General features: G+C 68.3%; 118 protein-coding genes and 3 tRNA genes (2 of these 121 running past the window's edge). 62 read left to right on the top strand and 59 right to left on the bottom strand.

All coding sequences use genetic code 11. From position 1 onward, the window contains the following. The 4 genes from panB to ABD727_RS12215 form a co-directional block, all read right to left on the bottom strand. On the bottom strand, positions 1-8 hold the start of the coding sequence (gene panB / locus ABD727_RS12230; protein WP_344707661.1) for a 3-methyl-2-oxobutanoate hydroxymethyltransferase. Its footprint begins 862 nt before the window's first position; the window shows 8 of its 870 coding nt (coding positions 1-8); the start codon lies at positions 6-8; its stop codon lies beyond the left edge, outside the window. Continuing rightward, a complete protein-coding gene (locus ABD727_RS12225; RefSeq protein WP_344707660.1) occupies positions 5-442 on the bottom strand; it encodes a hypothetical protein in 438 nt (145 codons plus the stop codon). The genes panB and ABD727_RS12225 overlap by 4 nt, the downstream gene beginning before the upstream one ends. A 65-nt stretch (positions 443-507) precedes the next feature. After that, complete coding sequence (locus tag ABD727_RS12220) at positions 508-1695, bottom strand: MFS transporter (RefSeq protein WP_344707659.1); 1188 nt, start codon at positions 1693-1695, stop codon at positions 508-510. Next, positions 1692-1934 carry a plasmid stabilization protein gene (locus tag ABD727_RS12215; RefSeq protein WP_344708079.1) on the bottom strand — a complete coding sequence of 81 codons (243 nt, stop codon included), beginning with the start codon at positions 1932-1934 and terminating at the stop codon, positions 1692-1694. The genes ABD727_RS12220 and ABD727_RS12215 overlap by 4 nt, the downstream gene beginning before the upstream one ends. A gap of 79 nt (positions 1935-2013) precedes the next feature. On the opposite strand from ABD727_RS12215, the gene typA reads away from it, so the two are divergent. From typA to ABD727_RS12190, 5 genes are all read left to right on the top strand, one after another. Next, positions 2014-3831, top strand: a complete 1818-nt coding sequence (typA, locus tag ABD727_RS12210) for a translational GTPase TypA (protein WP_344707658.1) — start codon at positions 2014-2016, stop codon at positions 3829-3831. Between the two features lie 337 nt (positions 3832-4168). After that, positions 4169-4939, top strand: coding sequence for a cell wall hydrolase (locus ABD727_RS12205; RefSeq protein ID WP_344707657.1), 771 nt, complete (start codon positions 4169-4171; stop codon positions 4937-4939). A 142-nt stretch (positions 4940-5081) separates the two neighbouring features. Beyond that, complete coding sequence (locus ABD727_RS12200; protein WP_344707656.1) at positions 5082-5591, top strand: LytR/AlgR family response regulator transcription factor; 510 nt, start codon at positions 5082-5084, stop codon at positions 5589-5591. A 112-nt stretch (positions 5592-5703) separates the two neighbouring features. Further along, complete coding sequence (locus tag ABD727_RS12195; protein ID WP_344707655.1) at positions 5704-6936, top strand: L,D-transpeptidase family protein; 1233 nt, start codon at positions 5704-5706, stop codon at positions 6934-6936. 52 nt (positions 6937-6988) lie between these two features. Then, a complete protein-coding gene (locus ABD727_RS12190) occupies positions 6989-8581 on the top strand; it encodes a hypothetical protein (RefSeq protein ID WP_344707654.1) in 1593 nt (530 codons plus the stop codon). A 12-nt stretch (positions 8582-8593) separates the two neighbouring features. Here the strand turns inward: ABD727_RS12190 and ABD727_RS12185 are convergent. Beyond that, positions 8594-8667: transfer RNA gene (locus ABD727_RS12185), tRNA-Gln, on the bottom strand. A gap of 175 nt (positions 8668-8842) precedes the next feature. Between ABD727_RS12185 and ABD727_RS12180 the strand changes: the two genes are divergently transcribed. Next, positions 8843-9895 (top strand): Ppx/GppA phosphatase family protein, encoded by a 1053-nt coding sequence (locus tag ABD727_RS12180; RefSeq protein ID WP_344707653.1) that lies wholly within the window; start codon positions 8843-8845, stop codon positions 9893-9895. Continuing rightward, the gene (locus ABD727_RS12175) at positions 9892-10545 is read left to right on the top strand and encodes an RlmE family RNA methyltransferase (protein WP_344707652.1); all 654 of its coding nucleotides are present in this window, start codon (positions 9892-9894) and stop codon (positions 10543-10545) included. The genes ABD727_RS12180 and ABD727_RS12175 overlap by 4 nt, the downstream gene beginning before the upstream one ends. Before the next feature lie 330 nt (positions 10546-10875). Here the strand turns inward: ABD727_RS12175 and ABD727_RS12170 are convergent, their stop codons facing one another. The 4 genes from ABD727_RS12170 to ABD727_RS12155 form a co-directional block, all read right to left on the bottom strand. Further along, the gene (locus tag ABD727_RS12170; RefSeq protein ID WP_344707651.1) at positions 10876-11136 is read right to left on the bottom strand and encodes a hypothetical protein; all 261 of its coding nucleotides are present in this window, start codon (positions 11134-11136) and stop codon (positions 10876-10878) included. Positions 11137-11186: 50 nt separating this feature from the next. After that, the gene (locus tag ABD727_RS12165) at positions 11187-11852 is read right to left on the bottom strand and encodes a hypothetical protein (RefSeq protein WP_344707650.1); all 666 of its coding nucleotides are present in this window, start codon (positions 11850-11852) and stop codon (positions 11187-11189) included. Between the two features lie 123 nt (positions 11853-11975). Continuing rightward, positions 11976-12692, bottom strand: coding sequence for a DsbA family protein (locus ABD727_RS12160; RefSeq protein WP_344707649.1), 717 nt, complete (start codon positions 12690-12692; stop codon positions 11976-11978). Then, positions 12689-14059, bottom strand: coding sequence for a M48 family metalloprotease (locus ABD727_RS12155; RefSeq protein WP_344707648.1), 1371 nt, complete (start codon positions 14057-14059; stop codon positions 12689-12691). Before ABD727_RS12155 ends, ABD727_RS12160 begins: the two co-directional genes overlap by 4 nt. Positions 14060-14165: 106 nt before the next feature. Here ABD727_RS12155 and argS point away from each other — a divergent pair, with 106 nt between their 5' ends. From argS to tatC, 9 genes are read left to right on the top strand one after another with little or no spacing between them, the layout of a single operon-like run. Beyond that, a complete protein-coding gene (gene argS, locus ABD727_RS12150) occupies positions 14166-15890 on the top strand; it encodes an arginine--tRNA ligase (protein WP_344707647.1) in 1725 nt (574 codons plus the stop codon). Positions 15891-15894: 4 nt separating this feature from the next. Continuing rightward, complete coding sequence (locus ABD727_RS12145; RefSeq protein WP_344707646.1) at positions 15895-16677, top strand: SPOR domain-containing protein; 783 nt, start codon at positions 15895-15897, stop codon at positions 16675-16677. A 1-nt stretch (position 16678) separates the two neighbouring features. Next, positions 16679-17350, top strand: a complete 672-nt coding sequence (locus ABD727_RS12140; RefSeq protein ID WP_344707645.1) for an SPOR domain-containing protein — start codon at positions 16679-16681, stop codon at positions 17348-17350. Positions 17351-17353: 3 nt separating this feature from the next. Beyond that, complete coding sequence (gene nagZ, locus ABD727_RS12135) at positions 17354-18364, top strand: beta-N-acetylhexosaminidase (RefSeq protein ID WP_344707644.1); 1011 nt, start codon at positions 17354-17356, stop codon at positions 18362-18364. 32 nt (positions 18365-18396) lie between these two features. Beyond that, the gene (locus tag ABD727_RS12130; RefSeq protein ID WP_344707643.1) at positions 18397-19137 is read left to right on the top strand and encodes a segregation and condensation protein A; all 741 of its coding nucleotides are present in this window, start codon (positions 18397-18399) and stop codon (positions 19135-19137) included. Next, positions 19134-19703 (top strand): SMC-Scp complex subunit ScpB, encoded by a 570-nt coding sequence (gene scpB, locus ABD727_RS12125; RefSeq protein ID WP_344707642.1) that lies wholly within the window; start codon positions 19134-19136, stop codon positions 19701-19703. The genes ABD727_RS12130 and scpB overlap by 4 nt, the downstream gene beginning before the upstream one ends. 30 nt (positions 19704-19733) lie before the next feature. Then, positions 19734-20018 carry a Sec-independent protein translocase subunit TatA gene (locus ABD727_RS12120; RefSeq protein WP_344707641.1) on the top strand — a complete coding sequence of 95 codons (285 nt, stop codon included), beginning with the start codon at positions 19734-19736 and terminating at the stop codon, positions 20016-20018. Positions 20019-20036: 18 nt separating this feature from the next. Then, positions 20037-20453: a Sec-independent protein translocase subunit TatA/TatB gene (locus ABD727_RS12115; protein ID WP_344707640.1), complete on the top strand. Its 417-nt coding sequence runs from the start codon at positions 20037-20039 to the stop codon at positions 20451-20453. After that, on the top strand, positions 20450-21271 hold the full coding sequence (gene tatC / locus ABD727_RS12110; protein ID WP_344707639.1) for a twin-arginine translocase subunit TatC: 822 nt from the start codon (positions 20450-20452) through the stop codon (positions 21269-21271). The genes ABD727_RS12115 and tatC overlap by 4 nt, the downstream gene beginning before the upstream one ends. Before the next feature lie 90 nt (positions 21272-21361). On the opposite strand, the gene ABD727_RS12105 is transcribed toward tatC, so the two are convergent. Then, complete coding sequence (locus tag ABD727_RS12105; protein WP_344707638.1) at positions 21362-22912, bottom strand: sensor histidine kinase; 1551 nt, start codon at positions 22910-22912, stop codon at positions 21362-21364. Between the two features lie 34 nt (positions 22913-22946). Continuing rightward, positions 22947-23108 (bottom strand): NepR family anti-sigma factor, encoded by a 162-nt coding sequence (locus ABD727_RS12100; RefSeq protein ID WP_344707637.1) that lies wholly within the window; start codon positions 23106-23108, stop codon positions 22947-22949. A gap of 283 nt (positions 23109-23391) precedes the next feature. Between ABD727_RS12100 and ABD727_RS12095 the strand changes: the two genes are divergently transcribed. The 15 genes from ABD727_RS12095 to ABD727_RS12025 all read left to right on the top strand — a co-directional run bounded on the left by ABD727_RS12095 (position 23392) and on the right by ABD727_RS12025 (position 38126). Further along, a complete protein-coding gene (locus ABD727_RS12095; RefSeq protein ID WP_344707636.1) occupies positions 23392-24195 on the top strand; it encodes a response regulator in 804 nt (267 codons plus the stop codon). A 77-nt stretch (positions 24196-24272) separates the two neighbouring features. After that, on the top strand, positions 24273-24413 hold the full coding sequence (locus ABD727_RS12090; RefSeq protein ID WP_344707635.1) for a hypothetical protein: 141 nt from the start codon (positions 24273-24275) through the stop codon (positions 24411-24413). Positions 24414-24484: 71 nt separating this feature from the next. Beyond that, positions 24485-25123: a sigma-70 family RNA polymerase sigma factor gene (locus ABD727_RS12085; protein WP_344707633.1), complete on the top strand. Its 639-nt coding sequence runs from the start codon at positions 24485-24487 to the stop codon at positions 25121-25123. A gap of 354 nt (positions 25124-25477) precedes the next feature. Further along, positions 25478-28156, top strand: coding sequence for a bifunctional [glutamine synthetase] adenylyltransferase/[glutamine synthetase]-adenylyl-L-tyrosine phosphorylase (locus tag ABD727_RS12080; RefSeq protein ID WP_344707632.1), 2679 nt, complete (start codon positions 25478-25480; stop codon positions 28154-28156). After that, a complete protein-coding gene (locus ABD727_RS12075; RefSeq protein ID WP_344707631.1) occupies positions 28153-28608 on the top strand; it encodes a peroxiredoxin in 456 nt (151 codons plus the stop codon). Before ABD727_RS12080 ends, ABD727_RS12075 begins: the two co-directional genes overlap by 4 nt. A gap of 68 nt (positions 28609-28676) precedes the next feature. Then, positions 28677-28943: a hypothetical protein gene (locus tag ABD727_RS12070; protein ID WP_344707630.1), complete on the top strand. Its 267-nt coding sequence runs from the start codon at positions 28677-28679 to the stop codon at positions 28941-28943. Positions 28944-28969: 26 nt separating this feature from the next. Beyond that, positions 28970-29641, top strand: coding sequence for a hypothetical protein (locus ABD727_RS12065; protein ID WP_344707629.1), 672 nt, complete (start codon positions 28970-28972; stop codon positions 29639-29641). A 174-nt stretch (positions 29642-29815) separates the two neighbouring features. Further along, a complete protein-coding gene (locus tag ABD727_RS12060; RefSeq protein WP_344707628.1) occupies positions 29816-30346 on the top strand; it encodes a hypothetical protein in 531 nt (176 codons plus the stop codon). A 96-nt stretch (positions 30347-30442) separates the two neighbouring features. Then, positions 30443-30910: an MgtC/SapB family protein gene (locus tag ABD727_RS12055; protein WP_344707627.1), complete on the top strand. Its 468-nt coding sequence runs from the start codon at positions 30443-30445 to the stop codon at positions 30908-30910. Between the two features lie 73 nt (positions 30911-30983). Continuing rightward, the gene (locus ABD727_RS12050; RefSeq protein WP_344707626.1) at positions 30984-31769 is read left to right on the top strand and encodes a succinate dehydrogenase iron-sulfur subunit; all 786 of its coding nucleotides are present in this window, start codon (positions 30984-30986) and stop codon (positions 31767-31769) included. Positions 31770-31920: 151 nt separating this feature from the next. Then, positions 31921-32391, top strand: a complete 471-nt coding sequence (locus ABD727_RS12045) for a PaaI family thioesterase (RefSeq protein WP_344707625.1) — start codon at positions 31921-31923, stop codon at positions 32389-32391. Further along, positions 32388-33533, top strand: coding sequence for a cell division protein ZapE (zapE, locus tag ABD727_RS12040; RefSeq protein ID WP_344707624.1), 1146 nt, complete (start codon positions 32388-32390; stop codon positions 33531-33533). Before ABD727_RS12045 ends, zapE begins: the two co-directional genes overlap by 4 nt. 33 nt (positions 33534-33566) lie before the next feature. Next, positions 33567-35348: a methyl-accepting chemotaxis protein gene (locus ABD727_RS12035; protein WP_344707623.1), complete on the top strand. Its 1782-nt coding sequence runs from the start codon at positions 33567-33569 to the stop codon at positions 35346-35348. A 155-nt stretch (positions 35349-35503) separates the two neighbouring features. Further along, on the top strand, positions 35504-36697 hold the full coding sequence (locus tag ABD727_RS12030; protein WP_344707622.1) for a hypothetical protein: 1194 nt from the start codon (positions 35504-35506) through the stop codon (positions 36695-36697). A gap of 67 nt (positions 36698-36764) precedes the next feature. After that, a complete protein-coding gene (locus tag ABD727_RS12025) occupies positions 36765-38126 on the top strand; it encodes a M20/M25/M40 family metallo-hydrolase (protein WP_344707621.1) in 1362 nt (453 codons plus the stop codon). A gap of 57 nt (positions 38127-38183) precedes the next feature. On the opposite strand, the gene ABD727_RS12020 is transcribed toward ABD727_RS12025, so the two are convergent. Beyond that, positions 38184-38564 (bottom strand): hypothetical protein, encoded by a 381-nt coding sequence (locus ABD727_RS12020; RefSeq protein WP_344707620.1) that lies wholly within the window; start codon positions 38562-38564, stop codon positions 38184-38186. A 169-nt stretch (positions 38565-38733) separates the two neighbouring features. Between ABD727_RS12020 and mdh the strand changes: the two genes are divergently transcribed. From mdh to ABD727_RS11960, 12 genes are all read left to right on the top strand, one after another. Beyond that, a complete protein-coding gene (mdh, locus tag ABD727_RS12015; protein ID WP_344707619.1) occupies positions 38734-39696 on the top strand; it encodes a malate dehydrogenase in 963 nt (320 codons plus the stop codon). Next, positions 39689-40198: a hypothetical protein gene (locus tag ABD727_RS12010; protein ID WP_344707618.1), complete on the top strand. Its 510-nt coding sequence runs from the start codon at positions 39689-39691 to the stop codon at positions 40196-40198. The genes mdh and ABD727_RS12010 overlap by 8 nt, the downstream gene beginning before the upstream one ends. Next, the gene (gene sucD / locus ABD727_RS12005; protein WP_344707617.1) at positions 40195-41079 is read left to right on the top strand and encodes a succinate--CoA ligase subunit alpha; all 885 of its coding nucleotides are present in this window, start codon (positions 40195-40197) and stop codon (positions 41077-41079) included. Before ABD727_RS12010 ends, sucD begins: the two co-directional genes overlap by 4 nt. Before the next feature lie 88 nt (positions 41080-41167). Further along, positions 41168-43993, top strand: coding sequence for a 2-oxoglutarate dehydrogenase E1 component (locus ABD727_RS12000; protein ID WP_344707616.1), 2826 nt, complete (start codon positions 41168-41170; stop codon positions 43991-43993). Positions 43994-44002: 9 nt separating this feature from the next. After that, entirely contained in the window at positions 44003-45253 is a 1251-nt protein-coding gene (gene odhB, locus ABD727_RS11995) for a 2-oxoglutarate dehydrogenase complex dihydrolipoyllysine-residue succinyltransferase (RefSeq protein WP_344707615.1), read from the top strand. Between the two features lie 69 nt (positions 45254-45322). Further along, entirely contained in the window at positions 45323-46714 is a 1392-nt protein-coding gene (gene lpdA / locus ABD727_RS11990) for a dihydrolipoyl dehydrogenase (RefSeq protein WP_344707614.1), read from the top strand. 67 nt (positions 46715-46781) lie between these two features. Continuing rightward, positions 46782-47462, top strand: a complete 681-nt coding sequence (locus ABD727_RS11985) for a PepSY domain-containing protein (protein WP_344707613.1) — start codon at positions 46782-46784, stop codon at positions 47460-47462. A 9-nt stretch (positions 47463-47471) separates the two neighbouring features. Continuing rightward, positions 47472-48896: an NAD-dependent succinate-semialdehyde dehydrogenase gene (locus ABD727_RS11980; protein WP_344707612.1), complete on the top strand. Its 1425-nt coding sequence runs from the start codon at positions 47472-47474 to the stop codon at positions 48894-48896. Further along, positions 48893-49267, top strand: coding sequence for a DUF423 domain-containing protein (locus tag ABD727_RS11975; protein ID WP_344707611.1), 375 nt, complete (start codon positions 48893-48895; stop codon positions 49265-49267). The genes ABD727_RS11980 and ABD727_RS11975 overlap by 4 nt, the downstream gene beginning before the upstream one ends. A 66-nt stretch (positions 49268-49333) precedes the next feature. Beyond that, on the top strand, positions 49334-50248 hold the full coding sequence (locus ABD727_RS11970; protein WP_344707610.1) for an ATP-grasp domain-containing protein: 915 nt from the start codon (positions 49334-49336) through the stop codon (positions 50246-50248). Next, on the top strand, positions 50245-51279 hold the full coding sequence (locus ABD727_RS11965) for an LLM class flavin-dependent oxidoreductase (protein WP_344707609.1): 1035 nt from the start codon (positions 50245-50247) through the stop codon (positions 51277-51279). Before ABD727_RS11970 ends, ABD727_RS11965 begins: the two co-directional genes overlap by 4 nt. A 122-nt stretch (positions 51280-51401) precedes the next feature. Beyond that, the gene (locus ABD727_RS11960) at positions 51402-52193 is read left to right on the top strand and encodes an arginyltransferase (RefSeq protein WP_344707608.1); all 792 of its coding nucleotides are present in this window, start codon (positions 51402-51404) and stop codon (positions 52191-52193) included. A 13-nt stretch (positions 52194-52206) separates the two neighbouring features. Here ABD727_RS11960 and ABD727_RS11955 read toward each other — a convergent pair whose 3' ends face one another. Both ABD727_RS11955 and ctrA read right to left on the bottom strand, forming a co-directional pair. After that, the gene (locus tag ABD727_RS11955) at positions 52207-52884 is read right to left on the bottom strand and encodes a hypothetical protein (protein WP_344707607.1); all 678 of its coding nucleotides are present in this window, start codon (positions 52882-52884) and stop codon (positions 52207-52209) included. Beyond that, on the bottom strand, positions 52881-53594 hold the full coding sequence (ctrA, locus tag ABD727_RS11950; protein WP_344707606.1) for a response regulator transcription factor CtrA: 714 nt from the start codon (positions 53592-53594) through the stop codon (positions 52881-52883). Before ctrA ends, ABD727_RS11955 begins: the two co-directional genes overlap by 4 nt. Before the next feature lie 392 nt (positions 53595-53986). Between ctrA and ABD727_RS11945 the strand changes: the two genes are divergently transcribed. Together ABD727_RS11945 and arfB are read left to right on the top strand one after the other, a co-directional pair. Further along, positions 53987-54652, top strand: coding sequence for an RluA family pseudouridine synthase (locus tag ABD727_RS11945; RefSeq protein ID WP_344707605.1), 666 nt, complete (start codon positions 53987-53989; stop codon positions 54650-54652). Beyond that, the gene (arfB, locus tag ABD727_RS11940) at positions 54642-55052 is read left to right on the top strand and encodes an alternative ribosome rescue aminoacyl-tRNA hydrolase ArfB (RefSeq protein WP_344707604.1); all 411 of its coding nucleotides are present in this window, start codon (positions 54642-54644) and stop codon (positions 55050-55052) included. The genes ABD727_RS11945 and arfB overlap by 11 nt, the downstream gene beginning before the upstream one ends. A 9-nt stretch (positions 55053-55061) precedes the next feature. Here arfB and ABD727_RS11935 read toward each other — a convergent pair whose 3' ends face one another. After that, positions 55062-55457: a reverse transcriptase-like protein gene (locus ABD727_RS11935; RefSeq protein WP_344707603.1), complete on the bottom strand. Its 396-nt coding sequence runs from the start codon at positions 55455-55457 to the stop codon at positions 55062-55064. After that, the gene (locus tag ABD727_RS11930) at positions 55454-56266 is read right to left on the bottom strand and encodes an SMI1/KNR4 family protein (RefSeq protein ID WP_344707602.1); all 813 of its coding nucleotides are present in this window, start codon (positions 56264-56266) and stop codon (positions 55454-55456) included. Before ABD727_RS11930 ends, ABD727_RS11935 begins: the two co-directional genes overlap by 4 nt. A 71-nt stretch (positions 56267-56337) precedes the next feature. On the opposite strand from ABD727_RS11930, the gene ABD727_RS11925 reads away from it, so the two are divergent. After that, complete coding sequence (locus tag ABD727_RS11925; RefSeq protein ID WP_344707601.1) at positions 56338-56607, top strand: YdeI/OmpD-associated family protein; 270 nt, start codon at positions 56338-56340, stop codon at positions 56605-56607. Here ABD727_RS11925 and ABD727_RS11920 read toward each other — a convergent pair. The 9 genes from ABD727_RS11920 to ABD727_RS11880 all read right to left on the bottom strand — a co-directional run bounded on the left by ABD727_RS11920 (position 56604) and on the right by ABD727_RS11880 (position 63272). Beyond that, positions 56604-57626 carry a fatty acid desaturase gene (locus ABD727_RS11920; RefSeq protein ID WP_344707600.1) on the bottom strand — a complete coding sequence of 341 codons (1023 nt, stop codon included), beginning with the start codon at positions 57624-57626 and terminating at the stop codon, positions 56604-56606. The genes ABD727_RS11925 and ABD727_RS11920 overlap by 4 nt on opposite strands. A 179-nt stretch (positions 57627-57805) precedes the next feature. Continuing rightward, positions 57806-58819, bottom strand: a complete 1014-nt coding sequence (gene nadA / locus ABD727_RS11915; RefSeq protein ID WP_344707599.1) for a quinolinate synthase NadA — start codon at positions 58817-58819, stop codon at positions 57806-57808. A 16-nt stretch (positions 58820-58835) separates the two neighbouring features. Continuing rightward, positions 58836-59537 carry a DUF4230 domain-containing protein gene (locus ABD727_RS11910; RefSeq protein WP_344707598.1) on the bottom strand — a complete coding sequence of 234 codons (702 nt, stop codon included), beginning with the start codon at positions 59535-59537 and terminating at the stop codon, positions 58836-58838. Next, positions 59525-60358 carry an MBL fold metallo-hydrolase gene (locus tag ABD727_RS11905; protein ID WP_344707597.1) on the bottom strand — a complete coding sequence of 278 codons (834 nt, stop codon included), beginning with the start codon at positions 60356-60358 and terminating at the stop codon, positions 59525-59527. The genes ABD727_RS11910 and ABD727_RS11905 overlap by 13 nt, the downstream gene beginning before the upstream one ends. Positions 60359-60395: 37 nt before the next feature. Further along, the gene (locus tag ABD727_RS11900) at positions 60396-60800 is read right to left on the bottom strand and encodes a hypothetical protein (protein WP_344707596.1); all 405 of its coding nucleotides are present in this window, start codon (positions 60798-60800) and stop codon (positions 60396-60398) included. A 73-nt stretch (positions 60801-60873) separates the two neighbouring features. Beyond that, positions 60874-62109 (bottom strand): glycosyltransferase, encoded by a 1236-nt coding sequence (locus ABD727_RS11895; protein WP_344707595.1) that lies wholly within the window; start codon positions 62107-62109, stop codon positions 60874-60876. Positions 62110-62384: 275 nt separating this feature from the next. After that, entirely contained in the window at positions 62385-62699 is a 315-nt protein-coding gene (grxD, locus tag ABD727_RS11890) for a Grx4 family monothiol glutaredoxin (protein ID WP_344707594.1), read from the bottom strand. Continuing rightward, positions 62699-62941, bottom strand: coding sequence for a BolA/IbaG family iron-sulfur metabolism protein (locus tag ABD727_RS11885; RefSeq protein WP_344707593.1), 243 nt, complete (start codon positions 62939-62941; stop codon positions 62699-62701). Before ABD727_RS11885 ends, grxD begins: the two co-directional genes overlap by 1 nt. A gap of 4 nt (positions 62942-62945) precedes the next feature. Beyond that, entirely contained in the window at positions 62946-63272 is a 327-nt protein-coding gene (locus ABD727_RS11880; RefSeq protein ID WP_344707592.1) for a DUF1476 domain-containing protein, read from the bottom strand. Between the two features lie 154 nt (positions 63273-63426). Between ABD727_RS11880 and ABD727_RS11875 the strand changes: the two genes are divergently transcribed. Then, positions 63427-64773 carry a DUF418 domain-containing protein gene (locus ABD727_RS11875; RefSeq protein ID WP_344707591.1) on the top strand — a complete coding sequence of 449 codons (1347 nt, stop codon included), beginning with the start codon at positions 63427-63429 and terminating at the stop codon, positions 64771-64773. 14 nt (positions 64774-64787) lie between these two features. Here the strand turns inward: ABD727_RS11875 and ABD727_RS11870 are convergent, their stop codons facing one another. From ABD727_RS11870 to ABD727_RS11840, 7 genes are all read right to left on the bottom strand, one after another. Further along, positions 64788-65786 (bottom strand): NADPH:quinone oxidoreductase family protein, encoded by a 999-nt coding sequence (locus ABD727_RS11870; RefSeq protein WP_344707590.1) that lies wholly within the window; start codon positions 65784-65786, stop codon positions 64788-64790. A gap of 100 nt (positions 65787-65886) precedes the next feature. Further along, entirely contained in the window at positions 65887-66174 is a 288-nt protein-coding gene (locus ABD727_RS11865; protein ID WP_344707589.1) for a DUF6694 family lipoprotein, read from the bottom strand. Beyond that, on the bottom strand, positions 66155-67660 hold the full coding sequence (locus ABD727_RS11860; RefSeq protein WP_344707588.1) for a S41 family peptidase: 1506 nt from the start codon (positions 67658-67660) through the stop codon (positions 66155-66157). The genes ABD727_RS11865 and ABD727_RS11860 overlap by 20 nt, the downstream gene beginning before the upstream one ends. A gap of 20 nt (positions 67661-67680) precedes the next feature. Further along, a complete protein-coding gene (locus ABD727_RS11855) occupies positions 67681-68316 on the bottom strand; it encodes a 3-oxoacid CoA-transferase subunit B (RefSeq protein ID WP_344707587.1) in 636 nt (211 codons plus the stop codon). Next, on the bottom strand, positions 68316-68852 hold the full coding sequence (locus ABD727_RS11850) for a Cif family virulence factor (protein WP_344707586.1): 537 nt from the start codon (positions 68850-68852) through the stop codon (positions 68316-68318). Before ABD727_RS11850 ends, ABD727_RS11855 begins: the two co-directional genes overlap by 1 nt. Further along, a complete protein-coding gene (locus ABD727_RS11845; RefSeq protein ID WP_344707585.1) occupies positions 68849-69559 on the bottom strand; it encodes a CoA transferase subunit A in 711 nt (236 codons plus the stop codon). The genes ABD727_RS11850 and ABD727_RS11845 overlap by 4 nt, the downstream gene beginning before the upstream one ends. Positions 69560-69694: 135 nt before the next feature. After that, positions 69695-70225, bottom strand: coding sequence for a DUF2306 domain-containing protein (locus ABD727_RS11840; RefSeq protein WP_344707584.1), 531 nt, complete (start codon positions 70223-70225; stop codon positions 69695-69697). Between the two features lie 76 nt (positions 70226-70301). Here ABD727_RS11840 and ABD727_RS11835 point away from each other — a divergent pair, with 76 nt between their 5' ends. Continuing rightward, on the top strand, positions 70302-71126 hold the full coding sequence (locus tag ABD727_RS11835; RefSeq protein WP_344707583.1) for a LytTR family DNA-binding domain-containing protein: 825 nt from the start codon (positions 70302-70304) through the stop codon (positions 71124-71126). Between the two features lie 2 nt (positions 71127-71128). On the opposite strand, the gene ABD727_RS11830 is transcribed toward ABD727_RS11835, so the two are convergent. The 3 genes from ABD727_RS11830 to pgsA form a co-directional block, all read right to left on the bottom strand. After that, positions 71129-71767 carry a glutathione S-transferase family protein gene (locus tag ABD727_RS11830; RefSeq protein WP_344707582.1) on the bottom strand — a complete coding sequence of 213 codons (639 nt, stop codon included), beginning with the start codon at positions 71765-71767 and terminating at the stop codon, positions 71129-71131. Between the two features lie 102 nt (positions 71768-71869). Beyond that, positions 71870-72169: an SCP2 sterol-binding domain-containing protein gene (locus ABD727_RS11825; RefSeq protein ID WP_344707581.1), complete on the bottom strand. Its 300-nt coding sequence runs from the start codon at positions 72167-72169 to the stop codon at positions 71870-71872. A 70-nt stretch (positions 72170-72239) separates the two neighbouring features. Next, on the bottom strand, positions 72240-72806 hold the full coding sequence (gene pgsA, locus ABD727_RS11820; protein ID WP_344707580.1) for a CDP-diacylglycerol--glycerol-3-phosphate 3-phosphatidyltransferase: 567 nt from the start codon (positions 72804-72806) through the stop codon (positions 72240-72242). Positions 72807-72924: 118 nt separating this feature from the next. Here pgsA and ABD727_RS11815 point away from each other — a divergent pair, with 118 nt between their 5' ends. Next, a complete protein-coding gene (locus ABD727_RS11815; RefSeq protein WP_344708078.1) occupies positions 72925-74262 on the top strand; it encodes an MFS transporter in 1338 nt (445 codons plus the stop codon). Here the strand turns inward: ABD727_RS11815 and ABD727_RS11810 are convergent. The 3 genes from ABD727_RS11810 to ABD727_RS11800 all read right to left on the bottom strand — a co-directional run bounded on the left by ABD727_RS11810 (position 74259) and on the right by ABD727_RS11800 (position 76352). Further along, complete coding sequence (locus ABD727_RS11810; RefSeq protein WP_344707579.1) at positions 74259-74462, bottom strand: hypothetical protein; 204 nt, start codon at positions 74460-74462, stop codon at positions 74259-74261. The two genes, ABD727_RS11815 and ABD727_RS11810, sit on opposite strands and share 4 nt — an antisense overlap. A gap of 124 nt (positions 74463-74586) precedes the next feature. After that, on the bottom strand, positions 74587-76191 hold the full coding sequence (locus ABD727_RS11805) for a putative bifunctional diguanylate cyclase/phosphodiesterase (RefSeq protein WP_344707578.1): 1605 nt from the start codon (positions 76189-76191) through the stop codon (positions 74587-74589). 75 nt (positions 76192-76266) lie between these two features. Then, positions 76267-76352 (bottom strand) — tRNA-Leu (locus ABD727_RS11800). Between the two features lie 146 nt (positions 76353-76498). On the opposite strand from ABD727_RS11800, the gene ABD727_RS11795 reads away from it, so the two are divergent. Further along, complete coding sequence (locus ABD727_RS11795; RefSeq protein ID WP_344707577.1) at positions 76499-76624, top strand: hypothetical protein; 126 nt, start codon at positions 76499-76501, stop codon at positions 76622-76624. A gap of 42 nt (positions 76625-76666) precedes the next feature. Continuing rightward, complete coding sequence (locus ABD727_RS11790) at positions 76667-76807, top strand: entericidin EcnA/B family protein (RefSeq protein ID WP_344707576.1); 141 nt, start codon at positions 76667-76669, stop codon at positions 76805-76807. A 126-nt stretch (positions 76808-76933) separates the two neighbouring features. On the opposite strand, the gene rpoC is transcribed toward ABD727_RS11790, so the two are convergent. Together rpoC and rpoB are read right to left on the bottom strand one after the other, a co-directional pair. Then, complete coding sequence (gene rpoC, locus ABD727_RS11785) at positions 76934-81205, bottom strand: DNA-directed RNA polymerase subunit beta' (protein ID WP_344707575.1); 4272 nt, start codon at positions 81203-81205, stop codon at positions 76934-76936. A 122-nt stretch (positions 81206-81327) separates the two neighbouring features. After that, positions 81328-85497 carry a DNA-directed RNA polymerase subunit beta gene (gene rpoB / locus ABD727_RS11780; protein ID WP_344707574.1) on the bottom strand — a complete coding sequence of 1390 codons (4170 nt, stop codon included), beginning with the start codon at positions 85495-85497 and terminating at the stop codon, positions 81328-81330. A 340-nt stretch (positions 85498-85837) separates the two neighbouring features. On the opposite strand from rpoB, the gene ABD727_RS11775 reads away from it, so the two are divergent. The 4 genes from ABD727_RS11775 to ABD727_RS11760 all read left to right on the top strand — a co-directional run bounded on the left by ABD727_RS11775 (position 85838) and on the right by ABD727_RS11760 (position 87828). Next, the gene (locus ABD727_RS11775) at positions 85838-86221 is read left to right on the top strand and encodes a hypothetical protein (RefSeq protein ID WP_344707573.1); all 384 of its coding nucleotides are present in this window, start codon (positions 85838-85840) and stop codon (positions 86219-86221) included. An 85-nt stretch (positions 86222-86306) separates the two neighbouring features. Next, the gene (locus ABD727_RS11770) at positions 86307-86813 is read left to right on the top strand and encodes a DUF2975 domain-containing protein (RefSeq protein WP_344707572.1); all 507 of its coding nucleotides are present in this window, start codon (positions 86307-86309) and stop codon (positions 86811-86813) included. Next, positions 86813-87040, top strand: a complete 228-nt coding sequence (locus ABD727_RS11765; protein ID WP_344707571.1) for a helix-turn-helix domain-containing protein — start codon at positions 86813-86815, stop codon at positions 87038-87040. The genes ABD727_RS11770 and ABD727_RS11765 overlap by 1 nt, the downstream gene beginning before the upstream one ends. Next, complete coding sequence (locus ABD727_RS11760) at positions 87037-87828, top strand: hypothetical protein (protein WP_344707569.1); 792 nt, start codon at positions 87037-87039, stop codon at positions 87826-87828. The genes ABD727_RS11765 and ABD727_RS11760 overlap by 4 nt, the downstream gene beginning before the upstream one ends. Before the next feature lie 81 nt (positions 87829-87909). On the opposite strand, the gene rplL is transcribed toward ABD727_RS11760, so the two are convergent. From rplL to ABD727_RS11720, 8 genes are all read right to left on the bottom strand, one after another. After that, positions 87910-88284: a 50S ribosomal protein L7/L12 gene (rplL, locus tag ABD727_RS11755; RefSeq protein ID WP_344707568.1), complete on the bottom strand. Its 375-nt coding sequence runs from the start codon at positions 88282-88284 to the stop codon at positions 87910-87912. A 62-nt stretch (positions 88285-88346) separates the two neighbouring features. Beyond that, on the bottom strand, positions 88347-88862 hold the full coding sequence (gene rplJ / locus ABD727_RS11750; protein WP_344707567.1) for a 50S ribosomal protein L10: 516 nt from the start codon (positions 88860-88862) through the stop codon (positions 88347-88349). A gap of 289 nt (positions 88863-89151) precedes the next feature. Further along, positions 89152-89724 carry an anthranilate synthase component II gene (locus ABD727_RS11745; protein WP_344707566.1) on the bottom strand — a complete coding sequence of 191 codons (573 nt, stop codon included), beginning with the start codon at positions 89722-89724 and terminating at the stop codon, positions 89152-89154. Next, positions 89721-91277, bottom strand: coding sequence for a chorismate-binding protein (locus ABD727_RS11740; RefSeq protein ID WP_344707565.1), 1557 nt, complete (start codon positions 91275-91277; stop codon positions 89721-89723). The genes ABD727_RS11745 and ABD727_RS11740 overlap by 4 nt, the downstream gene beginning before the upstream one ends. Continuing rightward, a complete protein-coding gene (gene aroF, locus ABD727_RS11735) occupies positions 91274-92287 on the bottom strand; it encodes a 3-deoxy-7-phosphoheptulonate synthase (RefSeq protein WP_344707564.1) in 1014 nt (337 codons plus the stop codon). The genes ABD727_RS11740 and aroF overlap by 4 nt, the downstream gene beginning before the upstream one ends. Before the next feature lie 218 nt (positions 92288-92505). Further along, entirely contained in the window at positions 92506-92688 is a 183-nt protein-coding gene (locus tag ABD727_RS11730) for a hypothetical protein (protein ID WP_344707563.1), read from the bottom strand. A gap of 57 nt (positions 92689-92745) precedes the next feature. Then, complete coding sequence (locus ABD727_RS11725) at positions 92746-93129, bottom strand: UrcA family protein (RefSeq protein WP_344707562.1); 384 nt, start codon at positions 93127-93129, stop codon at positions 92746-92748. 203 nt (positions 93130-93332) lie between these two features. Next, entirely contained in the window at positions 93333-93872 is a 540-nt protein-coding gene (locus ABD727_RS11720) for a hypothetical protein (RefSeq protein WP_344707561.1), read from the bottom strand. Between the two features lie 212 nt (positions 93873-94084). Between ABD727_RS11720 and ABD727_RS11715 the strand changes: the two genes are divergently transcribed. Then, entirely contained in the window at positions 94085-96904 is a 2820-nt protein-coding gene (locus ABD727_RS11715; RefSeq protein ID WP_344707560.1) for a M16 family metallopeptidase, read from the top strand. Between the two features lies 1 nt (position 96905). Here the strand turns inward: ABD727_RS11715 and ABD727_RS11710 are convergent, their stop codons facing one another. The 4 genes from ABD727_RS11710 to rplK form a co-directional block, all read right to left on the bottom strand. Then, positions 96906-98090, bottom strand: coding sequence for a BaiN/RdsA family NAD(P)/FAD-dependent oxidoreductase (locus tag ABD727_RS11710; RefSeq protein WP_344708077.1), 1185 nt, complete (start codon positions 98088-98090; stop codon positions 96906-96908). A 3-nt stretch (positions 98091-98093) separates the two neighbouring features. After that, the gene (locus ABD727_RS11705) at positions 98094-98372 is read right to left on the bottom strand and encodes a hypothetical protein (protein ID WP_344707559.1); all 279 of its coding nucleotides are present in this window, start codon (positions 98370-98372) and stop codon (positions 98094-98096) included. A 92-nt stretch (positions 98373-98464) separates the two neighbouring features. Further along, entirely contained in the window at positions 98465-99160 is a 696-nt protein-coding gene (gene rplA, locus ABD727_RS11700; RefSeq protein ID WP_344707558.1) for a 50S ribosomal protein L1, read from the bottom strand. Between the two features lie 4 nt (positions 99161-99164). Next, complete coding sequence (gene rplK, locus ABD727_RS11695; protein WP_344707557.1) at positions 99165-99596, bottom strand: 50S ribosomal protein L11; 432 nt, start codon at positions 99594-99596, stop codon at positions 99165-99167. Between the two features lie 429 nt (positions 99597-100025). Here rplK and ABD727_RS11690 point away from each other — a divergent pair, with 429 nt between their 5' ends. Beyond that, positions 100026-100685 carry a hypothetical protein gene (locus tag ABD727_RS11690; protein ID WP_344707556.1) on the top strand — a complete coding sequence of 220 codons (660 nt, stop codon included), beginning with the start codon at positions 100026-100028 and terminating at the stop codon, positions 100683-100685. 95 nt (positions 100686-100780) lie between these two features. On the opposite strand, the gene ABD727_RS11685 is transcribed toward ABD727_RS11690, so the two are convergent. Both ABD727_RS11685 and ABD727_RS11680 read right to left on the bottom strand, forming a co-directional pair. After that, on the bottom strand, positions 100781-102268 hold the full coding sequence (locus tag ABD727_RS11685; protein WP_344707555.1) for an ABC transporter permease: 1488 nt from the start codon (positions 102266-102268) through the stop codon (positions 100781-100783). Further along, positions 102265-103191, bottom strand: a complete 927-nt coding sequence (locus ABD727_RS11680) for an ABC transporter ATP-binding protein (protein WP_344707554.1) — start codon at positions 103189-103191, stop codon at positions 102265-102267. The genes ABD727_RS11685 and ABD727_RS11680 overlap by 4 nt, the downstream gene beginning before the upstream one ends. 155 nt (positions 103192-103346) lie before the next feature. Here ABD727_RS11680 and ABD727_RS11675 point away from each other — a divergent pair, with 155 nt between their 5' ends. Then, on the top strand, positions 103347-104117 hold the full coding sequence (locus ABD727_RS11675) for an alpha/beta fold hydrolase (protein WP_344707553.1): 771 nt from the start codon (positions 103347-103349) through the stop codon (positions 104115-104117). 74 nt (positions 104118-104191) lie between these two features. After that, the gene (gene msrA / locus ABD727_RS11670; protein ID WP_344707552.1) at positions 104192-104785 is read left to right on the top strand and encodes a peptide-methionine (S)-S-oxide reductase MsrA; all 594 of its coding nucleotides are present in this window, start codon (positions 104192-104194) and stop codon (positions 104783-104785) included. Between the two features lie 46 nt (positions 104786-104831). Here msrA and nusG read toward each other — a convergent pair whose 3' ends face one another. From nusG to ABD727_RS11650, 4 genes are all read right to left on the bottom strand, one after another. Next, positions 104832-105371, bottom strand: a complete 540-nt coding sequence (gene nusG / locus ABD727_RS11665) for a transcription termination/antitermination protein NusG (protein WP_344707551.1) — start codon at positions 105369-105371, stop codon at positions 104832-104834. Between the two features lie 9 nt (positions 105372-105380). Beyond that, positions 105381-105578, bottom strand: coding sequence for a preprotein translocase subunit SecE (secE, locus tag ABD727_RS11660; RefSeq protein WP_344707550.1), 198 nt, complete (start codon positions 105576-105578; stop codon positions 105381-105383). 215 nt (positions 105579-105793) lie between these two features. After that, positions 105794-105869, bottom strand: a tRNA-Trp gene (locus ABD727_RS11655). A 47-nt stretch (positions 105870-105916) separates the two neighbouring features. After that, positions 105917-106084, bottom strand: a complete 168-nt coding sequence (locus tag ABD727_RS11650; protein ID WP_344707549.1) for a hypothetical protein — start codon at positions 106082-106084, stop codon at positions 105917-105919. Positions 106085-106322: 238 nt separating this feature from the next. On the opposite strand from ABD727_RS11650, the gene ABD727_RS11645 reads away from it, so the two are divergent. Beyond that, positions 106323-106853: a MarR family winged helix-turn-helix transcriptional regulator gene (locus tag ABD727_RS11645; RefSeq protein ID WP_344707548.1), complete on the top strand. Its 531-nt coding sequence runs from the start codon at positions 106323-106325 to the stop codon at positions 106851-106853. Positions 106854-106881: 28 nt separating this feature from the next. Here ABD727_RS11645 and ABD727_RS11640 read toward each other — a convergent pair whose 3' ends face one another. Then, positions 106882-108648: a fatty acyl-AMP ligase gene (locus ABD727_RS11640; RefSeq protein ID WP_344707547.1), complete on the bottom strand. Its 1767-nt coding sequence runs from the start codon at positions 108646-108648 to the stop codon at positions 106882-106884. A gap of 118 nt (positions 108649-108766) precedes the next feature. Between ABD727_RS11640 and ABD727_RS11635 the strand changes: the two genes are divergently transcribed. Together ABD727_RS11635 and ABD727_RS11630 are read left to right on the top strand one after the other, a co-directional pair. Further along, positions 108767-109318: a regulatory protein RecX gene (locus tag ABD727_RS11635; RefSeq protein WP_344707546.1), complete on the top strand. Its 552-nt coding sequence runs from the start codon at positions 108767-108769 to the stop codon at positions 109316-109318. A 59-nt stretch (positions 109319-109377) separates the two neighbouring features. After that, positions 109378-109825: the 5' portion of a cold-shock protein gene (locus ABD727_RS11630; RefSeq protein ID WP_344707545.1), read on the top strand. It continues 152 nt past the right edge of the window; 448 of the gene's 600 nt are visible here — the first part of the coding sequence; the start codon lies at positions 109378-109380; the stop codon falls past the right edge of the window.

The following is a 109825-nucleotide window of genomic DNA, read 5'->3' as shown; positions in this document are numbered from 1 at the left end:
GTACTCAACGCAGCCAACCCCGCTGCTGGCTGTGACGCGCGAACCAGAAGCTGGTCCACACCAGAGCCGTGACGACAATTCCCACCGCGCCGTCATTCTCGGTCGCGAGCTCGCGGACGCGCGGGACGACGGCGTAGGGCAGGAAGGTGAAGATGGCGCCGACCAGCGAGACCAGCAGCAACGGCACCGCGACCTTGCGGCGGGCGAGCAGCGCGATCGCGCCGAGCAGCCCGACCCAGACCGCGATCGCATAAGCCGCGATCATCCAGACGGGTCGCGCCTCCATCAGCGCGCGCTGGTCGGCGGGAAGCTGGTCGAGTGGCGTGAAGACGCTGACGAGATAGCCGGCGCATCCCATCAGCATGAACAGGAGAACGGCAATCGCGCCGACCCAATACCATCTGGCCAGCGGCCGCGGCGCGAAGCGATCATCACTCTTCATCATGTTTCCCCCTGACGATGAGATGACCGCCGTCATAGCGCCTGCGCCGGGCGCTGGAAACGCACTCAGGACGATGGCGTCTGCTCCCTTGGCAGGAGCCACAGGAAAGCGCCCGCGGCGGCCGCGATGGCGGCGCTCGCGAGGAAGGTCATGGAAGGGCCGTCGCGGGTCCAAAGAAGACCGGCCCCGAGGCTGGCGAGAAGGAGGCCGACCCCAGTGGCGACATGGAACAGGCCAAAGGTGGTCGCCCTCAGATGCACCGGAGCGGCATCGGCGACGAGCTTGGCGAACAGCCCCTGGGTCAGCGCCATGTGCGCGCCCCACAAGGCGACCCCGAGGGTGAGCGCGGCAAGCCCCTCGCCCCAGGCGAGGAACAGATTGCCGAGGATCAGCAGGGCGATCCCGCCAGTCAGGATCAGTCGCGGGTCGGCGCGGTCGCCGAGCGCGCCCGCCGGGTAGGAAAGGAGGACGTAGGACAGGTTGAACACGACCAGCACCAGCGGCGCGGTGGCCAGGGTTAGGCCGGCTTCGGCTCCCTTGAGGACGAGGAAGCTCTCGGAGAAGCGGGCGAGGGTGAAGAGGAAGGCGACGAGGATCAGCCGGCGGCTGGCGCGATCGACCTCGCGGAAGCCCCACAGCAGGGGCTGGACCTTGCCGCTGTCGGACCGGCGCTCGGGCTCCTTGAGGAACAGCATCAGGATGGCGACCGCGACGAGGGCGGGAACGGCCGCGATCCAGAAGATGGTTCGAATGTCCCCCGCCAGCCAGATCATCAGCCCGGCCGCCGCGAGCGGCGCAAGCAGCGCACCGATCGTGTCGAGGCTCTGGCGGAGCCCGTAGGCGGCGCCGCGCTGCTCGGACGGGGTGTCGTCGGCGATGAGCGCATCACGCGGCGCTCCGCGCAGGCCCTTGGCGGTGCGGTCGAGCAGGCGCGCGCCGAGAACGGTCAGCGGCGTGGAGGCGAGCGCCATCAGCGGCTTGGTCAGCGCGGCGAGGCCATAGCCCGCGACGATCCACGGCTTGCGTTTCTGGTTGCGGTCGCTGAGCCGCCCGCCGGCAAGCTTGGCGAAGCTCGCGGTCGCTTCCGCCACCCCGTCGATCGCGCCGAGCACCACCACGCTGGCGCCGAGCGTCACCGTGATGAACAGCGGAAGCAGCGCGTGGATGATCTCGCTCGACAGGTCCATGAAGAGGCTGACGAGGCCGAGAATCCAGACGGAACGGGGAAGGGCGGGACGGCGGGAGGTGCTCACCCTTTTTTCTTAGCGGTCCGCCTGCGCCGAGTCTCCCAACCCTTCTTGGCCGCTTCCGAGCGGCTGCGGGCCCGGCCCGAGCCCGTTTCCTTGCCGCCGCCGTCCTGCTTGTTGACCGTCGCCCAGGCGATCCGCTCGGCTTCTTCGGGCGAGCGGCCCTGCGCCTCATAGCCCTTCTCGATCTCGGCGGCCTTGCGCCGCTGCTTGTCGGTATACGCGCTCTTGTCGCCCTGCGGCATGATCATCTCTCCTGCTGCCATTGCTGAAACGCGCCCATTCCGCTACGGGCGCCGCAACCTATTCCCAAGGACATCGCTAATGACCCTCCGCAACGTGGCGATCATCGCCCACGTCGATCACGGCAAGACGACCCTCGTTGACCAGCTCTTCCGCCAGTCCGGCACCTTCCGCGACAACCAGCGCGTCGAAGAGCGGGCGATGGACTCGAACGACCTCGAGAAGGAGCGCGGGATCACCATTCTCGCCAAGTGCACCTCGGTCGAGTGGAACGACACCCGCATCAACATCGTCGACACCCCGGGCCACGCCGACTTCGGCGCCGAAGTCGAGCGGATCCTCTCGATGGTCGATGGCGTGATCCTGCTGGTCGACGCCGCCGAAGGGCCGATGCCGCAGACCAAGTTCGTCACGGGCAAGGCGCTCGGCCTCGGCCTCAAGCCGATCGTCGTCGTCAACAAGATCGATCGTCCCGACGCCCGTCCGGCCGAAGTGCTCGACGAATGCTTCGACCTGTTCCTCAGCCTCGACGCCAACGACGAGCAGCTCGACTTCCCGGTGCTCTACGCCTCGGGCCGCAATGGCTATGCCGGCCGCGAGGACACGGTTCGTGACGGCGATCTCACCCCGCTGTTCGAGACCATCGTCAGCCATGTCCCCGAGCCTGGCCTCCCGATCCACGGCGAGTTCAAGATGCTCGCCACTCTGCTCGACCGCGACCCGTTCCTCGGCCGAATCCTTACCGGCCGAGTCGAATCGGGCACGCTCCACATCAACCAGCCGATCCGGGCGCTCGACGTCGACGGCCACAAGGTCGAGGAAGGCCGCGCGACCAAGATCTTCGCCTTCCACGGCCTCGAGCGCGTGGCCGTGGAGCAGGCGCAGGCGGGCGACATCATCGCCATCGCCGGCCTGATGAACGCGACCGTGTCGAACACGATCGCCAACCCGATGGTCACCACCCCGATCAAGGCGCGCCCGATCGATCCGCCGACGCTCGCGATGAGCTTCGCGGTCAACGACAGCCCCTATGCGGGGCGCGACGGCGACAAGGTCCAGAGCCGGGTCATCCGCGAGCGCCTCGAGCGCGAGGCGGAGACCAATGTCGCCATCCGCGTCACCGTCGCCCACGACAATGACAGCTATGAAGTCGCCGGACGCGGCGAGCTCCAGCTCGGCGTCCTCATCGAGACCCTCCGCCGCGAAGGCTTCGAGCTGTCGATCAGCCGTCCGCGCGTGCTGTTCCAGGACGGCCCCGGCGGTCGCGAGGAGCCGTACGAGACGGTCGTGATCGACGTCGACGACGAGTTCAGCGGAACGGTCGTCGAGAAGATGAGCCAGCGCAAGGCCGAGATGACCGACATGCGTCCCTCGGGCGCGGGCAAGACCCGCCTCACCTTCAGCGCGCCCTCGCGCGGGCTGATCGGCTATCACGGCGAGTTCCTGTCGGACACTCGCGGCACCGGGATCATGAACCGGCTGTTCGAGAAATATGGCCCGCACAAGGGCCAGATCACCGGCCGCCAGAACGGCGTCCTGATCTCGATGGAGAAGGGCAAGGCGCAGGCCTACGCCCTCAACATGCTCGAAGAGCGCGGGATCATGTTCATCTCGCCCAACGATGACCTCTACGAGGGCATGATCATCGGCGAAAATGCGAAGCCGCAGGATCTCGAGGTCAATCCCTTGAAGTCCAAGCAGCTGACCAACTTCCGGGCGAGCGGCAAGGACGAGGGCATCCGCCTCACTCCGCCGCGCAAGATGACCCTGGAGCAGGCGATCGCCTACATTCAGGACGACGAGCTGGTCGAGGTGACCCCGAAGGTCATCCGCCTGCGCAAGCGTCACCTCGATCCGCACGAGCGCAAACGGCAGTCGCGCAAGGCCGAGGCAGCCTAACCAGGGCAGATGCCCCGGCGCCGATTCGCCGAACGCAGGCAAGTCACCACGGAAGGCTCCAGCGACCCACTTCGGTTCGTCGCTGGAGCCTTTCGTTTGGTCAACTCTCTGTCCCGCAACGAGAATTGTTCCTGCAGCTGGCCGCAGGACTCGCTCCGTTCACCCCCGGGTGGGTTTCAATCCTGCCAACCGCCAGTATCTGCATCATCAGCAGTTTAAGAGCGACGGAGCCGGCGTAGCGGTTCCAGGGCAAGACGGACGAGGACAGACGGCGCAACGCTCCAAGTGAGCCATGTGAAGCCGCCGTCATTTTCGCCCGCACAGGATAGAGAAGAATTTGACCAAGCGATTTGCGCTGGGCCGTGCGCCCGCGATTGCTGCCTTTTGTCTTACGCTCGCGGGGGTCGCGAGCCCGGCCTCGGCCCAGCTTGCGACCATTTCCGCCATTCCGGTGAGCACGATTGCTCCCGCCGCCACCGCCGGCAAGGTGCTGGCCCCGGTCCGCCCTGCCGCGACCGTCCTCGTTCCCGCACCGGCGACCGCGACGATCGCGACCGCCGCATCGATCACCCCGAGCCCCATCGGCCGCGCCGCGGTGCTCTCGACCACGCCGCGTCCGACCACTGCCGGGATCAACCCGCCGGCCGGTGTCGCCGAGGTCCGCCCGGCCGTGACCCATGCCGGCCTGTGGCCGATGGTCTGGGCCAAGCAGACCGGTGCCGCGCTGACCGAGCAGGAAGAGTGCGTCGCCATCGCCGTCTACCATGAAGCCCGCGGCGAGCCGCTCGACGGGCAGCTGGCGGTGGCCGAGGTCATCATGAACCGCGCTGCTTCGGGTCGCTATCCGGCGAGCTGGTGCGAGGTGGTCAAGCAGCCCTGGCAGTTCAGCTTCGTCAACCCGCGCTCGGGCCACATGCCCGCCGTCAAGCGCGAGAGCGCGGCCTGGGCCTATGCGCAGGCGATCACCCGCATCGCCGCCGGCCACTTCGCCGACGCGCTACCCTCCGACGTCCTGTGGTACCATGCCGATTATGTCGCTCCGAGCTGGGGTCGGCGGCTCGCCAAGGTCGAGAAGATCGGCGCCCACATCTTCTACCGGGCGGCCTGAACGGCGCTCCGGCGCTGACGTCATGACGTTTCGTCTCCGTAAGAGCCCGGTTCGGCGATAATCCGCTGAACCCGGGATTCGCACGACGGTCTTCCCCTGCAACCTTATCCACAGGGCGGCTGTGCCGCCGGGAGGGTGCAAGGTGCTGAAAATCCTGATTGTCGAGGACGAGCGGCCACTGGCGGAAACGCTTCGTTACCTGGTCGAGGACAACCCGCGCTACCGGGTGATCGGGATCGCCGAGGACCTCGGCAGCGCGCTCGAGATCCTCGAGCGCGAGGAACCCGACCTCGCTCTGGTCGACCTCCATCTCGCCCGCGGCTCGACCGGCTTCTCGGTTGCCGTCCGGCTGAACGATGTCGGGGTGCCCTGCCTGTTCGTGACCGGACGCGCCCCCGGCTTCGCGATGCCGGACCTTGCTCTCGGACTTCTGCTCAAGCCGTTCACCGGCAACGAGGTGCATCGTGCGCTGGCGCTTGCCGAGGACGTGATGCGCGGTCGCGAGACCCTCCGGCCGCGGCTTCCGCGCAACCTCCAGCTGTTCGATGCCGAGAGCGAGGAAGCGGAGCCGACACCCGAGCCCGCCTTCCTTCCCGAACGGCGCGGCTTCAAGGCGCGGCTCGAGCGCTGGATCGGTGGAAACACCCTTTGAAACTACTGAGTTAGTCAATCGTTAAACCGGCAAGAGACTGATTTTCAGAAAGTATTGCCGGATGAAACGCCTGTTGATTGGCGCCGCTGCTGCGGCGACACTGGGCCTTGCTATGCCTGCGACGGCGGCGGTCAGTGCCGCCGACCAGATGGCCCCCGCAAGTGCCGTTGCCCGTTTCTACGAGGGCCGGGCGCAGCCGCTCTGGCTGCGTTCGCCCGAAGCGGTCCGGGCACTGCTCGATTCGCTGCGCCAGGCGCCGGTCGATGGCTACTCCGACGGCCCCGAGCTGGCCGGCCGCATCGAGCGTGTGCTGGCCGACGCCGAGCGGGGCGTTCCCGGTGCCGAACGCGAGGCCGAGAAGCTGATGAGCAACGGCTTCGTGCTCTACGCGCAGGCGCTCCGCTGGCCCGGCCGCAACGGGATGATCTATGCCGACCCGGCGCTCAGCCCCAAGGTTCCGACCCCGGCGCAGGTGCTCGAAGCGGCTGCAGCGGCGCCCGACCTCGCGGCCCATGTCCGCACCACCGCGGCGATCAACCCCTTCTACGCCGCGCTCAAGACCGCCGCCGAGGGCGACATGCGCTTCCTCGGCCAGCCGAGCCAGGCGCTGCGTTCGAGCCTCGACCGGGCCAAGGTGCTTCCGGCGAGCGGCCGCTTCGTGCTGGTCGACATCGCCAGCCAGCAGCTGATGATGATGGACGGCGGCCGGGTGGTCGACCAGATGAAGGTGGTCGTCGGCAAGCCGACGATGAAGACTCCGCTGATGGCCGGTACGCTCCGCCAGGTGACCTTCAATCCCTACTGGAACGTGCCCGTCGACCTCGCCGCCAAGAACATCGCTCCGAACGTCGTCCGCAACGGCGTCAGCTGGTTCAAGTCGCGCGGCTACGAGGCGCTTTCGGGCTGGGACGCCGGCGCTCAGGTGGTCGATCCGGCTACCATCGACTGGAAGGCGGTCGCCGCAGGGACCGTCGAGGCGCGGGTCCGGCAGAAGCCGGGCAGCGGCAACATGATGGGCGCGATGAAGTTCGAATTCCCGAACGACATGGGCATCTATCTCCACGACACCCCGCAGCGCGAATATTTCGCCGAGGCCGAGCGCGCCTACAGCTCGGGCTGCGTCCGGCTCGAGGATGCCGCCCGGCTCGGCCAGTGGCTGCTCGGCCGCGAACCCAAGCCCAGCAGCGATCGTCCGGAATATCAGGTCGCCCTTCCTCAGGGTGTGCCCGTCTACCTCACCTATCTGACGGTGCGGGCGGGCAGTGACGGAAGCCTTGCTTACGCGCCGGATATCTATGGTCTTGATGGCGGGCGAGACGAGACCAAGGTCGCACTCGCGAATTGATCCTCTTCACAGTCGCTAAAGCCTTGCTAAACTTCCCCTAATCCAAGGGGGAGTGAAGCGTATGATTGGCAGGTGGATGCTGGCGGCCGCGGCTGCCGGGCTGGCGATGACGTCCAGCGCGGCGATGGCGGGATGGAGCAAGGCGACGACCCGCCACTTCGTCATCTATTCCGACCAGAGCCCGGCCGAACTCCAGGCCTATGCCACCCGGCTCGAAAAGTTCGACCAGGCGGTGCGCTTCGCCCGCGGCGTTGGCGATCCCGAACCGATCCGCGCCAACAAGCTGCAGCTGTTCGCCGTCCGCAACCTGCCCGAGATCGCGAGCATCTACGGCGGCTCGGGGGTCGGCGGTTTCTACGTGCACCAGGCCGGCTCCAACGTCGCCTTCGTTCCGCTCGACACCGATCCGGACACGCGGCTCGACCTCACCGCCGACAACGTCTTCTTCCACGAATATGCCCATCACCTGATGTACGAGAACATGGTGACGGTCATGCCGATGTGGCTGAGCGAGGGCTTCGCGGAGTTCTTCTCGACCGCCAAGTTCGAGGCCGACGGCTCGGTCGGTCTCGGGGCGCCGGCCGCGCATCGCGCCGAGATCCTCCTGACCAAGCTCTATGCGCCGCTTCCGACCGACATCATGGTCGGCGGAAGCTGGAAGCAGCTGCGCAACTATTACGGGGTGGAATTGTACGGCCGCGGCTGGCTGCTGGTCCACTATCTGACCTTCAATGCCGCCCGGAAGGGTCAGCTCGACACCTATGTCGCGGGCCTTCGTGCGGGCAAGCCGGCGATGACCGCCGCGCGTGATGCCTTCGGCGACCTGAAGCGGCTCCATTCCGAGCTCGACCAATATGTCCGCCAGACCCGCTTCCCCTACGTCACCGTCCCGGCGAGCAAGCTGACGGTCGCTGCGCCGGTGATCGAGCCGCTGTCGGCGGGCGAATCGGCAATGATGGGCGTCTCGATGATGAGCCGCAGCGGAGTCTCGCTCGAGCGCACCGGCGGAGTGGCGACGGCGGCTCGGACCATCGCCGCGCGCTATCCCGGCGATGTCGCGGTGCGGGTCGCGCTGGCCGAGGCGGAGCTCGACGACGAACGCTACGATGCGGCGATCGCCGCGGCGGACCAGGCGCTGGCGCTGCAGCCGAACTCGATTCCCGCGCTGCTCGTCAAGGGACGGACCATCGTCGAGCGGCACGTCACCGGCAAGCAGGCCGCCGACTGGCCCGCCGCGCGGGCGCTGTTCCTCAAGGCCAACCGCGCCGATCCCGAGGACCCGCGTCCACTGATCCACTATCACCGCACCTTCGAGGAAGCCGGGCAGACACCGACCAAGGATGCCAGCGAAGGTCTCGCCTACGCGCTCGAACTGTCACCGGCCGACCGGCGGCTGCGCTGGGCAATGGTCCGCGACTACGTCCGACAGGGCAAGGCGAAGGAGGCGGCCGACACGCTCGCGCCGCTCGCCTATGCGCCGCACGGGGGCAAGGACGTCGAGCGTCTGAATGCGATCCTCGACGCGCTGGAAGGCAACAATCTCGGCTCGGCCACCCAGCTCATCGCCGAGGACCGCAAGCGCGAGGACGAGGAACTGGCCAAGGCCAGGCGCAAGGCCGGCAAGCCGGTGGCGATGGTTCGCTGATCAGGGTGGAGGTGGATGCCCGACGTGGATTCGAACCACGATTGACGGAGTCAGAGTCCGTAGTCTTACCATTAGACGATCGGGCAAGAGCCTGAGGCGCGGCCCGAGGGCTGCGCTGGGAGGCCAGCTAGGGGGCGGGCCGGGCGCTGTCAATGAAAAGTGCCGTCCCTTGCGCCGGTTGATCGATCTGGCTTAAGCCTGTCGGCAAGTCAGCCGGCGGCATGTTCCGCCGCCGGTGCAGAGAATGGACGAGACAAGAGGATGGCGACTCACCCCGCGCCGTCGCCGGCGAGCCCGGCAAGACCGGGCCGGCCGAGCAGCCGAGACCGGACGGCCGTGCCGCCGTCGCAGACCTATGCGGCGATCGACCTCGGCACCAACAATTGCCGCCTGCTGATCGCCCGCCCGACGGGCGAGGGCTTCACCGTGGTCGACGCCTTCAGCCGGATCGTCCGGCTGGGCGAAGGGCTCGCCTCGAGCGGGCGGCTGACCGACGGCGCGATGGACCGCGCGGTCGAGGCGCTGGGCATCTGCGCCGAAAAGCTCCGCCGCCGCCGGGTGGGACTCGCCCGCTCGGTCGCCACCGAGGCCTGCCGCCGCGCCGCCAACGGCCGCCACTTCGCCGAGCGGGTCCGCCGCGAGACCGGGATCGTGCTCGAGATCATTCCGCCGCAGGAGGAAGCGCGGCTTGCGGTGCTCGGCTGCCACAAGCTGCTCGAGCCCGGCGACGGCCCGGCGCTGATCTTCGACATTGGCGGGGGATCGACCGAGCTGGTGCTGGTCGAGCCGGGCGAGGGCGAGGACGCCCCGCCGCGGATCAAGGCCTGGTGGAGCGCGCCTTGGGGCGTGGTCAGCCTGACCGAAAGCGAGGGCCGGGAGGCGATCGAAGGCGCCGACCGGGTCAGTGCCTATAGCCGGATGCGCGAGCGCGCCCGCCACGCCTTCGCGCGCTTCTCCGAGCTGCTGCCCGAGGATAAGGAAAATATCCGGCTGCTCGGAACCTCGGGCACGGTGACGACGCTGGCCTCGGTCCACCTCGCGCTGCCGAGCTACGACCGGCGCGCAGTCGATGGGTTGCACGTGCCGATCGCAGCCATGCGCGACATCTCGACCATGATTGCTGAGATGGACTTCGAACAGCGCTCGGGCCTGCCATGCATCGGCTCCGAGCGCGCCGACCTGGTCGTCGCCGGCTGCGCGATCCTCGAGGCAATCCTCGACATCTGGCCCGCCGACCAGCTCGGCATCGCCGACCGCGGGATCCGCGAAGGCATCCTGCGCAGCCTGATGGCGCGCGACGGGCACCCGCTGTGAACACGCGCGTCCGAACCGCCAAGGGGCGCAAGGTCGGGTCGACCAAGTGGCTGCAGCGGCAGCTCAACGATCCCTACGTCAAGCGCGCCAAGGCCGAGGGCTATCGCAGCCGCGCGGCCTACAAGCTGATCGAGCTCGACGAGAAGTTCCGCTTCCTCAAGGGCGCCAAGGCGGTGGTCGATCTCGGCATCGCGCCGGGCGGCTGGAGCCAGGTGGTGCGCAAGAAGGTGCCGGGGGCAGCAGTGGTCGGAATCGACTTCCTCCCGGTCGACCCGATGGACGGGGTCACCATCCTCCACATGGACTTCACCGACGAGGATGCCGACGCGCGGCTCAAGGAAGCGCTCGGCGGCGAGGCGGACCTGGTGCTGTCCGACATGGCGGCGAACACCGTCGGCCATCCCCAGACCGACCACCTCAGGACCATGGGGCTGGTCGAGCTCGGGCTCGAATTCGCCAAGGACGTTTTGAAGCCGGGCGGCGCCTATATCGCCAAGGTGCTGGCCGGGGGGACCGACAACCAGTTGCTCGCCGAGCTGAAACGGCACTTCGCAACGGTGAAGCATGCCAAGCCGCCGGCCAGTCGCAAGGATTCGTCCGAATGGTATGTGGTGGCCCAAGGCTTCAAGGGACGGCCCGACGCCGAGTGACGAGGGCTGGCAAAGTTACCCTTGTTACCCAGGTGAGCGGTTTTCGATCGCCGGGGTAACTTCGGCGACGATGTTCACGCGACATGGGATGTCGAACCGCATGGGTTCGTTTCTGGCAGGTGAAATCCTATTGCTCAAGGTCGGGCGCTGATGCGGACGCGCCTGAGCATCTGTCGTCGCAAGGCGGGCTACCCGGACGAGGCAACGGCCCGGGCGGCGGCGGAGTCGTTCGGCCTCGACCTTCGGACCTATCGCTGCGGCCGTTGCGGGGCGGTCCACCTCACCAGTAGGCGCAAGGGCAAGAGGATCCCCCGGCCGGCGCCTTGAGGCCTATTCCCCACCCGAGGCGGCGAGCAGGTCCATCAGGTTGCGCGCGGCGTCCTGATCCGACGGGTCGGGGAAAGCGACGTCGAGGTCTGGCGCTTCCCCGAGCATGAACAGCAACGACCAGAGCGCGAAGCGACGCGCGCGGTCCTTCTCAAGCCCGAGATCGACCTTGAGGCGGTCGGTCCCGGCTTCGAGCATGGCAGGCGAGACGCTCGCGAGATCGGTGGTCGCAAAGTAGCGCTGGAGAAGATCGTCGAAGTCCATGCCGCGGCCTTCCTCCGCAGCGCCGGCCGAGACAAGCCCTAACGGCGCGCTCAGGGCCGGCCGGTCGCCTTCGACTGCTGGTAGAAGGCGTCGGCCAGGGCGGCGCGGATGGCGACGACCGGGGTCTTCCCGAGCCCTTCGACACCGCCGCACAGGCGCGAGCCGCCGTACAGCCTGGCCGCGGCCGCCTGCTCCTGCGGCGATCCAGCGGGGGTGGCGAGCACCTCGCGGGCGGCGGCGGGAAGGGCGAGCACCTGGCAGCGGGCGACCGAGGCGATCGGCAGGTTGTTGACCTTGATCCGTGCTTCGCCCGCCGGACCGCGCTTGATGAAGCTCTCGACGTCGTCGATCGAGATTTCGGCCGGGGCGGCTGAGGCGGCGGGCGCGGTGGCCTTCCACGAGACTTCGGCGAGCGCGCCGCGGAGCAGCGCCGGGTGGACGCCTTCGCGGCGGCCGCAGGCCCGGACCTGCGAGACGAGCCGCTGGACCGCGGCCTCTTCCTCGCGCGAGGCGGCCGGAGTCTGGAGGACCGCGGCGACCGCGGCCGGCTGGAGCCCGTTGGCGCAGCCGGCGAAGGTCAGCGCGGTTGCGTAGGAGCGGGCGCTGAAGCCGCGATCGGCCTGCAGGCTGTGCTCGAAGAAGTCGCGCTCGCGGATGCGGTTGTCGAAGGTGTCGGGCTGCGCCTGGCGGGCCGGCGAGCCCTGGGCGGAGGCCATGGTTGCGGCACATCCCATGACGACGGCCAACGCGATCCTGTGCAGCATGGAAACCTCCCTCGACGAACCACGTCGTTCAGGGGCAAGGCTGTGCCCAAGCCGAACCCTTGTCAACGGGGAGGATCAGGCCTTGTTCTTGCGGGCCTCGGCGATTGCCTGCTTGAGGACCTCGTAGCCGACCGCTCCGTTGAAGACCTTGTCGCCGACCACGAACAGGGGGGTGCCGCTGGCGCCGAGCTGCTGCGCATGCTGGAAGTTGCGGCGAAGCTCCTTATCGACCTCGCCATCGGCCGGGATGGCGTTGGGGATGCCGGCGGCGCGAGCGGCCTGCTCGAGCGTCGCGGGCGAAGGCCGGCCGGCGGCATACATGGCGTCGTGGAAGGCCATGAAGCGACCCGCCTTGCTTGCGGCCAGCGCCATTCGCGAGGCGGCCTCGCTCTCGGGCCCGAGGATCGGGAACTCGCGGTAGACGACCTTGAGCTTCGGATCCTCGGCGACGAGCTTGTCGATCACCGGAAGCGAGGCTTTGCAGTAGCCGCAGGCATAGTCGTAATATTCGACCAGCGTGACGTCGCCGTCGCGGGCGCCTTCCCAGCTACTTCCGAACGGGGTCTCGATCGACTGGCGGTTGGCGGCGAGCACCGGCGCGAACTGGCGGTCACGAAGCGCGTCGGCGGTTTCGGTCAGGATCTGCGGATTGTCGACCATCGCCTGGCGGACGAGCCGGTCGCCCCAGCCGCTCTGCACCGCGGCGACCGCCAGCAGAACGGTCGCCACCGCTCCGCCAGCCGCGCCCGCCAGCGCGGCACCCCACGCACTTGCCCCCCTGTGTTCGTTCACTTGTCCCGCCTGCGCTTCTTGTCCTTGTCGACTGCGGTCCGCGATACCATCGCGATGTCCTGCGCGCGAATGTAATCGGGGGTGCCCTGCGGAATGCCGCGAAGCGCCAGCTCGGCGCTGCTCAGCGCGAGCTTGGGCTCGCCCTCGAGGCTGTAGCGTTCGGCAGTGGCGAGCGCGGCCCGGGCGGTGTCGCCCTTGCGGTCGTAGATCATGCCGAGCTGGTACCAGGCGAAGGGCTGCTCGGCGTCGCGACCGATCGAAGCCTTGAGCACCTGTTCGGCCTCGGGGAAGTTGGCGGGCTTCTCGGTGGCGAGGAGGGCATGGCCGAGCATCGCCTGGATCATCGGCTGGTCGGGCGCCCTCGCGACGGCATCGCGGAGCGGCGTCAGGGCGTCGGACGGCTTGCCGCTCTCGAGCAGGATCTGGCCCTTAAGCTCGAGGAAGAAGGGGTCCTGCGGGGCGGTGGCGAGCAGGGCGTCGGCCTCGCGAAGCGCCGAGTCGCGGTCCCCCATCCGGTGATAGGCATAGGCCCGGGCGTAGCGCGCCGGGATCGAGGTGTCGGTTGCCGGATAGACCCGGAGCACCGATTCCTTGGCGCTGATGTAGCCGATGAGCTTGGCCCGGACGCGCTGGAAGCGGGCCTCGAGCGCGGGGTCGCTGCGGCGCTTCCAGGCGGGATCGTTCTGGTAGACCTGGGTCAGCGAGGCGATGCGCTCGGACGACAGCGGGTGGGTGCGGTTGTAGCTGTCGGTCGAATAGACTGCGAGGCGATATTCCTGCCCCTGCAGTTTCTTGAAGAAGTCGATCGAGCCCTGGCCCGAGATGCCGGCCCGGCCGAGGTAGGAAGCGCCGGCAAGGTCGGCACTGGTTTCCTGCGCTCGGGTGAAGGCGAGGAACTGGCCCATCGCCGCCTGCTGACCGAGCGCCATCGCGCCCATCGCCGCCTCGCCCGCGCCGGCCGCCATGGCGAGGCCGCCGAGCACCAGGCTGAGGATCGAGATGCCGCTCGCCTGCTTGGCCCCGTCCTGAATGCGGATCGAGTGACCCCCGGCGACGTGGCCGAGCTCGTGCGCGATCACGCCCTGGACCTGGTTGGCATTGTCCGAGGCGGTGATCAGCCCGGTGTGAAGGTAGACCGTCTGCCCGGTGGCGACGAAGGCGTTGATCTCGGGGTCGTTGATCAGCACGACCTTGACGTTCTTGGGGTCGAGCTTGGCCGCTTCGATCAGCGGCCGGGACATGTCGTTGAACAGCTTCTCCGTCTCGCTGTCGCGGAGGATCGACTGGGCGGCGGCCGGCTGGGCCACGGCGAACAGCAGGGCGAGAGCCAGCAGCGGCCGGCCGGCGGTCATGGTCACGCGTCGCATCACCGGACGCACTCGTCCTCCAGGGCTGAACGGGGGGTGACTGCAAAGGCCGGCTTGGCGTAAGGGCATGTCCCTTCCTGACACAATATAGACGGCTGCCAAGACCTTGAGCCTGTTCGCGACCTTCACCGACCACATCAACCAGGCGCTCGACGCGCTTGCCGCCGAGGGCGCGCTGCCCGCCGGCCTGCCGCGTGGCAACGTCACGGTCGAGCCGCCGCGCGACGCGAGCCACGGCGATCTTGCGACCAATGCGGCGATGGTGCTGGCCAAGCCGGCCGGGACCAATCCGCGCGCGCTCGCCGGGCTGCTGACGGCCAAGCTCGAGGCGCTGCCCGGAGTCGAGGCGGTCGAGGTGGCGGGCCCGGGGTTCATCAACATCCGGCTCGGCCAGGACGTGTGGCGCGACGAGTTGAAGCGAATCCTCGCCGCCGGCTCGGACTATGGCCTGTCGGACATCGGCCGGGGCAAGAGGGTCAATGTCGAATATGTCTCGGCCAATCCTACCGGGCCGATGCACATGGGCCATTGCCGCGGGGCGGTGGTCGGCGACGCGCTCGCCAGGCTGCTCCAGGCGGCGGGCTTCGCGGTCACCAAGGAATATTATGTCAACGACGCCGGGAGCCAGGTCGACACGCTCGCCCGCTCGGCACACCTGCGCTACCGCGAGGCGCTCGGCGAGGACATCGGCGAGATCCCCGAGGGGCTCTATCCGGGCGACTATCTGAAGCCCGTCGGAACGCTGCTTGCGGCCGAACATGGCTCGGCGATGGTCGGCAAGCCCGAGGCCGAGTGGCTTCCCGCCTTCCGCGAGAAGACGGTGGCGGCGATGCTCGATCTCATCCGCCACGATCTCGCGTTGCTCGGCGTGCACCATGACCTCTTCTCGTCGGAGGCCGAGGTGGTCGCCTCGGGCGCGGCCGATCGGGCGGTGGCCGAGCTTCGCGCCAAGGGACTCGTCTACGAAGGCGTGCTCGAAGCTCCCAAGGGCAAGAGCGTCGAGGATTGGGAGCCGGTCGAGCTGACCCTGTTCCGCTCGACCGAGTTCGGCGACGACCAGGACCGGCCGATGAAGAAGTCGGACGGGAGCTGGACCTATTTCGGGGTCGATACCGCCTACCACCTCCAGAAGCTCGAGCGCTCCGAGGAGCTGATCAACATCTGGGGCGCCGACCATAGCGGGACGGTCAAGCGGACCCAGGCAGCGGTCGCGGCGCTGGCGGGGCGCAACGTGCTCGACGTCAAGCTGGTGCAGATGGTGCAATTGCTGCGCGCCGGCGAGCCGGTGAAGATGAGCAAGCGCTCGGGCAATTTCGTGACCCTGGCCGACGTGGTCCGCGAGGTCGGCAAGGACGTCGTACGCTTCATCATGCTGACCAAGCGGGCCGACACGCCGCTCGATTTCGACTTCGCCAAGGTGGTCGAGGCGTCGAAGGACAATCCGGTCTTCTACGTCCAATATGCGCATGCCCGGATCGCCAGCCTCAAGCGCAAGGCGGCCGAGGCCGGGCTCGATGGCGGCGAGGCGGACCTGTCGCTGCTCGACGCCGAGGAGCTCGGGGTCATTCGCCTTGCCAGCCACTATCCGCGGGTGGTTGAGGCGGCAGCCGTCGCGCACGAGCCGCACCGTATCGCATTTTACCTCTACGAGCTGGCGGCGGCGTTCCATGCGAGCTGGAACCGGGGCAATGACGATCCCGGCCGGCGCTTCCTCGTCGAGGGAGAGCCGGCGCTGAGCCGCGCCCGTCTCGAACTGGCGAACGCGGTGCAGTCGGTGCTTCGGAACGGACTCGACCTGATGGGCGTCGAGGCTGCGGAGGAGATGCGTTAGGCCTATGAACGACGGCGGCGAGCGCCTGCCCTGGCTGAGTGACGAGCCGGTTCTTGCAAGTGCCGGTCGGGGGCAGGGGCGCACGCCCGGCGATGCGGAGGCGCTTGCCCGGCCGCCCGTCGGAAGCCGCTCGATGTGGCCCTTCTACCTGCTCCTGCTGCTGCTGATCGGTGCGGTCGGGGTGGGGGCCTGGTGGCTCGGCACCCGCCAGAAGGAGGCGCGGGCGCCGCAGCTTCCGATCGAGGAGCCGGTCGCGGTTCCGGTGCCGCCGGTCGCCACCGCGCCGGTCGAGGTGCCGCCTCCCGAACCCGTTCCCGAGCCCGTCGCCGAGACGGTGACGTCCGCCCGGCCGCCAGCGCTCGTCCGGACCGCTCCGCCTGCACCCGTACGCACCGCCGAACGCTCGCGCGCCGCGGCTCCAACTCGCCCCGAGAGCGAGGGCCGGAGCGTGTTCCCGGCCGACGAGCCGGTCACCGCGCCGCTTCCGGTCACCGGACCGCAGCCGGTCGTCGTCTACCATCCGCAGACCAACCGCGGGCGGGTGATCCAGCTTGGGGCCTATCCCAATCGGACCCAGGCCGAGCAGGCGTGGCGCAAGGTCACCCGGCGCTATCCCTATCTTTCGACCAAGCCGCGGATGATCAACACGGTCGACGTCCGTGGCCTCGGCAGCGCGCGGCGGACCCGAATGTACCGGCTTCAGCTCGGCACCTCTTCTCAAGCCCAGTCGGCGGTCATATGCCAGCAGCTCGAACGGGCGGGACAGAGCTGCGTGGTGGTGTACTGAAATGGCGAGCGTGAAGGGGATGGACGGGGAGCCGCTGCCGTGGCTGGAGCCGGTCGATGACGAGGACGAGCCGCCGGCGCTGTCCGCGCGCAAGATGCTCGCCGCGATCCTGGTCGTGCTGCTCGCCGCGGCGCTGGTCGCCGGGACGCTCTGGTGGGTCGGCCGGAACAGTGCCGACGAAGGCACCGGCGCGCCCGAGCTGATCAAGGCCGAGCCCGGCCCCTACAAGGTGCGTCCGAGCGATCCGGGCGGGATCAACGTCGCCGGTGACAGCGAGACCGCCTTCGCCACCGGCGCGGGCGAAAAGGTCGACGGCCAGCTTGACCTCGACGCGATGCCCGAGACCCCCGTCGCACGCCCGCAACCCAAGGCGACCACTCCGGCCCCGGCCGAAGAAGAGGAGCCGGCCTCCACCGAGCAGCCCGAGGCCGCGGCGCCGTCGGGGCCGTCGGGAAGCACGGTCCAGCTCGGCTTCTACGACAATCCGAGCCAGGCGAATGCCGCCTGGACAAGCCTGTCGGGCCGCTTCCCGGCACTGGCCGGCGCGGGCAAGGTCGTGGTCCCGTTCCAGAAGGGACAGCGGCTTCGCGCGAGCTTCGCCAGCCCCGACGAGGCGCGCCGCGCCTGTCAGTTGCTCAAGGCGGCGGGCGACGCCTGCTTCGTGGTGCGCTGAGCCATGCAGGCCGCGATCTACGGCATGTCGGGACTGACGCTGACCGCGGAGGAGCGGAGCTTCTTTGGCGAGGTCGATCCTGCGGGCTACATCCTGTTCGCGCGCAACTGTGGCGACCCCGAGCAGCTCAAGGCGCTGACCGCCGCGCTGCGCGACATTCACGGGCGTGACGACCTGCCGATCCTGATCGACCAGGAAGGCGGGCGGGTGATGCGGATGCGGCCGCCGGCCTGGCCGCAGCTTCCGGCTGGAGGCGCCTTCGACCGGCTCTACCGGACCGCTCCCTCGTCGGCGATCGAGGCGGCGCGGATGAACGCGCGGGCGATCGGCCTGATGCTCGCCGCGCACGGGATCAACGTCAATTGCGCGCCGATGCTCGACGTCCGCCAGCCCGACGCCGACCGGATCGTCGGCGACCGGGCCTATGGCGAGGAGCCGATGCAGGTGGCCGCGATCGGCCGCGCGGTGCTCGACGGGATGGCCTCGGCCGGGGTGGTCGGGGTGGTCAAGCACATGCCGGGCCATGGCCGGGCGACGGTCGACAGCCACAAGGAACTGCCGCTGGTCACCGCCAGTGCCGAGGAACTGGAGATCGACCTCGAGCCGTTCGAGGCGCTTCGCGAAGCGCCGATGGGGATGGTCGCGCATATCCTGTTCGACGCCTGGGACTCCGAGCGCCCGTCGAGCCAGTCGCCGTTCGTGATCGAGGAGATCATCCGCAAGCGGATCGGCTTCACCGGCTTGCTGATGACCGACGACATCGGAATGGAAGCGCTGTCGGGATCGGCCGGAGAGCGGTCGGCGGCGGCGCTCGCGGCAGGCTGCGACCTGACCCTCCATTGTTCGGGCAAGTTCGACGAGATGCTCGACGTCGCCAACCATGTCGGCGCGCTCGGGGTCGAGGGCGAGGCACGTCTGGCGCGGGCGATGGCGGGCACCCGCGTCGGCGGCGAGGACGGTCCCGACTTCGCGGCGGCGGTGGCGGTGCGGGATGAACTGCTCGCGCTCGCCTGACATCGTCCGGTGACGGCCGGACCGAGCGACGCATGACCCTCCTTCCCGAGGACGAAAGCCTTCAGCTCAGCCTGGGCGCATGGGAAGGGCCGCTCGACCTGCTGCTCAGCCTGGCACGGGCGCAGAAGGTCGATCTGCAGCAGATTTCGATCCTTGCGCTGGTCGAGCAATATCTCTCCTTCCTCGAGGGCGCCAAGGCGCTGAAGCTGGAGATCGCCGCCGACTATCTCGTGATGGCGGCGTGGCTGGCCTATCTCAAATCCTGCCTGCTGCTGCCCAAGGATCCGGAGCAGGACCCGAGCCCCGAGGAGCTGGCGGCGAGGCTCCAGCTCCGGCTTCAGCGCCTGGACGCGATGCGCGAGGCGGGCGCCCGGCTGATGGGCCGCGACCGGCTCGGCCGCGACGTATTCGGGCGGGGCGCGCCCGAGGGGCTGCGCCAGGTTCGCAAGAGCGCCTGGCAGGCGTCGCTGTTCGAGCTTGCCGCGGCCTATGGACAGGTGAGGGCGCGCAGCGCGCCGGTGCTTCACGTGGTCTCGCGGCGCGCGGTGCTGACGCTTGAGGAAGCGATCGAGCGGGTGGCGGCGATGGTCGGAAGCGCGCTCGATTGGACCCGGCTCGAGCATTTCGTGCCGGCGAGCCAGGACCCTGCCTATCGCCGCTCGGCGCTGGCCTCCTCCTTCGTCGCGGCGCTCGAGCTGGCGCGCCAGGGACGGCTCGAATTGCGCCAGGAAGCGGCGTTCGCACCGATCGAGCTCAAGCGGGCGCAGCGATGAGCGACGAGTTCACCCGCGCGGTCGAGGCGGTGCTGTTCGCCGCTGCCGAGCCGCTCGCCCCGGACGACATCGCCGCCCATGCCGGCGAGGGCGACGTCGCGGCGGCGCTCGAGACCCTCGCCCGACACTATGACGGGCGCGGTGTCCGGCTGGTCGAGCGTGGCGGGCGCTGGCACTTCCAAACCGCGCCCGACCTCGCGCACCTTCTCCGCCGCACCCGCGAGGAGCCGCGGCGGCTGAGCCGGGCGGCGACCGAGACGCTGGCGATCATCGCCTATCACGAGCCCGTCAGCCGCGCCGAGATCGAGGCGATCCGCGGGGTCCAGGCGGGGAAGGGGACTCTCGACGTGCTGATGGAGGCGGGCTGGGTGCGCCCGGCGGGCAGGCGCGAGGGCCCGGGGCGGCCGTTGCTCTACGCCACGACCGCCGACTTCCTCAGCCACTTCGGTCTGGGGAGCCGGCGCGACCTGCCCGGTCTCGAGGATCTCCGCGCCGCCGGGCTGCTCGACCCGATGGAGGAGGCGCTCGGCACGCTTCCGCTGGAAAGCGACGGGGAAGACGCCTAAGTAGCCCGCCGACAAGGAGTGTTTTTCATCATGGGCGGTTTCAGCTTCTGGCATATCCTGATCTTCGCGGTCGTTCTTCTCCTGCTGTTCGGCGGCAATCGCTTCTCGAACATGATGGGTGACGTCGCAAAGGGGCTGAAGAGCTTCAAGGCGGGCATGTCCGACGACGAGGAAGAGGAGCGCCGCAAGGCCGAACTGCAGCGCTCGCGCCTCGGCAGCCCCGACCGTCCGATCGACGTGACCCCCAATCCGCGGGTCGCCGACCCGGTCGCGCCGCCGCCCCCACCCCCGCCGAGCCAGGACCCGCGCGGCTAAGCGGAAGGCTTTCCCCACATGTTCGGCGTCGACAGCAGCGAACTTTTCATCGTCGCGGTGCTGGCGCTGATCTTCATCGGCCCCAAGGAGCTGCCTGCGACCATGCGCACCGTCGGGCGCTGGGTCGGCAAGGCGCGTGCCCATGCCCGCCACTTCACCTCCGGCATCGAAAACATGATGCGCGAGGCGGAGCTGGAAGAGATGGAGAAGCGCTGGCGCGAGGAGAATGAGCGGATCATGCGCGAATTTCCGGCAGCGCTGCCCTATCCGGGCGCGCGGGAAGAGCATGGCGCGGTGATGCGGCCGCTCGAAGGCGAGCATCGTCCCTCGCCAGCGATCGCGACGGACGAGGACAGGGTCGCGCCGACGCCCCACAACGACGAGCCGACGCTTCCGCTTCCCGATCCCGAGCACCACCGGCGCGAACTGCCGTGAGCGAGATCGACGAAACCAAGGCGCCGCTGCTTGAGCATCTGGTCGAACTTCGCCGGCGCCTGCTGGTAAGCCTGGCCGCCCTCGTCGGGGCCTTCTTCCTGTGCCTTACCTTCGCCAAGCCGATCTTCGCGCTGCTCGTCCAGCCGCTGCTGGCGGCAGGCCAGGGCAAGCTCATCTACACCGACGTCTTCGAGGCCTTCTTCACCGAGGTGAAGGTCGCGCTGTTCGCCTCGCTGATGCTGTGCTTCCCGGTCTTCGCGACACAGATCTGGCGGTTCGTCGCGCCCGGCCTCTACTCCAAGGAGAAGAGGGCCTTCCTGCCGTTCCTAGTGATGACGCCCTTCTTCTTCGCCGGGGGCGCGCTGTTCGCCTATTTCGTGGCGATGCCGTGGGCGCTCAAGTTCCTGCTGAGCTTCGAGGGCAATGTCGGCGGAGTGCAGCAGGAGGCGCTTCCGGGGGTCGGCAACTACCTCAACTTCGTGACCCGCTTCCTGTTCGGCTTCGGGGTGGCCTTCTTGACCCCAGTGCTGCTGATGATCCTCGAGCGGGCCGGGGTCGTGACCCGCGAGCAGCTCGCCTCCAAGCGGCGCCACGCGATCGTGGTCTGCGCCGGCGTGTCGGCGGTGCTGACCCCGCCCGACGCCGTGTCGATGCTGCTGCTGCTGGTGCCGCTCTACCTGCTCTACGAGTTCGCGATCCTCGCCATCCGGCTGACCCACTGGCGGCGTGGTCGTCGCAACGGCTCGGAAGCCCAGACGCAAAGCGGGCCCGAAGTCGTCACCGGGGGGGGGAGGGTTGACGACTTCGGGCCCGTGTAAGCGGACAGCGAGAGCGGGGGGGCAAAAGGTCGCTATCCGAAGTGTAGAACGGCGTATGGCGCCCGGGGTTCCTGCCCCCGTCGAATTTTTTTACGGGCGGGCGGGAAATACCGGAAGGTCGACGGTGTAGCTTCCCGGCTCCTTGCCGAGCGGCGAGCGGAGCTGCTTGGCGAGCCCGGCGACGATCCGCTCGAACTGCTGGTGCTCGGGCCCCATCTGCTCGGACAGGGCACCCGTCGAGAGAACGAAGCGGGCGGTAAGATCGCCGGTCCGGTGAAGCGACAGGGTGACCGGCGCGTCGGGCTCGGTCAGCATCGCATGCTCGACGATCTCGGTGGTTAGGAAGGCGGTCGCGACAGCCACGTCCTGGGTCGTGTTGAGGCTTTCGAGGTCGAGCCCGATGTCGAGCATGCGGGCATGATCGGGCGCGCTTCCGCGCAGGTTGGCGGCAAGCTCCGACAGCAACGGCCGCAGCGCGATCCCGCGATTCTCCTCGAGCTCCGCGAAATGGTTGCGGTGGACGACGGCGAGCGCGTCGACCCGCCGGCCAATCGAGGAATAAGCGTCGCGCGCCTCGTCCGAACCGGCGCTGCGGCGATGGATGTTGAGCAGCGAGGCGACGACCTGGAGGTTGTTCTTGACCCGGTGATGGACCTCGCGGACGAGCTTGCGCTGCCCTTCGAGGGCCTCGGCCATGTTCTTCTCGCTGCGCTCGATCCGCTCGACGGCGCGGGTGAAGGAGGCGCCGAGTTCGCGGATCTCGATCGCCGAGCCGAGCTTCTCGGGCAGGACCAGCGCGCCATCGTCGGGATCATGGGCGGCGATGGCCCGGCTCATCCGGCGCAGCGGCGCGAGCAGGAAGGTGCGCACGACCAGCCAGCTGAGGAAGGCCGCGACGATCCACATCAGCACCGGGAGGAGGGTGATGGCGCGGTCGACCGAGGCGACGCGCTCGCTCGACACGGTCGAGCGGGCGAGAAGCTGGCCGGCGGCGATCGGTCGCTCGATGACCCTGGTGTCGCGCTCGAAGCCGGCGATCGGCCGCTCCACCGCGGGGCTGCTGAGCCGGATGTCGCCATTGCCGTCGGACAGGATGAAGCTGTCGGTCTCGGCCCGCGCAGCGGCAAGCGCCTCGCGCATGTCTTCGCGGTCGATCGAGCCGGTCGCCGATCCGCCATAGACGCCGACGCGATAATAGAGGCTGCCCTTGCTCGGGGAGATCCAGAGGCGGACATTGCCGGGGGGAACCAGCAGGGTCGAACGCTCGGTCGTGTCGGCCTGTCCGCGAGCGCACAGCTCGGTCCCGACCTGGTCGCGCAGGATGAACTTGTCGGGGACGTTGGGCGACAGGCTGAGCGAGCGCTGGACCTGCTCGCACGGGTCGCCCGGATCGTTGATCGCGGCATTGGCGGCCACGCGGAGAGCAAGGACGTTGCGGGCGATCAGGCTGTCGATCGAGCGGATGGCGATCCGCCCCTGGTCGGTCGCACGCCCCTCGAGCGCACGATTGGCCTGGTCGATGCCGGACGAGGCGGCAAGGATCAGCACTAGGCCGAGCGGGAGGATGGCGGCGGTAAGCAGCAGCAGGAGCTTGCCGGCGGTGGGCAGCTGCTGGAACCAGTGACTGAGCTTGTGAATCATCGCGTCGAGCGAAGCGTTGCGGGCACGGCCCGGCTCAGCTCAGCTTCCCGAGTAGATCAAGGAAGTCGTCGGGTACCTCTTCGCGGAGCGCCTCGTCATAGGCGCTGCGAAGCGCCTTGCCGACGTCGTCGGGAGCAGCGCCCTTGCGGCGCGCCTTCGGTTTGGGTTCTCCCGCGGGTGGCGGACTTTCATTCATATCCGCACTCAACCCACTGTCCCCCTCCAGCCGCTTCATGGCCTGGCGCAATGACTGCTTCCTTAAACTCTCGGGCCTCAGCCCCACCGGCCCACGTATGAGTCTTGCAGCCCGCTCGTCAATCGAGAGACTGTCCGACCCACGAAACCAAAACGTGACAGCTTTGTTCCGACCAGCGCGCACTTTTGTTTCAGGATCGTAATCGGTCCGAGCCGAGGGTTGCAGTTTAACGAACCGGCTTCCAATAGGGTCGGCAACAACGAATTAGGAGCACGACTGAACCATGTCGCTTGGCCAGGAACTTGCGCCGCATCTGCCCTTTCTGCGGCGCTATGCGCGGGCGCTTACCGGTAGCCAGACCCACGGAGATGCTTTCGTCCGCGCGACTCTGGAGGCGATCGTCGCTGCTCCCGACAGCTTCCCCCGCGAAGTCGAGCCGCGGCTCGGGCTGTACAAGACCTTCCACGCGATCTGGTCGACCGCCAACATCGAGGAAGGCGGCGACTTCGGCAGCGAGAACCTCGGCAATGCCGAAGGGATCGCCCAGGCCCGGCTGAGCCGGATCACCCCGCTGTCGCGCCAGGCGCTTCTGCTGACCGCGCTCGAGGGCTTCTCGGCGACCGACGCCGGCTACCTGATCGGTGCCCAGCCGGGCGAGATCGACAATCTGGTCCAGGAAGCGTTGGGCGAGATCGAGCGCCAGACGCTGGCCGACGTCCTGATCATCGAGGACGAGCCGATCATCGCGATGGACATCGAGACGATCGTCCGCGACCTCGGCCACAATGTCACCGGCGTCGCCGTGACCCGCGACGAGGCGGTGGCCCAGGCCCGCGCCCACCCGCCGGGACTGGTGCTGGCCGACATCCAGCTGGCCGATGATTCGAGCGGCATCGATGCCGTCCGCGACATCCTCGCCGAATTCTCGGTCCCGGTGATCTTCATCACCGCCTTCCCCGAGCGACTGCTGACCGGCACCCGTCCGGAGCCGACCTTCCTCATCACCAAGCCGTTCCAGCGGGCGACGGTGAAGGCGGCGATCGCGCAGGCGCTGTTCTTCGACGCGGCGACCGTTCCGGCCAGCTAAGTCCGAGGTTCAGGGGAACCGAGGTTCCCATCGTTGCGTTGGCGCTCCGAAATCTATCTGCGGGAGTGCAACGTTACATGGATCCCAATCATCCGGATCATCTGACCGGAACCGAAGCGCGTGCCGGAACAACGCCGGGCGTCGCTCGGGTCGCGCTGTTCGGCGGACTTGGGCTTGTTATTCTGATCTTTGCGATCATCTTGCTTGTCGCCGGCTGAGCGGATCCGGTAGAGTTATGAACCATTTCGCACGCGGTGCCGCGGCACGCAGCGAGTTTCGGCGGGGATCAGTGAGCGACCAACTTGACAGCCGGCCAGCCGAGGCAGCCCGGGAAGAACCGGTTCCGCTGTCGGACCCGGAGTTCAAGACCCAGCTCGCGCAGGTCATCCCGCATCTCCGCGCTTTCGGGCGCTCGCTCTCGGGCAGCCGCGACCTTGCCGACGATCTCGTTCAGGAAACGCTGCTGAAGGCATGGGCGGCGCGCAAGCGCTTCCAGGCCGGGACCAACATGCGCGCCTGGACCTTCATCATCCTGCGCAACCTGTTCCTCAGCCAGATGCGGCGCGCCCGCTTCAAGGGCGAGTGGGACGAGATCACCGCCTCCAAGCTGCTTGCTGCTCCGGCGAGCCAGGACCGTCACGTCGAACTGGGCGACATGCAGCGGGCGCTCATGCACCTGCCGCAGCCCCAGCGCGAGGCGCTGATCCTCGTCGGCGCCGGTGGCTTCGCCTATGAGGAAGCGGCCGAAATCTGCGGCTGCGCGGTCGGGACGATCAAGAGCCGGGTGGCGCGCGGGCGGGTTGCGCTCGAGCAGTTGCTCAGCGGCGGCAAGCTTCCGAGCCGGCGCCAGCACAAGACCGATCCCAATCACAGCGCCCTGTCGCAGATCATGGGCGAGGTCGACGAGCTGGCAGGCAACCGCGGCTGATACGGCTCAGCCCTCACGATGGACAAAGAAAAAGGGCTCCGGCGAAAACCGGAGCCCTTTCTTGTACGCGTCTACTGCCGGCTTTCGCCGGCAAGGGTGTCAACCGAGGCGCGCCAGCAATTCTTCGAACTGGCGGTCTTCCGACCCCGCTGGGACGGACGCGAACGCCCGTCGCAGTGCGGCGGTGACACCGGCATGAGCAGGAGGTAGCTCGACCCTGATGATACGTCGATCCATGGAGTCGTTCGCTTCTACCAACGCCGCCGTAGAGAGTGGCTCGGATTTCATTTGTCAGTTCAACGCCGCAAAGAGCCAAGTGTTTCTCAGACCGACGCTTCCTGCCGAAAGTATCCCATGAGCGACAGTCCCGTCGATCGCTCGGCAAGCCTGGCGCGGGCGCGGCGCTGGTCGCCATTCCTCGGCGGGCTGATCGAGCGCCACCCCGATCTTGTCCGCGCATTCGAGGAGCAGGGCAGTGAGGCTGCGCTGGGCATGGCTGCGACGGTCGGCGGGAGGCCGGTCGGTGAGGCGCTGCGGGTCGAGCGGCAGCGGCTTGCGCTCGCCGTGGCGCTCGGAGACCTGTCGGGCGAGCTCGGGCTTGAGGAGGTCACCCTCGCCCTGTCCGACTTCGCCGACCGAGCGCTCGACGCAGCGCTCGCCCAAGCGATGACCGAGCGGGTTCCGGACGAGGAGCCTACAGGGATGGCGGTGCTTGCGCTGGGCAAGCTCGGCAGCCGTGAGCTCAACTACAGCTCTGACGTCGACATCATCCTGCTGTTCGACCCCGCGACCTTGCCGCGGCGGGCACGCGAGGAGCCGGGCCAAGCCGCGGTGCGCTACGGCCGGCGGATGATCGAGCTCATCCAGGAGCGGACCGAGCATGGCTATGTTGCACGGGTCGACATGCGGCTCCGGCCGTCGCCCGAGGTGACCCCGATCGCGCTTCCGGTCGATGCCGCCATTTCCTATTACGAAAGCCAGGCACTGCCATGGGAGCGGGCGGCATTCATCCGCGCCCGCGCCTGCGCCGGCGACATTGCGCTTGGCCGACGCTTCCTCGACGAGATTAGGCCGTTCGTGTGGCGGCGGGCGCTCGACTATGGCGCGATCGACGAGATCCGCGACATCTCGCTCCGCATCCGCGACCATTATGCGCAGGGGCAGGCATTCGGGCCCGGCTTCGACCTCAAGCGCGGGCGCGGCGGGATCCGCGAGGCCGAGTTCTACACCCAGGTCCAGCAACTGGTGCATGGCGGGCGCGAGCCCGGGCTGCGTGCCTCGGCGACGGTCGAGGCACTGGCGGCGCTGGAGGCGGCGGGGCGGCTCGAACCGGAAGTCGCGAACGGAATCGCGGCGGCCTATCGCGCGCTCCGCACCGCCGAGCACCGGGTGCAGATGATCGACGACCGGCAGGAGCATCGGCTTCCCCGCGGCGCTGCGCTCGACGCCGTGGCAGGACTCGATGGGATCAACGGTGAGGCGCTGCTGGAACGCTTGCGGCCACATGTCGAGCGGGTCGGGAAGACGTTCGACGGTCTCGTCCGCGACCGCACCCGCGGCCTCTCGAACGATCCGGACATCCTCGCCAGGACCCTTGCCGACATGGGCTGGCCCGATCCCGCGGAAGCGGCTCGGCGGGTCGGCGAATGGCGCTCGGGCAAGGCACGGTCGCTGCGCTCGCAGCCCGCCAGGCAGGCGTTCGAGGCGATGCTTCCGACGCTTCTTCCGCTGATGGCCGCCGGTCCCGACCCGGCGCGCGCGCTCAACCGCTTCAGCGACATCGTCGAGCGGCTGTCGAGCGGGGTCAATTTCTTCCGCCTGCTCGAGGCGCGACCGGCGCTTGCCAATCATCTTGCGCTGGTGCTCGCCCATGCGCCGGCACTGGCCGATCAGCTGGCTCGGCGCCCGACCCTGCTCGACGGGCTGGTCGACGAGAGCAGCTTCGCCGCGCCGCCCGATGCCGAGGCGCTGGCCGAGCTGTTCGGCAAGCGCGTCGGTGGCGAGGGGCTCGACCAGGCGCTCGACCTCATCCGCCGGCTCGTCGGCGAGCGCCGCTTCGCACTCGGGGTGCAATTGGTCGCCGCGCACCGCGACCCGATCCTCGTCACCAAGGGCTACAGCGACCTGGCCGAGGCAGCGGTGGTGGCGCTGTCGGCCAAGGTTGGCGACGCCTTCGCCGAGGCACATGGCCGCATCGCGGGCGGCGAGCTGGCGGTGCTGGCGCTGGGCCGCTTCGGCGGCGAGGCGCTGACCGACGCGAGCGACCTCGATCTCATCTTCCTGTTCGACGCGCCGCCCGACAGCCGCTCGGACGGCGCGCGGCCGCTGACCGCGACCGACTATTACAACCGGCTGGCGAGCCGCATCGTCGCGGCCCTGTCGGTGCCGACCGCGGCCGGCGCGCTCTACGAGGTCGATACGCGACTGCGGCCGCAGGGCGCACAAGGCATGCTCGCGGTCAGCCTCGAGGCGTTCGCCGACTACCAGCGGCGCGAGGCCTGGACCTGGGAGCATCTGGCGCTGTGCCGGGCCCGGCCGCTGACCGGAAGCGCGGCCTTCCAGCAGCGGGTGCGCGATCTCGTCTGCGCCATCCTCACCGAGCCGCGCGACCCGGCCAAGGTCCGTGCCGACGCGGCGACGATGCGGGCCGAGATGGCGCGGCACAAGCCGCCAGGCGGGCCGCTTGACGTCAAGCTTGGTGCGGGCGGGCTGGTCGACCTCGAGTTCACCGTTCACGTGCTTCAGCTGACCCATGGCGTCGGGCTCGACCCGCGGCTGGAGGTGGCGATCGCCGCGCTGGTAGAGGCAGGGCTGCTCGATGTTCGGGCGGACGACGATCTCCGCCTGCTCAGCCGGTTCCTCGTCGTGCTCCGGCTGGTCGCGCCCGAGACCCGCGAGGAGCTGCCCCCGGCCAGCCGCGCCCTCGTCGCAAGCCTGTGTGGACATGAGGGCTGGGATGGGCTGTTGGCGGCGATGGACGCGGCGCGGGCGCGGATCGCGGAGCGCTGGGAAAGAGTGAAGGACGGACGATGATCGAGGAAGGACAGAAGGCACCGGCGCTGAATCTCGCCACGACTGCGGGCGAGACGATCGACCTCGGCTCGCCCAGCGGCAGGCTGGTGCTCTATTTCTACCCCAAGGACGACACCTCGGGCTGCACCCGCGAGGCGCAGGACTTCACCGCCTTGGCCGCCGAGTTCGCGGCGGCTGGGACGAAGGTCGTCGGAGTGTCGCGCGACAGCGCCAAGAGCCACGACAAGTTCATCGCCAAATATGACTTGAAGGTGCCGCTCGCGGTCGACGAGGGCGAGGTCAGCGAGGCGTTCGGAACCTGGGTCGAGAAGAGCATGTACGGCCGCAAGTATATGGGGATGGAGCGCGCGACCTTCCTGATCGGGGCCGACGGAACGCTGCTCAGGGCCTGGCGCAAGGTGAAGGTGCCGGGCCACGCGGCCGAGGTGCTGAAGGCCGCGCAGGCGGGCTGACCTCAACGCAGCGGGACAGTCTCGGTGATTGCGGGAACCGTCACCGATGGCGCATGTTGCGCCTCCTGATGATCATGATCCCCCTGATGCTGGCGCTGCAGGTTGCCGCCACGCCCCCCGACATCGAGATCAAGGCCACCGTCCGCGCTCGCTCGCTGACCATCGAGAAGGCCGGGCGGGCCGAGGTCCGGGTCAGCGCGGGGGATCGCAACGTCGTCGACATCCAGGGTCCGGCGCCGAACGGCCGCAAGCAGATCCGCAATCCGGCCTACACGGTCGACATCAGGGCGCATGTCGTCGAGCCGGGGGCGGCTCCGGCGGCGCAACCCGAGTAAAGCGTTCAACAGGGAGAATATCGGTAATGAAAGTCATGATCTGCGCCTCTGCGGCGGCAATCCTTGCGACCGCGGCGCCTGCCGAGGCCCAGACGCGGCGTCCCGCCCAGCCGCAGCCCGGCGCCTCGACCCAGCTCGCGCAGCAGGTCTCGGCTTCGGGCGACCAGCCCGACGTTCTCCTCGACATCCCCAACCTGTCGGTCGGCGAACTGACGGTCGAGGTCTCGAAGCTCAACGCCAACATCTCGCTCGACGCGCGGCTTGGCGGGCTGCTCAAGCTGACCGCCGGTGCCGACGTCAGCGTCGACCAGGTCAAGATCCAGCTGAAGGACGTGCAGGCGACCGCGACCCTCGTGGTGCGGCTCGACAATGTCCGGGCGATCATCGAGCGGACGCTCCAGACGGTCGACAGCAATCCGCAGATCGTCAGCGGACTGCTGAGCACGGTCGACAACACCGTCGGCACGGTCGGCGGGGTCGCCAACAACGCGGTCGGCACGGTCGGCGGGATTGCCACCAACCTGCTCCGCTCCGGGCAGGTGCTCGACCTCGCCCGGGCGGGGCTGACCGAGGTGTCGCGAACGGTCAATGCGCAGGGCCAGACGCTCGTCCGGGCACGCAACGGCGCCGGCCAGCTGCTCGACATCGTCACCGACAGCGCCAATCGCGTCGTCTCTTCGCGGGCGGCAGGTCGGTAGGCCGGAAGGGGCTTAACACCCTCATGACAGCCACTGCTCGTTAGCAATGTGGCTTCCGAACAACATTGCTGCAGCTGATTGATCCCGGTTCCGGAACGACTTGCGAAAAGTCGTTCCGGAACCTTACCAAGTCGCTCCGGGCCTTCTCGCCCGGGTGTAATTGGGGGAATAATCTTGAAGCGAGTCATTGCTCTCGCCGCGCTCGCGGCGGCGTCCTTTGGCGTGACCGGTTGCGCCACCGTGCTCAACGGCACCAGCCAGCCCGTCAACTTCCGCTCGGATCCGGACGGCGCCGTGGTCAAGCTGGTCACCGGGCCGAGCTGCACCACGCCGTGCCAGTTCGACATGAAGCGCGGAAGCGATTCGATGGCGACCTACAGCCGCTCGGGCTACAAGTCGGTCGAAGTCTACATCCAGAGCCGGCTGGCCGGATCGACCTTCGGCAACATCCTTGCCGGCGGCGTCATCGGCGCCGCGGTCGATGGTTCGAACGGGGCTTCGAACCGCCTCTATCCCAACCCGGTCTATGTCCGGCTGGTGGCCGATGGGGCCGAAGGCGACGCCATGCTGCTCGACAAGGACGGCAAGGTGATCAGCACGGTCGCGGCCTACAACGCCAAGGTCGCCGACGACGTGCTTCGCGGGCTCGAGAAGCAGGGGCTCTACGCCAAGGGCACCGCCGGCCAGCAGGTCGGCGCGAAGTAAGCCACGGAAGCGAGGGACCGGCCCGACGGCTCGGTCCCTCGCGGACGCCTGCCGCGCTGGCCGGGAGCCAAGCCGCGGGCGAAATGTTACGGCCCCATGACGGAAATACTCGGGACCGACCACTTCGACATCCTGCCGCACCTGGCGGCGCTCGTCCTCGCCTACCTGCTGGCGCTTCCGATCGGCTGGAATCGCGAAAAGGAGGAGCGAAGCGCGGGCCTGCGGACCTTCCCGCTGGTCGCGGTCGCTTCCTGCGGCTTCCTCCAGGCGAGCGAGGGGATCATCGGCAATGACCCCGAGGCGACCGCGCGGGTGGTCGAGGGGCTGATCACCGGGATGGGCTTCATCGGCGGCGGCGCGATCCTCAAGGTCAAGGACAGCGTCAAGGGAACCGCGACCGCGGCGAGCCTGTGGGTGACGGGCGCGATCGGCCTGTCCGTCGGGCTCGGGGCGATCGACGTCGCGCTGGTGCTGACCGTCATGGCCTTCGTCACCCTCTACCTGCTGGCGCCCTTCAAAAAGCTGGTCGATTCCGACGGCGTGCGCTCCTCGGACTCCGAATAAGGATGGTCTTTGGAAGGGCTGGCCTTTCCGGCTCGCCCCTCCTATTTCGCGGGCAAGCTCAAGAGGAACAAGAATGGCCGAATTCGCCCTTCCGAAGAACAGCAGGATCACCGGCAAGCCGCGGACCTACAAGGCGGAAGCCGGGGCCAACCGGGTCAAGTCGTTCAAGGTCTATCGCTACGATCCGGAAGGCGGCGAGAACCCGCGCTTCGACACCTACGAGGTGAACCTCGACGAGTGCGGCCCGATGGTCCTCGACGCGCTGATCAAGATCAAGAACGAGATGGACCCGACGCTGACCTTCCGGCGCTCGTGCCGCGAGGGCATCTGCGGGTCGTGCTCGATGAACATGGACGGTCGCAACGGCCTCGCCTGCACCACCGCGATCGAGGATGTGAAGGGCGACGTCCGGATCACCCCGCTTCCGCACTGCGACGTCATCAAGGACCTCGTTCCCGACTTCAGCCACCTCTACGCGCAATATGCCTCGATCGAACCTTGGCTGAAGAGCGCCTCGCCGAGCCCGAGCGGCAAGGAGCGGCTGCAGAGCCCCGAGGACCGCGAGCATCTGAACGGGCTGTACGAGTGCATCCTGTGCTTCTGCTGCTCGACCAGCTGCCCGAGCTACTGGTGGAACGGCGACCGCTTCCTCGGCCCGGCGATCCTGCTCCAGGCCTATCGCTGGCTGGCCGACAGCCGCGACGAGATGACCGGCGAGCGGCTCGACCAGCTCGAGGATCCGTTCCGCCTCTATCGCTGCCACACGATCATGAATTGCGCGAACGTGTGCCCGAAGGGGCTGAACCCGGCCAAGGCGATCGCCGAGACCAAGAAGCTGATCGCCGAGCGCGCGGCCTAGTCCGAGCCCTTCCTCCTGTCGCGAAGCGATGGGGAGGTGCCAGCGCGACGGGCCGACGGAGGGACCGTCGCGACTGGCCCCTCCATCGCTGCTTCCGGCAGCGGTCTCCCTCCCCATTGCTGCGCAACGGGGAGGTTCCTAAGAGCAGGCGATGGACGCACCGCAGGAAGATGCTGACACCCGCCCGTCGGGTGCGCGCGAAGATCCCGACCATCCGGGCTGGTACAGCTGGGTCGAGCTCGATCCCGACAGCTTCGCGGCGCAGACCGGCAAGATGATCTTCCGTCCCGACGGCCCCGGCCGGGCGGTGGTGCGGATGTTCCCGGAAGCACGCCACCTCAACCTCGGCGGGTCCCTGCACGGCGGAATGGTGATGAGCTTCATCGACATGGCGCTGTTCGGCGGCGGACGCTGCGCGGGGATGAAGCGGGCCCATTATGTGACGCTCGACCTCACCACCAAGTTCATGGGCCGGGGAGAGGCGGGCAAGCCGTTGGACGCCCATGTCGAGCTCGTCCGCCAGACCCGCAGCCTGGCGTTCCTGCAGGGCGTGGTGAAGCAGGACGGCGCCGCCTGCTACAGCTTCTCGGGCACGCTGAAGAAGCTTCGCGAGACCACGTGAGCGGCCCCGTCGCCGCGGCCTATGCCGCGCTGCTCGCCGCCGGTGAACTGCGGCCCGACCCCGACCAGGCAAGGGCGGCGGGGGAGCTCGACCGGCTTGGCGAGGAGCTGGCACTCCGGCGCGGATTCCTTGCCCGGCTGCTGAGCCGCAAGCGCGACATCTGCGGAGTCTATTTGTGGGGTGGGGTCGGGCGCGGCAAGTCGATGCTGATGGATCTCGCCTTCGACGAGATCGCGGTCAGCCCCAAGCGCCGAGTCCATTTCCACGCCTTCATGATCGAGGTCCATGAGCGGCTTCGGGCCGAGCGGGCCAAGGGTCATGGCGATCCGATCCCGGCGGTCGCCGAAGCGATCGCGGAAGGCGCGACGCTGCTCTGCTTCGACGAGATGGTGGTCAACAATCCCGCCGACGCGATGATCCTGTCGCGGCTCTTCACCCATCTGCTGGAGGAAGGGGTGGCGGTGGTCACGACCTCGAACCGGCCGCCCACGGACCTCTACAAGGACGGGCTCAACCGCGAGCTGTTCCTGCCCTTCATCGCGCTGATCGAGGAGCGGCTCACCGTCCTTCCGCTCGACGGGCCGACCGACTATCGGCTGCAGCGATTGCAGGGGGTCGCGACCTGGCACGTCCCCAACGGACCGGCTGCGACGGCGGCGTTGAGCGAGGCCTTCTTCAAGCTGACCGACACCGTCGTCGAGGACCGCGCGAAGGTCCCGAGCGAGGAACTGGCAGTGGGTGGTGGCCGCTCGCTGCACGTGCCCAAGAGCCTCAAGGGCGTGGCGGTCTTCTCGTTCAAGCGACTGTGCGGCGAGGCGCGGGGCGCGGCGGACTATCTCGCCATCGCGCAGCGCTTCCACACCGTCATCATCGTCGGAATCCCGGTGATGGGTCCGGACAAGCGCAACGAGGCGGCGCGATTCGTGACGCTGATCGACGCGCTCTACGAGCATAACGTCAAGTTGCTGGCGGCGGCCGACGCCGAACCGGCCGGTCTCTATCCGGCGGGGACGGGTGCGTTCGAGTTCCAGCGGACGGTGAGCCGGCTCGAGGAGATGCGGAGCGCCGACTATCTCGCCTCGGGCCACGGCGTGGCGGAGATTGGGGAGAGAGGCCCGGCGCCGCCGCCGGGCCGCCTATAAGGGGAGGGCACCGCTCCAGCGAAGGCCCGCCCCATGTCGATCAGCCGTCTCGTCAAGATTGCCTCCGCAGCCCTGCTCGGGATGATGCTGCTGAGTGCGGTGGTCTTCACCATCGGGATCAACACCATCAGGATCGGCGGCGACTATCAACTCGGCATTGCCCGCGCGGCCGAACTGGAGGCGGATATCCTGCCGCCGCCGATCTTCATCGTCGAACCCTATGCGGTGGCGATGGAGGGTCTTGCCCACGAGGGGAAGAGGGGCGAATCGATCAAGCGGCTGCAGGCGCTGCGCAAGACCTACGAGGAGCGCAAGCGCCACTGGGCTGGCGCGGACATCGACCCGGAGGTCAAGGCGCAGCTGGCCGTCGCGATCCGCGAAGCCGACGCCTTCTGGAAGACGGTCGACGAGATCGCGATCCCGACCCTCAGGAGCGGTGATCGCTCGCGCTACAATCCGACGCTGGATGCGCTCTTCGCGCGCTATACGGCACAGGTGCGGACGCTCGGCAGCGTGCTTGCCACCACCCGGAACTTCAAGACCGTCAGCGAGAGCGACGCCCAGGACGCCACCAGCCTCACCGCGGCCATGCTGATCCTGCTCGGCCTGGTCTTGTTCGGCGGCGTGGTCGCCGCGGCGCTGCTCCTGCAGCGCAAGGTCGTCTCTCCGCTTGGAGAGCTCACCGAGGCCGCCCGCGGGCTGGCCGACGGGCGTGATGCCGCGGTCCCGCAGCTCGGCCGGGGCGACGAACTCGGGGCCCTGGCCGGCGCCTTCGACCACTTCGTCCGCGCCTCGGCCGAGCGGCAGGAGGTGGAACGGCGCGACGCCGCCCGTAACCGCGAGTTGGTCGACATGCTCGGCGCGATCCTGACCCGGGTGTCCGAGGGCGACCTGCGCCGTGTGCTCGAGACCGAGTTCGAAGGCGACTATCGGATTGTCGGGCTGAACCTCAACAATGCGATCAACTCGCTTCGCGACACCATCCAGCAGGTGGTGATGAGCGCCGGCTCGATCCGGCTTGCGGCCAACGAGATCGCCGACGCCTCGTCGGACCTCGCCAACCGGACCCAGTCCAACGCCGCGGCGATCGAGCAGACGTCGGCGGCGCTGGCTGATGTCGACGGACGGATCGCCTCGACCCGCGACGCCGCGCAGAGCACCGCCGAATCGGCCGAGCGAGCCCGTGCCGCGGTCGAGTTCGGACGCGCCAAGGCGCAATCGGCCGCGACCACGATGGAGGAAGTGCGGCAGGCGGCGGCGAGCGTCGACGGGGTAATGGAGGCGCTCGACAAGATCGCCTTCCAGACCCGCGTGCTGGCGATGAACGCGGCGGTCGAGGCGGGCCACGCGGGCGAGGCGGGCAAGGGCTTCGCGGTGGTCGCCGACCTCGTCTCGCAGCTCGCCGCCCGGGCCGAGGAGGAGGCCCGCAACGCGCGCGAGCAGCTGACGTCCACCGCCGAACGGATCGCCCAGGCGGTCGGCAGCGTCGGCGAGGTCGAGGTCCAGTTTGCCGGGATCGTCGAGGATGTGACCACGGTGACGAGGCTGGTCGGAAGCCTGACCGAGAATGCTCGCGCCCAGGCGAGCGCGGTGGCCGAGATCAGCTCGGCGATGCGGCAGATGGACATCGCCACCCAGCAGAATGCGGCGATGGTCGAGCAGACCAGCGCGGCGGCGGCCAACCTCCTGTCGGACGCCCAGCAATTGGTGGTCCGCACCGACAGCTTCCAGTGGGAGCGGCGCGCGGTCGACCAGCCGATCACCGTCGAGCGCCGCGGCTATCATCCGGGGGCACGGCTCGCGGCCGTAGCCTGATCCCGCGGGCTAGAAACGGTAGGAAAGCTCGGCGCCGCCGCCGCTTACGCGCACCATTGGCCTCGTCCAGCCGAGGCGAGGGATCGTCGCAAGTCTCGTTAACCTTGTTTTAGCGAGGCGGGCCCAAGGTGCGCTGGCATTTTCAAGGAACAACCATGGCTTCGCATGCCCTGACTGCACCGGTCGCCGACGCGCCTGCCCCTTCGCCCAAGGCCGACCCGGTCCCGCCGGTCGCCGCCAAGGCAGTGCCGCAGCCGCGTTACCTGTTCGGTCCGGTGATCGACTTCCTCTGCCTCGGCGGGAGCTCGCTGCTGCTGTTCCCCTTGGTCTACGCACTTGGCGACAGCGCCAACGTTGCGGGGGTCGCGGTGACGATGCTGCTCGTCGCGCACTTCATCAACCATCCGCATTTCGCCGCCAGCTACCAGATCTTCTACCGCGGCTTCGCGCAGAAGGCGTTCACCCCGGCGCTCGGCAGGGCGATGCAGGCCCGCTACCTGTTTGCCGGGCTGATCGCACCGGTCGCTCTGGTGCTGTTCTTCCTGTGGGGCGCGGGGACCAGCAACAGCCGGATGCTCGGCTATGCCGCCAATGTCATGGGGCTCGCGGTCGGCTGGCACTATGTGAAGCAGGGCTACGGCATGCTGATGGTCGATGCCGCGCTGAAGCGATTGTACCTCAAGGATCCGGCCAAGAAGATCATCCTGGCCAATTGCTACATGACCTGGTTCGCCTCCTGGCTCGGGCTCAACGCGGCGGCGTCGCGGTGGGAGCTGTGGGGGCTGGCCTATTACAGCTTCGCGGTCCCGACCCCTCTGGTCACCGCCGCCACCGCCGCGGCCGGGATGACCGCGCTCGCCGCCGCATGGGTGCTTGCTTCCGAGTGGCGGCGGATGGGCAGCCTGCCGTGGAACGGGGTCATCGCCTTCGGGGTCAGCCTTTACGCCTGGCTGCTGTTCGTGACCGTCAATCCAGTCTGGGGTCTGATGGTCCCGGCGCTCCACTCGCTCCAGTATCTGGTGGTCGTGACCCGCTTCCAGCTCAACTACGAGCGCGACCAGCTCACCAATCCCGACTACAAGAAGACCTCGCTCGTGCGCCGGATCTTCGGGGGCAATCCGCTTCCGCATCTCGCTTTCTTCTTCGTGGTCGCGGCGATCGTCGGCTGGCTCGGTTTCTGGGGAATGCCGACGATCCTCGACGGGCTGGTCCCCTACGACAGCATCGCGACGACCGGCACGCTGTTCCTGTTCGTCTTCTGGATCTTCATCAACGTCCACCACTACTTCCTCGACAATGTCATGTGGCGGCGCGAGAATCCCGAGACGGGCAAGTATCTGTTCGGCTGATCGCTTGCGCCGGGGCGCCGGTGCGGCCTAGCCTTCCTCCCCTGACACGGCTCGGGGGAGAAGAGGCTTGCTGCTCACGTCTTTGATGCTGGCTGCGGCGGCTCCTGCCGCGGCAATTCCCGACCGGGCGGCCGAACGCGCGCTGTTCGAGAAGGTGGTCGAGATCCCGACCGTCGCCGGGCGCACTGCCGAGTTCCGGCGGCTGACCACCCTTCTCGGGGCCGAGTTCGCCAGGGCGGGCATGACCAGCATCGTCAAGGACCATGACGGCACGCAGACGCTGATCGCGCGGTGGAGAAGTCCACGCCCGTCGGGAAAGAAGCCGATCCTGCTGATGGCGCACATGGACGTGGTCGAGGCCAAGGCGTCCGACTGGAAGAACCCGCCGTTCGAGTTTCGCGAGGCCGGCGGATATTACCTCGGGCGCGGATCGGCGGACAACAAGGCGGCGCTCGTCGGCATCGTGCTCGCGCTGCAGGGGCTGAAGGCGAGCGGCTTCGAGCCGAGCCGCGACATCGTGGTGCTGTTCACCGGCGACGAGGAAACCAGCGGCAATGGAGCCCGGCGCGCGGCGAATGAATGGCGCTCGCTGATCGACGCCGACTATGCGCTGAACGGCGATGCGGGCGGCGGCTCGGTCTATGCCGACGGGCGGCCGCAGGACTGGTCGATGCAGATCGCCGAGAAGACCTACGCCGACTTCACCTTCAGCGCGGTCAACCGCGGCGGGCACAGCAGCCGGCCTCGGCCCGACAATGCGATCTACGCGCTGGCCAACGCGCTCGCCGCGCTCGAGCGGCACCGCTTCAAGCCGATGATCAACGAGGCGGTGCGCGGCGAGGCCGAGCAGGTCGCCGCGGAGGATAAGGGCACCTTCGGCGAACTGGTCAGCAAGTGGCTCAAGGACCCGACCGACCGCGAGACGGCCGACCTCATCGAGGCGATGTCGCCGGGTGGCACCCGGACCCGCTGCGTGCCGACCATGCTGAGCGGCGGCCATGCTCCCAATGCGCTGGCGCAGAAGGCCGAGGCGACGGTCAATTGCCGGATCTTCCCGGGCGTCTCGATCAAGGCGACCACGGCCGAGCTCCAGCAGCTCGCGGGCGAGGACGTGACGGTGTCGCTGGTGCCCGGCTCGAGCACGCCCGCGACCGCCCCGACCGCGATCCGTCCCGACGTGCTCGCGGCCTATCAGGCGGCGGTCCGGACCCGCTTCCCCGGTGTGCCGGTGATCCCCGGCCAGTCAGCGGGCGCGACCGACGGGGCGTTCCTGCGCGCGGCGGGGATACCGGTCTATGGCTTTGGAGGCCTGTGGGGGATCGTCGGCCAGTCCGGCAACGCCCATGGCCTCGACGAACGCGTGCTGGTCGAGGGCTTCCACGGCCAGGTCCCGATCTGGCGCGAGATGCTCAAGCGGGTGGCGGGATAGCGCACGCCGACCTCGCATCCCCGTCCATGCGATACACGGACGGGGATGGCGTTCCGATCAGCGGATCAGCGCGCGGATGATCTGCTCGACGATCTGGGTGCGGGGGTCGACCCCGTAGAGCGTGCCCTGGTCGTAATAATAGTTGTTGTACGGATCGAGCTCATACTGGCGCCGCACGTCGTAGGGGATCTGGTTGTAGGCGTAGGGATCGTAGCCGTAGCTCTGCGCATAGCGCTGTCCGATCGCGAGCTTCTTCGCCTGGCCCGGTGGCAGGCAGCCGTTGTTCTTCTTGGCGAGGCCCGGCGGGCAGCCCGGCTGGGCATAGCCATAGCCCGAATGCTGCTGGTGCTTGCCATGTTTGGCGTGGGGCGGCTTGGCGGCGGCCGGGGTCGCGGCGAAGGCGAGCGCGGCGCCCGCGAGGATCAGTGCGTTTTTCATCATGACTTCCTGACAGCTTGCCGGTGAACCATCGGTGACGGCTCCATTCACGACAAGTGCAACGGACGGAGCGCCGTGGCGGTTGCCCGTTCGGCGCTCACCGGCTAGAGGCGCAGCCGAACCGGCCGTCCGTCCCGGCGGCCCCTCGCACCAGACCCGACGGAGACCCATGGCCCGCAAGAAGATCGCCCTCATCGGCGCCGGCATGATCGGCGGCACCCTTGCCCACCTCGCGGCGAAGAAGGAGCTGGGCGACATCGTCCTGTTCGACATCGCCGAGGGCATGCCGCAGGGCAAGGCGCTCGACCTCAGCCAGTGCGGCCCGGTCGAGGGCTTCGACGCGAAGATCACCGGCACCAACGACTATGCCGACATTGCCGGCGCCGACGTGGTGATCGTCACCGCCGGCGTACCGCGCAAGCCGGGCATGAGCCGCGACGACCTGCTGGGCATCAACCTCAAGGTCATGAAGGCGGTCGGCGAGGGGCTCAAGCAGCACGCGCCCAACGCCTTCGTCATCTGCATCACCAACCCGCTCGACGCGATGGTCTGGGCGCTGCGCGAATTCTCTGGCCTTCCGGCGCACATGGTGGTCGGCATGGCCGGCGTGCTGGACTCGGCCCGCTTCGCGACCTTCCTCGCCGAGGAGTTCAAGGTCAGCGTGCGCGACGTCAACGCCTTCGTGCTCGGCGGCCACGGCGACACTATGGTCCCGGTGACCAGCTACACGACGGTCAGCGGGATCCCGGTCGACGACCTCGTCAAGATGGGCCGCTCGAGCAAGGAAGCGATCGACGCGATCGTCAAGCGGACCCGCGGCGGCGGCGGCGAGATCGTCGCGCTGCTCAAGACCGGCTCGGCCTATTACGCCCCGGCGACCAGCGCGATCGCGATGGCCGAGGCCTATCTCAACGACCAGAAGCGAATCCTTCCGTGCGCGGTCGAGGTGAACGGCAAGTACGGCCTCGACGGGCTGTATGTCGGCGTCCCGGTGGTGATCGGCGCGGGCGGTGCCGAGGAAGTCATCGAGATCAGCCTCGACGACGAGCAGAAGCGCAACCTCGACGTCAGCGTCGAGGCGGTGAGGGAACTGCTGGTCGCCTGCAAGCAGATCGATCCGAGCCTTGGCTAAGCAGGCCGCCCTTGCGGCGGCGCTGCTGGCGCTGGTCCCGGTCGGCGCATCGGCGCAGTCGGTGAACCCGCCGGCGCAGATCGTCGAGGCGGCGGCGGACTGCTGGGCGGCGGTCGGCGAAACTTCGGTCGATCAGCAGGCGCTTGTCGCCAAGGGCTGGAAGGCAAGCGAGTTCAAGGCCAAGGGCAAGCCGGTCGAAACCCCGCTCCGCTTCTACAGCAAGGCCAAGTCCGGCGTCATGCTGATGGTGCTTCCAGGCGGCAAGTCGCCGGCCTGCACCGTCATGTCGCGGGTCGGGGGCGAGCCGGCATATCGGCAGCTCGTCAGCCTGCTCCTGCAGCGTCTCAAGTCAATCCAGCCGGGCCTCAAGGCCGGGCCGGGCGGCGACAAGGGCGCAGCGTTCATCGGCGGCAACCGCGTCGCCCTTCTCGAAGCCACGGGAACGAAGGCGGCCCCGGCCGCCCGGATCATCGTCGGCTATTCCGCTTCGGAGAAAAAATGAGCATTCTCGTCAACCGGAACACCAAGGTCATCACGCAGGGCATGACCGGCGAGACCGGCACCTTCCACACCGAGCAGGCGCTGGCCTACGGCACCCAGATGGTCGGCGGCGTGACCCCGGGCAAGGGCGGCACGACCCACATCGGCCTGCCGGTGTTCGACACCGTCGAGGAAGCCGTCGCCAGGACCGGTGCCGACGCTTCGGTCATCTACGTGCCGCCGCCCTTCGCGGCCGATTCGATCCTCGAGGCCATCGACGCCAAGGTGCCGCTAATCGTCTGCATCACCGAGGGAATCCCGGTGCTCGACATGGTCAAGGTCAAGCGCGCGCTCGACGGCTCCAAGTCGCGGCTGATCGGCCCGAACTGCCCTGGCGTGCTGACGCCCGAGGAGTGCAAGATCGGGATCATGCCCGGCAACATCTTCAAGAAGGGCAGCGTCGGCGTGGTCTCGCGCTCGGGGACGCTGACCTACGAAGCGGTGTTCCAGACCTCGAACGAGGGCCTCGGCCAGACCACCGCGGTCGGCATCGGCGGCGATCCGGTCAAGGGCACCGAGTTCATCGACATGCTCGAGATGTTCCTCGCCGACGACGAGACCAAGTCGATCATCATGATCGGCGAGATCGGCGGCAGCGCCGAAGAGGAAGCCGCGCAATTCCTCGCCGACGAGGCCAAGCGCGGGCGTTCGAAGCCGACCGTCGGCTTCATCGCCGGCCGGACCGCGCCTCCGGGACGCCGCATGGGCCACGCCGGGGCGATCGTCTCGGGCGGCAAGGGCGATGCGGAAAGCAAGATCGCTGCGATGGAAGCCGCTGGAATCCGCGTCTCCCCGAGCCCATCTGAGCTTGGGCGGACGCTGAAGGAACTGCTGAACCGCTAACGTCGTCCCGGCGCTGGCCGGGACCTCGGCGGGTTGAGGCACTATAATGGCCTGAGTCCCCGGCCTCCGCCGGGGCGACGAGGAACGAATGGACGCGTACGAGATCGAGCAAGGACCGAGCTGGCAGCGGGCGAATTGGCCGCTGGCGGAGCTGGACGCCGTCAATCTCGGTCTCGATCCGACCGAGGCGACCCTCGAGCAGGTCGCGGGCAAGGCCAAGGAGAAGGCCACCGCCTCGGGTGCGTCCGAAGCCGAGGTGCGCCGCGCGGCCGAGGACAGCGTCCGTGCGATGATGCTGATCCGCACCTACCGGGTGCGCGGCCACCTGGCCGCCGACCTCGACCCGCTCGGCCTCGCCAAGCGCGAGCTTCCGGCCGACCTCGCGCCCGAATATCACGGCTTCACCGCCGCCGACTTCGACCGGCCGATCTTCATCGGCGGTGCCCTCGGCCTCGAGACGGCCACCGTCCGCGAGATCGTCGCCATCCTGCGCGCCAACTACTGCGGCAAGGTCGGCGTCGAATATATGCACATCAACGACCTCGGGGAGCGGCGCTTCCTGCAGGATCGGATCGAGGGCCGCGACAAGGGCGCCAGCTTCACCGCCGAGGGCAAGCAGGCGATCCTCGAGAAGGTCATCCAGGGCGAGCAGTGGGAGAAATTCCTCGCCAAGAAGTATGTCGGGACCAAGCGCTTCGGTCTCGACGGCGGCGAGAGCATGATCCCGGCGCTCGAGGCGGTGATCAAATACGGCGGGCAGGCGGGGGTCGAGGAGATCGTCGTCGGCATGGCCCATCGCGGTCGCCTGAACGTCCTCGTCAACGTCATGGGCAAGCCCTACCGCGCGATCTTCAACGAGTTCGCGGGCGGAAGCGCCAATCCCAAGGATGTCGGCGGGTCGGGCGACGTCAAATACCACCTCGGGACCTCGAGCGACCGCGAGTTCGACGGGACCAAGGTACACCTCTCGCTCCAGGCCAACCCATCACACCTCGAGGCGGTCAACCCGGTCGTGCTCGGCAAGGCGCGCGCGGTCCAGGTGATCAAGGGCGACGAAGAGGGCGACAAGGTCCTTCCGGTGTTGCTCCACGGCGACGCGGCCTTCGCCGGCCAAGGCATCGTCTGGGAGTGCCTGAGCTTCTCGGGGCTTCCCGGCTACGGCATCGGCGGCTGCATCCACTTCGTCATCAACAACCAGGTCGGCTTCACCACCAGCCCGCAGTTCGCGCGTTCGTCGCCCTATCCGAGCGACGTCGCCAAGGGCATCCAGGCGCCGATCCTGCACGTCAACGGCGACGATCCCGAGGCGGTGACCTTCGCCTGCAAGCTCGCGACCGAGTTCCGCCAGGAGTTCAACCGCGACATCGTCATCGACATGTGGTGCTACCGCCGCTTCGGCCACAACGAGGGCGACGAGCCGAGCTTTACTCAGCCGGTGATGTACGACGCGATCCGCCAGCATCCGCCGGTGAGCAAGCTGTACGGCGACCGACTGGTGGGCGAGGGCGTGGTCGAGCAGGGCTGGATCGAGGCCAAGACCGCCGAATTCATCGCCCATCTCGAAACCGAGTTCGAGGCCGGCGCCAACTATCTTCCCAACAAGGCCGACTGGTTCGAGGGTCGCTGGGCCGGGCTGAACAAGCCCGCCGAGCCGGTCGAGGGCCGCCGCAACACCGGGACGGCCGTCCCCGCGGACGAGATCGCGTCGGTCGGCAAGATCCTGACCAGCGTTCCCGACACGCTCACCATCCACAAGACGCTGGCCCGGATCCTCGACGCCAAGCGGGCGATGTTCGCGAGCGGCGCCGGGTTCGACTGGGCGACCGCCGAGGCGCTGGCGTTCGGGACACTGATCGCCGAGGGCCACAACGTGCGCCTGTCGGGCCAGGACAGTGGGCGCGGCACCTTCAGCCACCGCCACGCGGTCTGGACCGACCAGAAGAGCGGCGACAAGTTCGTCCCGCTGAGCACGGTCGAGGGTGGCCGCTTCGAGGTCCGCGACAGCCCGCTGTCCGAATTCGGCGTGCTCGGCTTCGAATATGGCTACAGCCTCGCCGACCCGCGCACGCTGGTTCTGTGGGAAGCGCAGTTCGGCGACTTCGCCAACGGCGCGCAGGTCATCATCGACCAGTTCATCGCCAGCGGCGAGGCCAAGTGGCTGCGCGCCAGCGGGCTGGTCCTGCTTCTCCCGCACGGGTTCGAGGGGCAGGGGCCGGAGCATAGCTCGGCCCGGCTCGAGCGCTATCTGCAGCTGTGCGCCGAGGACAATATCCAGGTCGCCAACGTGACCACGCCGGCCAACTACTTCCACCTGCTCCGGCGGCAGTTGCTGCGCGACTTCCGCAAGCCGCTGGTGGTGATGACCCCGAAGAGCCTGCTTCGGCACAAGCAGGCGGTGTCGGCTGTCGCCGAGTTCAGCGGCGAATCGCACTTCAAGCGGATCCTGTCGGACCTCAACCCGCCGGCCGAGGGCGGAACCCGCCGGCTGGTGCTCTGCTCGGGCAAGATCGCCTATGAGCTGATGGAGGCGCGCGATGCGGCCGGGGCACAGGACGTCGAGGTGCTACGGATCGAGCAGCTCTACCCGTTCCCCTCCGAGCCGCTGGTCAAGCGACTGGCGGCAATGACGAACCTCGCCGAGGTCGTCTGGTGCCAGGAAGAGCCGCGCAACAATGGCAGCTGGTTCTTCGTCGAGCCGTTCCTCGAGGAGTGCCTGAAGGCCGCGGGCAAGAGCTTCCGTCCGAGCTACGCCGGGCGCGCCGCCTCGGCCTCGCCGGCGACCGGACTTGCCAAGCGCCACGTCGCCGAACAAACCGCATTGATCGCCGAGGCGCTCGGCACGAATGCCGCCAAGGACGAGGCGGCCGAAGTCGCGGTCGACACCGTCCGCAACGCCGGCCAAGCGAACGCTTAAGGGAGAAGCATGGGCATCGAAGTCAAAGTCCCGGCACTGGGCGAGAGCATCACCGAAGCGACCCTGGGCGCGTGGCTCAAGAAGCCGGGCGACGCGGTCGCGGTGGACGAGCCGGTCGCCAGCCTCGAGACCGACAAGGTCAGCGTCGACGTGCCTTCGCCAGTGGCGGGGGTGTTCGGCGAGGCGCTGGTCGCCGAGGGTGACACGGTCAACGTCGGCGCGGTGATCGCGACCATCGGCGAAGGAAGTGGCGCCGCTGCTGCCGCTCCGGCCGCCAAGCCGGCCGAAGCCGCGCCCGCTCCGGCGGCCGAGGCTGCTCCCGCCGCGCACGGCCAGGAAGTCACCGACGAGCAGGCGCAGGCGCTTCGTCTCAGCCCGTCGGTTCGCCGCGCTGTGCAGGAAAGCGGAGTCGATCCGGCCGGGCTGACCGGCTCGGGCCGTGACGGGCGACTGACCAAGGAGGATGTTGCCAAGGCGAAGGACGCTCCGGCAGCGCAGCCCGCGCCGAGCGCGCCGAGCGCGCCGGCGCAGGCCTCGGCTCCCGCGGCTCCGAAGGGCGAGCGAAGCGAGGAGCGGGTCAGGATGACCCGGCTTCGCCAGACCATCGCGACCCGGCTCAAGGACGCGCAGAACACCGCGGCGCTGCTGACCACCTTCAACGACGTCGACATGGCCGAGGTGATCGCCGCCCGGACCCGCTACAAGGACCTGTTCGAGAAGAAGCACGGCATCCGCCTCGGCTTCATGGGCTTCTTCACCAAGGCCGTGGCGCTCGCCGCGCGCGACGTCCCGTCGGTCAACGCCCGGATCGAGGGCGACGAGATCGTCTACCACAATTACCTCGACGTCTCGGTCGCGGTGTCGGCCCCCAAGGGGCTGGTGGTGCCGGTGGTGCGAAGCGCCGACCAGATGAGCTTCGCCGAGATCGAGAGCGCGATCGCCGGCTTCGGCAAGAAGGCCAAGGCCGGGACCCTGACCGCCGAGGACATGAAGGGCGGCACCTTCACGATTTCCAACGGGGGCGTGTTCGGCTCGCTGCTGTCGACCCCGATCATCAACCCGCCGCAGTCGGCGGTGCTCGGCCTCCACCGGATCGAGGAACGGCCGGTGGTCAAGGACGGGCAGATCGTCGCGCGGCCGATGATGTACCTGGCGCTCTCCTACGACCACCGCCTGGTGGACGGGCGCGAGGCGGTGACCTTCCTGGTCCGAATCAAGGAAGCGATCGAGGATCCGACCCGCCTGCTGATCGATCTCTGACCGTCGTCACCGGCGACGGAGCCCCTATATACACTGGGTCCCGGCCGTCGCCGGGCCGACGAGGATGACATGGCTGACTACGACTACGACGTTCTGGTGATCGGCGCCGGCCCCGGCGGCTATGTGGCCGCGATCCGCGCCGCGCAGCTGGGGCTCAAGACCGCCTGCGCCGAGAGCCGCGAGACGCTTGGGGGGACCTGTCTCAACGTCGGCTGCATTCCGTCCAAGGCGCTGCTTCACGCCAGCGAACTGTTCGAGGAAGCCGCGCATGGCCACATGGCAAAGTGGGGCATCACCGGCCAGTTCAACATCGACATTCCGACCATGCAGAAGGGCCGGGTCGAGGCGGTCGAGGGCCTGACCAAGGGCATCGAATTCCTGTTCAAGAAGAACAAGGTGACCTGGCTCAAGGGTCGCGCCGCCTTCACCGGCAAGGACAGCGTCGAAGTCGGCGGTCAGACGGTGCGCGCCAAGAACATCGTCATCGCAACCGGCTCGTCGGTCACCCCGCTTCCGGGCGTGACCGTTGACCAGGAACGGATCGTCGATTCGACCGGCGCGCTCGAGCTTGCCGAAGTGCCGAGCCACCTCGTCGTGATCGGCGGCGGCGTCATCGGGCTCGAGCTCGGTTCCGTCTGGCGGCGCCTCGGCGCGCAGGTCACCGTGGTCGAGTATCTCGACCAGATCCTGCCCGGCATGGACGAGGAAATCCGCAAGGAATCGAACAAGATCTTCAAGAAGCAGGGCTTCGCCTACAAGCTCGGCACCAAGGTCACCGGGGTCGCCCGCAATGGCGACAGTGTCACCGTCACGGTCGAACCCGCCAAGGGCGGCGCGACCGAGACGATCGAGGCCAGCCACGTGCTCGTCTCGATCGGGCGGCGTCCCAATACCGACGGCCTCAACCTCGAGGCGGCCGGGCTCCAGATCAACGGCAAGGGCCAGGTCGATACCGACCACAGCTTCCGCACCGCCGTTCCCGGCATCTGGGCGATCGGCGACGTCATCCCGGGACCGATGCTCGCCCACAAGGCCGAGGACGAGGGCATCGCGGTGGCCGAGAACATCGCGGGCCTGACCGGCATCGTGAACCACAACATCATCCCGTCGGTGGTTTACACCACCCCCGAGATCGCGGGCGTCGGCCTGACCGAGGAGCAGGCGCGTGCCGGGGGCGAGGTCAAGGTCGGCAAGTTCCCGATGATGGCCAACAGTCGCGCCAAGACCAACGGCGAGCCCGACGGCCTGGTCAAGGTCATCGCCGATGCCAAGACCGACCGCGTGCTCGGCGTGTGGATGATCAACAACCTCGCGGGCACGATGATTGCGCAGGCCGCGCAGGCGATGGAGTTCGGCGCGACCAGCGAGGACATCGCCTACACTTGCCACGCGCACCCGACCCATGCCGAAGCCTTCAAGGAAGCGGCGATGGCGGTGCAGGGCAAGCCGATCCACATCTGAGCCGGCAGTGGCTTTTGCGCCGGTGCCTTGAGGAACTGGGCCCCGGCTTTCGCCGGGGAGCAGGCGCATGAATCTTCGCCGCACCCTCCGCCGCTGGCATCTCTGGCTCGGCTGGCTGGTCGGCGTTCCGCTGCTGCTGTGGACGCTGTCGGGCTTCGTCATGGTGCTGAAGCCGATCGAGGAGGTGCGCGGGGCCGAGTTGCTGGCGCCGCTCGCCCCGGTTCGGCTGGCGGGGCCGGCGCTGCTTCCCTCCGAGATCGCCGGGCTGCCACTGGCCAAGGTGACTCTCGAGCCGCGGGTCGCGGGGCCGCGCTGGGTGATCGAGGTGCAGGGCGGTCCGACCCGGCTTGCCGACCCCGCCACCGGACGGCTGGTGCCGCCCCTGTCGGCCGCCGAGGCCTCGGCCGAAGTGCAGGCACGCTGGCGCGGAACGGGCGGGATCGCGGGCGTGACGCGGACCAGTGCCGACGATCCCCCGCTCGACCTTCGCCGCGAGACCGAGGCCTGGCAGGTGCGGATGGCCGACGGCACCCACCTCTATGTCGAGGCGGCAAGCGGACGGATCCTCGCGACCCGAACGCGCTGGTGGCGGATCTACGATCTCATGTGGGGCCTCCACATCATGGATCTTCGCGGCCGCGAGGACACCCATCATCCGCTGCTGGTCGGCTTTGCCGCCTTCAGCCTGCTGACCGTGCTGCTGGCGCTGGTGCTGCTGCCGCTTTCCACGAGGCGCCGCCGCTCCTAGATAGGCGGCATGGGATATGAGACCGAGCTGAAGCTCTTCATCGACGGCGCGTGGCGGGCAGGCGAGGGCGACAGCGCGCCCGTCATCAACCCGGCCACGGGCGAGACCATCGCCGACCTCCGGCTGGCGAGCACCGCCAACCTCGACGAGGCGGTGCACGCGGCCGAGCGCGCCTGGCCCGAGTGGCGGGCGATGGACGTCGAGAAGCGCGGCGCGATCCTCCACAAGGCCGCCGACCTGCTGCGCGAGCGCGCCGAGCAGATCGGTCGGCTGCTGACGCAGGAGCAGGGCAAGCCGCTGGTCGAGGCGATCGGCGAGGTGATGGGCTCGGCTCAGATGTTCGACTATTTCGCCGAGGAGGCGAAGCGGCAAGGCGGGCGCGTGCTGGTCCGTCCGACCGGGCAGCGCTCGATTGTCATTCCCCAGCCGGTTGGTCCGACCGCGACTTTCACGCCGTGGAATTTCCCGATCTACCTGCTCGCCAAGAAGGTCGCCGCGGCGCTTGCAGCGGGCTGCACCGTCATCTCAAAGCCGCCCGAGGAGACTCCGGGCTGCACCGGCGCGATGGCGCGGGCACTCGACGATGCGGGCATCCCCAAGGGCGTGTTCCAGCTGGTCCACGGCGTTCCCGACGCGGTGTCGCGCCAGCTCATCGGAAGCAAGGTCATCCGCAAGATCAGCTTCACCGGCTCGACCGCGGTGGGCAAGCATTTGATGAAGCTTGCCGCCGACGGAATGAAGCGGATCACCATGGAGCTTGGCGGGCATGCCCCGGTGCTGGTGTTCGACGACTGCGACCTCGAAAAGACGCTCGACATGCTGGTCCCGCAGAAATTCAGGAACGCGGGCCAGGTGTGCGTGTCGCCGACCCGCTTCTACGTCCAGGAAGGCATCTACGACGCCTTCGCCAAGGGCTTCGCCGAGCGGACCGCGGGCGTGACGATGGGCAACGGGCTCGATGCCGCGAGCCGGATGGGTCCGCTCGCCAACCAGCGGCGGCTCCCGGCGATCAGCAGCCTCGTCGAGGATGCCAGGGCCAAGGGGGCGCGCGTCCTCGCCGGGGGCGAGCCGGGCGATGCCGGCTATTTCTTCCAGCCGACCGTCCTTGCCGATGTCCCCAACGAAGCCGACGCGATGAATGTCGAGCCGTTCGGCCCGGTCGCGCTGATGCGCAGCTTCGCAACCGAGGACGAGGCGCTGCACGAGGCGAACCGGCTGCCGTTCGGGCTCGCCGCCTTCGTCTTCACCGAGAACGGCCGCCGCGCCAATCGCCTCGGCGATGCGATCGAGAGCGGGATGGTCGGCATCAACAGCTTCGCCATCTCGGTCGCCGACGCGCCGTTCGGCGGGGTCAAGGAAAGCGGCTCGGGCTCCGAGGGCGGGGTCGAAGGGCTGGCGAGCTACCAGGTGACCAAGGCGATCCACCAGGCGTGAGCAAGGCGGGCGGCGGAGCGCGCCTGGTCGCCGCCGGCGCGCTGCTGGCGGCGTCGGCGGTGCTGCTCGGGGCGTTCGGCGCCCACGCGCTGCAGGCCCGGCTCGGCCCGGTGGAGCTCGGCTGGTGGCAGACCGCGGGCCACTATCTGCTGCCCCACGCCGTGGCGGCGTTCGCCATCGGGCTCAACGATCGCGCGGCCTTTCGCCTGCCCGCCTGGATGCTGGCTGGTGGGGCGCTGCTGTTTGCCGCCACGCTTTACCTCATGGCGCTTGGCGCACCGCGAATGCTGGGCGCGGTCACCCCGCTTGGCGGGCTGTTGATGATCGCCGGCTGGCTGCTCCTCGCCTGGCGGGCCTTGCGGGAGGACTGAGCCACCCCTACGTCGCTGCCACGCCCACGTGCTCGGGCGAACGCACTCCCCCCCATGAGGAAGCGAATGCCCGAGCTTGCCATCCTGTACGAGCATCCCCTGTGGTTCGAGCCGCTGTTCGCCGCGCTCGACGCCCACGGCATCGATCATGTGAGGATCCCGGTCGGCGACCACGCCTTCGATCCCGCCGCATCGCCGCCGCCCGCGCCGGTCATCTTCAACCGCGTCGCCATGTCGAGCTTCCTGCGCGAACCGGAGCATCCGCTCTACTACAGCATGGCGTTGCTCGATCACTGGCGCGGGCAGGGAGCGACCATCCTCAATGGGCCCGAGGTGATGGCGGTCGACAGCAACAAGGCGCGGCAGCTGAGCCTGCTCCAGCGCCTTGGCCTGGCCACTCCGCGCACCCGCGTTGTGCACCGCGCCGCCGACCTGCCGCGAGCCGCCGAGGAGATCGGCTACCCCTTGCTGGTCAAGGCCAATGTCGGCGGCTCCGGTGCGGGGATCATGCGCTTCGACAGCGAGGCCGAACTTGCCGCCGTGGTCGCCGCGGGTGAGGCGCCGAACTCGGTCGATCGGGTCCTTCTCGTCCAGGAGGCGATCCCCGCCAGGGATGGCGTCATCTGGCGGATCGAGACGCTCGGCGGCCGCTTCCTTTACGCGATCAAGGTCGACGGCGCCGGCCAGTTCGACCTCTGCCCCGCCGACGCCTGCGACGACGATCGGGGCACGCCGATCGCCATGACCGCCTTCGAACCGCCGGCCGAGATCGTCGCGGGTGCCGAGCGGGTGGCCAACGCAATGGGGATGGATGTCGGCGGGGTCGAGGTGATGGTCGACGAGCGCGACGGCACGGCCAAATTCTATGACATCAACGCCCTGTCCAACTTCGTGGCGCGTCCGACCGAGGTGCTTGGCTGGGACCCGCATGACCGACTGGTCGCATGGCTCAAGGACAGGATCGCGGAGGCGCAGGCATGAGGTTCGGATACTGGATGCCGGTGTTCGGCGGCTGGCTGCGCAACGATCCCGACGAGGGCCCGGCGGCGAGCTGGGAAGCGGTGCGCGACCTCACCCTCCGATCGGAGGAGAAGGGCTGGGACCTGACGCTCATCGCCGAGCTGTTCCTCAACGACATCAAGGGCGTCACAGAGCCCGCCCTCGACGCCTGGAGCACGGCCGCCGCGCTGGCCGCGATCACCCGCAGTCTCGAGCTGATGGTCGCGGTGCGTCCCAACTTCCACCATCCCGCGCTGTTCGCCAAGCAGGCCGCCAACATCGACCGGATCAGTGGCGGGCGGCTCGCGCTGAACGTGGTCTCGAGCTGGTGGAAGGAGGAGGCCGAGCAATATGGCCTGACTTTCGACCAGCATGACGATCGCTATGCCCGTACCGCCGAATGGCTGAGCGTGGTCGACGGGCTGTGGACGGAGAAGCGCTTCAGTTTCGCCGGCGAGCGCTACCGGGTGACCGACGCGATCGTCTCGCCCAAGCCGGCGAAGCGACCCACCGTCTATGCCGGCGGCGAGAGCGACGCGGCCAAGACGCTGATCGCCCGCCAGTGCGACGCCTATGTCATGCACGGCGATCCCGTCGAGGCGGTCGCGCCCAAGATCGCCGACATGGCGCGGCGGCGTTCGGAGGCGGGCGGGCCGCCGATGCAGTATGGCATGGCCGCCTATGTCATCGTCCGAGACACCGAGGCCGAGGCGGCAGCCGAACTGGCGCGGATCACCGCCATGCCCGCGACCCCGCCGCCCGGCTTCGCCAATTTCGACCAATGGCTGTCCGGCACCGAGCTCGAGCGCACGCTCAAGCTGCAGGAGTATAGCGTATCCAACCGAGGATTGCGGCCCAACCTCGTCGGAACGCCCGAACAAGTCGCGACACGGATCCGGGAATATGAAGCCATCGGGCTTGACCTGCTGCTGCTGCAGATGAGCCCGCAGGCCGAGGAAATGGACCGCTTTGCCGAGCAGGTGATGGCGCCGATGCGAGCCGGACGACTGTAGCGCTGACCCGAAGCGGTACAGTCTTTGTCCTTAACCATCTTTGTGCGGGAGCGGCCCCTTTTCAGGTGCGTTGGTGGAGCGCATAAACACTTTCGTAACCATTTCGAACACGAAGGCCCCGCTTGAGCGCTCCGTTCCGCTTTCCGAAATTCTTCGTGACGTCGCCGTCGGCCTGCCCGTACCTGCCGGGCAAGATCGAGCGGAAGGTGTTCACCGAATTGTCGGGCCACCATGCCGGTGAACTGAACGAGGCGCTCGGTCGGATCGGTTTCCGCCGCTCGCAGTCGGTCGCCTACCGGCCGAGCTGCATCGACTGCCAGGCTTGCGTCTCGGTGCGGGTTGCCGCCAACGAGTTTGAGCCGACCGCGACCCAGCGCAAGCTCATCCGCCGCAACCAGGACATCGAGGTGACGGCGTGCAAGCCGTGGACGACCGAGGAGCAGTTCGACCTTCTCCGTCGCTACCTCGCCGTCCGTCATCCCGGTGGCGGAATGGCCGAGATGGACGAGAACGACTTCGCCGACATGGTCGAGCAGACCCCGGTCCGCACCTATGTCGTCGAATATCGCGAGCCGTCGGTCGACGGTCGGCCGGGCAAGCTGATCGGAGCCTGCCTCAGCGATCAGCAGAGCGACGGGCTCAGCATGATCTACAGCTTCTACGATCCGAGCCTCGAGCATCGGAAGGGGCTGGGGACGTTCATCATCCTCGACCACATCCAGCGTGCCGCCCGGGCCGGGCTGCCCTACGTCTATCTCGGCTATTGGGTCGAGGGGTCGGAGCGGATGGCGTACAAGGCCATGTTCCGGCCGATCGAAAGGCTCGGCCGCGACGGCTGGAAGCGGTTCGAGCCGATGACCAGCGGCGGCCGGACCGAGCGCGTGCTGCGCGGCCGCGGGCTGCTCAAGGTCTGAGCATCCGGCGCGGTCAGCGCCACTCCTCAAACAGGCGGTCGACATCGTTGCCATTGGCTTCGAGTGCGGCTTCCACCTTCTTGCGGCCGGTCCAGTAGAGGAGCGCCGGACGGGTCTGGCCGCTGGCGATCAGCGCCTTCGCCTGGGCGTCGCTGAGCGTGCTGCTTCCGGCGACATGGTCGCAATAGCCCTCGACCAGCTCGGCCGGCATCAACTGCGCGCGGACGATCCCGAAGCGCGCGCGGATCGCGCCGTGGGTGAGTTCGTGGGCGACGACGTCGGTGAGCCTCCGGGTCGCGCCATAGGCATTGGTCATGATGTCGCGCGACGGATCGGAATGGTTGACGATCACCGGTTCGCCGAGCGGTCGGCTCAGCGCGAAGGCGTCGGACGCGGAGATCGCAAGCCAGCGCCAGCGCCAGCCGCCGTCGGTGAGCACGACATCCTGGTCGAGCGGGCGGGCGTCGCCGAGCGGGCTGGCACGCACCTTATCGTCAGCAGCGCCGACGATCCGCCGGACGGCCGGCGTGATCGGCATGTCCGAATAGACATGGTGCTGACCGACGGTGGTCGAATGGGGGAAGGCGAGCAGCCGCGGCGCGAGCAGCGGCGAGGCGAGGATCAGCACGGCGGCGACGGCGACCCGACCGGGCCAGCCGAAGCCGCGGCGTCGCCGCGCCGGGCGGTTCAAGCGACCGCCGCCTCGGGAACCTCGACTTCGGCTTCGGACGCGTCGCGCAGCACGTAGCCACGTCCCCACACCGTCTCGATGTAATTGTCGCCGCCGCAGGCGAGGCTCAATTTCTTGCGCAGCTTGCAGATGAAGACGTCGATGATCTTGAGCTCGGGCTCGTCCATCCCGCCGTAGAGATGATTGAGGAACATCTCCTTGGTGAGCGTGGTGCCCTTGCGGAGCGACAGGAGCTCCAGCATCGCATATTCCTTGCCGGTGAGGTGCACGCGGGCACCGTCGACCTCGACCGTCTTGGCGTCGAGATTGACCGCCAGCTTGCCGGTGCGGATGACCGACTGGCTGTGACCCTTCGAGCGGCGGACGATGGCGTGGATGCGGGCGACCAGCTCGTCCCGGTGGAACGGCTTGGTGACATAGTCGTCGGCGCCGAAGCCCAGGGCCCGAACCTTCGAATCCATCTCGCCGATGCCGGACAGGATGAGGACCGGGGTCGCGACCTTGGCGGTGCGAAGCTTCTTCAGCACGTCATAGCCGTGCATGTCGGGAAGGTTCAGGTCGAGGAGGATGATGTCGTAATCGTACAGCTTGCCGAGGTCCAAGCCCTCTTCGCCGAGATCCGTCGTGTAGACGTTGAAGCCCTCCGTGCCGAGCATCAGCTCGATCGACTTGGCGGTGGTCGGCTCATCCTCGATCAGCAGAACGCGCATCAGATTTCCCCCTCTAGGACCCAAGCCAAGCGTTACGCCCGCTTAACGGCCCTGAAGTGTGCATTAACCATTCGGGGTGTCGCCTGAAAAGGTTAACATGCCCTAAACGGCTGGTTTCCGCCGATATCGTTGCCGCGCTGTCACAGTTTTCCACAGGGCCGCGATCAGCAGGGCTGTCGTAAAGCGGGGGTTGTCACCCGGTGTCACCCTGCCGGATCGGCTCGGGAGAAGGGCCGCAGCCGGCGCGGCACCGGTGGTCGAGGGAGGGCGGCTGTCCACGCGCCGAGGCAAGCAGGCGAAATCCTATTGTTCAAGGCCTGGCCGTCGCCGGGGCACTTTTCCGAAGGCACGCGCGCTTGTCTTTCGACCGTCCCTATGGTCTCGCGAAAGCCATGATCCTGTCCGACCTCCTGCTGTTCGCCGATGGAGAGGCGCTGGTCCTCGACAAGCCGGCGGGTCTTCCCGTCGACACGCCCAAGCGCGGCGGCGACAGCATCGAGCAGCGGCTGGACGAGCTGCGCTGCGGCTTCAAGCGGTTGCCGACACCGATGCACCGGCTCGACCAGGACACGTCGGGATGCCTCCTGTTCGCGCGCCATCCGAGTGCCCGGGCCAAATATCAGCAGGCTTTTGAATCCGGTTCGGTGCAGAAAGTCTATCTGGCGCTCGTCGCGGGCGAGATCGCCGAGGAGGAAGGGCTGATTGACCTCCCGCTGGGCAAGAAGAGCTCGGCCGAGGCGGGCTGGCGGATGATCGGCGATCCGGGCGGCAAGCCGGCGCGGACCGCGTGGAAGCGGATCGGCTCGCGCGAGGGCAGGACCCTGGTCGAATTCCGGCCGCTGACCGGACGGACGCACCAGATCCGAGTCCATGCGCGCGAGGGGCTCGGCGCGGGGATCTTCGGCGACCGGGTCTATGGCGTTCCGGGCGGTCCGATGCTGCTCCACGCAAGCCGGCTGATCGTGCCGCGCGGGAGCAAGCCGCCGATCGACGTCACCGCCCCGCTTCCGGAGCATTGGGGAGAGTGGGCGTCGCTGGCCGCGGCCGATGCGCCCTGAAGAGGTCAACCTTCCCGAAGAGGCGCTGAGCGAGACCTTCCTCGCGAGCACGGGGCCGGGCGGGCAGAACGTCAACAAGGTCGCGACCGCCTGCCAGCTGCGCTGCAACGTCTTCGCGCTCGGGCTGCCTTTGTACGCCTATGAGAAGCTCAAGGTGCTGGCCGGGTCGAAGCTGACCCAGGGAGGCGAGCTGATCGTCACCGCCCGCACGCACCGGACCCGCGAGGCCAATCGCGAGGAAGCGCGCGACCGGATGCGGGCGCTGATCGCCGCCGCGTTCCAGCGCGACGCCAAGCGCCGCCCGACCAAGCCGAGCCGGTCGGCCAAGGCCAAGCGGGTCGATTCGAAAAAGGGTCGTGGCGCAGTGAAGGCGATGCGGGGCCGGGTCTCGCTCGACTGAGCCGGAGGCCTAGCGGCGACCCGCCCGTCGCCGTTCGAGCGCGATCCCGGCGAGGTTCTGGTTACGCGGGATCCAGCGCAGGCGGCGGGGTGGTCCGGCGGCCACGCCGCTGTCGAAGCGCCGACGATGATCGACGCACGACGGCGCGGTCCTGACTTGGTCGCCGGCCTGGTCGATGATGCTCCGGCTGTCGCCAAGGAGATCGAAGGAGGAAGCGCCGAGCGCCTGCGCGACTTCGAGCGCGCAGCACAGCGCGAGCCATTCGGCGTCGCTGCTGCTGGCTTGGCCGAGATTGTCGAAGAAGTGGATTTCACCCCGCGCGACCACCGCGACCTCGATCGGCCCGGGGTTTGGCCGGCACCCGCCGTCGAAGTAGACCTTGAGCGGTTTTGGTCCTCCCGTCACAGGAACTGGCCCGGAGCGCCAAGCAGGCGGCGGGCGCCTTCGTGAAAGTGATCGACCGCGGGAGACTTGAGGCGGAACTCGCGGAGGATCGTCTCGCCCGGGTCCTTGCCGAGGCGAACGTTGCCGCCTTCGAGCAGGTCGGCGATCCAGCCGAGGAAGCGGCCGAGCGAGGGGGCGAGCACGACCTTCACATCCTCGTCGCGGCCGAACAGGATCACCTGTCCGACTCGGCCGCCAGGCCAAGGAGCGAGGTCGATTCCGATGTGATTGCCCGAGCCGTCGGCGGTCAGCGGGATCCAGCCGGGATTGCCGTAGGCGGGGTCGATCGCGCCGGCCGGCCAGCTCGCGCCGCGCACGACATAGGGATCGTCGCCGAGTTCGGCGAGCACCTTCCCCCAGACGATCCACTCGGCCTCTGCCTGACCCAGCGAGAGCAGCGGCAGCCCGTAGAAGTGCCCCCAGCGATCGTCATTCTCGCCATCGTGCCAGCGGTAGAGTTGTCGCCAGGAGCGGGGGAGTGGGCGGCCAATCCGGCGCTGGAAGCGGTCGATCGCGGCCTCGCTGGCCGGGGGATTGAAGGCGTAGCGGCGATCACGAAGGTTTGCCGCGAACCAGGCATCCAGCCGGGCGAGAACGGGCGCAATGTCCTCGTCGAGCATCGGCTTCGGCTCACCGGATGGGCGGGTCGGACGAGCGGCGGACTGCGCCGGCCGGGTCAGGCGCGCACAAGCGGCCGGCATCACGCCGGTCAGCAGCGCGCCACCGGCGAGGACTGCGCCAAGGATGAGGAGGCGGCGATGCGGATCCATGATTCCGGTGCGTAGAAGGCGGTTGCTAAGATAAGTTTGCGGCGACGAGCGCGGCATGGAAAGGTCTTCAGATGGCGACAGGTGAGGAGCTTGCCGGGGGCACGGTGCACGCGCTGCCTGACGATCTCGAGCAGGCGCTCCGGAACGCGCCGGCGACGGCGGCGACCTGGGCCGCGATCACGCCGCTCGCGCGAAACGAGTGGATCTGCTGGGTGACCAGCCCCAAGAAGCCGGAAACGCGGGTGAAGCGGGTTGCCTGGGGAATGGAGTCACTGGGCGAGGGCAAGCGCCGGCCATGCTGCTGGCCGGGCTGCCCGCACCGCGAGCGCGGCAAGGGCTAGGCCGTGGCGCGCGCCTCGCGGAAGGAGATCAGGCGGCGGGCGCGGTCGTCCCACAACGCGAGGCGGACGGTGCGGAAGCTCTCGCGCACGGTCAGTCGGCTGATCCGGGTGAGGACCGGGACCTCGCGCATCGCCTCGGGCAGCCGGTAGAAGGGGATTCGGCTGGCGAGGTGATGGACATGGTGCATGCCGATGTTGGCGCTGAACCAGTGGATCACGGTCGGAAGGACGTAATAGCTGCTGCCGTGGAGCGCGGCCTCGTGGAACGACCATTCGTCGCGGGGCGACCAGTGGGTCTGCTCGAACTGGTGCTGGACGTAGAAGAACCAGACCCCGAGCGAGGCGGCGACGAGGGTGGTCGGAAGGAAGATCATCAGGAACAGCTTCCAGCCCATCGCCCAGATGAGCAGCCCGGCGAACACGGCGATGCCCGCGTTGGTGCCGAGCGCGCTCGCCCACGGACGCCAGCCCCCGCGCATCATTCCGACCGGAAGCCGGTGCCGAAGCATGAAGAGGTAGGCGGGGCCGATCCCGAACAGGACGATCGGGTTGCGGTAGATGCGGTAGCGCAGCCGCCCGGCCGGTGAGAGCGCGCGATATTCGGAGACGGTCAGCGTGTCGATGTCGCCGACCCCGCGCAGCTCGAGGTTGCCGGTGGTGGCGTGGTGGGTGGCATGGCTCCGGCGCCAATAGTCGTAGGGCGTCAGGGTGAAGACGCCGAGGAAGCGCCCCAGCCAGTCATTGCCCCACTGGCGCGAGAAGAAGGCGCCATGGCCGCAATCGTGCTGGATGAGGAACATCCTGAGGAGGAAGCCGCCCGCCGGAATGGTCAGGAGGAGGCCGATCCAATAGCCTTCGCTGAGGCTCGCCCACATCGCCGCCCACAGCAAGGCGAAGGGAAGGACGGTGACCGCCAGCTCGAACAGGCTTCGGCCGGTCCGTGGCTCACGGAAGGCGGCGACCTGCCGGAGCACGGCTTTGGGATCAATGTCGGCGGGGGTCGAGGTCGGTTCGTGCAAAAGAGAATATCCTGGCCGCGCGTGACTACCGGCGTGGCGTTCGGCGTCGGCGGCGCTTGGTGGAAGGAGCGCTGCCCAACTGGTGAGACCCCTCACTCCTTCCGAGCGCAGGGCGGGGTCTCATGGTTCCTTCTAGATGGCAGAAGCTTGCCCGGAGCTTGCCGCGAGCAAAGTCGCGATCACTGCTCGCCCTCGGCGCGGAAGGGAACGATCGGCCGCCCGACGTCGCCCTTGCCGACGGTCCGGCCGGCCATCTCGAGCATGCGTTCGAGCGGGAGCCGGGCCTTGTCCATGAGGTCGGGCGCAAGCTCGATCCGCGGCTCGAGGTCACGCAAGGAGACGTAGAGCTTCTCGAGCGTGTTCAGCGCCATGTACGGGCACATGTTGCAGTTGCAGTTGCCGTCGCCGCCCGGGACGCCGATGAAGGTCTTGTGCGGCGCCGCTTTCTCCATCTGGTGGATGATGTGCGGCTCGGTCGCGACGAGGATGACCTCGGCCGGCGAGGCGACGGCGAAGTCGAGGATGGCGCGGGTCGAGCCGACGAGGTCGGCATGGTCGACGATGTGCGGCGGGCACTCGGGGTGCGCGGCGACGGGCGCGTCCGGGTACTGCGCCTTCAATTTGAGCAGTTCGGTCTCGCTGAAGGCCTGGTGGACGATGCAGATGCCCGGCCACAGCAGCATGTCGCGCCCGGTCCGCCGCGCGAGATAGCCGCCGAGGTGGCGGTCGGGGCCGAAGATGATCTTCTGGTCGAGCGGGATCTGGCTGAGGATGACGTCGGCGCTCGAGGAGGTGACGATGATGTCGCTGAGCGCTTTCACCTCCGCCGAGCAGTTGATGTAGGTCAGCGCGATATGGTCCGGGTGCGCGGCGCGGAAGGCGGCGAACTGGTCGGGCGGGCAACTGTCCTCGAGGCTGCAGCCGGCGTCCATGTCGGGCAGGATGACGGTCTTGTCGGGGCTGAGGATCTTGGCGGTCTCGGCCATGAAGCGGACGCCGCAGAAGGCGATGACGTCGGCATCGGTCGCCGCGGCCTTGCGGCTGAGGTCAAGGCTGTCGCCGACGAAGTCGGCGAGGTCCTGAAGCTCGGGCTTCTGATAGTAATGCGCGAGGATGACGGCGTTCCGCTCCTCCTTGAGACGCTTGATCTCGGAGAGCAGGTCGAGGCCGGCAAGGCTGCTGTGTGCGGTCATGGGAGCGGAGATAGGCTCAGCGCTGCCGATCCGCCAGCACCTGCTCGATCGAGCGGCTGACGTCCCAGCGCTCGCCGTCGCGAACCCCGGCGGCGGGGGTGACCACGCGGACCGTGACCGGGCCGAGGCCGGCGGTTTCGAGGGGGGCCCGGGCGAGGTCGGCGACGACCTTCTCGGCATTGGCCTGCGCGCGTGCGAGGTTGGCGGGCTCCTCGGCGACCTCGCCCGCCTTGGCGGTGGCGAGCTGCGAGGCGCGGCGGGCGAGGTTGGCCGAGGCGCCGCGGGTGACGAACAGCCCGCTGGTGCCGGCGACCGCCCGGTTGGCCTCGTCGATGTTGGGAGCCTCGGCGGCGACCAGCGGCACCCGGATGGTGAGCGTTCGGGCGGCCGGGTCCCAGCGATAGTCGTCGGCGCCGAGATCGCGCAGGTCGAGCGTGTAGCCGACGCTGTAGGGAACGGTCGCCTTCTGCGAGGAGCGGAGGAAGGGGACCGCGCCCGGATCGACGGTGGTGACGTCGAGCGTGCCGTTGATCTCGCCGACCTTGAGCGCGGCGCGGTTGGAGAAGGTCTGCGAGAGGACCCGGACGATCCCTTGCGCCTGCGCGAGCTCCTCCTCCGCGCGACGTTCCTTCGCCTGCTCCGCGCGCCACCAGAAGAGCGCGCCGAGGATCATCGCGGCGATCAGCAGCAGCGGCCAGTAGCGTTTCAAACCTTCCATATGCCCTGAACGCAGTCGACGCGGCCCTGCTCCTCCAGCGTGATGAGATGCGCGAGCGCGGTGGCTCGGGCGGCGGGGACGAGGCGCGGGTCGAGCGCGGGATAGGCGCGGCCCGTGAGCTCCTCGACCGTGCCGGGCTGCTCGCCGGCGAGGCGGAGCAACTGGCGCTCGCGCTGGATCCGGTGGGTGAGGAGACCGCGGAGCAGCCGCTGCGGATCCTCGACCGGCTCGCCGTGGGCGGGATGGAAGAGCGTCTCGGAGCGCCGCTGGAGCTTCTGCAGACTCGCCATATAGTCGCCCATGTGACCGTCGGGCGGGATGACCACGGTGGTCGACCAGCCCATCACATGGTCGCCGCTAAACAGGCGGTGCTCCCACGCGAAGCACAAGTGGTTGGAGGTGTGGCCGGGGGTGTGGACAGCCTCGATCCTCGTGCCGGCAAGCGCGACCGTCTCGCCGTCGGCGAGCACCCGGTCGGGAGCATAGTCCGGATCGAAGCCCGCTTCCTGGTCGCCGGGGATGGCGAGCGGCGCGCAGCCCCAGACGGGAGCGCCGGTTGCGGCCGAGAGCGGGGCCGCGCCCGGGCTGTGGTCGCGGTGCGTGTGGGTGACGAGGATCGCCTCGACCGGCCGCCCGCCGATCGCCGCAACGATCGCGTCGAGATGCGCCGGATCGGCCGGGCCGGGATCGAGGATGGCGAGCCGATCGCTTCCGATCAGGTGCACCCAGGTGCCCTCGCCGGTGAAGGGCGAGGGATTGGGCGCGAGCAGCCGGGCAAGGCCAGGCCCAAGCGGCTCGAGGATGCCGGGCGGGTGGGTCACCGGTCCGCTCAGACCAGAGCCGGCCCGGCGATGCAACTCACTCGCGGACGGGCGCCTTGGCGATCGCCTCGTTGATCGCGGCGACGACCCGCGTCCGCGCCTCGGGCGACAGATTGTCGTCGGCCTCGATCCGCTTGGCCGCCGAGCGGAGCCGCTCAACCCAGGCGACGTCGCTCTCGTCGCCCTTGGAGCAGAGAAGGATGCGGGTCTTCTCCTTGCGGCCCTCGCGGGTGACTTCGGCGTCGGTCTCGAACCGGCGCTCGGAACCGCAGCCGCCGATCTCGACCTTGTCGCCGCGCCGGACGATGGTCGGCGCGCCGGTGCCCGCCTTGCCGGTTTCATGGACGACGATCATCCGCTCGACGCGTTCGGCGGGCGGAGCCGGCGGCGCAGGCGGTACGGGCGCGGCCTGCGCGGCGATCAGCAGCATGGTCGTAAGCATCGATGAAACCCCCTCTTGGTTGCGTCGCGACGACGATCAACTACCCGGCGCATAAACGCAGGGTGAACAGGGGTCAGGCGGGCACTGTGGCGGCGGCGCGCTTCGCGGCCTTGGCGAGCGCATGGGGGATGATGGTGCCGAGCAGCTGCTCCATGCTGTGCTGCCAGCTATATTCGGCCGACACCCAAGTCCGGCCCTTCTCGCCCATCGCGCGATGGTCCTGCCCGAGCACCTCAAGGATGTTGGCGGCCATGGCAGCGCTGTCGCCGACGGGTCCGAGGCGGCCCATGCCGGGAAGCACGCGCTCGGGCATCGCGCCGCCGTTGACCCCGACCACCGGAAGACCCGAGGCCTGCGCCTCGATCACCGACACGCCGAAGGTCTCGTTGGGCATGGCCGAGACATAGAGGTCGGCGCTCGCCAGCCAGCGGGCAAGCACGGTGCGGTCGGTGACGAAGCCGGGGGTAAGGATGCGCGGATCGCCGAGCGCCTCGAACTGCTCCTTCTGCGGGCCCTGACCGAGGATGACGAGCTTGGCGCCGAGGCTTTCGGGGAGCTGGCGGAAGGCGTCGACGACGATGTCGGGGCGCTTCTCGATGTCCATTCGCCCGACGTAGATGAGCAATGGCTGGTCGTCGGCGAGCCCGAGCTCGGAACGGAGGGCGGGGTCGCGGCGGTCGGGGCCGAAGTCGTCGAGCTCGACCCCGAGCGGGAGCATCTGGACATCCTCGACCCCGAGGCTCCGGAGCAAGCGGGCGCCGCCATTCTCCGACAAGGCATAGACGGCGTCGAACTGGCGGTAGAGCCGGCCGCAATAGTCGTAGCTGAGCCGGCCGAGCCGATCGGCGATGCCGTGGCCGAGGAAGCGCGACAGCGGGCGGGCGACATAGACCGTCGGGAAGTCGGTCATGTAGCCGGCGATCAGCGCGGTCTTGGGATAGGCCGCGCGGTGCTTCAGCGCGGCATGGGGAAGGTTGTAGGCGTCCTGGCACTCGATCACGTCGGGCCGGTAGGCGGCGAGCGCCTTGCGGACCGAGCGGTTGCGAAGGAGCAGCCGGTAGTTGGGGCTGAAAGGCACGTGCGGGCTGCGCAGCCAGACGGTGATCGCGCGTCCGCCGTCGCTCTCCTCGACCACGTCATGCTCGCCCGGCAGGATCATCAGGTGACGGTGCGGGGTGTGCTCGAGGATGTGCTCGCGCTTGTGCCGGAGGTAAGTGCCGACGCCGCCGCCCACTGCCGACCAGCTCTGGGTCAGGTCGGCGAGAAGAAGCGGGCGTTCGGTCCCGAGTGGATGGGCGGCGAGGTTCACGGGAGCGGGCCATGCGCGGCCTTGCGCGGACTGTCCACTGCGCGAGGTGAGTTGATGCTCCTGCCTGTCGGAAATTCTGACAGGTTGCGCGGCTTCCGGCGGACGCGTGTCGGACAGAATGGCGGAAAAACGGCATTCTGCGAGAAATGGCACGGGGGCTGCTTACCAGAAGTCGTCCACTTTGGTTCCACGCCAAGCAAAAGGGGCGGCGAAGCGGTTTCTGGTCCCGCTTCGCCGCCCCTTTCTGTTTCGATTCGAACCGTGCGCGACGGCGCTCAGGCCTGCGGCGCGAGCAGCCCCTGGAGCTCGCCGTTCTCGAACATCTCCATCATGATGTCCGAACCGCCCACGAACTCGCCCTTGATGTAAAGCTGCGGAATGGTCGGCCAGTCGCTGTAGGCCTTGATACCCTGCCGGATCTCCTGGTCGGCGAGCACGTCGACCGTCTCATAGGGGGTGCCGAGATGGTCCAGGATCGCCACCGCGCGGCTGGAGAAGCCGCACTGCGGGAAGAGCGCGGTGCCCTTCATGAACAGGACCACGTCGTTGTTCTTGACCAATGCGTCGATGCGCTGGCTGGCGTCGCTCATCATTTCACTCCTTGGGGGGCGGCGGTGGTCAGCTGGAGGGCGTGCAGCTCTCCGCCCATTCGACCACCCAACGCCTTGTAGACCATTTGGTGCTGCCGGACCTTGGGCATTCCGGCGAAGGCCGCGCTGACCACGCTTGCGGCATAATGATCGCCGTCACCGCGCAGGTCGCGAATTTCGATCGTGGCATCGGGAAGGGCGGCGCGGATCAGCGCCTCGATGTCGGCAGCGGCCATCGGCATCGGATCAGCCCTTCGCTTCCATCAACTGGCGCTTGGCCTCGACCGTCTGGTCGGCGAGCGCCTGGCGGATGGCGGCGTCGTCGATCTCGATGTCGGCAGCGGTGAGGTCGCCGAGCAGCTTGCGGATGACGTCCTCGTCGCCGGCTTCCTCGAAGTCGGCGCGGACCACGTCCTTGGCATAGGCCTCGGCTTCGATCGGGGAGAGCTTCATGAGGCCGGCCGCCCAGTGGCCGAGCAGCTTGTTGCGACGCGCGATGACCCGGAAGCGCATCTCCTCGTCATGCGCGAACTTGGTTTCGAAGGCCCGCTCGCGATCGTCGAAGGTGGTCACGTAAAACTCCCCGTCCGGATGGTGAACGGGAGATAGGGCCCGGCGGGGCCAAGGGCAATGTCGGGACGACTCGCGTGTTCCGCGCGCCCTGCTTGCCACCATGTCGTTACGGGTTCATCATTCATGCTTACCGGCATTGCTCGAAGGGGAGGCAATGATGGACACGAACGGCATCTCTCGAATTGCCGAAGGGGATCGCATTCCCTCGCTCGACATCCTGCGGGGCCTCGCGATCCTGCTGATCCTGCTCATGAACATCTCGTGGATGGGCGGATATGGCGGGCCGCCGCTGTTCGAGCTTCGCCATCCAAGCTGGACGCCCGCCGACTATTGGGCGACCCTGATCCTTCACGTGACGCTGGAGGGGACCCAGCGCGGCCTGCTCGAACTGCTGTTCGGCGCGGGCATCATGATCATGGCAAGGCGCGCAATGACGCCCGACGGGCCGGTCGAGGTCGCCGACCTCCACTATCGCCGCAACCTGTGGCTGATCCTGTTCGGGCTGGCCAACGCGCTGCTGCTGATGTGGATGGGGGACATCCTGCTGGTCTACGGCATCGCCGCCATCTTCCTCTTCCCCTTCCGCAGGACCGGCCCACGGGGCCAGCTCGGCTGGGCGGCGCTGATCATCGCCGCGCTGATGACCGTCGGAGCCATGGAATATCGCAGCGCGGTGACCGAGCGCGCGAAGGTCGAGCAGCTTGCCGCCCAAGCCGCGTCGGGGGTCACGCTGAGCGAGGCCGATTCGAAGAAGGTCGAGGAGCAGAAGGCGCGCGACCTGCGCCGGAGCAGCCTGCCCGCCGCGAGCCCGGACAAGATGAAGAGCATCGAGGCAGCAGACCAGGCGCGGCGCTCAAGCTTCGGCGCCTATTGGGCGTTCCAGCGGGACGGCTGGCTGATGGTGATGAGCAATTTCTTCTGGCAGATCGAAGGCGAGATCCTGGCGACCATGCTGATCGGAATGGCGCTCTACCAATGGGGGATCATCCAGGGGAAGGCGAGCACGCGCACCTATGCGGCGCTGCTGGTGGTCGGCTACGCGGTCGGGCTCAGCCTGAGGGGCACCTTGTGGGCCGAGCGGCTGACATTCCAGCCCGGGATCCACTGGCAGCGGATGTTCGAGGACATCGCCAGGCTGGCCGTGACGCTGGGACATGTCGGGCTCGTCCATCTGGCGCTTCGAGCGTCGCTCGGGCGACGGCTGCTCGCTCCCTTCGCCGCGGCGGGCAAGATGCCGCTCAGCATTTACCTCTTCACGTCGCTGTTGATGATGTGGGTGGTGTTCGCGCCCTGGGGCTTCGGATTGGCGGGCCGCTGGGGCATGGCCGACATGACGCTGGTCGCCGCCATCGTCATCGCGCTCGAACTGGTCGCGGCGGTGCTGTGGATGCGCCGCTTCGAGAACGGGCCGATGGAATGGCTGTGGAAGAGCCTCGCCTACCAGCAGCGCCAGCCATTCCGGCGCGCGCGGCTGGAAGGACGGGCGCAGCCGGCGGAATAGCTTCTCGCGAGTGGTCAGCCGATCTCGACCACCAGCTTGCCGATGACCTGGCGCGCGGCCATCGCGGCGATCGCCTCGCCGGCGCGCTCGAGCGGGTAGGTGGCACTGACTCGCGGGCTGATCCTGCCGGCGTCCCAAAGCGCGAACAATTCCTCGACATGGGCCTGGTTGGCGGCCTGGTCACGCGCGGCGAAGGCGCCCCAGAAGACGCCGCAGACATTGCAGCTCTTGAGGAGCGTCAGGTTGAGCGGGAGCCTCGGGATTCCGGCAGGAAAGCCGACCACGAGGTAGCGGCCTTCCCAGGCGATGGCGCGGAGCGCGGGCTCGCAATAATCGCCGCCGACGGGATCGTAGATGACGTCGGCGCCCTTGGGGCCGACAGCGGCCTTGAACTGCTCGGCGAGCGCCTTGCTGGCGTCCTTGTCGAAGGGTCCGCGCGGATAGACGATCGCCTCGTCGGCGCCGGCGTCGCGCGCGGCCTGAGCCTTGTCCTCGCTCGAGACGGCGGCGATCACGCGGGCGCCGCGGGCCTTGCCGAGCTCGACCGCGGCGAGCCCGACCCCGCCCGCCGCGCCGAGCACCAGAAGGGTCTCGCCGGCCTTAAGCTGGCCGCGGTCCCACAAGGCGTGGATCGAGGTGGCGTAGGTGAGGAGAAGGGCGGCGCCGTCGGTGTAGCTGCGGCTCTCGGGCAGGCGGAAGGCGGAGGCGGCGGGGATGACGATCTTCTCGACCAGGCCGCCGAAGCCCGGGACGGCGATCAGCCGGTCGCCGACCGACCAGCCGGTAACGCCCTCGCCGATGCCGATGACCTCGCCGGCGATCTCGCCGCCGGGCGCGAACGGCCGCGGCGGGCGCATCTGATACTTGTCCTCGATGATCAGGACGTCGGGATAGTTGATCGCGGCGGCATGGACCCGGACGAGCAGCTCGCCGGTGGACGGCACGGGATCGGGGAGCTCGGCCAGCTGGAGCGTGTCGGGCCCGCCGGGGGCCTGCGAAAGCAATGCGCGCATCTGTCTCTCCTCGTCGTGCCGGCGAGCGCCGTCGCGCCCGCCCGCCTGTCGCTGCTGCAGTGAGAGGCTGGCGCGTCCCGGGTCAAGCCCGGGCGACGTTTCAGCGCGAGCGGCGGCGCTGGTCGTCGACGACCTGCGCGGCGGTCATTCCGTCGAAGGTGGTTCGGCGGAGCTGCTCGGGGTCGCCAGACGAGTAGCGCCGGGCGGGCACCGAGGCGAGGGCGCGATCGAACATAAGGCGGTCGGCGACGGGCAGCTCCTCGCGGGCCGCGCTGGTCGAGGCGGCGAAGGCCTCGGGCGAGCTTCCGTCGATGGTGGTCGGCGGCGGATCGGCGCAACCGGCAAGCAGCAGCGCGAGGAGGAGGAGGCTAGCGGCGCGCGGCGGCAAGGCTCGTCACCCAGGTCTCGAGCGCGGCGGTGTCGCTGATGTCGCCGTCGAAGCGATGCACGGGCATCGCCGGCTGGTTGGAGCCGCGCTTGCGTCCGCGATAGACCTTCATCGGCACGCTGATGCTGGTCAGGCGCGAGGGCAGGGTGCGGTCGCGGATTTCCATGTAGAGCGTGTCTGCGCTGGTCGGACGGCCGATCTGGATGGCGCCGAGCGCGGTCCACCGGTCGAGCGCGTCGAGGCAGGCCGAGGCGCAGGAGGAATCGGTCAGGACGTAGATCGGGCGAACCGGGCGCGCTAGCGCGGGCGCCGTCGGCCGCTTTCCTTCGCTGCTGGCGGCGGATGGCCCGGAGGCATCGAAATCGACGTGCCGCCAAAGCGCCTGCTTGCGGGCGACGGCCACGCCGAGGCCGGCAATGACCGAGCGGTACCAGTTGTCCACGGGCGCGGAGAAGCCCTCGCTTCCGCGGCGCTCGGCATAGCCGTTGGCGATCTCGGCGAGGTTGGCGGGCGAAGCGCGCCAATCGACCTCGACGGTCGGGCCGGGCGGAAGGCTGTCCTCGGCGCCTTCACCCCACAGGGCGACCGCAAGCTGCCGCGACCAGTCGGACGAGCCGCCGCCGTTGCCGCGCAGGTCAAGGACGATCGCCGGGGCGGCGAGCATCGCGGCGCGATCCGAGCGTGCGCGTGCGATCATCCCCGGAAGCGCCTTGGCGGCGGCGGAAGCGGGGTCGCCGTCGAAGGAGGGCATCGCCAGCCAGCGGATACCACCAGGCAGCGTCCGCTCGCCGAAGTCGCGGCTCCGGCGCCCCTGGAGGCTGTTGAGCAGCGGCCCGACCCGGTCGAGGGCAAGCGGTTGCCAGGACAAGGGAATGCTCTTTCTCTGCCCGGCGATGGCGAAGGTGCATTCCTTCGCCTTGGGGATGAGGTTGCTGCTCTCGTCGATGAACAGGAAGGCGCCCATGCGCTGCTGCTGCGCCTCGAGCGACCAGCGGCCCCACATGGTCCCGAGCGTCGCCTCGGCATAGCGGCTTGCGCTCATCCCGTCGCAGGACAGCAGCTCGGCGCCCTGCGGCACCGGGCTTTCCGGCTCGCTGGTCCCGACCACGATCCGGCCTCGCCCGTCGTAGCGGGTGGCGAAGCCGGGCCAGCGCAGGTCGTTGGGCGTGTTGCCGAGCGCGCCAAAGCCGAGATGGCCGTCGTCGAAGGAGGAGACGTAGATGCGCAGCGGGAAGAAATAGTCGGCGTAGCTTCGCGCGCTCTTCGCCCGCTCGAGCGCGAGCTTGAGCTGGCGATCATTGTTGGCGTTGAACCCGGGGTCGAGGCTGTTGACCGCGCCGGGATGATTGGCGGCGAGGTCGTCGTGGAGGGCCTGGGCGTCGCGGGCGAGCGCCTCGCTCCAGTCACGCTCGGCCGGAGGTGCGGCGGATGCGACCGAGGAGGCTAGTAGGAACGCTAGTGCCGCTGCGCCAATCCGTCCCTTCATGCTCCCCCCTTTGCCGGCCCTCAGCTCAGATAGCTGGCCGTCGTCTTCGCCTTCACTTCGTCCGCACTCACCCCCGGCGCGGTTTCGAGCAGCCGGAAGGGACTGGAATGATCCGGGCGCTGGAAGACGGCAAGATCGGTGATGATCATGTCGACCACATTCTTGCCGGTCAGCGGCAGGGTGCAGGAGGGGATGAACTTGGGATCGCCGTTCTTGCTGGTGTGCTCCATCACGACGATGATCTTCTTGACGCCCGCGACGAGGTCCATCGCCCCGCCCATGCCCTTGATCATCTTGCCCGGAATCATCCAGTTGGCGATGTCGCCGTCCTGGCTGACCTCCATCGCGCCCAGGACGGTCAGGTCGATGTGCCCGCCGCGGATCATCGCGAAGCTGTCGGCCGAGCTGAAATAGCTCGACGAGGGAAGCTCGGAGATGGTCTGCTTGCCGGCGTTGATGAGATCGGCGTCGACCTCGTCGTCATAGGGGAAGGGGCCGATGCCGAGCATCCCGTTCTCGGACTGGAGGGTGACCTCGAGCCCCTGCGGAATGTGATTGGCGACGAGGGTCGGAATGCCGATGCCGAGGTTCACGTAGAAGCCGTCGCGCAGTTCTTTCGCGGCGCGGGCGGCCATGTCGTCACGGGACCAGGGCATTAACGACGCTCCATGTACGGGGGGAGGGGCAGCTGCGGGTTGGCGGCCTGCCACAGGATGGAATGGACCAGCCAGCGGCCATCGGGCTGGCGAGCGAGCTGGAAGCTGTTGATTCCGCGGACGTTGACGCTGCCATCGCTGCTGGTGCCCGCATAGGACGACCAGACCTGCGCGACGTTGCCGAAGACCTGGACCTGACTTGTCAGCTCGCGCTCGGAGAAGCCGACCCTGGTCAGCGAGTCGCCGTTCTTCGCGATATAATCGTCAAGCGATCCGCCCTGCAGCCCGCGCCCACCGACCGCGTAGAGCCGCGCGTCGGGAGTGAACAGGCTCTTCATCCGGGCGAAGTCGCGCTTCTGACCGGCCGGACCGGAGATGACGGCGTAGACGCCGGCGACCGCCTCGCGGATTGCCATGTCTTCGCGGCGGGCGCGATCGTCGGCAGGCGTTCCCTGTGTCGCGACAATCACCGGCCTGGGCGGACTGACGCCCTGCGGGAGTTGCGCGGCGAGCGCGGCGGCGAGGATCAGGGTCATGCGGCCTCCCGCTGGCGGACGGTGCGGAATTCGATCTTCTTGTCGTAGGGTGCGCCGAGGATCAGGCGCTTCACGTAGATGCCGGGAAGGTGGATGGCGTCGGGGTCGAGCGATCCGACGGGCACGATCTCCTCCACTTCGGCGACGCAGATCTTGCCGCTGGTGGCGGCGGGCTGGTTGAAGTTGCGGGCGGTCTTGCGGAAGACGAGGTTGCCGGCCTCGTCGGCCTTCCAGCCCTTGATGATCGCGAGGTCGGCGCGGATTCCGCGCTCGAGGATATACTCCTCGCCGTCGAAGCTCTTCACTTCCTTGCCCTCGGCGACCTTCGTCCCGACTCCGGTCTTGGTGTAGAAGCCCGGGATCCCCGCGCCGCCGGCGCGCATCCGCTCGGCGAGCGTGCCCTGCGGGCAGAATTCGACTTCGAGCTCGCCGGCGAGATACTGGCGCTCGAACTCCTTGTTCTCGCCGACGTAGGACGAGATCATCTTGGCGATCTGGCGGGTGCGCAGCAGCTTGCCGAGGCCTTCATTGTCGATGCCGGCATTGTTGGAGGCGACGGTGAGGTCCTTGACCCCGCTGGCGACGATCGCGTCGATCAGTCGCTCGGGAATGCCGCACAGGCCGAAGCCGCCGGCGGCGATGGTCATGCCGTCGTGGAGCAGTCCGTCGAGCGCCGCCGCGGCATCGGGATAGATCTTCTTGGCCATCGTCACTCCACCGTTTCACGCTCACGACTAGGCAAAGTTGAATCATCTTTCAACTTCACTCGGGACGTCGTGGCGGTCTTGATGCGGGCGGGCGGGCGCGGGAGCAAGAAGGAAGTGGACGGGTGGGCGGCCGCCTCAGCCGAACGCCCACTGCCACATCGTGCGGCCCGGGAGAAAGGTGAAGAAGCCGGCGATCAGCATCGAGCCGGTGTAGAAGGTGAGGAGGTGACGGCGATGGGCGGCGATGTCGTGGCGGCGGGCGGCGATGATCGCGCGCGGGATGGCGACGAGGCTCAGCAGCGTGAGCAGGTGGATGGCGCTGAAGTCGCCGTGATTGAGGTTGCGGATGAAGATGGTCGACACGGAGGTCACCAGCATCAGCGCGAGCCACAGGCTGCCGAGGGTCCGATGGCGGCGGTCGCCCTTGCGGGCGAGCAGGACATAGGCGCCGAGCGGGATCGCCGGAATGACGGTGACGAGATGGAGGGCGAGCGCGGTGCTTCGCACCCAGGGGGTGGCGGGGGCGACCCCCGACAGCCAGCGTATCACGCCGTAGAGGACGACCGTGGTCAGTAGCGTGGCGCCAAGCGCGATGGCGAAGCGCACCGCGGCCCGTTCGTCGAGCGGGCGCCGGGACGACGGCAGGGGGAGGGTGGCACTGGTCATCGGTTCGGCTCCTGGCACGGGTCGCCACGGAGGTTCGGGTCCGGTCGTCTTGCCAGCAAGTGCGCATACGCTAGTCGTGCAGGCTAGTTCGTCGGCGGTGGCAAGGGACGGTTCGCGAAGCGTGAACGGGCAGGGGCAGGCACGGCAGTGGTTCCGGAGGGGTCTGATCAGCCTTGCGCTGGTCCTGCTCGCTGCGGTCGTCCTCGCTGCACTCGGACCCTTCGGGAGCTTCGCCGAGGGCGGGTTCGGGGCGCGGCTCGGCTACTGGCTGCCGGCGGTGCTGGTCGGCTTTGCCGTGTTCCGGCCGATCGTCTGGCTGGGCGAGTGGGCGGCACGCACGCTCGAACTGCCGCGGATGGCGGCGATCGGCGGGGCCGTGCTGGTCGGGGCCGTTCCGGCGACGCTCGCGATCGGCTGGCTCGGCGGCGGCCTGCGCGACGGGCTTCCCCCGCTCGATGCGCTTGCGCCGCTCTATTTCAATGTCGCGCTGGTCGGAGCTCTGATCACCCTTCTGTTCGTCAGCCTCGAGCGGAAGGTCGAGACCGATCGGCCACCCGACGGCACGGCCAGCCAACCGCCGTCACCGCCGTCACCCTTTCTCGATCGCCTCCCGGCCGACTGGGGCGGGGAGCTGCACGCGCTAGAGATGGAGGATCATTATGTCCGCGCTCACGGGCCGGACGGCCGGAGCCTGCTGATCCTGATGCGGATGGCCGACGCCGAGCGCGAGCTGGCAGGGACCGACGGTCTTCGGGTGCATCGCAGCTGGTGGGTGGCGCGAAGAGCGGTCGAAGGCCGCGAACGCGACGGCCGCCGACTGGTGCTGCGGCTTAAGGGCGGGCTCGAAGCGCCGGTGGCGCGCGACCGGGCCGGCGCCCTCAGGGACGCCGGCTGGATCTGAGGTCAGGCGAACTGGGTGATGGCGAGGCCTTCATGCTCGATCGCGCGGACGAAGGACGGGCGCTCGACCACCCGGCCGACGAGCGCGGTCCAGCGCGGGTAGAGCGACAGGTCGAACTTGGCCGCGCGGGCCCAGCGGTAGAAGACCGCGGCATAGCTGTCGGCGGCGGTGAAGCTGTCGCCGACGAGCCAGCCCTCGCCGCACAGATCGTCCAGCTCGACGAAGTGGCTGGTGAGGGCGGCGTGCGCGCCTTCCTTGATCCCGGCGTGGAGCGTCTCGTCGGCGGTGAAGCGGGCGGGGCGGAACAGCGCGGCGAAGGCGGTGGCGTGGACGGTGCCGCTCAGCCAGCTGAGGAGCTGCATCGCCTTGGCGGTGCGGTAGGCGTCGCCGCGCGGGATGGTGCCCTCGGCCCCGAAGCGGTCGGCGAGATAGCCGAGGATGGCGAGATTCTCGGTGATGGTGCCCTCGTCGGTCACCAGCGCCGGGACCCGGCCGTGCGGATTGATCGCGAGATAGTCGGGGCTGCGCTGCTGGCCGCTGGCGAAGTCGAGCCGCTCCGCCTCATGCTCGGCGCCCGCCTCGTGCAGGGCGATGTGGGTGACGAGGCTGCAGGCGCCGGGGGAATAATAGAGTTTCAGCATGGGGTCTCCTGTTCTCCTCAGGAAAGCAGGAGCCCCGTGCGTTTGTTCCTGTTCGGCAGGAAGAAGATACTGGCTCCCGGTCTTGACCGGGGCCGGCATCGCTCAGCGAAGCTTGGCGAGAACGCCCTGGAGCTGCATCGCGTTCGACATGTCGCCTTCGACCTTGAGCTTGCCGGTCATGAAGGCGGTCATTCCGTCGAGCTGGCCCGAGGCCATCGACTGCCAGTCGTCCCAGTTGACCTTGATGGTGGTGTCGGCGGGGCTGTCGGCGTCCTCGGTGACCTGGCTGGCCTGCCCGTCGAGCAGGATCGCGCCCTGGTCGCCGAAGTGAAGGCGGACCTTCTTGCCCGGGACGAACGCGCCGGCGTCCTGCATCTTGGTGACGAGTTCCTGCTTGGTCATGACGGCAATCCTCCTGACAAATTTGTAGGTAAGGCGGTAACGGGCATGGCCGGGCGGGGCAAGGCTGCCCTCAGTCCATGTGCTTGAGGCCGATCCTCAGATAGTCCCAGCCGGTGACCCCGGTGAGGATCGCGGCCGCCCACAGGCTGACGAGGCCGGTCGCATGGACCCACCAGACCTGCGGGGTCGCGCCGGCGAGGATCAGCGCGCCGAGCGCCACCAGCTGGAAGGTGGTCTTCCACTTGGCGAGCTTGCTGACCGGCATCGAGACATGGAGCGGGGCGAGGAATTCGCGAAGGCCCGAGACGATGATCTCGCGCAGCAGGATGACCAGCGCGGGCACGATGTGGAATCCATGGATGATCGGCTCGGCGCCGACCTGGCGGCTCGAGACCAGCATCATGATGACCGCGGCGACCATGATCTTGTCGGCGATCGGATCGAGGAACTGGCCGAGCCGGCTGATCCGCCCCTGCGCGCGGGCGAGGTAGCCGTCGAAATAATCGGTGATGCCGACGATGCAGTAGAGGACGAAGGTGACGAGATAGTCGACCGGCGTCGGGGTCCACAGCAGGAAGACCAGGATCGGCACCGCGAAGATGCGCGACAGGGTGAGGAGATTGGGCAGCGACAGCATGGACCCGGGCATCCTTAGCGATGAAACCCGCCAAGCCAAAGCGGTCGAGGTTGGAGTTCGTGGTCGCCACCGCTAAGCCGCTTTGACGATCGCTCCATCCGGGACCCGTAAGGCATTGATCCAGAACGTCACGCACCTGCTCGGAACGAAGCGTTTCCTGCCGATTTTCGTCACCCAGTTCCTGGGGGCCTTCAACGACAATCTGTTCCGGACCGCGATGATCCTGCTGGTCATCTACGGCATCTATCGCTCGGAAGAGCAGGAGGCGATGTTCTCCGCCGTCGCGGGCGGGCTGTTCATCCTGCCCTTCTTCCTGCTCTCGGCACTGGCGGGGCAGCTGGCCGACGCGACCGACAAGGCGCGGATCGTGCGCTGGGTGAAGACCGCCGAGATCGGGATCATGCTGTTCGGCGCAGCGGGGCTGTTGCTGCTGAACGTGCCGCTGATGCTGGTCGCGCTGGCGGCGATGGGCATCCACTCGACCTTCTTCGGGCCGATCAAATACGCCATCCTTCCGCAGCACCTGCGGAGCGACGAGGTGCTCGGCGGCACCGGCCTGGTCGAGGCCGGTACCTATATCGCGATCCTCGGCGGCACGATTCTCGGCGGGCTGCTGGTCGTGCAGGACGCGGGCGGGCGCTACCATGCCGAATATGCCGCCGTCGGCGTGCTGGTGGTGGCGGTGCTTGGCAAGATCGCGGGCCAGTTCGTGCCCGCCGCGCCGCCCTCGACCGAGGACAGCGGGACGATCAACGATCCCGACCTGCCGCGGCCGGGCATGGACTGGCATATCGTCCGGGCTTCGCTCGGCCTCGTCAGGGCGACCATGCACGTGCCGCGCCTGTTCGTCGCGATCATGGCGATCAGCTTCTTCTGGGCGATGGGCGCGGTGCTCGCGGCGCAGTTCCCGCCGCTGGTCAAGAACGTGCTCGGCGGCGACCAGAGCGTCGCGACCCTGTTCCTGGCGATCTTCTCGGTCGGGGTCGCATCGGGATCGCTGGTCATCAACCGCCTGCTCGGCGGCGAGGTGTCGGCGCGCTTCGCCCCGATCAGCGCGCTGCTGATGGGCGTCTCGGTGTTCGCCCTCTACCTGCTGAGCGCGGCCTGGTCGCCCTTCCCCGAGCTGGTCGGGACCCGGCAGTTCCTCGCCGAGCCGACCGGCTGGCCGGTGGTCGCGAGCCTGTTCTTCGTCGCGCTGTTCGGGGGCATGTTCGTGGTCCCGCTCTACGCCTTCCTGACGACCACCGTGCCCAAGTCGGAGACGGCGCGGACGGTCGCGGCCAACAACATCGTCAATGCCGGGGCGATGGTCGGCGCGACGGTGCTGCAATATCTGCTTCTGAAGGTCGGCGTGTCGGTCGAGCAGACGCTGCTGCTGGTGGTCGCCGGGACGCTCGTCTCAGCCTTTCTCGGCAAGAAGCTCCATCGCGCCTGCCTTGCGGCGGGTCACCCCTAGGCGAGGTAGAGGCTGACCGCGGCGAAGCCGGCGGCATAGGTGCCGAGGAACAGCCGGGCGTCGTCGCTCAATCCCGACGGCAGTCGATCTAGCTTCTCGGCGAGGCCGAGGAGCCAGCGCCGGCCGGTGCCGAAGCGCATCGGATGGGGTCCGCCGAGGCGGACCGAGTAGGGCAGGACGACGGCTGTCGAACGAGGCATGGCAAAACCTTAACGCGATTTTTACCATGCGCAAACGGGAGGCGCGGACAGGCGGTTGCCGACTGTCCTGAAGTGGGATGGCGGGAACGGAAGCTGCGCCCGGCGAGTGTGGAGCGCCGTTGCGTCAGCCGATCTGGCGGGCGTCCGAGACCAGTTCGAGGCTTCGCCGGGCGAGCAGTTCGCCGGTCGCCTCGGCGCTGAGCGGCTTGCCGAGGAACCAGCCCTGGCCCGTGGTGGCGCCGAGCGCGACGACCCGCTGGAGCGTCTCGGCATCCTCGAGGCCCTCGGCGGTGACGGGCACGTTGAGCGCCTGGGCGAGGGTGGTCACCGCGCGGACGATCGCCGCGCTCTCGCGGTCGACCGCGATCGAGGCGACGAAGCTGCGGTCGATCTTGATGAAGTCGAGCGGCAGCGAGCGCAGGTGCGAGAGCGACGAGAAGCCGGTGCCGAAGTCGTCGAGGGCGAGCCGGACGCCCTGATTGCGGAGGCTGAGCACCAGGCTGCGGGCAAGGTCTAGGTCGCTGAACAGCGAGCTTTCGGTGACCTCGACCACCAGCCGCTCGGCCGGGAAGGCATGCTCCGTCAGGAGGCGGACAAGGCGGTGGGCAAGCCAGGGATCCGACAGCTGCGCGGGCGAGATGTTGACCGACAGGCTGAGCGCGGCGTCCCACTCGCGCGCGGCCTCGAGGCCCTGGGCGATGACGGACTCGGACAGCGCGCCTATGACGCCGATTTCCTCGGCGACGGGGATGAACAGCTCGGGGCTGAGGATCCCGCGATTGGGATGGTGCCAGCGGGCGAGCAACTCGAAGCCCGTGATGGCGCCGGTCGCAAGGTCGATCTGGGGTTCGAACACGGGTACGAACTGTCCGTGCTCGATGCCGACCCTGATCGCCTGCTCGAGCTCGCCGCGCTCGATCAACGCCCGCTCCATGCCATGGTCGAACCAGGTCGGACGGGCGGCGCGCGCGCTTCGGGCATGGTCGAGCGCGATGTCGGCCCGGCGGAGGAGGTCGGAAGCGCGGCAGGCGGTCCCCGGGGTCGCGCTGGCGATCCCGGCGAAGGCGCCGACCTGGGCGAAGGTGCCGCCGATGTCGTAGGTGCGGCTGACGTCTCGGAGCAGGCACTCGGCCATGACCTCGGCCGAGGCAAGGTCCGCGGTGCGGACGCAGGCGGCGATCGCGAACTCGTCGCCCGACAGGCGGGCGATGATCCCCGCCGGCGGCACGCTCTCGCGCATCGCGCCGGCGATCTCGCGGAGCAATGCGTCGCCGAGGTCGTAACCGTGGCGATCGTTGATCCGCTTGAAGCGCTGCATCTGCAGGCTGACGATGACCAGGCAATGATCGGGATCGAGCGTGTCGCGGCAGAGGCGCTCGACCCCGTCGGCGAAGCCCTTGCGGTTGGCGAGACCGGTGACGCTGTCGCTTGCCGCGAGCAAAGCGGCGCGGCGCTCGCCGTCGGCCCGGCGGTCGGCTTCCTGGCGGAGGTCGGCATAGCGACGCCAGCCGAACAGGATCAGCGCGACATTGAGGACGAGCGCGGAGGCGGCGACCTGGACCGAGGTGTTGAAGCTGGCGGTGCGGTCGGCGGCGACCAGCTGGAGCAGCGAGCTGCCATTGAAGATGAAGGCACTGACGGCGCTCAGCAGGAAGACGATCATCAGCAGCTCCGCGCCTTCAATGGCGAGGCGCGGGCGTGCGGAACCGAGCTTAAGCAAACCGGGCATGGGAAAGGGCTTACAGTCCAGCCCCTTAACAATTTGCTCCAATACGGTTGTTTAGCGCGACGGAAATTCACGAGTTGGTGCGGACGGCGGGACTTGAACCCGCACTTCGTTCCCGAAAGCCGATTTTAAGTCGGCAGCGTCTACCATTCCGCCACGTCCGCATCCGGGCGGACGACTTGCCTCGCGCGCGTCGCCCCGGTCAAGCGCCGCACCACGCCGCAGTCGGTCAGCGAGAAAATAACGCCTCCGTCATGGACCCGCGCCGCGAGTCTCGCGTTCGTTCAGCCGCAAGACAGGAGAGAACAGCATGGTTCGCAAGGTAATGACCCTGGCCCTGATCGCCGGCTCGCTCGGCATCGCGGCTTGTAACACGGTTCGGGGTGCGGCGGCTGACGTGAACAGCGTCGCCAACACCGTCGACAAGAACACCTGATCCGAGGCATGGGTCGTTTCGGTTGTTTAACGGAGTAGACCCATGCGCAAGTTTTTGACCCTGACCCTGATCGGCGGTTCGCTGGCCCTTGCGGCCTGCAACACCGTTCGGGGCGCGGCTCAGGATCTCAACTCGGCTGCGAACTGCACCGAGAACACGATCAACGGCCAGAACTGCCGCTAAGGCATCCACGGCTGACATGAGAAACCCCGCCGGCGACGAGCCAGCGGGGTTTTTCTTTGTCTGCCTTTGGTCCGGCCGAGGCCGGCAGGCTCCCCTCCCGCACACGGCGGAAGGGGAGGCTGGCGCTTAGTCCTGCAGATAGTCGCCGGCGTCGGCATCGCTGCCGGTGCCGCTGGTGACCACCTCGCCCAGCGGGTCGGACGGCGACGCCGAGGCATCGCGGTTCGACTGGGCATTCTCGGCGGCACGCAGTTCCTCGGCGCTGTTCGGAGCGACCAGCGCGTCAGCGAGCTTGCGCTGCGCGGCCCGGAGCGAGGCATCACGGCTCGACGCCGCAACCCGCATCCGGTTCATGCCCGCGCCGGTACCCGCCGGGATGAGGCGGCCGACGATGACATTCTCCTTGAGGCCGTTGAGCGTATCGATCTTGCCCTGCACCGAGGCCTCGGTGAGCACCCGGGTGGTCTCCTGGAAGGAGGCCGCCGAGATGAACGACCGGGTCTGGAGCGACGCCTTGGTGATCCCGAGGAGGATCGGCTTGCCAACCGCCGGACGCTCGCCCTTGCCGAGCTTGGAGTTGATCTCGTCCATCTCCTCGCGATCGACCTGCTCACCCTTGAGGAGGGTGGTGTCGCCGTCGTCGGTGATCTCGACCTTCTGCAGCATCTGGCGAACGATCACCTCGATGTGCTTGTCGTTGATCTTCACGCCCTGGAGTCGATAGACTTCCTGGATCTCGGTGACGAGATATTCGGCCAGAGCGACGACGCCGAGCACCTCGAGGATGTCGTGCGGATCGGGCGAACCACCGACGAGGTTGTCGCCGCGCTTGACGTAGTCGCCTTCCTGGACATCGATCACCTTCGACTTGGAGACCAGATACTCGACCGGCTCGCCGCCGTCCTCGGGGACGATCGCGATCTTCCGCTTGGCCTTGTAGTCCTTGAGGAACTGAACGCGGCCCGAGACCTTGGCGATGATCGCATTCTCCTTGGGAGTGCGCGCCTCGAACAGCTCGGCCACCCGCGGCAGACCACCAGTGATGTCGCGGGTCTTGGCGGCTTCACGCGGCATGCGGGCGAGCACTTCGCCGGCTTCCACGGTGGCACCGTCCTCGACCGCCACGATGGCACCCGCGGCGAGACGATAGACGCCCGCTTCCTGGGCACCGTCCCCGAGCAGGGTCAGGCGCGGACGCAGATCCTCCTTCTTCGACTTGGCCATGTCCTCGGTGACGACGCGCTGGCTGATGCCGGTCGCCTCGTCGGTCTGCTCGGACATGGTGCGGTTCTCGGTCAGGTCCTGGTACTTGATGGTACCGGCCTTCTCCGTGATCACCGGGCTGAAGCTCGGATCCCACTCGGCGATGCGTTCGCCCTTGGAGACGATGTGACCGCCCTCGCACAGCAGGTGGGCGCCGTACGGGATGCGGTGCGTCGAGAGCTCGCGCCCGTCCATGTCGAGGATCGCGATCTCGCCCGAACGCGACAGCGAGATGTGCCGGCCGCGCGGGTCGGTGATCGTCGGCATGTCGCGCAGCTCGATGGTGCCGTCGACCGGAGCCTCGAGGTTCGACTGCTCGTTGAGCTGGGCCGCGCCGCCGATGTGGAAGGTCCGCATCGTCAGCTGGGTGCCCGGCTCGCCGATCGACTGGGCGGCGATGACGCCGACCGCCTCGCCGATGTTCACCGGCGTACCACGGGCGAGGTCACGCCCGTAGCACTTGCCGCAGACACCCTGGCGGCTGGCGCAGACCAGCGGCGAGCGGATCTTGAGGCCCTGGAGGTTGGCGGCCTCGAGCTTGGCGACCATCGCCTCGTCGAGCAGAACGCCCTCGGAGATGATCGTCTCGCCGCTCTTCGGATCGACGACGTCTTCGGCCGTGGTGCGGCCAAGGACGCGGTCGCCGAGCGAGGCGATGACGCTGCCGCCCTGGACGATGGCGCGCATCTCGAGCGCCTGGTCGGTGCCGCAATCCTCCTCGATGATCACGGCGTCCTGCGACACGTCGACGAGACGGCGGGTCAGGTAGCCCGAGTTCGCCGTCTTGAGCGCGGTGTCGGCCAAGCCCTTGCGGGCGCCGTGGGTCGAGTTGAAGTATTCAAGGACGGTCAGGCCTTCCTTGAAGTTCGAGATGATCGGGGTCTCGATGATCTCGCCCGACGGCTTGGCCATGAGGCCGCGCATGCCGGCGAGCTGCTTGATCTGCGCCTGGCTACCACGGGCACCCGAGTGCGCCATCATGTAGATGGAGTTCACCGGACGCTCGCGGCCGTCCTCGCCCTTCGGCGTGGCGGAGATTTCCTTCATCATCTCCTGCGCAACGCGGTCGCCGCAACGCGACCAGGCGTCGATCACCTTGTTGTACTTTTCCTGCTGGGTGATCAGGCCGTCCTGATACTGCTGCTCATAGTCCTTCACGAGCGCGCGGGTTTCCTCGACGAGAGGATCCTTCGCCTGCGGGATGACCATGTCGTCCTTGCCGAACGAGATGCCGGCCTTGAACGCGTGGCGGAAGCCGAGGCCCATGATGGCGTCGGCGAACAGCACCGTGTCCTTCTGGCCGGTGTGACGGTAGACCTCGTCGATGACGTCGCCGATGTCCTTCTTGGTGAGAAGGCGGTTGACGGTCTCGAACGGCACCTTGTGGCTCTTCGGGAGGGTCTCGCCGAGCAGCATCCGGCCCGGGGTCGTCTCGAAGCGCTTCATGTAGGTCTTGCCGGCCTCGTCCGTCTGCGGGACGCGGCTGACGATCTTCGAGTGAAGCGTGACGACACCGGCGGCGAGGGCCTGGTGGACCTCGGTCATGTCGGCGAGCAGCGAACCCTGGCCCGGCTCCCCGTCCTTCTCCATCGAGAGATAGTAGAGACCAAGCACCATGTCCTGCGACGGCACGATGATCGGCTTGCCGTTGGCCGGCGAGAGGATGTTGTTGGTGCTCATCATCAGGACGCGCGCTTCCAGCTGGGCCTCGAGGCTCAGCGGGACGTGCACGGCCATCTGGTCGCCGTCGAAGTCGGCGTTGAACGCGGCGCAGACCAGCGGGTGGAGCTGGATCGCCTTGCCCTCGATCAGCACCGGCTCGAACGCCTGGATGCCGAGGCGGTGGAGGGTCGGCGCGCGGTTGAGGAGCACCGGATGCTCGCGGATGACCTCGTCAAGGATGTCCCAGACTTCCTTGCGCTCCTTCTCGACCCACTTCTTCGCCTGCTTGAGGGTCATCGAGAGACCCTTGGCGTCGAGGCGCGAGTAGATGAACGGCTTGAACAGCTCGAGCGCCATCTTCTTGGGAAGACCGCACTGGTGGAGCTTGAGCTCAGGACCGGTGACGATGACCGAGCGGCCCGAATAGTCGACGCGCTTGCCGAGCAGGTTCTGGCGGAAGCGGCCCTGCTTGCCCTTGAGCATGTCGGACAGCGACTTCAGCGGACGCTTGTTGGCACCGGTGATGGTGCGGCCGCGGCGGCCGTTGTCGAACAGCGCGTCGACGGCTTCCTGGAGCATGCGCTTTTCGTTGCGGACGATGATGTCCGGCGCGCGCAGCTCGATCAGCCGCTTCAGGCGGTTGTTGCGGTTGATGACGCGACGATAGAGATCGTTGAGATCCGAGGTCGCGAAGCGGCCGCCGTCGAGCGGCACGAGCGGGCGAAGCTCGGGCGGGATGACCGGAACGACGTCGAGGATCATCCACTCGGGACGGTTGCCCGACTCGAGGAAGCTCTCGACGACCTTCAGCCGCTTGATGATCTTCTTGGGCTTGAGCTCGCTCTTGGTGACCGCGAGCTCCTCGAGCAGCGCCTTGCGCTCACCCTCGAGGTCGAGCTCCATGAGCATGATCTTGACCGCTTCCGCGCCGATCCCGGCCGAGAAGGCGTCCTCGCCATACTCGTCCTGCGCCTCGAGGAGCTCGTCCTCGGTCAGCAGCTGGAACTTCTCGAGCGGGGTCAGGCCGGGCTCGACCACGACGTAGCTCTCGAAATAGAGGATCCGCTCGAGCTGCTTGAGCTGCATGTCGAGGAGCAGGCCGATGCGCGACGGCAGCGACTTGAGGAACCAGATGTGGGCGACCGGCGCGGCCAGCTCGATGTGGCCCATGCGCTCGCGGCGGACCTTCGAGACGGTGACTTCGACACCGCACTTCTCGCAGACGATGCCCTTGTACTTCATGCGCTTGTACTTGCCGCACAGGCACTCGTAGTCCTTGATCGGACCGAAGATGCGGGCGCAGAACAGGCCGTCACGCTCGGGCTTGAACGTGCGATAGTTGATCGTCTCGGGCTTCTTGATCTCGCCGAACGACCAGGAGCGGATCTTGTCGGGCGACGCGATGCCGATCTTGATCTGGTCGAAGGTCTCCGGCTTGGCCACCGGGTTCGCGAAGTTGGTCAGCTCGTTCATCAGTTTTCTCGTTCCTTTTCCCCTTCCGCGTGCGGGAGGGGCCAGGGGAGGGAATGTCGTTGGGGGCGGGCTACGGGCCTACCCCCGACCCCTCCCGCGCGAGCGGGAGGGGAGAAGGCAGGTTACTCCGCAGCCAGCGCCGGCGGCTCGTCCGCGTTGTCGACGCTGTCGAGTTCGACGTTGAGGCCGAGCGAGCGCATTTCCTTGACCAGCACGTTGAAGCTCTCCGGAATGCCGGCCTCGAACGTGTCGTCGCCCTTGACGATCGCCTCGTAGACCTTGGTCCGGCCGATGACGTCGTCCGACTTCACCGTCAGCATCTCCTGCAGCGTGTAGGCGGCGCCGTAGGCCTGGAGCGCCCAGACCTCCATCTCGCCGAAGCGCTGGCCGCCGAACTGCGCCTTACCGCCCAGCGGCTGCTGGGTGACGAGGCTGTACGGCCCGATCGAACGCGCGTGGATCTTGTCGTCCACGAGGTGGTGAAGCTTGAGCATGTAGATGATGCCCATGGTCACCTGACGGTCGAACGGCTCGCCGGTGCGCCCGTCGTACAGCGTCGACTGACCCGAGGTGTGAAGCCCGGCCTGAGTCAGCGCGTCCGACACGTCGGCTTCGCGGGCACCGTCGAACACCGGCGTTCCCATCGGCAGGCCGCCGACGAGGTTGCGGGCGAGGTCGAGCACGCTCTCGTCGCTGCGAACGTCGATGTCGCCGTGGTACTGCTCGCCGTAGAGGGACTTGAGCTGCTGGCGGATCGCCTGGCTGTCCTTGCCGGTGAAGTCAGAACCGCGGTGATGCATCTCCTCGAGCATGTCGCCGATCTGCTTGCCGAGGCCGCGGGCGGCCCAGCCAAGGTGGGTCTCGAAGATCTGCCCGACGTTCATGCGCGACGGCACGCCCAGCGGATTGAGGACGATGTCGGCGTGAGTCCCGTCCTCGAGGAACGGCATGTCCTCGATCGGCAGGATGCGGCTGATGACGCCCTTGTTGCCGTGACGGCCGGCCATCTTGTCGCCCGGCTGAAGCTTGCGCTTCACGGCAACGAAGACCTTGACCATCTTGAGCACGCCCGGAGCCAGCTCGTCGCCCGCTTCGACCTTCTGGATGCGGTCCTCGAGCTTGCGGCGGATGGCGGCCTCGGCCTCGTCATACTGGCCCTTGAGGGCCTCGATGTCGGCCTGGCGGCTGTCGTCCTTGACCGCGATCTTCCACCAGTCGTGCTTGTCCGCCGCCTCGAGCGTGTCGAGGTCGAGGGTCGAGCCCTTCTTGATGGTCTTGGGCGCCGCGGTGGCGACCTGGCCGATCAGCATCTCCTGCAGACGGGCGAAGGTCGCGCGGTTGAGGATCCGGCGCTCGGACTCGGCGTCAGCCTTCAGCCGGTCCTTGTCCTCGGCCTGAATGGCGCGGGTCCGGTCGTCGATGTCGATGCCGTGGCGATTGAAGACGCGAACGTCGACGATCGTCCCGGCGACTCCCGGCGGAAGACGCAGCGAGGTGTCGCGGACGTCCGAGGCCTTCTCGCCGAAGATGGCGCGGAGGAGCTTCTCCTCCGGGGTCATCGGGCTTTCGCCCTTCGGCGTGATCTTGCCGACCAGGATGTCGCCCGGCTCGACCTCGGCACCGATGTAGACGATGCCCGCCTCGTCGAGGTTGCGGAGCGCTTCCTCGCCGACGTTCGGGATGTCGCGGGTGATGTCCTCCGGCCCGAGCTTGGTGTCGCGGGCCATGACCTCGAACTCCTCGATGTGGATCGAGGTGAAGACGTCGTCCTTCACGATCCGCTCGGAGATCAGGATCGAGTCCTCATAGTTGTAGCCGTTCCACGGCATGAACGCGACGAGGACGTTGCGGCCGAGCGCCAGCTCGCCGAACTGAGTCGAGGGACCGTCGGCGATGATCTCGCCGGCCTCGACCGTGTCGCCGACCTTCACCAGCGGACGCTGGTTGATGCAGGTCGACTGGTTCGAGCGCTGGAACTTCATCAGCGTGTAGATGTCGACGCCGCTCTCGCCCGGACGAAGCTCGCCGGTGACGCGGATGACGATGCGGGTCGCGTCGACCTGGTCGACGACGCCCGGACGACGGGCACCGATGGCGGCGCCGGAGTCGCGTGCGACCGTCTCTTCCATGCCGGTGCCGACCAGCGGCGCGTCGGCCTGCAGGAGCGGAACCGCCTGGCGCTGCATGTTCGAGCCCATCAGCGCGCGGTTGGCGTCATCGTTCTCGAGGAACGGGATGAGCGAGGCCGCGACCGACACCAGCTGCTTGGGGCTGACGTCCATCAGGGTGATCTGGTCACGCGGGGCGATCAGGAAGTCGCCGTTGCGCCGCGACGAGATGATCTCCTCGACGAAGGTGCCGTCGGGGCCGATCTCGGCGTTGGCCTGCGCGATCGTGTGCTTGGCCTCTTCCATCGCCGACAGATAGACGACCTCGTCGGTGACGACGTGATCGACGACCTTGCGGTACGGAGTCTCGATGAAGCCGTACTTGTTGACGCGGCTGAACGAGGCGAGGCTGTTGATCAGACCGATGTTCGGGCCTTCCGGCGTCTCGATCGGGCAGATGCGGCCATAGTGGGTCGGGTGAACGTCGCGGACTTCGAAGCCCGCGCGCTCACGGGTGAGACCGCCCGGCCCGAGGGCCGAGACGCGCCGCTTGTGGGTCACTTCCGACAGCGGGTTGGTCTGGTCCATGAACTGCGAGAGCTGGCTGCTGCCGAAGAACTCGCGGACCGCGGCGACCGCCGGCTTGGCGTTGATCAGGTCGTTCGGCATGACCGTCGACACGTCGACCGAGCTCATGCGCTCCTTGACCGCGCGCTCCATGCGGAGGAGGCCGACGCGATACTGGTTCTCGAGCAGCTCGCCGACCGAACGCACGCGGCGGTTGGCGAGATTGTCGATGTCGTCGATCTCGCCCTTGCCGTCCTTGAGGTTCACCAACTCCTTGACGACCGCGAGGATGTCCTCGCGGCGAAGCGTGGTGACCGTGTCCTCGGCGTCGAGGCCGAGGCGCATGTTGAGCTTGACCCGGCCGACGGCCGAGAGGTCGTAGCGCTCGGAATCGAAGAACAAGCCGTAGAACAGCGCATCGGCGGTTTCGCGCGTCGGCGGCTCGCCGGGGCGCATGACGCGGTAGATGTCCGACAGCGCCTGGTCGCCGTCTTCCGACTTGTCGGCCTTGAGCGTGTTGCGGATCCACGGACCCGTGTTGACATAGTCGATGTCGAGCAGCTCGAGCCGGTCGACGCCGGCCTTGTCGAGCACCTCGAGATTCTCGGGGGTGATCTCGTCACCGGCCTCGACGTAGATCTGCCCGGTCGACTCGTTGATCAGGTCGTAGGCCGAGAAGCGACCGAAGATCGTCTCGGTCGGGATGATCAGGTTGCCGAGGCCTTCCTTGCCGGCCTGGTTGGCGCGGCGCGGCGTGATCTTCTCGCCGGCCTTGAACGCGACCTCGCCGGTGTCGGCGTTGACGATGTCGAACATCGGCTTCTGGCCGCGCCAGTTCTCGCTGACGTAGGGGATCTGCCAGCCGTTCGGCCCGCGCAGGTAGGTGACGCGGCCGTAGAACTCGTTGAGGATCTCTTCCGAGGTCAGGCCGAGCGCGTGGAGCAGCGCGGTGACCGGCAGCTTGCGCTTGCGGTCGATGCGGACGTTGACGATGTCCTTGGCGTCGAACTCGAAGTCGAGCCACGAGCCGCGGTACGGGATGACCCGCGCGGCGAAGAGATACTTGCCCGAAGCGTGGGTCTTGCCGCGGTCATGGTCGAACAGGACGCCCGGCGAACGGTGCATCTGGCTGACGATGACGCGCTCGGTTCCGTTGACGATGAAGGTGCCGTTCTGCGTCATGAGCGGCATGTCGCCCATGTAGACGTCCTGCTCCTTGATATCGATCACCGACTTGGCCTCGGTGTCGGGATCGATCTCGAAGGAAGTGAGGCGCAGGGTGACGCGCATCGGCGCGGCATAGGTCAGCCCGCGCTGGCGGCACTCGTCCGTGTCGAACTTGGGATCCTCGAGGACGTAATGGTCGAAGTCGAGGTGCGCGGTGCCCGCGAAATCCTGGATCGGGAAGACCGAGCGAAGAGTCTTCTCGAGACCCGAGACGTAGCCGGTCGCGGGATCGGAACGCAGGAACTGCTCGTAGCTCTCACGCTGAACCTCGATGAGGTTCGGCATCTCGCTGATCTCGTGGATGTTGCCGAAGATCTTGCGGATGCGGCGCTGCTTGGTGAAGCGGCCCGAGGAGGTGTTATGCGGAATGTCGATCGACTTCGTGGCCATGAAACGTCCCTGCGCTTGATCGGGACGGCGGACCGCCCCGCAAGGCCCCCGCACCGGCGAGGACCAAGGATCTGGGCTCCGGCTTTCGCCGGAGAAATGTGTGAGGCGCTGCGCCCGCACTCTCTCCCATTCGTTTGGCCCGCGCGCTGTTCGGGCCCTGTCCCGGAGAGGGCAGGAAAGGCCCCAGGCGCATGGATGGCCATGCGGCGGAGCCGGTATGTTTGTCGGATGAGGTCCGCATATAGCGTCGGAGGGGCTCAGCGCAAGGGGAAAGGCAACCAAGTCGGGGCGGGCGCATTGGTCCAGCCACGCCACCCGTCGACAGCCGAAAGCCCCGTCCATGCGCCTCCTTCTCGTCTCGCCCGCCTTCATCCTGCTTGCCGCCTGCGGCTCGGCAGCCAATGACCCGGACAAGAACATCCTGAACGCCACCGCGCAGATGGACCCCAGTGCGGCCAATGCGGTCGAGTCCGCCGTGCAGAACGGGGTCGACCCGCAGAACGCGCTGGCGATCGGCGGCGCGGCACAGGTCGGAGCGCCCGATGCACCGAGCGCAGCGGATGCCGGCCAGGCCGTCCCTCCGTCGGTGCAGGCTCGTCCGAACCTCGTCCAGAACCCCAACCGGAAGGACGGTACGGTCGCGCCCGACAAGGGCACCGGGACGACCAGCCAGCCGGGCCTGCTCAAGGGTGGGCAGGAGGGCGACGCCCAGCCTTCGGGCTGAGCCGTTCGGGGAGCGATTTAAAAGCGGCTTGACTTATCGCTTATCGATAAGGCACCTTACCGTTAGTCGGTAAGGAGTCGATTGGATGCTGAAGGTGTCGACCTGGGTGCTTCGGGCACTCGTCGTGCTCAATTTCCTTGTCGGGGTGCCGTTGCTCCTGCTGTTCGGCTATACCTTTGTGGCCGAAGCGAAATTCCTCGAGACGCTCGGCAAGCTGAATATCGGCATGGACCTGCCCCTGCTGCTCGCGAGCGCGCGCTGGCTGCTCGCCATAGCCGCGCCGGTCATGCTGTTCGCGCACCTTCTGTTTCGCCGGCTTCTCGCCATCCTCCGCACCGTCGAGGAGGGCGAGCCGTTCGTGGCAGCCAATGCCGAGCGGCTGCGGGTCGTGGCCTGGTGCCTGCTTGCCATTCAGCTGTGCGACATCGGCTTCGGAATCGCCGCCACTGCTTTCGACACGGCGGCTGGAGAGCGCACGTCGGGCTGGTCACCGGGCATCACCGGCTGGGTCGCGGTCCTGCTGGTGTTCGTGCTCGCCCGCGTGTTCCGCGAAGGCACGCGCCTGCGCACCGAAGCCGATCTGACCATCTGATGCCGATCCGCATCGATCTCGACGGGCTGCTTGCCGAGCGGCGGATGACGCAGGCCGAACTTGCCCAGCGCATCGGCATCACCGCGCCCAATCTCAACGTGCTCAAGACCGGCAAGGCGAAGGCGATCCGCTTCTCGACCCTGTCCGCGATCTGCCGCGAACTCGGCTGCCAGCCGGGCGACATCCTGCGCTGGGAAGCCGGTGCCGACGAAGGGGACGATCAATGAAGAGCCTGTGGCGTGACGTGCGCGACATCTACGGCAGTGCCTGGGCGTTCGCGCTCGCCTGCCCGCTGCTGTTCCTGGTGCCGGTGCTGTTCGAGTTCGCCCAGCATGTCATCGAGGTCCGCATCGGCCTCTACCAGTCCGCCGACATGGCGCGCGCGCTGGAGAATGACGGCGCCCGGATGATGGCGGGCTATTGGAAGACGCTTGCCATCTCGCTGCCGAGCTACTGGATGTACCGCTATGTGGCGAGCGGGCGCGACGCCGCCTTCGCCCGGCGTCCAGACGGGAGGGCGCTGCTGCTGTGGGCGGCGCTGTTCGTTCCGCTGGTCGCGCTGATGCAGTGGCTGGCGCTGTTCGGGCCGCCCCTCGGGTCCGTGATCGGCCTGAACGGCAGTGCGGAGAGCTGGGCGAAGGGGCTTCTGACGCTGTTCCAGACGGTGGTCGGAATCTATCTCACCGCCTGGCTGGTCGCCTGGTCGCTCGGCAATGCGGCGATCGGACCGCTGCGCTCCGTCGCCATCATGAACGGCAGCTTCTGGCGCACGGTCGCACTGATCATCGCCGGGGTCGTGCCGCTGATGGCGCTCCACTACGGCGGCCTGTTCGCGATCGGCCGGCCCGAGCCGCTGGTGTGGGCGATCATGGTGTTCGACGCCATCGTCGTCGGCTTCCTGTCGCTCACCATCTTCGGTGCCAATGCGATCGCCGCGATGCGGGCTGCGGAGCGCAAGGGTGTCAGCCTGATGCCCGTGGACGAGGAGCGCAGGGCAGCGGCGATGCCCGCCTGACACGGAAAAGGGCGACCCCTTGCGGAGCCGCCCTTCCCAATCACCGGCGCTTCAAGACACCGGCGAAACTGATGCAGAAGCTTACTTGAGCTCGACGGTGCCGCCGGCTTCCTCGATCTGCTTCTTGATCTTCTCGGCCTCGTCCTTGTTGACGCCTTCCTTGAGGGCCTTCGGAGCGCCTTCGACCAGGGCCTTGGCTTCGCCGAGGCCGAGACCGGTGATCACGCGGACCTCCTTGATGACGTTGATCTTCTTGCCACCGTCGCCGGTGAGGATCACGTCGAATTCGGTCTTCTCTTCAGCGGCCGGAGCGGCAGCGCCAGCGGCCGGGCCAGCGACGGCGACGGCAGCGGCGGCCGAAACGCCCCACTTCTCTTCGAGGGCCTTGGCGAGCTCGGCGGCCTCGAGGACGGTGAGCGCCGACAGCTGGTCGACGATGGAATTGATGTCAGCCATTTTCTACTCCTGTGCGGGGCCTCTGGCCCCAGATTGTCGTGCAATAAGAAAAACGAAGAACCTTAAGCCGCTTCGGCCGCCGCATAGGCGCCAAACACGCGAGCGAGCATTGCGCCCGGCTCGTTGATGGTCCGGGCAATCTTGCTCGCCGGCGCCTGGATGAGGCCGATGAGGGTGCCGCGGAGTTCATCGAGGCTCGGCAGCTCCGCCAGCGCCTTGACCCCGTTGAGGTCGAGGACGGTGTCACCCATCGCTCCACCAAGAACCTCGAACTTGTCGGTGGTCTTGGCGAAATCGACGGCGACCTTGGCGGCCGCCACCGGATCGATGGACGTGGCGAGGGCCGTCGGACCCTTGAGCAGCTCGCCGATCGGCTGATAGCGGGTGCCATCGAGCGCGATGAGGGCGAGACGGTTCTTCGCAACCTTGAACTGAGCTCCGGCGTCGCGCATCCGCAGGCGCAGATCGGTGGACTGGGCCACCGACAGACCGAGATTGCGGGTGACAACCACCACGCTGGTCTCGGTGAAGACCTGCTTCAGCTCGGCAACCAGATCCGCCTTTTCGTTGCGATCCATGCCAACTCCAAACAAATGGCCATCTGCCCCGAGGGGCGAACGACCGGCTTCATGACCCGGACGCGGGGGCGCCCGGGAGCTCATGTCCGTGGGGTTGGGAGGCGCGTGCGCGAACGAAGCGGCGCACGACAGAGCGGGGCAGGCCCGCCTGAAACTCTCTTCCCCGTCTAGGCTGGAAATTAAGGGCGCGAGGCCCACCAACTGTCTCGGACGGCGTTTCCGGCAAGCCGGGAACGAGGCGCCCAATAGCAGAAAGCGCCCGCCGATCAACCCGTGGCGCGATCCGCTCCTAGCCGAACAGCGCCAGCGCGTTCGCCATCATCACTTCGCCGTGGGTGGTGAGGATGCTCTCGGGGTGGAATTGCAGTCCGAGCTGGAGTGCTTGCGGATCGCTGAAGGCCATCGCCATTCCGTCCACCTGCGCGTGGACGGTGAAGCGCTCCGGAAGGTCGCGGGTGCACAGGCTGTGGTAGCGGCCGACGCGGACCGGGCTCGGCAGACCGGCGAATGGCCCCGCACCGTCATGGGCGAGCAGCATCGACTTGCCGTGCACCGGCTCGGGGGCTCGGGCGACCGTCCCGCCAGCCTGCTCGACGATGGCCTGGTGACCGAGGCAGATGCCGATCACGGGCACCCGGCCCTTGGCGAGGGCGATGAGTTCGAGGCAGCAGCCCGCCTCGGTCGGCGAACCCGGGCCGGGCGAGATCATGATCACCGCATTCATTCGCCGCGCTTCCTCAAGTGCCGCATCGGCAGCGATGCTGTTGCGCCGGACGGCGACCTCGGCACCCAGCCGCTGGAGGCTCTCGACCAGGTTGAAGGTGAAGCTGTCGAGATTGTCGATGAGGAGGACGGGCTTCATGCGCTGAGTACTCCGAGGAGGGCGGAGGCCTTGGCGCGGGTCTCCGCCGCTTCGGCTTCGGGCACGCTGTCGTGGACCACGCCGGCGCCCGAACGGACCGCGGCCACGCCGTCGCAAACGAGGGCGGAGCGGATCACCACCGCGGTGTCCATCCGCCCGTCGCCAGCGATCCAGCCGACCGCCCCGCCATAGGGACCGCGGCGGGTCGCCTCGTGCGCACGGAGCAGCTGCATCGCGCGGATCTTGGGGGCTCCGACCAAGGTCCCCACGTTGAGGCAGGCGGCCAGCGCGTCGAAGGCGTCATAGCCGGGGCGGAGGATCCCGGTGACCGAGGAGACGAGGTGCATGACCCGGGCGAAGCGCTCCACCGTCAGCAGCTTCGCCACCCGCCGGGTCCCGGGCAAGGAAACCCGGGCGACGTCGTTGCGGGCGAGGTCGACCAGCATCATGTGCTCGGCCAGTTCCTTGCCGTCGAGCCGCATCTCGGCCTCGAGACGGTCGTCCTCGTCGGGGCTTGCGCCGCGCGGGCGGGTGCCGGCGATCGGCTTGACCTCGACCACGCGACCCGTCGCTCCGCCGGGCGACAGGCGGACGCTCGTCTCGGGGCTTGCGCCGAGCAAAGTCCAGCCGTCCCCGGCGACGAAGAAGCGGTAGCTCGCCGGCTCCGCCGCCCGCAGCCGGGCATAGGCGTCGAGCGGGTCGGGGCAGGGGCCCCGGAAGGTGCGGCTGGGAACGATCTGGTAGACCTCGCCGGCGGCGATCTCCTGCTTGAGCCGGATGACGAGGGCGGCGAAGGCGTCATCGTCGAGGTCGGGGGTGAAGAGATCCTCCCTGCCGCCGGAGGCGGTGGGGAGGGGGACCGGTCGCGAAGCGACGAGTGGAGGGGCCCCTCCGTCAGCGCTTCGCGCAGGCACCTCCCCATCGCTACGCGACAGGGAGGAGCCGAGCTTGGCCAACCCCTCCTCAAGCCTTCGCGCCGCGTCGTGGGCGTGTCGCTCGTCGGCGCCGAAGGCGGTGCACAGCAGCCGAGCGGCGCCGCCCGGGGCGATGGTCAGCAGCGTGTCGGGGACCCAGAAGACGAACTCGGGAAAGTCGCTGGCGGGCGCGGGCGGCATCGCTTCGCCCCAGCCGGCAAGGTCGAAGCCCGCGACCCCAAGCAGCACCGCGCCGAACGGCTCGCCCGACGGCGCCGCTGCCGCCGAGAGGAGGGCGCGGAGCGCGTGCAGCGGCTGCGCACCGAGCAGCCGTTCGCTTGCGTCGTCGCTCTTCGGCAACGCGAAGGCGAGGGTCAGGCGGTCGGTCCGGCGCTCGACCAGCGCGGCCGAATCGAGCGCCTCGAGCAGCGTCTCGCCATTGGCGTTGAGCGCCTCGATCACCACCGTGCCGTCGCGCGCCTCGGCCCGGACGCAGGCGCGGGCCATGACCAGCACCTGCCCGTCGGGCGCCTCGAACAGCCCCGTCCCGGGCTCCCCGCAACCGAGCGCGCGATAGGCGGCAAGCGGGTCCTGGCCCGCCGGCAGCCGCCGACCAAGCACCCGCGCCTCGACCTTCACAGCGATCGCCCGACCGCCGCCGCAACCGGGCGAAGCGCCGCCATCAGCGCCTCGAACTGCGCCGGGTAGAGCGACTGGGCGCCATCCGACATGGCGACCGCGGGATCGCGGTGAACCTCGATCATCAGCCCGTCGGCGCCGGCCGCGGTAGCGGCGAGGCTCATCGGGGGCACGAGGTCGCGCGCGCCGGTGCCATGGCTCGGATCGACCACCACGGGCAGGTGGGTCTTGCCCTTGACGTAGGGGACCGCGTTGAGATCGAGCGTGTTGCGGGTCGCGGGCTCGAAGGTCCGGATCCCGCGCTCGCACAGGATAACCTGCGAGTTGCCGGCCGCCATCAGATATTCGGCGGCCAGCAGCCACTCCTGGATGGTGGCGCTGAGACCGCGCTTCAGAAGCACCGGGCGATCGGTCGCTCCGACTGCCCGGAGGAGCGCGAAATTCTGCATGTTGCGGGCACCGATCTGGAGGCAGTCGGCGCTGTCGGCGACCAGCGCGACGTCGGCGGTGTCCATCACCTCGGTGACGATTGGCAGGCCGAGGTCGTCGCCGACCTCACGCAGGATCCGCAAGCCCTCGGGCCCATGGCCCGAAAAGCCGTAGGGCGAGCTGCGCGGCTTGTAAGCGCCGGCGCGAAGCAGGGTCGCGCCCGCCGCCTTCACCGCCTGCGCGGTCTCGTGGAGCTGCTCGGGAGTCTCGACCGCGCAGGGGCCCGCGATCACCGCCAGCCGGTCGCCGCCGATGCTGACCCCGCCGACGTCGACAACGGTGTCGTGCGCCTGGAGCTCGCGGCTGACGAGCTTGTAGGGGGCGAGGATCGGCTTGACGCTCTCGACCGCGGGATCGCTGTCGAGGGCGAGCTCGGCCAGCACACGCTCGTCGCCGAGCGCGCCGAGAACCACGCGCTCGGCGCCGGGCATGTGCAGCGGCTTCAACCCCGCATCCTCGATCTTGCGCAGCAGGCGCTCGGCGGAGTCGGTGGGGGCTTCGGGCTTCAGTACGATGATCATGATGATTCCTGTCGGTGAGATGGGGCCGGCAGGGCTGTCACGCTGGACAAAGAAAAACCCGCCGGCCGAAAGGCGGCGGGTCGGAGTTGGAACGCCCGGGAGGAAAGCGTTCTAGGCCGGCACGCCGCTCGAGACCTGCCAGCGCCACCAGCGGCGAGCGAGCAAGGAGGAGGGCGTGCGAAGCATGGCGGCGACAAAAGCCGCTGAACTCCTACAGGTCAAGCCGGAAACGACGCGGCGTGCTCGCGGCGGAGCAGGGCTCGCAGGCGGCGGGCACCAAGCTCGACCCGGGCCCGCAGTTCCGGCGTCAGGCGTGGATCGTCCATCGCCAGCTGCAGCCGCAGGAGCATCGTCTGGCGACGCACCTGCTCGGACTTCAAAAGGGAAACTGGCTGGGTCATGCAACCGGAACAACGCTTTAGGCGGGCTCCGGTCGCATGGACCTTGGGCGAGGTCGCTCATCCAGGGATGGCACGGACGACGATGCTGGCGGTCAGGATGCTGTCGCTTGCCGCCCGCCGAGCGAGCTGGTCCCTGGCATCCTCCATCGCCGCGCTCCGGCAGCGGTTCTCGATCGTGCCCGGGAAGCCGACCGAGACCGGGGCGCAGACCCGCCCGCTCGCCGCGCGGAGCCGGCGATCGAGCAGCAGGCGGTCGTCCTTGCTGGCAAGGTCGAGCCCGGCAAGCGAGACCCTCTCGGTCAGCAACTCGGACTGGCGCGGAGCGGTGACGGTGAGGTCCCGGGCGGCGGCGGGCGGAGCGGCGAGAACGGCCACGGCGCTCGCCGCGAGGATGAGGGCGAGGGCCGCTCCGGCGGCGCTCCGCAGCAGGTTGGTGGACATGGCTTCTTCCCTTGTCATGCCCGCCCGGCGCATCCGGACGGGTGACTTGGGAATAGGCTTTGGGCCGCGCCTCCGCTCGGCAGGTTCGATCGACGCGAGGCGCGACTTCGACCTGACGGCGAACGCGAGCTTCCAGACGACGGATCGGCAAACGGCGGAAAACAGCTGTTCAGAGCCGTCTTCCGCCGGCGATTTCGCTTGGTTTAGAAGCTGCTGGTGCCACCGCCGCCGGTGGTCGTCTCATGGTGCCGCTGGCCCTGGCCGAGCCCGTCCTGCCCGAAGGAGGAGGACTGCGGGTCCTCGCCCAGGCCGCCCTGGCGGTCCCTGTCGCCGCCCTGCGCGAACTGGTCAGAGCCGCCCTCGGTCCGGCCGCTGGCGAAGCGGAGGGCGCTGCCGTCATCCTGGGCTTCCGAGAAGCTGTGCGACTGGCCCGTCGCCACGCCCTGGTCGACCGGTGAGCTGTCGCGGCTCATGCCCTGCTGGCCCATCGATCCGCCGCGGCCGGTCTCGCTCATCAGCGCATCGTGGAGCAGCCGCTTGGCCTGCTCGGCGAGCTTCTTCTGGCTGTCCAGCGCCTGCTGGAAGAACTGGCGGTGCTCCGCGCTTCCGCCGGCATCGCCCATGTAGGTCTGGCAATTCTCCACGCCCTGCAGCGCATGGTAGAGCACGGCGGTCAGGTCATAGGTGCTGTCGCGAGTGCCGGTCTTGCTGCCCTGGTCGCCGCTCATGTTGCTGTTGTCCATGCCGTCTCTCTCCTGCCGCTGGACCGGCCGGGGATGCCGATCGGGTAAGGGGTAACGCTTCGCGCAGGGCGGCGACGCTCGGTTCACCGCAGCCGCATTGCCTCCTTCCTCAACCGTCGGGAGGGCGCAGCCGACCGTTCGTCGAAGGCGGATTGCCGCTCGTCGGTCCTGCCCCAAGCTGCAGGAAAGTCTTCGAACCAGGGGAGTGCACCATGTCCGTGTCGATCCGAGCCGCGCTGCTGGGCGCGCTCATGACCAGCGCCATCGCCATGCCGACGGCCGCGGCCGCCCAGGCGACCAAGCTCGGCGCGCCGACCATCCCCTTCACCGAGCGCAAGCTTGCGAACGGCCTTCGGGTGATCGCCATCCGCGACACCAGCACGCCCGACGTCACCGTCTCGATGTGGTATGAGGTCGGCTCCAAGCACGACCCCGAGGGCCGTTCGGGCTTCGCCCACCTGTTCGAGCACATCCTCAGCCGCAAGACGGTGAACATGCCCTACAACACCATCAACAAGATGGTGGACGACATCGGCGGCACCCGCAACGCCAGCACCTGGTACGACCGCACCAACTATTACGAGACCGTCCCCGCGCAATATCTCGAGCGGATGCTGTGGACCCACGCCGAGCGAATGGCGCGGCCGGTGATCGACAAGGAAGTGTTCGAGACCGAGCGGAACGTCGTCAAGGAAGAGCTTCGCCAGCGGGTCCTCGCCCCGCCATACGGCCGGCTCTACTCCTTCGCGCTCGGCGAGAATGTCTACAACGTGCTTCCGCATCGGCGCCCGACCATCGGCAGCATTTCTGACCTCGACAGCGCCACGCTCGAGGATGCGCGCGCCTTCCATGAGGCCTTTTACGGTCCCGACACGGCGACGCTGATCGTCTCGGGCAATTTCGAACCGAGCCAGCTTGATGCGCTGGTGAACAAGTATTTCGCCGCGGTGCCCAAGCGGCCGCGCCCCGCGAGCCTCGCGATCAAGGGCAAGGACCGGCCTCTGAACGGGCGGCGGGTCAGTGCGACCGGCCCCAACGTTCCGCTGCCGATCGTCGGTGCGGCCTGGCAGACGCCGGGTGCGGCCAGCACCGACATGGCCGCGATGGAGGTGCTCGACGCCATCCTGACCCGCGGCGACAGCAACCGGCTCGAGACCGCGCTGGTCAAGACGGGCCTGTCGACGCGCCCGATCAGCCAGCTCAACGACACCGAGGAGCAGGGCTATTATGCGCTGATGGCGATCGTCGCCAGCGGTCGCGAACCCGAGGTGGTCGCGACCGAGCTCGCCCGGACTCTCGACGCGCTGCGCAAGTCGGGGCCGACTGCCGCCGAGCTGGCCGAGGCCAAGAACGAGCTGCTCTCGGCCGGACTTGAGGAGCGCGAGGTGGCGAGCAGCCGTGCCTTCACGCTTGGCGAAGGTCTGGTCCGGACCGGCGATCCGCGTGCCGCCGACAAGCGGCTGGCCGCCGTCACCCGGGTGACCGCCGCCGATGTCCAGCGCGTCGCCCGCACCATCCTCGACCCGGCGAAGAGGATCGAGCTTCGCTACGCCAAGGGCGACGGCGAGGCGAAGGGCTGGGCCAATCCGACCCCGCTGCCACGCTTCGCAAGTCCGCCGCCGGCCGCCCGGCCGCCGCTGGCGCTGCTGCCCGAGGGCCAGCGCCAGGCGCCGCCCGCGCCGGGGACTCCGGCCCAGTTCCGCATGCCGGCGCTCAGCGAGACGACGCTCGGCAACGGGATGAAGCTCGTCACCGCGCGCACCGGCAACGTGCCGCTGGCGACGCTGACCGTCGCGATCCGTGCCGGAAGCGCGGTCGAGCCGCGCGCCAAGGCCGGGCTCGCCAGCATGGTCGCGAACATCGCCAGCAAGGGCACGACCACCCGCTCGGCCGATCAGATCGCGGCGGGACTCGAGCGGCTTGGCGCCGACCTCTCGGCCAATGCCTCCCTCGACGGCACCGTGCTGTCGCTGACCGCGCCCGTCGCGACCATGCCGCAAGCGGCCGAGATCCTCGGCGACATCCTCGCCAACTCGACCTTCCCCGAGGAGGATTTTGCGCGCGAGAAGAAGCGGTCCTTGGACGGGCTCCAGGTGGCGCTCAAGGATCCGGGACAGATCGCCGGGCTGGCGCTGCCGCCGGTGGTGTTCGGAAGCGCGCCCTACGGCACGGTCGCAAGCCCGGCGACGATCGCAGGGCTGACCCGCGCCGACCTCGCCCAGTTCCGCTCGACCTGGTGGCGGCCGGACCTCGCCACCGCCTTCGTCTCGGGCGGGATCGATCCGGCGCAGGCCCGGCAGATCGCCGAGAAGGCGCTCGGCGGCTGGCGTGCGACCGGCGCCGCGCCGGCGCTTCCGAGCGACGTCGCAGGCTCCGAGCAGGCCCCGCGCACGCTGGTCATCGACCTTCCCGGCGCGGGCCAGGCGACGGTGGTCGCAGCGGTCCGCGGCGTGCCGCGGTCGGACGCCGGCTATTATGACGCGCTGCTCGCCAACAGCATCCTCGGCGGCTCGTCGACCGGACGGCTGTTCCAGGAGATCCGGGTCAAGCGGGCGCTGAGCTACGGCGCGTCGAGCTCGCTTGCAGCGGGGCTCGGAAGCGGGACGCTGTCGGCCAGCGCCTCGACCAAGAACGAGAGCGCCGCCGAGGTGGCGCAGGTGTTCCTCGACCAGTTCAGCCGGATCGGGAGCGAGCCGCTCACCGCGGCGGACGTCGAGAACCGCAAGACCTTCATGGTCGGCAGTTTCCAGCGCTCGCTCCAGAGCAGCGCGGGCTTCAACAGCCAGCTGGCCGGTGCCTCGCTGCGCGGCGTCTCTCCGACGGAGCAGCTGGCCTATGCCGAGCGGGTGCGGGCGGTCGGCGGGACCGCGGCGACGAGCGCGATCGGACGGCTGCTCCAGCCCAGTCGCGTCAGCTTGGTGATCGTCGGCGACTCGGCCAAGTTCATCGACAAGGTCCGCGCGATGCGGCCCGACGTGATGGTGGTCCCGGCCGACCAGCTCGACCTCAGCACCCTCGGGATCGCCCGCTAGTCTAGAGGGCCTGGGCGGCGGCCACCCCGCTCGCCCAGGCCCACTGGAAATTGTAGCCGCCGAGCCAGCCGGTGACGTCGACCGCCTCGCCGATGGCGTAGAGGCCGGGCACCCGCCGCGCCTCCATCGTCTGCGAACTGAGTTCGGCGGTGCTGATCCCGCCGACGGTCACCTCGGCCTTGGCGAAGCCCTCGGTCCCGTTGGGCTGGAACGGCCAGCCGGACAGTCGCTCCTCGGCGGCGGCGAGCACCTTGTCGGGTGCATTGGCGAGGTCGCCGGCGACCCCGATCTTCTCGGCCAGCGTGTCGGCGAGTCGGCCGGGAAGATGCTCGCCGAGGAGGGTCGCGAGCCGGGCCTTCGGCCGCTGGCGCTTGGCCTCGCGCAGCCAGCCGGAGCCCGCCTCGGGCAGGAAGTCGATCGCGACCGCCTGGCCGTGGCGCCAGTAGCTCGAGACCTGGAGGATGGCGGGACCGCTCATCCCCTTGTGGGTGAACAGGGCGGCCTCGCGGAAGGCGGCCTTGCCGCAGCGCGCCTCGACCGGAGTGGCGACTCCCGACAGCTCGCGGAACAGCGCCTCGTCGCCGCCGAGGGTGAGGGGCACGAGGGCAGGGCGTGGCTCGACCACCTTGAGGCCGAACTGGCGGGCAAGGTCGTAGGCGAAGCCGGTCGCGCCGAGCTTGGGGATGGACGGACCGCCGGTGGCGATGACGAGGCTGGGCGCCTCGGCTTCATGCTCTCCCGCCGAGACCCGGAAGCGGCCGTCGGCATGGTCGACCGAGCGGATCGGGGCGCCGCAGGCGATGGTCGCTCCGCCGACCTCGCACTCGCCCATCAGCATCGCGACGATCTGGCGGGCCGAGCCGTCGCAGAAAAGCTGGCCGAGGGTTTTCTCGTGCCAGGCGATGCCGTGCTTCTCGACGAGATCGAGGAAGTCGCGGGGCGTGTAGCGGGCGAGCGCCGAGCGGGCGAAGTGGGGATTGGCGCTGAGGTAGCGGTCGGGGGCGGTGCCGAGGTTGGTGAAGTTGCAGCGGCCACCGCCCGAGATGAGGATCTTGCGGCCGGGCTCGGGCGCATGGTCGAGGATCAGCACCCTGCGCCCGCGCTGGGCCGCCACCGCGGCGCACATCAGCCCGGCGCCACCGGCACCGAGGATGATGGCGTCGAACCGCTGCGCCCCCCCGGCCAGCGGCTAGTTCCCTTCGAGCGGGAGCGTGTCGCGCTCCCCGGTCTCGTCGTCGACCGAATCCTCGTCGTCGAGCGCCATGCCCGAGGCCGCGCCGGTGGCGTCGGTGTCGAGCGGCAGTGCGCCCGCCTCGGCCTCGGCGACGTCGCGGGCGAGGAATTCGAGCTCGATCCCGCTCGACGCGTCGCCGGCGAGTTCGTTGGGGCTGGCGAGCGGGTGGGCGTCGCTGAACTCGGCGTCGTCGGCCTTGATCTGCTGGTCGTCGTCGCGGGGCGTGTCGGTCATGGTCATGGATCTCCTACAGCCTCCTCAACGAGGAAGGGGCCGGAGCGTTGCCGCTCCGACCCCTTCTTGTTCAAGCGCGGTCGTTGCCGACGTCAGGCGACGCCCTCTTCGAGCTGGACCTTGATGCCCGGGCCCATCGAGGAGCTGATCGCCGCCTTCTTGAGATACTTGCCCTTGGCCCCGGCCGGCTTGGCGCGGGTGATGGCGTCGACGAACGCGTCATAGTTGGCGCGCAGGTCGGCGGCATCGAAGCTCGCCTTGCCGATGCCGGCGTGGATGATGCCCGCCTTCTCGACACGGAACTCGATCTGGCCGGCCTTGGCGTCGGTGACCGCCTTGGTCACGTCCATGGTCACGGTGCCGAGCTTCGGGTTCGGCATCAGGCCCTTGGGACCGAGCACCTTGCCGAGGCGACCGACGACACCCATCATGTCCGGGGTCGCGATGACGCGATCATAGTCGATCTTGCCGGCGACCATCTCTTCCATCAGGTCCTCGGCACCGACGCGGTCGGCGCCGGCGGCAGTGGCCTCGTCGGCCTTGCCACCCTTGGCGAAGACGGCGACGCGGACGGTCTTGCCGGTGCCCTTGGGCAGGTTGACGACGCCGCGGACCATCTGGTCGGCGTGGCGCGGATCGACGCCGAGGTTCAGCGCGACTTCGATCGACTCGTCGAACTTGGCGGTGGCGAGGCTCTTGGCGAGCGCGATGGCTTCATCGACGCCGTAGAGCTTCTCGCGGTCGATCGCGGTTGCCAGGCTCTTCTGCTTCTTGGTCTGCTTGGCCATCTGCTCAGCCCTCCACAACCTGGAGGCCCATCGCGCGAGCGGAGCCTTCGATGATCTTGGTCGCCGCTTCGATGTCGTTGGCGTTGAGATCCTTCATCTTGGTCTCAGCGATCTCGGACAGCTGCGAGCGCTTGATGGTCCCCGCGGAGACCTTGCCCGGCTCCTTCGAACCCGACTTGAGGCCGGCGGCCTTCTTGATCAGGAACGAGGCGGGCGGGGTCTTGGTGGCGAAGGAGAAGCTGCGATCCGCATAGACGGTGATCACCGTCGGGATCGGCATGCCCTTTTCCATCTCCTGCGTGGAGGCGTTGAACGCCTTGCAGAATTCCATGATGTTGACGCCGCGCTGACCCAGCGCAGGGCCGATCGGCGGGGACGGATTGGCGGCGCCGGCCGGCACCTGCAACTTGATATAGCCGGTAATCTTCTTGGCCATGTCACTCTCTTCTGGGCACGGGGCCCGTTCAGTCGAGCGGTGTTAGCGGACGCCCGAGGACGTCCTCCCGCAATTGGCTCCAGTGATGCTGGAAGGGCGCGCCCCTAGCAGAGGTGTGGCCGAGCGGCAAGCGTCGGGCGAGTCGCGGCGTGGCGAAGTTCTCGAAGTTCCCGGGGTGCGGGGGTCCGGCGCGGATCGAAGTTCTCGAAGTTCCCAGGGTCCGGGGATGGCGCGAGGCGCGCGGCCTCATAATTGCGTGTCCCGCACGCCGCAGCTGTGACTGCGGAGCGACAGCGCAAACAGAGGAGAAAAGGGCGGATCGTGCGCACGCCGGCGAGGCAAGCAGGCGAAATCCTACTTTGCAAGGATCGGCCGCGACTGGCCATTGCTGCGCAGGCCGGGCTGGTCGATGATGGCGCATGGACTTTCATGAAGTGGATCAGCTCGCTCGACGAACTCCTCTACGAGGTCATGAGCTGGCTGCTGTTCTTTCCGTTGACCCTGGGGCGCGCGATCGTGCGCCCGCTCAGGACGATGGCGTCGGTCAAGCCGCAGTTCCTGCTTCCCGACGAGCAGCAATTTTCCGAGCTGCTCAGTCCGCCGCTGTTCCTCGCGCTGGCGCTGCTGCTCGCCCATGCGATCGCCATGGCGCTCGGCCAGCCCGACGAGATCGTCAACAACCAGCACGGGCTCGCGGCCCTGGTCGACGATGCCGCCTCGGCGCTGGTGCTCCGGGTGATCGTCTTCGCGAGCTTTCCCCTGTTCCTTGCCGCTCGCTTCGTCCGGCGGAGCGGTGTCAGGCTCAGCCGGATCTCGCTGCGGGAGCCCTTCTACGAGCAATGCTTTCCCGCGGCGGTCTTCGCGCTCGGGATCAGCACCGGCACCAACCTGCGGGCAGCCGGGGCGCATTGGACCCTGATCGGGAACGCGCTGCTGGTCGCGAGCTTCCTCTATCTGCTGGTGGTCGAGATTCGCTGGTTCGCGATCAGCGGCGACGGCCGCCACGGTCGCGCCGCAGCCAGTGTCGCCATCGGCCTGCTAGAAGGCGCACTATTCGTGCTTCTGGTTGGATTCGCCTTCACACGGTAGGCCGCTGCTACCGGATGGCGGTACAGGTCGCCGCCATCGACAGCTTCCGCGGGCTTCTGCGGCCAGGTCGGCCGGGAGAGCCGGCGCTTCCGAGGTCAAGCCTCCTGCCGGCGCATCCGGGCGACCAGTTCGGCGAGGCTGGGCTTCTGGCCCTGGGCGAGCAGGCTGGCGCGGAACAGGCGGCCGAGCAGAACCAGCTCGAGCGCGACGAAGGCGAGCAGGAGCAGCCCTGAGCCGATTACCTCCCAGGCCGGGATGCCCATGCCCAGTCGGGCGAGCACCGCGAACGGAGTCCAGATCGGAACCCAGGTGAGGACGGTGATTCCGACCCCCTGGCCGCCCGAGAGGATGCCCTGGATGAGGATGGTGATCGGCAGCAGGATGACGAGGATGATCGGCATCAGATAGCCCTGCGCGTCGTTCATGCTGTCGCTAATCGCGCCGACCGCGAGGAACAGCACCGAGATGGCGATGTAGCCGACGACGAAGAAGAAGATCATCGCGGCGATCGTGCCGGGCGAGGTCAGCGGGTCGAGCGCCGGGCGGATCATGTCGGCGATCGCGCCCTGCGTCGCATAAGCGGCGACGAGGCCGCAGCCGATCCACACCGCGATCATGGTCAGCCCGACCGCGACGGTGCCGAACAGCTTGCCGTACATCAGCTCCTCGGGGCTGACCGCGGCGAGCACGGTCTCGAGGAGTTTGTTCGAGCGTTCCTCGATCGTGCCCTGGAGCATCCAGCTGCCCGACAGCATCAGTGCCATCATCAGCAGGTAGGAGGCGGCGAGCGGGAGGATCGAGCGGACCAGCAGCGCTTCCTTGGCGCCACCGCCGGGAGGCGGCTGGACCAGCGACAGCGCCGGTGTGATGGTGGCGGCGGCGGTGGCAACGTCGGGGGCGACCCCGCGGTCGGTCAGCAGGCGCTGGCGGAGCGAGCGGGTGAGCACCTCCTGGACGGTGGTGACGAAGCCGGTGTTGGGACGGCCGCCGGTCCACATCCGGACCGCGCCGGTGCGGGCGAAGTCGGCGGGGACGAGCAGCAGATAGTCCAGCCGCCTGGCGTCCTTGTCGTCTGGCCGGAGCAGCCCCTCGACCCGGGCGTCGATCGTCGCCGGGGTCGCCTGGCGAAGCTCTGCCGGGACGGGGACCAGTTCGTAATAAGGCTCGGGCTCGTCGAAGTCGGGAACGCCCTCGGGGACGAGCGGGGTGATCTGGCGGAGAGCGGCCTCGACCCCGCCGGCGGCGCCGAAACGGGTGACTTCCTCGTCGCTGAACCAGCGGTCGTGCTGCGACCAGAGCGCGCCGGGAGCGGTGGCGAGCTTGTGCCGCTGCACGTAGCGGCTGAGCTCGATCAGTCCGCGGCGCTGATGCTCGAGATCGAGCCGGGCGGTGATGGCCGCGGCGTTGCTTCCGTCACCCTGGTCGAGGACCATGATCCGGTCGGCCTCGTCCTTGTCCATGAAGCGCTGGGCGAGCGGGGCGATGGCGAAGGCGAGGGGGAGGATCAGGAGCGTCAGCCAGAAGCTGCGCATGCGGGTGATCTGGCGATATTCGCGGATCGCGACGAGCAGGATGTTGTTCATGCGCGCGCCTCCTGGGGGCCGACCATGTAGAGGAAGACGTCGTGGAGGCTCGGGCGTCGCTCCTCGAAGCGGCGGAGCGCGACTCCGTTGGCGGTGCAATGTTCGAGGAGGTCGCCAGCCTGGACTCCGGGGGCGAGCGATATCGTCTGGTCGCGCCAGCCCTCGCCGCGCTCGGTGCCGGCCTCGACGCTGGCGACCCCGGGAAGGGCGCCGAGGTCGCCGCGGGCGGTGACGGTGAGGCGGGCGGGAAGGAGATCGCGGGCCTCGTCGAGCGTGCCCTCGAAGCGCTTCTGGCCCTTGGCGAGGAGCAGCAGGCGGTCGCACAGGCGCTCGGCATGCTGCATCACGTGGGTCGAGAAGACGACGGTCGCGCCCTTGGCCGAGGCGCGCTTGATCTCGTCCTCGAGCAGGCCCTGATTGACCGGGTCGAGGCCCGAGAAGGGCTCGTCGAGGATCAGGAGGCGCGGACTGTTGACCACCGCGGTGGCGAGCTGGACCTTCTGCGCCATGCCCTTGGAGAGCTTGTCCATGGTCGACTTGGCGAAGTTCGAGAGGCCGAAGCGATCGAGCAAAGCGAGGCCCTCGGTGCGGGCATCGCCTGGGCTCATGCCCTTGAGGCGGCCGAAATAGGTGATGGTGTCGAGCGCGCTCATCGAGCGGTAGAGGCCGCGCTCCTCGGGCAGGAAGCCGAGGTGGACGGCATTCTCGCGGCCTGGCGGGCGGCCGAGGACCGAGATGCTGCCCGAGGTCGGACGGATGATGTCGAGGACCATTCGGAGCGAGGTCGTCTTGCCCGCGCCGTTGCCGCCGAGGAAGCCGAAGACCTCGCCCTCGCGCACCGCGAAGCTGAGATCGTCGACCGCGGCGAGGTCGCCGAAGGTCTTGCTGACATGCTCGAGCGCGAGCGCTGGTCCACTGGCCACGTTATTCCCCCTGATGTGATCGAGTGTGGCGGCCAGGCGGCAGGGGTCAAGCGCGAAGCCGCACCGCATGGCTGTTCGTCGGGCCACGCGCATCTTTCGTCGAACAGGGCCCGGCGAGGGCTGCCGACCGTTACCTCATCTCAAAGGAGACGAACATGCATGTGGTCAATCATGGGCGCGGGCGCCCCTTGCTGCTGGTGCACGGGCTGGGCAGCAGCGGCCACGCCTGGGAGCCGGTGCTGGCGCCGCTCGCCGAGGCACGACGCGTGGTCGTCATCGACCTTCCGGGGCACGGCCAGACCCCCGCCGAGGGCGACAGCGGGACCTTCGCCGGCCTCGTCCGCTCGGTCGCCGCGTGGCAGGATGCCAACGGGATGACGGGCGTCGACATGGTCGGAAGCTCGATGGGCGCTCGGCTCGTGCTCGAGCTGGCGCGGCAGGGACGGGCGGGTAACGTCGTCGCGCTCGATCCGGGCGGCTTCTGGGAAGGGTGGGAGCGGCAGCTGGTGGTGACCACCCTGTCGGCCTCGCGCGCCCTGGTGAAAGGGCTGAAGCCGGCGCTTCCGACACTGGCGGGCAACAAGGTCGGGCGCTCGGCGCTGCTGGCGCAGTTGTCGGCGCGGCCGTGGGCGCTCGACGGCAGCTTCGTCGCCGAGGAACTGCGCGCGCTGGCCGTGACGCCGACGGTGCCCTCGCTGATCAAGGACCTCGGCTACGGGCCCGGACAGGAAGGGGCCGAGCGGACCGGCGGACGGTTGGCGATCGGCTGGGGACGGCACGACCGGCTGTGCCTTCCGGTGCAGGCCAAGCGCGCGACCAAGCGCTTCCCGGGCGCGCGGCTCCACTGGTTCGAGCACAGCGGCCACTTCCCCTTGTGGGACGAGCCGCGCGAGACGGTGCGGCTGATCGCCGACACCTGCGGGTAGGCATGGTCGCCGTTGTGCGACAGTCATGCTGGAAGGTGTAGAAGCGCTCGATGCCCGCGACTGGAAGGATGCCGATGAAGAAGTTGCTCCCCGCACTGCTGGTGGCGTTCGCCGCGCCGGCGTCCGCCGCTGCCCCGCGCGAGACGGCGGTGCTTGCCGGAGGCTGCTTCTGGGGCCTCGAGGGCGTGTTCGAGCACGTTCGCGGCGTGACCGACGTGGTCTCGGGCTATGCCGGGGGAAGCGCCGCCGACGCGACCTACGAGCGGGTCAGCAGCGAGCGCACCGGCCATGCCGAGGCGGTTCGGATCACGTTCGACCCGCGGCAGGTGAGCTACCGGCAGCTGCTGACCATCTATGCGACGGTGGCGCACGACCCGACCCAGCTCAATCGGCAGGGTCCCGACAGCGGACCGAGCTACCGGTCGGCGATCTTTCCGCAGAGCCCGGCGCAGGCGACGGAGGCCCGCGGCTTCCTCGGGCGGTTGTCGGCATCGGGGACGTGGAAGCGGCCGATCGTCACCCGCATCGAGCAGGGACGCTTTTATCCGGCGGAGGCGTCGCACCAGGACTTCATGCGGCGCAACCCGAGCCACGGCTATATCGTCGTGAACGACCGGCCCAAGGTCGAGGCGCTGCGCAAGCGCTACCCGGCCTTCTGGCGGGGCTGAGCAGGCGGCTCCCGGGTCAGGCCCGGGAGAACGCGCCTGCGTAAGCTTACTTGACCAGTTCGACCTGCTCGAACTCGAGCTCGACCGGGGTGGCGCGCCCGAAGATGGAGACGCCGACCTTGACCCGACCGCGGTCGAAGTCGAGTTCCTCGACGACGCCGTTGAAGCTGGCGAACGGACCGTCGAGCACCTTGACGCTGTCGCCGATCTCATAGTCGACGCTGACCTTGGCCTTGGGCGCCGCGGCGGCGGCCTCTTCCTTGGTGTTGAGGATGCGCGCGGCCTCGGCCTCGCTGATCGCCTGCGGCTTGCCGTTCGGGCCGAGGAAGCCGGTCACCTTGGGGGTGTTCTTGACGAGGTGGTAGACGTCGTCGTTCATGCCGAGCTTGGCGAGGACGTAGCCCGGGAAGAACTTGCGGTCGCTGGTGACCTTCTTGCCGCGGCGGATCTCGGTGATCTTCTCGGTCGGGACCTCGACCGACTCGACCAGCTGCTCGAGGCCGAGGCGCTTGGCCTCGCTCACGATCGAATCGCGGACCTTGTTCTCGAAGCCGGAGTAGGCGTGGATGATGTACCAGCGGGACATGGGCAGACCTTAACCGAGCAAGCCGAGGAGGGAGCGGACGATCGCGGCGAACGCGCTGTCCACGGCGAAGAAGAAGAGGGCGAGGAGGCCGGTGAGGATGAACACCATCACCGCGGTGACCCAGGTCTCCTTGCCGGTCGGCCACACGACCTTGCCCGCTTCGCTGCGGACCTGGCGGATGAACTCGCCGGGAGATGTCTTGGCCATCTTTTGCCTCATAACAGATAGAAAAACGAGGTCCGCGGATGGCTCCGCCGGACCTCGGTTGCGAGCGCATGTAGCGTGGTGCCGCTGTTCCTTCAAGCGGGCCGTCACGGAAGTGCATTCCGTGCCGTCGATCCGGAGCGCAATGATGCGGCGTGATTGGCCAGGCCGACATTCGCGGGTCGGCGCGCTGCTTCGCTACGCGCCTCGCGGCGGCCTGGCAGGGGCAGGGGGACTCGAACCCACGACCCTCGGTTTTGGAGACCGATGCTCTACCAACTGAGCTATACCCCTAGGCCGCGGCGCGGGTACCCCGACTGGGGCCGCCATGCAAGCAAATGCTAGCGGTCGCTGTCCGATGCGACAGGAGCGACGAACTGGGCGAGGCCCGGGGGCACGTCGCGGATGCCGTTGGCGTCGAGCACGTGCCGGACGAGCCGTGCGTCGGGAACGATGCGAGTAAGGCTCGGAGCTGCCCAGGGCTTGCGGATCGAGGGATACATCATCATGGCACGAACGGTCCCAGAGAGCGTTCCCTGCGACAAGCCGATTAATACATCCAAGGTGAAATTTAACAGTCCCGTCAAGGATTTGACTGGGCTGAGCAAGAACGCTGTGAAGGTAGATGGGACATCGAACCCGTTGGGATTGCGGCGAAGTTACGGGATGGCACCGAGACGCCATTTCGCCGTTTTCCGGCTGGTTGGTGCCCCCTTCGCGGGGTTAATTGAAGGTGCTTCGACGGTCATGAAGGACAATGTGTTTGGACCCCGCAACGCCACGGAGTCGGTGACTCTCTCGTCGGAGGAGGCCGCGCTGGCCCACAGCCTGCTGGCCAAGCTGCTTGCCGGGAACAAGGGCAGGGAAGGAGAGGGCGGCGAAGAGGCGGCCGAGACCGAGGTGATGGTCGCGGCCCACGAAGACGTGCTCACCCTCGCCCGCGCGGTCTACCAGTCACGCAAGCGGCGGATCGAGCATTTCGGGCAGTCGCTGTTCAGCGAACCGGCCTGGGACATGCTGCTGGTGCTGTTCATCTACGGCGACCGCGGCGACCAGGTGTCGGTGACCAAGCTGGCCGAGTTCAGCAATTCGCCGCTGACCACCTCGATCCGCTGGCTCGACTATCTGGAGAGCCAGAAGCTGGTGGTGCGGACCCAGAGCTCGCACGATCGGCGCAAGAATTATGTCGAGCTGAGCGAGAAGGGCCGGCGGCTGCTGACCGAATATTTCCGCAGCCTGATCGAGGGCGGGACCGCGATCAGCGGGATCGGCGTCTGAGCGCCCGACGTCCGCCGGGCGCGTACGCTCAGGCGGCGATGTCGAGGGGCACGATCTCGCCCGAGAGATAGAGATTGCGCGCCTTGGTGCGCGACAGCTTGCCCGAGCTGGTGCGGGGAAGCGTGCGCGGGGCGATCAGCTCGACCACCGGCGAGATGCCGGTGATGGCGCGGACCCGCTCCTTGATGTCGTCCCTGAGGCGGCTGCGCTCCTCGAGGTCCGAGACCCGGCAGTGGACCAGCACCGCGGGCTGCTCCTCGCCCGACGGTCCGGTGATCGCGAAGGCGGCGATGTCGCCCGACTTGAAGCCGGGCAGCTGCTCCACCGCCCACTCGATGTCCTGCGGCCAGTGGTTGCGGCCGTTGATGATGATCATGTCCTTGGCGCGGCCGACGATGAAGATGTAGCCCGCCGAGAGGTAGCCCATGTCGCCGGTGTCGAGCCAGCCGCCGACCATGCAGGCGTCGGTCGCTTCCTTGTCGCGGAAATAGCCTTCCATGATCGAGGCGCCGCGAACCCATACCTTGCCGATCTCGCGGTCGGGAAGGATGGCGCCGTCGGCCGAGCGGATCTCGATCTCCATCCCTTCGACCGGGCGGCCGCAGTTGACGATCGCGCGGAAGCGCTTGGGCCGGTCCTGACCATCGGCGGCGGCAGCGCCCGAAAGCTGGCTTTCCTCGACCAGTTCCAGGCGGATGCCCTCGCCCGGCGGCATCAGGCTGACCGCCAGGGTCGCCTCGGCAAGGCCGTAGGAAGGGCAGAAGGCGCTGGCCTTGAAGCCGGCGCCGGCGAAGGCGTCGACGAAGGCCTGCATGACGTCGGGACGGATCATGTCCGCGCCATTGCCGGCGATCCGCCAGCGCGACAGGTCGAAGCGGTCCTGCGCCTTCAGCTGGCTCGACATGCGGCGGGCGCAGATGTCGTAGCCGAAGGTCGGCGAATAGGAGAGGGTGGTGCCGGGGTTGCGGCTGACGAGGTCGAGCCAGGCCAGCGGGCGGCGGGCGAAGTCCTCGGTCTTGAGATAGTCGACGCTGAGCTGGTTGGCGAGCGGCGAGAGGAAGCAGCCGACGAGGCCCATGTCATGATACCAGGGCAGCCAGCTGACGACCCGGTCGGTCGGCTCGACGTTGAGGCCAAGCCCATGCGCGCGGAGATTGTCGAGCAGCGCATGGTGGGTGACCGCGACCCCGTGGGGGAAGCGGGTCGAGCCGCTGCTGTACTGGAGATAGGCGATGTCCTCGGGCTTGGCCTGGGGCAGCGCGAGCGCCTCGTCGACGGGGGCGGCGGCGAGCTCTTCCCAGCTCATCGCGCGGACCTGGCGGCGGTCGCCCGCGGCGACGCAGAAGTCGGCAAGCTCGGAGGGATAGAGGAACAGTGCCGGGTCCGAGCTCGTCAGCATGACGGTCAGCTGCTCGACATAGGCCTCGCGCCCGCCGAAGCTGGTCGGGAGCGGCAGCGGGACCGGCCACAGGCCGGCGTAGATGGCGGCGAAGAAGCCGGCGGCGAACTCGGGCCCGGTCTCGGCGACGAGCGCGACGCGGTCGCCCGGCTCGAGGCCGAGGCCGATCAGGCGGCGCGCACCGGCGAGGGAGTCGCGGCGAAGCTCGGCATAGCCGTAGGCACGCGACAGCGTTCCGCGAGGATCGTGGAAGTTGAGGCCGCGGGTGCCGGTCGCGGCGAAGTCGAGCGCTTCCCCGAGCGTCGCGAAGTCGGCGATGCGGCGGGGAAGGTCGTCCAAGGTCGCAGTGGCGCCGGGGGGCGCAAGCTTGTTGTCCTTGGCGATGACGTCGAGCACGCGATGTTCCTGCTGTCTTGTTCGAACGGCCGGGCGGCACCAGACAGCCGCGATTGCCTCCGATGGTTGTTCGCGGGACACTGTGGCACAATCAAGGCGTGAGGGGTCGAGCCTAGGCATGGACGGGGATGAGGAGGGCGGCCGGAAGAGGCGCCAGCGGCGGGTTCCGAAGCCGCTCGACCGGGTCGCGCTGAACGATCTGGCGCTTCATTATGTCGCCCGCTTCGCCACCAGCCGGGCCAAGCTGTCGACCTACCTCAAGCGCAAGCTGCGCGAGCGCGGCTGGGATGGCGAGGGCGAGCCGGACCTTCCGGCGCTGGTCGCCAAGCTGACCGAGCAGGGGTTCGTCGACGACCGCGCCTTCGCCGAGGCCAAGGGCGCGAGCCTGACGAGGCGCGGCTTCGGCGGGCGCCGGGTGCGCGACGCGCTCAGCGTGGCGGGGATCGCCGAGGAGGATCGCGCGGGCGCGCTCGAGGCGGCCGAGGCGGCGGCGTGGCAGTCGGCGCTGCGTTTCGCCCAGCGCAAGCGGATCGGTCCCTATGCCGAGGAAGCGGCCGATCGCGACGGGCGGGCCAAGGCGCTGTCGGCGATGATGCGCGCCGGTCACGGCTTCGAGCTTGCCAGGCGAATCGTCGCCGCCGCGCCCGGCGAGCTACCCACTTCGGACTAAGCATAAAGGCGAGGTCGTTTTGGTTACGTAACCTTTTGCCACCTGCCTTCGGGCGTGGTATGCGTAGCCGGGTGAAACGGGAGTACGCGTCAGTCTCGGAACCGGATGGCAAGCAGGGATCCTCCGCGCAGGGGGAGACCGCGGCTTCGGACGAGTCTGCGATCCAGGTCACCGGGCGGGTCAAATGGTTCGACGCGACCCGCGGCTTCGGCTTCCTCATCAGCGACGACATCGAAGGCGACGTGCTGGTGCATTTTTCCGTCCTTCGCGACCATGGCCGGCGCTCGCTCCCCGAAGGAGCGGTTGTGACTTGCGACGTGGTGCGGCAGGATCGCGGACTGCAGGCGGCGCGCGTGCTGTCGATCGATCTGGACGAGGCGGTACCGGTACGGGCACCCGCCAGCGGCCATGACCGGGCCGACCGCGTTGCGCTGCTGGACGGCGCTGGGCCGTTCGAGCCGGTGGAGGTCAAGTGGTTCAATCGCGTCAAGGGCTATGGGTTCGTCA

The organism is Sphingomonas swuensis (assembly GCF_039538045.1).
GTDB classification, from domain to species: Bacteria; Pseudomonadota; Alphaproteobacteria; order Sphingomonadales; family Sphingomonadaceae; genus Sphingomicrobium; species Sphingomicrobium swuense.
The sequence above is the reverse complement of the archived record's forward strand: the minus strand, read 5'-3'. Positions and strand labels throughout refer to the sequence as shown.

Coding starts and splice junctions, on each gene's coding strand:
- rplK (WP_344707557.1), bottom strand. CDS start 99,596: ATGGCCAAGAAGATTACCGGCTATATCAAGTTGCAGGTGCCGGCCGGC.
- ABD727_RS11825 (WP_344707581.1), bottom strand. CDS start 72,169: ATGACCAAGCAGGAACTCGTCACCAAGATGCAGGACGCCGGCGCGTTC.
- grxD (WP_344707594.1), bottom strand. CDS start 62,699: ATGAGCGACGCCAGCCAGCGCATCGACGCATTGGTCAAGAACAACGAC.
- ABD727_RS11705 (WP_344707559.1), bottom strand. CDS start 98,372: ATGACCGACACGCCCCGCGACGACGACCAGCAGATCAAGGCCGACGAC.
- ABD727_RS12215 (WP_344708079.1), bottom strand. CDS start 1,934: ATGCCGCAGGGCGACAAGAGCGCGTATACCGACAAGCAGCGGCGCAAG.
- ABD727_RS11645 (WP_344707548.1), top strand. CDS start 106,323: ATGAAGGACAATGTGTTTGGACCCCGCAACGCCACGGAGTCGGTGACT.
- ABD727_RS11875 (WP_344707591.1), top strand. CDS start 63,427: ATGATGGACACGAACGGCATCTCTCGAATTGCCGAAGGGGATCGCATT.
- aroF (WP_344707564.1), bottom strand. CDS start 92,287: ATGATCATCGTACTGAAGCCCGAAGCCCCCACCGACTCCGCCGAGCGC.
- ABD727_RS12225 (WP_344707660.1), bottom strand. CDS start 442: ATGAAGAGTGATGATCGCTTCGCGCCGCGGCCGCTGGCCAGATGGTAT.
- ABD727_RS11685 (WP_344707555.1), bottom strand. CDS start 102,268: ATGAACAACATCCTGCTCGTCGCGATCCGCGAATATCGCCAGATCACC.
- ABD727_RS11930 (WP_344707602.1), bottom strand. CDS start 56,266: ATGGATCCGCATCGCCGCCTCCTCATCCTTGGCGCAGTCCTCGCCGGT.
- ABD727_RS11980 (WP_344707612.1), top strand. CDS start 47,472: ATGGGATATGAGACCGAGCTGAAGCTCTTCATCGACGGCGCGTGGCGG.
- mdh (WP_344707619.1), top strand. CDS start 38,734: ATGGCCCGCAAGAAGATCGCCCTCATCGGCGCCGGCATGATCGGCGGC.
- ABD727_RS12075 (WP_344707631.1), top strand. CDS start 28,153: ATGATCGAGGAAGGACAGAAGGCACCGGCGCTGAATCTCGCCACGACT.
- rpoC (WP_344707575.1), bottom strand. CDS start 81,205: ATGAACGAGCTGACCAACTTCGCGAACCCGGTGGCCAAGCCGGAGACC.
- lpdA (WP_344707614.1), top strand. CDS start 45,323: ATGGCTGACTACGACTACGACGTTCTGGTGATCGGCGCCGGCCCCGGC.
- ABD727_RS12195 (WP_344707655.1), top strand. CDS start 5,704: ATGCCTGCGACGGCGGCGGTCAGTGCCGCCGACCAGATGGCCCCCGCA.
- ABD727_RS11810 (WP_344707579.1), bottom strand. CDS start 74,462: ATGCCTCGTTCGACAGCCGTCGTCCTGCCCTACTCGGTCCGCCTCGGC.
- ABD727_RS11650 (WP_344707549.1), bottom strand. CDS start 106,084: ATGATGATGTATCCCTCGATCCGCAAGCCCTGGGCAGCTCCGAGCCTT.
- secE (WP_344707550.1), bottom strand. CDS start 105,578: ATGGCCAAGACATCTCCCGGCGAGTTCATCCGCCAGGTCCGCAGCGAA.
- ABD727_RS12090 (WP_344707635.1), top strand. CDS start 24,273: ATGGATCCCAATCATCCGGATCATCTGACCGGAACCGAAGCGCGTGCC.
- rplA (WP_344707558.1), bottom strand. CDS start 99,160: ATGGCCAAGCAGACCAAGAAGCAGAAGAGCCTGGCAACCGCGATCGAC.
- rpoB (WP_344707574.1), bottom strand. CDS start 85,497: ATGGCCACGAAGTCGATCGACATTCCGCATAACACCTCCTCGGGCCGC.
- ABD727_RS12130 (WP_344707643.1), top strand. CDS start 18,397: ATGACCCTCCTTCCCGAGGACGAAAGCCTTCAGCTCAGCCTGGGCGCA.
- ABD727_RS11635 (WP_344707546.1), top strand. CDS start 108,767: ATGGACGGGGATGAGGAGGGCGGCCGGAAGAGGCGCCAGCGGCGGGTT.
- ABD727_RS11745 (WP_344707566.1), bottom strand. CDS start 89,724: ATGAAGCCCGTCCTCCTCATCGACAATCTCGACAGCTTCACCTTCAAC.
- ABD727_RS11725 (WP_344707562.1), bottom strand. CDS start 93,129: ATGTCCACCAACCTGCTGCGGAGCGCCGCCGGAGCGGCCCTCGCCCTC.
- odhB (WP_344707615.1), top strand. CDS start 44,003: ATGGGCATCGAAGTCAAAGTCCCGGCACTGGGCGAGAGCATCACCGAA.
- nagZ (WP_344707644.1), top strand. CDS start 17,354: ATGCAGGCCGCGATCTACGGCATGTCGGGACTGACGCTGACCGCGGAG.
- ABD727_RS12000 (WP_344707616.1), top strand. CDS start 41,168: ATGGACGCGTACGAGATCGAGCAAGGACCGAGCTGGCAGCGGGCGAAT.
- rplL (WP_344707568.1), bottom strand. CDS start 88,284: ATGGCTGACATCAATTCCATCGTCGACCAGCTGTCGGCGCTCACCGTC.
- ABD727_RS11770 (WP_344707572.1), top strand. CDS start 86,307: ATGCTGAAGGTGTCGACCTGGGTGCTTCGGGCACTCGTCGTGCTCAAT.
- ABD727_RS12035 (WP_344707623.1), top strand. CDS start 33,567: ATGTCGATCAGCCGTCTCGTCAAGATTGCCTCCGCAGCCCTGCTCGGG.
- ABD727_RS12095 (WP_344707636.1), top strand. CDS start 23,392: ATGTCGCTTGGCCAGGAACTTGCGCCGCATCTGCCCTTTCTGCGGCGC.
- nusG (WP_344707551.1), bottom strand. CDS start 105,371: ATGTCCCGCTGGTACATCATCCACGCCTACTCCGGCTTCGAGAACAAG.
- ABD727_RS12115 (WP_344707640.1), top strand. CDS start 20,037: ATGTTCGGCGTCGACAGCAGCGAACTTTTCATCGTCGCGGTGCTGGCG.
- ABD727_RS12030 (WP_344707622.1), top strand. CDS start 35,504: ATGGCTTCGCATGCCCTGACTGCACCGGTCGCCGACGCGCCTGCCCCT.
- ABD727_RS11765 (WP_344707571.1), top strand. CDS start 86,813: ATGCCGATCCGCATCGATCTCGACGGGCTGCTTGCCGAGCGGCGGATG.
- ABD727_RS11985 (WP_344707613.1), top strand. CDS start 46,782: ATGAATCTTCGCCGCACCCTCCGCCGCTGGCATCTCTGGCTCGGCTGG.
- ABD727_RS11845 (WP_344707585.1), bottom strand. CDS start 69,559: ATGGCCAAGAAGATCTATCCCGATGCCGCGGCGGCGCTCGACGGACTG.
- ABD727_RS11945 (WP_344707605.1), top strand. CDS start 53,987: ATGATCCTGTCCGACCTCCTGCTGTTCGCCGATGGAGAGGCGCTGGTC.
- pgsA (WP_344707580.1), bottom strand. CDS start 72,806: ATGCTGTCGCTGCCCAATCTCCTCACCCTGTCGCGCATCTTCGCGGTG.
- ABD727_RS11885 (WP_344707593.1), bottom strand. CDS start 62,941: ATGCCGATGGCCGCTGCCGACATCGAGGCGCTGATCCGCGCCGCCCTT.
- arfB (WP_344707604.1), top strand. CDS start 54,642: ATGCGCCCTGAAGAGGTCAACCTTCCCGAAGAGGCGCTGAGCGAGACC.
- ABD727_RS11790 (WP_344707576.1), top strand. CDS start 76,667: ATGCGCAAGTTTTTGACCCTGACCCTGATCGGCGGTTCGCTGGCCCTT.
- ABD727_RS11910 (WP_344707598.1), bottom strand. CDS start 59,537: ATGGAAGGTTTGAAACGCTACTGGCCGCTGCTGCTGATCGCCGCGATG.
- ABD727_RS12165 (WP_344707650.1), bottom strand. CDS start 11,852: ATGGCCTCCGCCCAGGGCTCGCCGGCCCGCCAGGCGCAGCCCGACACC.
- ABD727_RS12055 (WP_344707627.1), top strand. CDS start 30,443: ATGACGGAAATACTCGGGACCGACCACTTCGACATCCTGCCGCACCTG.
- nadA (WP_344707599.1), bottom strand. CDS start 58,819: ATGACCGCACACAGCAGCCTTGCCGGCCTCGACCTGCTCTCCGAGATC.
- ABD727_RS11970 (WP_344707610.1), top strand. CDS start 49,334: ATGCCCGAGCTTGCCATCCTGTACGAGCATCCCCTGTGGTTCGAGCCG.
- ABD727_RS12180 (WP_344707653.1), top strand. CDS start 8,843: ATGGCGACTCACCCCGCGCCGTCGCCGGCGAGCCCGGCAAGACCGGGC.
- typA (WP_344707658.1), top strand. CDS start 2,014: ATGACCCTCCGCAACGTGGCGATCATCGCCCACGTCGATCACGGCAAG.
- ABD727_RS12070 (WP_344707630.1), top strand. CDS start 28,677: ATGATCATGATCCCCCTGATGCTGGCGCTGCAGGTTGCCGCCACGCCC.
- ABD727_RS11760 (WP_344707569.1), top strand. CDS start 87,037: ATGAAGAGCCTGTGGCGTGACGTGCGCGACATCTACGGCAGTGCCTGG.
- ABD727_RS11860 (WP_344707588.1), bottom strand. CDS start 67,660: ATGAAGGGACGGATTGGCGCAGCGGCACTAGCGTTCCTACTAGCCTCC.
- ABD727_RS11850 (WP_344707586.1), bottom strand. CDS start 68,852: ATGACCCTGATCCTCGCCGCCGCGCTCGCCGCGCAACTCCCGCAGGGC.
- ABD727_RS11855 (WP_344707587.1), bottom strand. CDS start 68,316: ATGCCCTGGTCCCGTGACGACATGGCCGCCCGCGCCGCGAAAGAACTG.
- ABD727_RS12140 (WP_344707645.1), top strand. CDS start 16,679: ATGGCGAGCGTGAAGGGGATGGACGGGGAGCCGCTGCCGTGGCTGGAG.
- ABD727_RS12105 (WP_344707638.1), bottom strand. CDS start 22,912: ATGATTCACAAGCTCAGTCACTGGTTCCAGCAGCTGCCCACCGCCGGC.
- ABD727_RS11715 (WP_344707560.1), top strand. CDS start 94,085: ATGTCCGTGTCGATCCGAGCCGCGCTGCTGGGCGCGCTCATGACCAGC.
- ABD727_RS11965 (WP_344707609.1), top strand. CDS start 50,245: ATGAGGTTCGGATACTGGATGCCGGTGTTCGGCGGCTGGCTGCGCAAC.
- scpB (WP_344707642.1), top strand. CDS start 19,134: ATGAGCGACGAGTTCACCCGCGCGGTCGAGGCGGTGCTGTTCGCCGCT.
- ABD727_RS11840 (WP_344707584.1), bottom strand. CDS start 70,225: ATGACCAGTGCCACCCTCCCCCTGCCGTCGTCCCGGCGCCCGCTCGAC.
- ABD727_RS12050 (WP_344707626.1), top strand. CDS start 30,984: ATGGCCGAATTCGCCCTTCCGAAGAACAGCAGGATCACCGGCAAGCCG.
- ABD727_RS11805 (WP_344707578.1), bottom strand. CDS start 76,191: ATGCCCGGTTTGCTTAAGCTCGGTTCCGCACGCCCGCGCCTCGCCATT.
- ctrA (WP_344707606.1), bottom strand. CDS start 53,594: ATGCGCGTTCTGCTGATCGAGGATGAGCCGACCACCGCCAAGTCGATC.
- rplJ (WP_344707567.1), bottom strand. CDS start 88,862: ATGGATCGCAACGAAAAGGCGGATCTGGTTGCCGAGCTGAAGCAGGTC.
- ABD727_RS11675 (WP_344707553.1), top strand. CDS start 103,347: ATGCATGTGGTCAATCATGGGCGCGGGCGCCCCTTGCTGCTGGTGCAC.
- ABD727_RS11870 (WP_344707590.1), bottom strand. CDS start 65,786: ATGCGCGCATTGCTTTCGCAGGCCCCCGGCGGGCCCGACACGCTCCAG.
- sucD (WP_344707617.1), top strand. CDS start 40,195: ATGAGCATTCTCGTCAACCGGAACACCAAGGTCATCACGCAGGGCATG.
- ABD727_RS11830 (WP_344707582.1), bottom strand. CDS start 71,767: ATGCTGAAACTCTATTATTCCCCCGGCGCCTGCAGCCTCGTCACCCAC.
- ABD727_RS11720 (WP_344707561.1), bottom strand. CDS start 93,872: ATGGACAACAGCAACATGAGCGGCGACCAGGGCAGCAAGACCGGCACT.
- ABD727_RS12065 (WP_344707629.1), top strand. CDS start 28,970: ATGAAAGTCATGATCTGCGCCTCTGCGGCGGCAATCCTTGCGACCGCG.
- ABD727_RS12120 (WP_344707641.1), top strand. CDS start 19,734: ATGGGCGGTTTCAGCTTCTGGCATATCCTGATCTTCGCGGTCGTTCTT.
- ABD727_RS12045 (WP_344707625.1), top strand. CDS start 31,921: ATGGACGCACCGCAGGAAGATGCTGACACCCGCCCGTCGGGTGCGCGC.
- ABD727_RS12080 (WP_344707632.1), top strand. CDS start 25,478: ATGAGCGACAGTCCCGTCGATCGCTCGGCAAGCCTGGCGCGGGCGCGG.
- ABD727_RS11795 (WP_344707577.1), top strand. CDS start 76,499: ATGGTTCGCAAGGTAATGACCCTGGCCCTGATCGCCGGCTCGCTCGGC.
- msrA (WP_344707552.1), top strand. CDS start 104,192: ATGAAGAAGTTGCTCCCCGCACTGCTGGTGGCGTTCGCCGCGCCGGCG.
- ABD727_RS12145 (WP_344707646.1), top strand. CDS start 15,895: ATGAACGACGGCGGCGAGCGCCTGCCCTGGCTGAGTGACGAGCCGGTT.
- ABD727_RS11775 (WP_344707573.1), top strand. CDS start 85,838: ATGCGCCTCCTTCTCGTCTCGCCCGCCTTCATCCTGCTTGCCGCCTGC.
- ABD727_RS11900 (WP_344707596.1), bottom strand. CDS start 60,800: ATGCTTACGACCATGCTGCTGATCGCCGCGCAGGCCGCGCCCGTACCG.
- ABD727_RS12020 (WP_344707620.1), bottom strand. CDS start 38,564: ATGAAAAACGCACTGATCCTCGCGGGCGCCGCGCTCGCCTTCGCCGCG.
- ABD727_RS11730 (WP_344707563.1), bottom strand. CDS start 92,688: ATGACCCAGCCAGTTTCCCTTTTGAAGTCCGAGCAGGTGCGTCGCCAG.
- ABD727_RS12155 (WP_344707648.1), bottom strand. CDS start 14,059: ATGCGACGCGTGACCATGACCGCCGGCCGGCCGCTGCTGGCTCTCGCC.
- ABD727_RS12100 (WP_344707637.1), bottom strand. CDS start 23,108: ATGAATGAAAGTCCGCCACCCGCGGGAGAACCCAAACCGAAGGCGCGC.
- ABD727_RS11925 (WP_344707601.1), top strand. CDS start 56,338: ATGGCGACAGGTGAGGAGCTTGCCGGGGGCACGGTGCACGCGCTGCCT.
- ABD727_RS12170 (WP_344707651.1), bottom strand. CDS start 11,136: ATGGACTTCGACGATCTTCTCCAGCGCTACTTTGCGACCACCGATCTC.
- ABD727_RS11690 (WP_344707556.1), top strand. CDS start 100,026: ATGAAGTGGATCAGCTCGCTCGACGAACTCCTCTACGAGGTCATGAGC.